101 protein-coding genes, 3 tRNA genes and 1 pseudogene (2 of these 105 running past the window's edge) are annotated in these 114,189 nt (G+C 57.3%); 66 read left to right on the plus strand and 39 right to left on the minus strand.

Translation table 11 applies throughout. The features are described 5' to 3' along the window. Nucleotides 1-1,082: the 3' portion of an arabinose-proton symporter AraE gene (gene araE, locus OSH03_RS11875; RefSeq protein ID WP_028014298.1), read on the plus strand. It extends 334 nt beyond the left edge of the window; only the last 1,082 of its 1,416 coding nucleotides appear in the window; the start codon falls outside the window, past its left edge; the stop codon is at nucleotides 1,080-1,082. A gap of 208 nt (nucleotides 1,083-1,290) precedes the next feature. Further along, nucleotides 1,291-2,415, plus strand: a complete 1,125-nt coding sequence (gene wzz(fepE) / locus OSH03_RS11880) for an LPS O-antigen length regulator Wzz(fepE) (protein WP_061097191.1) — start codon at nucleotides 1,291-1,293, stop codon at nucleotides 2,413-2,415. Nucleotides 2,416-2,453: 38 nt separating this feature from the next. On the opposite strand, the gene OSH03_RS11885 is transcribed toward wzz(fepE), so the two are convergent. Beyond that, nucleotides 2,454-2,777: a cupin domain-containing protein gene (locus tag OSH03_RS11885; protein WP_266179136.1), complete on the minus strand. Its 324-nt coding sequence runs from the start codon at nucleotides 2,775-2,777 to the stop codon at nucleotides 2,454-2,456. 133 nt (nucleotides 2,778-2,910) lie between these two features. Here OSH03_RS11885 and OSH03_RS11890 point away from each other — a divergent pair, with 133 nt between their 5' ends. Continuing rightward, on the plus strand, nucleotides 2,911-3,603 hold the full coding sequence (locus tag OSH03_RS11890; protein WP_266179137.1) for an aspartate/glutamate racemase: 693 nt from the start codon (nucleotides 2,911-2,913) through the stop codon (nucleotides 3,601-3,603). Here the strand turns inward: OSH03_RS11890 and OSH03_RS11895 are convergent. Then, nucleotides 3,598-4,524 (minus strand): LysR family transcriptional regulator, encoded by a 927-nt coding sequence (locus OSH03_RS11895; RefSeq protein ID WP_266179138.1) that lies wholly within the window; start codon nucleotides 4,522-4,524, stop codon nucleotides 3,598-3,600. The genes OSH03_RS11890 and OSH03_RS11895 overlap by 6 nt on opposite strands. A 122-nt stretch (nucleotides 4,525-4,646) precedes the next feature. Between OSH03_RS11895 and lysA the strand changes: the two genes are divergently transcribed. After that, nucleotides 4,647-5,909, plus strand: a complete 1,263-nt coding sequence (gene lysA / locus OSH03_RS11900) for a diaminopimelate decarboxylase (RefSeq protein WP_266179139.1) — start codon at nucleotides 4,647-4,649, stop codon at nucleotides 5,907-5,909. Here the strand turns inward: lysA and OSH03_RS11905 are convergent. Next, the gene (locus tag OSH03_RS11905) at nucleotides 5,879-6,916 is read right to left on the minus strand and encodes a LacI family DNA-binding transcriptional regulator (protein ID WP_266179140.1); all 1,038 of its coding nucleotides are present in this window, start codon (nucleotides 6,914-6,916) and stop codon (nucleotides 5,879-5,881) included. The genes lysA and OSH03_RS11905 overlap by 31 nt on opposite strands. Before the next feature lie 220 nt (nucleotides 6,917-7,136). On the opposite strand from OSH03_RS11905, the gene OSH03_RS11910 reads away from it, so the two are divergent. Beyond that, nucleotides 7,137-7,622, plus strand: coding sequence for a GNAT family N-acetyltransferase (locus OSH03_RS11910; RefSeq protein ID WP_266179141.1), 486 nt, complete (start codon nucleotides 7,137-7,139; stop codon nucleotides 7,620-7,622). On the opposite strand, the gene galR is transcribed toward OSH03_RS11910, so the two are convergent. Then, nucleotides 7,583-8,599 carry an HTH-type transcriptional regulator GalR gene (gene galR / locus OSH03_RS11915; RefSeq protein WP_061097198.1) on the minus strand — a complete coding sequence of 339 codons (1,017 nt, stop codon included), beginning with the start codon at nucleotides 8,597-8,599 and terminating at the stop codon, nucleotides 7,583-7,585. The two genes, OSH03_RS11910 and galR, sit on opposite strands and share 40 nt — an antisense overlap. Before the next feature lie 623 nt (nucleotides 8,600-9,222). Here galR and aas point away from each other — a divergent pair. Both aas and lplT read left to right on the plus strand, forming a co-directional pair. After that, nucleotides 9,223-11,382, plus strand: coding sequence for a bifunctional acyl-ACP--phospholipid O-acyltransferase/long-chain-fatty-acid--ACP ligase (gene aas, locus OSH03_RS11920; protein WP_266179142.1), 2,160 nt, complete (start codon nucleotides 9,223-9,225; stop codon nucleotides 11,380-11,382). After that, entirely contained in the window at nucleotides 11,375-12,568 is a 1,194-nt protein-coding gene (gene lplT, locus OSH03_RS11925) for a lysophospholipid transporter LplT (protein ID WP_266179143.1), read from the plus strand. Before aas ends, lplT begins: the two co-directional genes overlap by 8 nt. An 82-nt stretch (nucleotides 12,569-12,650) precedes the next feature. On the opposite strand, the gene OSH03_RS11930 is transcribed toward lplT, so the two are convergent. From OSH03_RS11930 to OSH03_RS22195, 4 genes and pseudogenes are all read right to left on the minus strand, one after another. Continuing rightward, a complete protein-coding gene (locus OSH03_RS11930) occupies nucleotides 12,651-13,691 on the minus strand; it encodes an NADP(H)-dependent aldo-keto reductase (protein WP_061097201.1) in 1,041 nt (346 codons plus the stop codon). Between the two features lie 131 nt (nucleotides 13,692-13,822). Continuing rightward, a complete protein-coding gene (locus OSH03_RS11935) occupies nucleotides 13,823-14,041 on the minus strand; it encodes a YgdI/YgdR family lipoprotein (RefSeq protein WP_014885085.1) in 219 nt (72 codons plus the stop codon). 128 nt (nucleotides 14,042-14,169) lie between these two features. Further along, a complete protein-coding gene (mutH, locus tag OSH03_RS11940) occupies nucleotides 14,170-14,862 on the minus strand; it encodes a DNA mismatch repair endonuclease MutH (RefSeq protein ID WP_151412380.1) in 693 nt (230 codons plus the stop codon). A gap of 88 nt (nucleotides 14,863-14,950) precedes the next feature. Then, nucleotides 14,951-15,103, minus strand: a pseudogene (locus tag OSH03_RS22195) (hypothetical protein); the annotation flags it as partial. Between the two features lie 442 nt (nucleotides 15,104-15,545). Between OSH03_RS22195 and rppH the strand changes: the two are divergent. From rppH to recD, 12 genes are all read left to right on the plus strand, one after another. Next, nucleotides 15,546-16,076, plus strand: coding sequence for an RNA pyrophosphohydrolase (gene rppH, locus OSH03_RS11950; protein WP_013098553.1), 531 nt, complete (start codon nucleotides 15,546-15,548; stop codon nucleotides 16,074-16,076). A gap of 12 nt (nucleotides 16,077-16,088) precedes the next feature. Beyond that, nucleotides 16,089-18,335 (plus strand): phosphoenolpyruvate--protein phosphotransferase, encoded by a 2,247-nt coding sequence (gene ptsP / locus OSH03_RS11955; RefSeq protein ID WP_061097203.1) that lies wholly within the window; start codon nucleotides 16,089-16,091, stop codon nucleotides 18,333-18,335. Between the two features lie 227 nt (nucleotides 18,336-18,562). Then, on the plus strand, nucleotides 18,563-19,438 hold the full coding sequence (gene lgt, locus OSH03_RS11960; RefSeq protein ID WP_028014284.1) for a prolipoprotein diacylglyceryl transferase: 876 nt from the start codon (nucleotides 18,563-18,565) through the stop codon (nucleotides 19,436-19,438). 6 nt (nucleotides 19,439-19,444) lie between these two features. Next, nucleotides 19,445-20,239 (plus strand): thymidylate synthase, encoded by a 795-nt coding sequence (gene thyA, locus OSH03_RS11965; RefSeq protein WP_061097204.1) that lies wholly within the window; start codon nucleotides 19,445-19,447, stop codon nucleotides 20,237-20,239. Between the two features lie 184 nt (nucleotides 20,240-20,423). Further along, nucleotides 20,424-20,888, plus strand: a complete 465-nt coding sequence (locus OSH03_RS11970) for a prepilin peptidase-dependent protein (protein WP_266179144.1) — start codon at nucleotides 20,424-20,426, stop codon at nucleotides 20,886-20,888. Beyond that, nucleotides 20,879-21,439 (plus strand): prepilin peptidase-dependent protein, encoded by a 561-nt coding sequence (locus OSH03_RS11975; RefSeq protein WP_266179145.1) that lies wholly within the window; start codon nucleotides 20,879-20,881, stop codon nucleotides 21,437-21,439. The genes OSH03_RS11970 and OSH03_RS11975 overlap by 10 nt, the downstream gene beginning before the upstream one ends. After that, nucleotides 21,436-21,837, plus strand: a complete 402-nt coding sequence (locus OSH03_RS11980) for a DUF2509 family protein (RefSeq protein ID WP_266179146.1) — start codon at nucleotides 21,436-21,438, stop codon at nucleotides 21,835-21,837. Before OSH03_RS11975 ends, OSH03_RS11980 begins: the two co-directional genes overlap by 4 nt. Next, nucleotides 21,822-22,145, plus strand: coding sequence for a prepilin-type N-terminal cleavage/methylation domain-containing protein (locus OSH03_RS11985; protein WP_266179147.1), 324 nt, complete (start codon nucleotides 21,822-21,824; stop codon nucleotides 22,143-22,145). Before OSH03_RS11980 ends, OSH03_RS11985 begins: the two co-directional genes overlap by 16 nt. Before the next feature lie 12 nt (nucleotides 22,146-22,157). Beyond that, nucleotides 22,158-25,532: an exodeoxyribonuclease V subunit gamma gene (recC, locus tag OSH03_RS11990; RefSeq protein WP_266179148.1), complete on the plus strand. Its 3,375-nt coding sequence runs from the start codon at nucleotides 22,158-22,160 to the stop codon at nucleotides 25,530-25,532. Nucleotides 25,533-25,671: 139 nt separating this feature from the next. Beyond that, nucleotides 25,672-28,554, plus strand: a complete 2,883-nt coding sequence (gene ptrA, locus OSH03_RS11995; protein WP_266179149.1) for a pitrilysin — start codon at nucleotides 25,672-25,674, stop codon at nucleotides 28,552-28,554. After that, entirely contained in the window at nucleotides 28,551-32,093 is a 3,543-nt protein-coding gene (gene recB / locus OSH03_RS12000) for an exodeoxyribonuclease V subunit beta (protein ID WP_266179151.1), read from the plus strand. The genes ptrA and recB overlap by 4 nt, the downstream gene beginning before the upstream one ends. Then, nucleotides 32,090-33,910 carry an exodeoxyribonuclease V subunit alpha gene (gene recD, locus OSH03_RS12005; protein ID WP_266179152.1) on the plus strand — a complete coding sequence of 607 codons (1,821 nt, stop codon included), beginning with the start codon at nucleotides 32,090-32,092 and terminating at the stop codon, nucleotides 33,908-33,910. Before recB ends, recD begins: the two co-directional genes overlap by 4 nt. Nucleotides 33,911-33,944: 34 nt before the next feature. Here the strand turns inward: recD and argA are convergent, their stop codons facing one another. Next, nucleotides 33,945-35,276 (minus strand): amino-acid N-acetyltransferase, encoded by a 1,332-nt coding sequence (gene argA / locus OSH03_RS12010; protein WP_266179153.1) that lies wholly within the window; start codon nucleotides 35,274-35,276, stop codon nucleotides 33,945-33,947. Nucleotides 35,277-35,502: 226 nt separating this feature from the next. Between argA and amiC the strand changes: the two genes are divergently transcribed. After that, a complete protein-coding gene (amiC, locus tag OSH03_RS12015) occupies nucleotides 35,503-36,756 on the plus strand; it encodes an N-acetylmuramoyl-L-alanine amidase AmiC (protein WP_266179154.1) in 1,254 nt (417 codons plus the stop codon). Nucleotides 36,757-36,843: 87 nt separating this feature from the next. Here the strand turns inward: amiC and OSH03_RS12020 are convergent. From OSH03_RS12020 to OSH03_RS12030, 3 genes are all read right to left on the minus strand, one after another. Beyond that, nucleotides 36,844-36,920: transfer RNA gene (locus OSH03_RS12020), tRNA-Met, on the minus strand. 44 nt (nucleotides 36,921-36,964) lie between these two features. Then, nucleotides 36,965-37,041 (minus strand) — tRNA-Met (locus tag OSH03_RS12025). 44 nt (nucleotides 37,042-37,085) lie between these two features. Continuing rightward, nucleotides 37,086-37,162, minus strand: a tRNA-Met gene (locus OSH03_RS12030). Between the two features lie 209 nt (nucleotides 37,163-37,371). Here OSH03_RS12030 and mltA point away from each other — a divergent pair. Continuing rightward, nucleotides 37,372-38,469: a murein transglycosylase A gene (gene mltA, locus OSH03_RS12035; protein WP_061097213.1), complete on the plus strand. Its 1,098-nt coding sequence runs from the start codon at nucleotides 37,372-37,374 to the stop codon at nucleotides 38,467-38,469. A 75-nt stretch (nucleotides 38,470-38,544) separates the two neighbouring features. Continuing rightward, nucleotides 38,545-39,351 carry a tRNA cyclic N6-threonylcarbamoyladenosine(37) synthase TcdA gene (gene tcdA / locus OSH03_RS12040; RefSeq protein WP_008499651.1) on the plus strand — a complete coding sequence of 269 codons (807 nt, stop codon included), beginning with the start codon at nucleotides 38,545-38,547 and terminating at the stop codon, nucleotides 39,349-39,351. On the opposite strand, the gene csdE is transcribed toward tcdA, so the two are convergent. Then, entirely contained in the window at nucleotides 39,342-39,788 is a 447-nt protein-coding gene (csdE, locus tag OSH03_RS12045) for a cysteine desulfurase sulfur acceptor subunit CsdE (RefSeq protein ID WP_266179155.1), read from the minus strand. The genes tcdA and csdE overlap by 10 nt on opposite strands. Then, nucleotides 39,788-40,993, minus strand: coding sequence for a cysteine desulfurase CsdA (gene csdA, locus OSH03_RS12050; RefSeq protein WP_266179156.1), 1,206 nt, complete (start codon nucleotides 40,991-40,993; stop codon nucleotides 39,788-39,790). Before csdA ends, csdE begins: the two co-directional genes overlap by 1 nt. Before the next feature lie 192 nt (nucleotides 40,994-41,185). On the opposite strand from csdA, the gene OSH03_RS12055 reads away from it, so the two are divergent. The 4 genes from OSH03_RS12055 to rlmM all read left to right on the plus strand — a co-directional run bounded on the left by OSH03_RS12055 (nucleotide 41,186) and on the right by rlmM (nucleotide 44,208). Further along, entirely contained in the window at nucleotides 41,186-41,413 is a 228-nt protein-coding gene (locus tag OSH03_RS12055) for a YgdI/YgdR family lipoprotein (protein WP_008499648.1), read from the plus strand. A gap of 349 nt (nucleotides 41,414-41,762) precedes the next feature. Next, entirely contained in the window at nucleotides 41,763-42,680 is a 918-nt protein-coding gene (gene gcvA, locus OSH03_RS12060; protein WP_014885066.1) for a glycine cleavage system transcriptional regulator GcvA, read from the plus strand. 39 nt (nucleotides 42,681-42,719) lie between these two features. Then, entirely contained in the window at nucleotides 42,720-43,115 is a 396-nt protein-coding gene (locus OSH03_RS12065; RefSeq protein ID WP_061097216.1) for a DUF423 domain-containing protein, read from the plus strand. Beyond that, nucleotides 43,108-44,208, plus strand: coding sequence for a 23S rRNA (cytidine(2498)-2'-O)-methyltransferase RlmM (gene rlmM / locus OSH03_RS12070; protein WP_253543213.1), 1,101 nt, complete (start codon nucleotides 43,108-43,110; stop codon nucleotides 44,206-44,208). The genes OSH03_RS12065 and rlmM overlap by 8 nt, the downstream gene beginning before the upstream one ends. A 109-nt stretch (nucleotides 44,209-44,317) precedes the next feature. Here rlmM and xni read toward each other — a convergent pair whose 3' ends face one another. The 5 genes from xni to queF form a co-directional block, all read right to left on the minus strand. Next, nucleotides 44,318-45,073, minus strand: a complete 756-nt coding sequence (xni, locus tag OSH03_RS12075; protein ID WP_266179157.1) for a flap endonuclease Xni — start codon at nucleotides 45,071-45,073, stop codon at nucleotides 44,318-44,320. 112 nt (nucleotides 45,074-45,185) lie between these two features. Next, nucleotides 45,186-46,553, minus strand: a complete 1,368-nt coding sequence (sdaB, locus tag OSH03_RS12080) for an L-serine ammonia-lyase II (RefSeq protein WP_266179158.1) — start codon at nucleotides 46,551-46,553, stop codon at nucleotides 45,186-45,188. A gap of 65 nt (nucleotides 46,554-46,618) precedes the next feature. Next, nucleotides 46,619-47,914: an HAAAP family serine/threonine permease gene (locus OSH03_RS12085; protein WP_061097220.1), complete on the minus strand. Its 1,296-nt coding sequence runs from the start codon at nucleotides 47,912-47,914 to the stop codon at nucleotides 46,619-46,621. A 515-nt stretch (nucleotides 47,915-48,429) separates the two neighbouring features. Then, a complete protein-coding gene (gene ppnN, locus OSH03_RS12090) occupies nucleotides 48,430-49,794 on the minus strand; it encodes a nucleotide 5'-monophosphate nucleosidase PpnN (protein ID WP_023309027.1) in 1,365 nt (454 codons plus the stop codon). 114 nt (nucleotides 49,795-49,908) lie between these two features. Then, a complete protein-coding gene (queF, locus tag OSH03_RS12095; protein WP_266179159.1) occupies nucleotides 49,909-50,751 on the minus strand; it encodes an NADPH-dependent 7-cyano-7-deazaguanine reductase QueF in 843 nt (280 codons plus the stop codon). Nucleotides 50,752-50,820: 69 nt separating this feature from the next. Here queF and syd point away from each other — a divergent pair, with 69 nt between their 5' ends. From syd to OSH03_RS12135, 8 genes are all read left to right on the plus strand, one after another. After that, on the plus strand, nucleotides 50,821-51,366 hold the full coding sequence (syd, locus tag OSH03_RS12100) for a SecY-interacting protein (protein ID WP_266179160.1): 546 nt from the start codon (nucleotides 50,821-50,823) through the stop codon (nucleotides 51,364-51,366). A gap of 630 nt (nucleotides 51,367-51,996) precedes the next feature. Beyond that, nucleotides 51,997-52,326: a YqcC family protein gene (locus tag OSH03_RS12105; RefSeq protein ID WP_028014265.1), complete on the plus strand. Its 330-nt coding sequence runs from the start codon at nucleotides 51,997-51,999 to the stop codon at nucleotides 52,324-52,326. Beyond that, nucleotides 52,323-53,099 carry a tRNA pseudouridine(65) synthase TruC gene (gene truC, locus OSH03_RS12110; RefSeq protein ID WP_266179161.1) on the plus strand — a complete coding sequence of 259 codons (777 nt, stop codon included), beginning with the start codon at nucleotides 52,323-52,325 and terminating at the stop codon, nucleotides 53,097-53,099. Before OSH03_RS12105 ends, truC begins: the two co-directional genes overlap by 4 nt. A 24-nt stretch (nucleotides 53,100-53,123) precedes the next feature. Continuing rightward, nucleotides 53,124-53,573 carry a flavodoxin gene (locus OSH03_RS12115; protein ID WP_266179162.1) on the plus strand — a complete coding sequence of 150 codons (450 nt, stop codon included), beginning with the start codon at nucleotides 53,124-53,126 and terminating at the stop codon, nucleotides 53,571-53,573. 291 nt (nucleotides 53,574-53,864) lie between these two features. Beyond that, the gene (gene gudP / locus OSH03_RS12120) at nucleotides 53,865-55,220 is read left to right on the plus strand and encodes a galactarate/glucarate/glycerate transporter GudP (protein WP_061097227.1); all 1,356 of its coding nucleotides are present in this window, start codon (nucleotides 53,865-53,867) and stop codon (nucleotides 55,218-55,220) included. After that, entirely contained in the window at nucleotides 55,220-56,560 is a 1,341-nt protein-coding gene (locus OSH03_RS12125) for an enolase C-terminal domain-like protein (protein WP_266179217.1), read from the plus strand. The genes gudP and OSH03_RS12125 overlap by 1 nt, the downstream gene beginning before the upstream one ends. Nucleotides 56,561-56,575: 15 nt before the next feature. Then, nucleotides 56,576-57,913 carry a glucarate dehydratase gene (gene gudD, locus OSH03_RS12130; RefSeq protein ID WP_266179163.1) on the plus strand — a complete coding sequence of 446 codons (1,338 nt, stop codon included), beginning with the start codon at nucleotides 56,576-56,578 and terminating at the stop codon, nucleotides 57,911-57,913. Between the two features lie 77 nt (nucleotides 57,914-57,990). Then, the gene (locus OSH03_RS12135) at nucleotides 57,991-59,130 is read left to right on the plus strand and encodes a glycerate kinase (RefSeq protein ID WP_266179164.1); all 1,140 of its coding nucleotides are present in this window, start codon (nucleotides 57,991-57,993) and stop codon (nucleotides 59,128-59,130) included. A gap of 108 nt (nucleotides 59,131-59,238) precedes the next feature. Here OSH03_RS12135 and barA read toward each other — a convergent pair whose 3' ends face one another. After that, entirely contained in the window at nucleotides 59,239-61,998 is a 2,760-nt protein-coding gene (gene barA, locus OSH03_RS12140; protein WP_266179165.1) for a two-component sensor histidine kinase BarA, read from the minus strand. A gap of 57 nt (nucleotides 61,999-62,055) precedes the next feature. On the opposite strand from barA, the gene rlmD reads away from it, so the two are divergent. The 5 genes from rlmD to eno all read left to right on the plus strand — a co-directional run bounded on the left by rlmD (nucleotide 62,056) and on the right by eno (nucleotide 69,737). After that, a complete protein-coding gene (gene rlmD, locus OSH03_RS12145; RefSeq protein WP_266179166.1) occupies nucleotides 62,056-63,354 on the plus strand; it encodes a 23S rRNA (uracil(1939)-C(5))-methyltransferase RlmD in 1,299 nt (432 codons plus the stop codon). Nucleotides 63,355-63,405: 51 nt separating this feature from the next. Beyond that, the gene (gene relA, locus OSH03_RS12150; RefSeq protein WP_061097232.1) at nucleotides 63,406-65,637 is read left to right on the plus strand and encodes a GTP diphosphokinase; all 2,232 of its coding nucleotides are present in this window, start codon (nucleotides 63,406-63,408) and stop codon (nucleotides 65,635-65,637) included. Between the two features lie 66 nt (nucleotides 65,638-65,703). Beyond that, complete coding sequence (mazG, locus tag OSH03_RS12155) at nucleotides 65,704-66,495, plus strand: nucleoside triphosphate pyrophosphohydrolase (protein ID WP_045261274.1); 792 nt, start codon at nucleotides 65,704-65,706, stop codon at nucleotides 66,493-66,495. A gap of 223 nt (nucleotides 66,496-66,718) precedes the next feature. Further along, on the plus strand, nucleotides 66,719-68,356 hold the full coding sequence (gene pyrG / locus OSH03_RS12160; RefSeq protein ID WP_028014254.1) for a glutamine hydrolyzing CTP synthase: 1,638 nt from the start codon (nucleotides 66,719-66,721) through the stop codon (nucleotides 68,354-68,356). An 82-nt stretch (nucleotides 68,357-68,438) separates the two neighbouring features. Next, complete coding sequence (gene eno, locus OSH03_RS12165; protein WP_006811784.1) at nucleotides 68,439-69,737, plus strand: phosphopyruvate hydratase; 1,299 nt, start codon at nucleotides 68,439-68,441, stop codon at nucleotides 69,735-69,737. A gap of 53 nt (nucleotides 69,738-69,790) precedes the next feature. On the opposite strand, the gene OSH03_RS12170 is transcribed toward eno, so the two are convergent. Next, nucleotides 69,791-70,900 carry an SDR family oxidoreductase gene (locus OSH03_RS12170; RefSeq protein ID WP_266179167.1) on the minus strand — a complete coding sequence of 370 codons (1,110 nt, stop codon included), beginning with the start codon at nucleotides 70,898-70,900 and terminating at the stop codon, nucleotides 69,791-69,793. Between the two features lie 358 nt (nucleotides 70,901-71,258). After that, complete coding sequence (locus OSH03_RS12175) at nucleotides 71,259-72,083, minus strand: MurR/RpiR family transcriptional regulator (protein ID WP_028014252.1); 825 nt, start codon at nucleotides 72,081-72,083, stop codon at nucleotides 71,259-71,261. Nucleotides 72,084-72,248: 165 nt separating this feature from the next. Here OSH03_RS12175 and OSH03_RS12180 point away from each other — a divergent pair, with 165 nt between their 5' ends. The 3 genes from OSH03_RS12180 to queE are packed head-to-tail and all read left to right on the plus strand — an operon-like array spanning nucleotide 72,249 to nucleotide 75,241. Continuing rightward, a complete protein-coding gene (locus tag OSH03_RS12180; protein WP_266179168.1) occupies nucleotides 72,249-73,808 on the plus strand; it encodes a PTS transporter subunit EIIC in 1,560 nt (519 codons plus the stop codon). Beyond that, nucleotides 73,808-74,515 carry an N-acetylmannosamine-6-phosphate 2-epimerase gene (locus tag OSH03_RS12185; protein ID WP_266179169.1) on the plus strand — a complete coding sequence of 236 codons (708 nt, stop codon included), beginning with the start codon at nucleotides 73,808-73,810 and terminating at the stop codon, nucleotides 74,513-74,515. Before OSH03_RS12180 ends, OSH03_RS12185 begins: the two co-directional genes overlap by 1 nt. A gap of 54 nt (nucleotides 74,516-74,569) precedes the next feature. Further along, on the plus strand, nucleotides 74,570-75,241 hold the full coding sequence (queE, locus tag OSH03_RS12190) for a 7-carboxy-7-deazaguanine synthase QueE (RefSeq protein ID WP_028014249.1): 672 nt from the start codon (nucleotides 74,570-74,572) through the stop codon (nucleotides 75,239-75,241). 30 nt (nucleotides 75,242-75,271) lie between these two features. On the opposite strand, the gene queD is transcribed toward queE, so the two are convergent. Continuing rightward, nucleotides 75,272-75,634, minus strand: a complete 363-nt coding sequence (queD, locus tag OSH03_RS12195; RefSeq protein ID WP_010434567.1) for a 6-carboxytetrahydropterin synthase QueD — start codon at nucleotides 75,632-75,634, stop codon at nucleotides 75,272-75,274. A 306-nt stretch (nucleotides 75,635-75,940) separates the two neighbouring features. Between queD and cysJ the strand changes: the two genes are divergently transcribed. From cysJ to cysH, 3 genes are read left to right on the plus strand one after another with little or no spacing between them, the layout of a single operon-like run. Beyond that, entirely contained in the window at nucleotides 75,941-77,746 is a 1,806-nt protein-coding gene (gene cysJ / locus OSH03_RS12200; RefSeq protein ID WP_266179170.1) for an NADPH-dependent assimilatory sulfite reductase flavoprotein subunit, read from the plus strand. Beyond that, a complete protein-coding gene (gene cysI / locus OSH03_RS12205; protein WP_023309000.1) occupies nucleotides 77,746-79,458 on the plus strand; it encodes an assimilatory sulfite reductase (NADPH) hemoprotein subunit in 1,713 nt (570 codons plus the stop codon). The genes cysJ and cysI overlap by 1 nt, the downstream gene beginning before the upstream one ends. A 15-nt stretch (nucleotides 79,459-79,473) precedes the next feature. Next, nucleotides 79,474-80,208 carry a phosphoadenosine phosphosulfate reductase gene (cysH, locus tag OSH03_RS12210; protein WP_032675427.1) on the plus strand — a complete coding sequence of 245 codons (735 nt, stop codon included), beginning with the start codon at nucleotides 79,474-79,476 and terminating at the stop codon, nucleotides 80,206-80,208. Nucleotides 80,209-80,278: 70 nt separating this feature from the next. Here cysH and OSH03_RS12215 read toward each other — a convergent pair whose 3' ends face one another. Next, on the minus strand, nucleotides 80,279-81,322 hold the full coding sequence (locus OSH03_RS12215; protein WP_061097239.1) for an aminopeptidase: 1,044 nt from the start codon (nucleotides 81,320-81,322) through the stop codon (nucleotides 80,279-80,281). Nucleotides 81,323-81,568: 246 nt separating this feature from the next. Here OSH03_RS12215 and cysG point away from each other — a divergent pair, with 246 nt between their 5' ends. The 13 genes from cysG to rpoS all read left to right on the plus strand — a co-directional run bounded on the left by cysG (nucleotide 81,569) and on the right by rpoS (nucleotide 92,561). Further along, nucleotides 81,569-82,918 carry a siroheme synthase CysG gene (cysG, locus tag OSH03_RS12220; protein WP_266179218.1) on the plus strand — a complete coding sequence of 450 codons (1,350 nt, stop codon included), beginning with the start codon at nucleotides 81,569-81,571 and terminating at the stop codon, nucleotides 82,916-82,918. A gap of 9 nt (nucleotides 82,919-82,927) precedes the next feature. Beyond that, nucleotides 82,928-83,836: a sulfate adenylyltransferase subunit CysD gene (gene cysD, locus OSH03_RS12225; RefSeq protein ID WP_008499613.1), complete on the plus strand. Its 909-nt coding sequence runs from the start codon at nucleotides 82,928-82,930 to the stop codon at nucleotides 83,834-83,836. A 9-nt stretch (nucleotides 83,837-83,845) separates the two neighbouring features. Beyond that, nucleotides 83,846-85,270, plus strand: a complete 1,425-nt coding sequence (gene cysN, locus OSH03_RS12230) for a sulfate adenylyltransferase subunit CysN (RefSeq protein ID WP_061097241.1) — start codon at nucleotides 83,846-83,848, stop codon at nucleotides 85,268-85,270. Beyond that, nucleotides 85,270-85,875, plus strand: coding sequence for an adenylyl-sulfate kinase (cysC, locus tag OSH03_RS12235; protein ID WP_266179171.1), 606 nt, complete (start codon nucleotides 85,270-85,272; stop codon nucleotides 85,873-85,875). Before cysN ends, cysC begins: the two co-directional genes overlap by 1 nt. 58 nt (nucleotides 85,876-85,933) lie before the next feature. Next, the gene (locus OSH03_RS12240; RefSeq protein WP_061097242.1) at nucleotides 85,934-86,260 is read left to right on the plus strand and encodes a DUF3561 family protein; all 327 of its coding nucleotides are present in this window, start codon (nucleotides 85,934-85,936) and stop codon (nucleotides 86,258-86,260) included. A 79-nt stretch (nucleotides 86,261-86,339) separates the two neighbouring features. After that, entirely contained in the window at nucleotides 86,340-86,651 is a 312-nt protein-coding gene (gene ftsB, locus OSH03_RS12245) for a cell division protein FtsB (RefSeq protein WP_003862095.1), read from the plus strand. Between the two features lie 19 nt (nucleotides 86,652-86,670). Further along, nucleotides 86,671-87,381 carry a 2-C-methyl-D-erythritol 4-phosphate cytidylyltransferase gene (ispD, locus tag OSH03_RS12250; RefSeq protein WP_028014240.1) on the plus strand — a complete coding sequence of 237 codons (711 nt, stop codon included), beginning with the start codon at nucleotides 86,671-86,673 and terminating at the stop codon, nucleotides 87,379-87,381. Then, the gene (gene ispF, locus OSH03_RS12255; RefSeq protein ID WP_006178233.1) at nucleotides 87,381-87,860 is read left to right on the plus strand and encodes a 2-C-methyl-D-erythritol 2,4-cyclodiphosphate synthase; all 480 of its coding nucleotides are present in this window, start codon (nucleotides 87,381-87,383) and stop codon (nucleotides 87,858-87,860) included. The genes ispD and ispF overlap by 1 nt, the downstream gene beginning before the upstream one ends. Continuing rightward, nucleotides 87,857-88,906: a tRNA pseudouridine(13) synthase TruD gene (truD, locus tag OSH03_RS12260; protein WP_048956588.1), complete on the plus strand. Its 1,050-nt coding sequence runs from the start codon at nucleotides 87,857-87,859 to the stop codon at nucleotides 88,904-88,906. The genes ispF and truD overlap by 4 nt, the downstream gene beginning before the upstream one ends. Further along, complete coding sequence (surE, locus tag OSH03_RS12265; RefSeq protein WP_266179172.1) at nucleotides 88,887-89,648, plus strand: 5'/3'-nucleotidase SurE; 762 nt, start codon at nucleotides 88,887-88,889, stop codon at nucleotides 89,646-89,648. Before truD ends, surE begins: the two co-directional genes overlap by 20 nt. Continuing rightward, entirely contained in the window at nucleotides 89,642-90,268 is a 627-nt protein-coding gene (locus OSH03_RS12270) for a protein-L-isoaspartate(D-aspartate) O-methyltransferase (protein WP_028014237.1), read from the plus strand. The genes surE and OSH03_RS12270 overlap by 7 nt, the downstream gene beginning before the upstream one ends. 116 nt (nucleotides 90,269-90,384) lie before the next feature. Continuing rightward, a complete protein-coding gene (gene nlpD / locus OSH03_RS12275; RefSeq protein WP_061097244.1) occupies nucleotides 90,385-91,509 on the plus strand; it encodes a murein hydrolase activator NlpD in 1,125 nt (374 codons plus the stop codon). Nucleotides 91,510-91,568: 59 nt separating this feature from the next. Then, the gene (gene rpoS / locus OSH03_RS12280; protein ID WP_013098493.1) at nucleotides 91,569-92,561 is read left to right on the plus strand and encodes an RNA polymerase sigma factor RpoS; all 993 of its coding nucleotides are present in this window, start codon (nucleotides 91,569-91,571) and stop codon (nucleotides 92,559-92,561) included. Nucleotides 92,562-92,613: 52 nt separating this feature from the next. On the opposite strand, the gene OSH03_RS12285 is transcribed toward rpoS, so the two are convergent. Both OSH03_RS12285 and OSH03_RS12290 read right to left on the minus strand, forming a co-directional pair. After that, nucleotides 92,614-92,991, minus strand: coding sequence for a DUF4440 domain-containing protein (locus OSH03_RS12285; RefSeq protein WP_266179173.1), 378 nt, complete (start codon nucleotides 92,989-92,991; stop codon nucleotides 92,614-92,616). Continuing rightward, nucleotides 92,988-94,190: an MFS transporter gene (locus OSH03_RS12290; RefSeq protein WP_266179174.1), complete on the minus strand. Its 1,203-nt coding sequence runs from the start codon at nucleotides 94,188-94,190 to the stop codon at nucleotides 92,988-92,990. The genes OSH03_RS12285 and OSH03_RS12290 overlap by 4 nt, the downstream gene beginning before the upstream one ends. Before the next feature lie 108 nt (nucleotides 94,191-94,298). Between OSH03_RS12290 and OSH03_RS12295 the strand changes: the two genes are divergently transcribed. Beyond that, nucleotides 94,299-95,186, plus strand: a complete 888-nt coding sequence (locus tag OSH03_RS12295; RefSeq protein WP_266179219.1) for a LysR family transcriptional regulator — start codon at nucleotides 94,299-94,301, stop codon at nucleotides 95,184-95,186. Here the strand turns inward: OSH03_RS12295 and OSH03_RS12300 are convergent. Beyond that, nucleotides 95,183-95,590: a MarR family winged helix-turn-helix transcriptional regulator gene (locus OSH03_RS12300; RefSeq protein ID WP_061097247.1), complete on the minus strand. Its 408-nt coding sequence runs from the start codon at nucleotides 95,588-95,590 to the stop codon at nucleotides 95,183-95,185. The two genes, OSH03_RS12295 and OSH03_RS12300, sit on opposite strands and share 4 nt — an antisense overlap. Nucleotides 95,591-95,762: 172 nt before the next feature. Here OSH03_RS12300 and OSH03_RS12305 point away from each other — a divergent pair, with 172 nt between their 5' ends. The 3 genes from OSH03_RS12305 to OSH03_RS12315 are packed head-to-tail and all read left to right on the plus strand — an operon-like array spanning nucleotide 95,763 to nucleotide 98,014. Beyond that, nucleotides 95,763-96,365 carry a non-oxidative hydroxyarylic acid decarboxylases subunit B gene (locus OSH03_RS12305; RefSeq protein ID WP_266179175.1) on the plus strand — a complete coding sequence of 201 codons (603 nt, stop codon included), beginning with the start codon at nucleotides 95,763-95,765 and terminating at the stop codon, nucleotides 96,363-96,365. Next, nucleotides 96,355-97,782: a non-oxidative hydroxyarylic acid decarboxylases subunit C gene (locus tag OSH03_RS12310; RefSeq protein WP_266179176.1), complete on the plus strand. Its 1,428-nt coding sequence runs from the start codon at nucleotides 96,355-96,357 to the stop codon at nucleotides 97,780-97,782. Before OSH03_RS12305 ends, OSH03_RS12310 begins: the two co-directional genes overlap by 11 nt. A gap of 10 nt (nucleotides 97,783-97,792) precedes the next feature. Further along, nucleotides 97,793-98,014, plus strand: a complete 222-nt coding sequence (locus OSH03_RS12315; RefSeq protein WP_148421244.1) for a non-oxidative hydroxyarylic acid decarboxylases subunit D — start codon at nucleotides 97,793-97,795, stop codon at nucleotides 98,012-98,014. Between the two features lie 88 nt (nucleotides 98,015-98,102). Here the strand turns inward: OSH03_RS12315 and mutS are convergent, their stop codons facing one another. After that, on the minus strand, nucleotides 98,103-100,664 hold the full coding sequence (mutS, locus tag OSH03_RS12320; RefSeq protein ID WP_266179177.1) for a DNA mismatch repair protein MutS: 2,562 nt from the start codon (nucleotides 100,662-100,664) through the stop codon (nucleotides 98,103-98,105). A gap of 113 nt (nucleotides 100,665-100,777) precedes the next feature. Further along, complete coding sequence (locus OSH03_RS12325; protein ID WP_061097251.1) at nucleotides 100,778-101,008, minus strand: SymE family type I addiction module toxin; 231 nt, start codon at nucleotides 101,006-101,008, stop codon at nucleotides 100,778-100,780. Between the two features lie 175 nt (nucleotides 101,009-101,183). Between OSH03_RS12325 and OSH03_RS12330 the strand changes: the two genes are divergently transcribed. After that, the gene (locus tag OSH03_RS12330; RefSeq protein ID WP_266179178.1) at nucleotides 101,184-101,528 is read left to right on the plus strand and encodes a nitrous oxide-stimulated promoter family protein; all 345 of its coding nucleotides are present in this window, start codon (nucleotides 101,184-101,186) and stop codon (nucleotides 101,526-101,528) included. A gap of 5 nt (nucleotides 101,529-101,533) precedes the next feature. On the opposite strand, the gene OSH03_RS12335 is transcribed toward OSH03_RS12330, so the two are convergent. The 10 genes from OSH03_RS12335 to hypA form a co-directional block, all read right to left on the minus strand. Further along, nucleotides 101,534-102,754 carry an MDR family MFS transporter gene (locus OSH03_RS12335; RefSeq protein WP_266179179.1) on the minus strand — a complete coding sequence of 407 codons (1,221 nt, stop codon included), beginning with the start codon at nucleotides 102,752-102,754 and terminating at the stop codon, nucleotides 101,534-101,536. Nucleotides 102,755-102,770: 16 nt separating this feature from the next. After that, on the minus strand, nucleotides 102,771-103,532 hold the full coding sequence (eitC, locus tag OSH03_RS12340) for a siderophore ABC transporter ATP-binding protein EitC (RefSeq protein ID WP_266179180.1): 762 nt from the start codon (nucleotides 103,530-103,532) through the stop codon (nucleotides 102,771-102,773). Continuing rightward, nucleotides 103,532-104,569: a FecCD family ABC transporter permease gene (locus OSH03_RS12345; protein ID WP_266179181.1), complete on the minus strand. Its 1,038-nt coding sequence runs from the start codon at nucleotides 104,567-104,569 to the stop codon at nucleotides 103,532-103,534. Before OSH03_RS12345 ends, eitC begins: the two co-directional genes overlap by 1 nt. Continuing rightward, complete coding sequence (eitA, locus tag OSH03_RS12350) at nucleotides 104,569-105,567, minus strand: siderophore ABC transporter substrate-binding protein EitA (protein ID WP_061097256.1); 999 nt, start codon at nucleotides 105,565-105,567, stop codon at nucleotides 104,569-104,571. Before eitA ends, OSH03_RS12345 begins: the two co-directional genes overlap by 1 nt. 150 nt (nucleotides 105,568-105,717) lie before the next feature. Beyond that, nucleotides 105,718-107,790: a formate hydrogenlyase transcriptional activator FlhA gene (gene flhA / locus OSH03_RS12355; RefSeq protein ID WP_061097257.1), complete on the minus strand. Its 2,073-nt coding sequence runs from the start codon at nucleotides 107,788-107,790 to the stop codon at nucleotides 105,718-105,720. A 64-nt stretch (nucleotides 107,791-107,854) separates the two neighbouring features. After that, nucleotides 107,855-108,865, minus strand: a complete 1,011-nt coding sequence (gene hypE, locus OSH03_RS12360) for a hydrogenase expression/formation protein HypE (RefSeq protein ID WP_266179182.1) — start codon at nucleotides 108,863-108,865, stop codon at nucleotides 107,855-107,857. After that, nucleotides 108,862-109,983, minus strand: coding sequence for a hydrogenase formation protein HypD (gene hypD / locus OSH03_RS12365; RefSeq protein ID WP_266179183.1), 1,122 nt, complete (start codon nucleotides 109,981-109,983; stop codon nucleotides 108,862-108,864). Before hypD ends, hypE begins: the two co-directional genes overlap by 4 nt. Nucleotides 109,984-109,986: 3 nt before the next feature. Continuing rightward, nucleotides 109,987-110,259 carry a HypC/HybG/HupF family hydrogenase formation chaperone gene (locus tag OSH03_RS12370; RefSeq protein WP_266179184.1) on the minus strand — a complete coding sequence of 91 codons (273 nt, stop codon included), beginning with the start codon at nucleotides 110,257-110,259 and terminating at the stop codon, nucleotides 109,987-109,989. Further along, nucleotides 110,250-111,113 (minus strand): hydrogenase nickel incorporation protein HypB, encoded by an 864-nt coding sequence (gene hypB, locus OSH03_RS12375; RefSeq protein WP_266179185.1) that lies wholly within the window; start codon nucleotides 111,111-111,113, stop codon nucleotides 110,250-110,252. The genes OSH03_RS12370 and hypB overlap by 10 nt, the downstream gene beginning before the upstream one ends. A gap of 3 nt (nucleotides 111,114-111,116) precedes the next feature. After that, nucleotides 111,117-111,467 carry a hydrogenase maturation nickel metallochaperone HypA gene (gene hypA, locus OSH03_RS12380; RefSeq protein ID WP_080330160.1) on the minus strand — a complete coding sequence of 117 codons (351 nt, stop codon included), beginning with the start codon at nucleotides 111,465-111,467 and terminating at the stop codon, nucleotides 111,117-111,119. Nucleotides 111,468-111,678: 211 nt separating this feature from the next. On the opposite strand from hypA, the gene hycA reads away from it, so the two are divergent. The 3 genes from hycA to hycC all read left to right on the plus strand — a co-directional run. Then, nucleotides 111,679-112,143: a formate hydrogenlyase regulator HycA gene (gene hycA, locus OSH03_RS12385; RefSeq protein WP_151412406.1), complete on the plus strand. Its 465-nt coding sequence runs from the start codon at nucleotides 111,679-111,681 to the stop codon at nucleotides 112,141-112,143. A gap of 73 nt (nucleotides 112,144-112,216) precedes the next feature. Next, on the plus strand, nucleotides 112,217-112,825 hold the full coding sequence (locus OSH03_RS12390; protein WP_151412407.1) for a 4Fe-4S binding protein: 609 nt from the start codon (nucleotides 112,217-112,219) through the stop codon (nucleotides 112,823-112,825). Further along, nucleotides 112,822-114,189: the 5' portion of a formate hydrogenlyase subunit 3 gene (hycC, locus tag OSH03_RS12395; protein ID WP_266179186.1), read on the plus strand. 447 nt of this gene lie beyond the right edge of the window; only the first 1,368 of its 1,815 coding nucleotides appear in the window; its start codon is at nucleotides 112,822-112,824; its stop codon lies off the right edge, out of view. The genes OSH03_RS12390 and hycC overlap by 4 nt, the downstream gene beginning before the upstream one ends.

The raw sequence follows: 114,189 nt of genomic DNA on the forward strand, positions 1-114,189 counted from the left end.
AAGTACTACTGCTCTCCCGCGTGCTGCTGGGGGTGGCGGTGGGGATTGCCTCCTACACCGCGCCGCTGTATCTCTCTGAAATGGCGAGCGAGAACGTGCGCGGCAAGATGATCAGCATGTACCAGCTGATGGTGACGCTGGGCATCGTGCTGGCGTTCCTGTCCGATACGTACTTCAGCTACAGCGGTAACTGGCGGGCGATGCTCGGCGTGCTGGCGCTGCCTGCGGTGGTGCTGATTGTTTTAGTGATCTTCCTGCCCAACAGCCCGCGCTGGCTGGCGCAAAAAGGGCGTCACGTGGAGGCGGAAGAGGTGCTGCGCATGCTGCGCGACACGTCTGAGAAAGCGCGTGAAGAGCTGAACGAGATCCGCGAAAGCCTGAAGCTGAAGCAGGGCGGCTGGTCGCTGTTTAAGGCTAACCGCAACGTGCGCCGCGCGGTGTTCCTCGGCATGTTGCTGCAGGCGATGCAGCAGTTCACCGGGATGAACATCATCATGTATTACGCGCCGCGCATCTTCAAAATGGCCGGTTTTACCACCACCGAACAGCAGATGATCGCCACGCTGGTGGTGGGGCTGACCTTTATGTTCGCGACCTTTATTGCGGTATTCACCGTCGATAAAGCCGGACGTAAACCGGCGCTGAAGATCGGCTTTAGCGTGATGGCGCTCGGTACGCTGATCCTCGGCTACTGCCTGATGCAGTTTGATAACGGCACGGCGTCCAGCGGCCTCTCCTGGCTCTCCGTGGGCATGACCATGATGTGTATTGCTGGCTACGCGATGAGCGCCGCGCCGGTGGTGTGGATCCTGTGCTCTGAAATTCAGCCGCTGAAATGCCGCGATTTTGGTATCACCTGTTCCACCACCACCAACTGGGTATCGAACATGATCATCGGCGCGACCTTCCTGACGCTGCTGGATGCGATTGGCGCGGCGGGAACCTTCTGGCTCTACACGGTGCTGAACGTGGCGTTTATTGGCGTGACATTCTGGCTGATTCCAGAAACCAAAGGCGTGACGCTGGAGCATATTGAACGCAAGCTGATGAGCGGAGAGAAACTGCGAAATATCGGCGTGTAAGGATTTATGCCGGGTAAGGCGCAGCCGTCACCCGGCTTTTTGGTTTACACGATGATTCATACGAGTAATGCCGTAAATAACTACCAACTTTGATAGCAATTCCTCAGATAGTCCATTCTCGCATTCAGATTATTCTTAGTTTCTTGTATTATCGGGCAACTGAACTCACCCGGCAGGAATTTACTGCACTCGAAACAGAAGAACGGCTATGTCAGCAATGGATTTCAAAAAAAACACGGACCTCGATTTTCCCTCATATGCCCCTCCAGCAGTCAGTTCAAAAGAGATCGATCTTCTGGGTCTGTTAGATGTTCTGATTACCGCGAAAAAACGTATTGCCACCATTATCTTTGTTTTCGCGCTGGCAGGTCTGGCAATTGCGCTTCTGCTACCGCAAAAATGGACCAGTAAAGCGGTGATCACTCCGGCGGAACAGACGCAGTGGAACCCGCTGCGCCAGATGATGGTTGCGCTGCAGGTTCTTGATGTGAAGGTGCCGGTTACCCGTCAGGAAGTCTTTGACCTGTTTATTAAAAAATTCCAGTCGCAGTCATTGCTTGAAGAGTATATGACCTCTTCCCCTTACGTGATGGCGCAGCTTAAAAATGCGGAAGTGGACCCGCTTGAACTGCACCGTGCGGTTGTCAATATTGCAGAAAGAATGAAAGCGGTGAATGATGTTCAGGGAAAAGACGCGGATAAAGCGCCTTTCGTCTCCTGGACATTGAGCTTCACCGCGCCGACCGCAGCCGATGCCCAGTCCGTCCTGGAAGGGTATATCAACTATATCTCGGCAATCGTTGAGAAAGAGACGGTGCAGAATATCCGCAACCAGATCGCCCTCAAAACGAACGAGGTAGAACAGCAGCTTGCGCTCGACCGCGTTCGTCTGACCAATGTGCATAACACCAACCTGCAGCGGCTGAACTATTCACTGGAAGTGGCGAATGCCGCGGGCATTAAGAAGCCCGTCTACAGCAACGGACAGGCGGTAAAAGACGATCCGGATTACTCCGTTGCGCTCGGAGCTGACGGTATCGCGGAAAAGCTAAAGATTGAAAAAAATCTGAAGGACGTGACGGAGCTGAACGCGGACTTCCAGAACCGGGAATATTACCTGGCGCAGCTGAAAAAACTCTCCTTCGCAGACGTTAAGCTTGAGCCATTCAGGTATCAGCTTTCGCCCTCCATGCCGGTGAAAAAAGACGGTCCGGGCAAAGGCATGATTGTGATTCTGGCGGCGATCCTCGGCGCTCTGTTTGCCTGCGGCAGCGTGTTACTCCGTGAGGCCATGCTCAGCCGAAACCCATTGCCAGAGCCGGTAACGGAATAAATTCTGCACACATAAAGGCGCTGAAACAGCGCCTTTTTTTATTTCAGGAAATCCTCGCGAACAGGCGTAAAAGTGTCCAGCAGCGTGCCGGCCTTGAGGCAGACGCAGCCGTGCATCACATGCGGTTTTTTGTAGAGCGTATCTCCGGCCGTCACGACATGCTTCTCTTCACCAATCGTAAATTCAAACTCGCCGGAGAGAACATAGGTTAACTGTTCGTGCGGGTGGTTATGCAGCGGGCCAATCGCGCCCTGCTCAAAATGCACTTCAACCGCCATCATCCTGCCGCCGTGTGCCAGCACGCGACGCGTAACGCCGTTCCCCAAGTCTTCAGAGGCGGTCTCTTTGTGGAACATAAACATGGCTTCGCCCTTAGCAATAAAACAGTGTTTTATTTAATTTACATCGGCCAGCTTAAAAAGAAAACGACGTAATAAAGAACTGGAAACAGGATCACAAGTTTGCTTCACTGGCTTAAACAGATAAGGAGGGATGATGAAAACGATTGGCCTGTTAGGTGGGATGAGCTGGGAATCGACTATCCCTTATTACCGCCTGATTAACGAAGGGGTAAAGCAGCGTCTGGGCGGCCTGCACTCCGCGAGCCTGCTGCTGCACAGCGTTGATTTTCATGAAATCGAAGCCTGCCAGTCGAGCGGCGAATGGGATAAAGCCGGAGAAATCCTGGCCGATGCCGCGCTGGGGCTGGAGCGTGCGGGGGCGCAGGGCATTCTGCTGTGTACCAACACGATGCACAAAGTAGCCTCGCACATTGAAGCGCGCTGTTCTCTGCCGTTCCTGCACATCGCGGACGCCACCGGACGCGCCATTCGCGCTTCGGGAATGTCGCGCGTGGCCTTGCTGGGCACGCGTTACACCATGGAGCAGGATTTCTATCGCGGGCGCCTGCAAAGCGAGTTTGGGATTGAAAGCCTGATCCCGGATGAGGGGGACCGGGCGCGCATCAATCAGATTATCTTCGACGAGCTCTGCCTCGGAACCTTCTGCGAAACCTCCCGCGCATATTACGTCAGCGTAATAGAGAAACTGGCGCAGCAGGGGGCTGAAGGGGTGATTTTCGGCTGCACGGAAATCGGTTTGCTGGTGCCGGCCGAACGAAGCCCCGTCCCGGTATTTGATACCGCGGCCATTCACGCGGCAGATGCCGTGGAATTTATGCTGTCATAACGGGTTTTGCAGGTCAGGTAAGCGAAGCGCCACCTCACGCGCATGCTCAACTAAGTGTTCGGTGAATGCGTCCACCAGCGCGGAAGCCGGACGGTGCAGCGGGCGGATAAGGCTTACGGTGAACGGGACGGAAACGCTAAAACGGCGGATGACGATCCCGCTTCCTGCATAGTCCAGCGCCGTAAGCGGATTGACGACCGCGACGCCAACGCCCGCACGCACCATCGCGCATATTGACGCCGCGCTGTGCGTTTCCACGACCATCCGCCGCTTCACCTGATGCTCAGCAAAAAGCGTATCCAGCAGCTGCCGGTAGCTGTCCGTTTGCGACAGGCTAATGTAGCTTTCACCGTGAAAATCTGCGGGCGTCAGCACCGCTTTGTGGGCAAGCCGATGCCCGGCGGGCAGTACGCACACTTCATCCAGCGCGAGCAGTTCCGTGCGCGCCGTTCCTGCGGGGGTCGAGAGGGTTTCGGTCAGTCCGAGATCGTGGCGCTGTGCCGACAGCCACTCTTCAAGCAGGGGCGACTCCTGCGGCACGATGGTGAGATTGACCTCGGGATAGCGGGCCAAAAAAGGCTGGAGCAGCGTCGGCAAGAAGGACTGAGAGAAGACAGGCAGGCAGACAATCGACAGCTCGCCCTGACGAAACTCGCGCAGGCTTTCCGCCGCGCTGACGATTCTGTCCAGCCCGTACCAGGAGCGCTGCACTTCTTCAAACAGGCGTAACCCCTGCACCGTCGGGTGAAGCCTGCCCCGGGCGCGTTCGAACAGCTTCAGCCCCAGCACTTTCTCGAAGCGCGCCAGCTCGCGGCTGACCGTCGGCTGCGAGGTATGCAGCATTTGCGCGGCTTCGGTGAGATTGCCGGTGGTCATCACGGCGTGAAAAATCTCGATGTGGCGTAAATTGACGGCGGGCATAGGGCACCTGAAAGTAAAAAACTGTCCATATCATTTTTGCATAGACTCGCGATAAAACGATATTTTTTATTCTTCTTCCGCTGTGGCGTAATCATAAAAAATGAATTGAACCGGAGAAGACCATGCCACGCCCGCTCAACCAGACGGATACCGATTTGAACGCTGAAAACCTGCTGCGCCTGCCCGCCGAGTTTGGCTGCCCGGTATGGGTCTACGACGCGCAGATCGTTCGCGAGAAGATCGCCGCCCTGCATCAGTTTGACGTGGTGCGTTTTGCCCAGAAGGCCTGCTCCAATATTCATATTCTGCGCCTGATGCGCGAGCAGGGCGTGAAGGTTGACTCCGTGTCGCTGGGTGAAATCGAGCGTGCGCTGGCGGCTGGCTTTGATCCGAAAACCGATCCTGACGCGATCGTCTTTACCGCGGATGTGATTGACGACGCCACGCTTGCGCGCGTGCATGAACTGCAGGTGCCGGTGAACGCCGGTTCTGTGGATATGCTGGAGCAGCTTGGGCAGGTTTCGCCAGGTCATCGCGTCTGGCTGCGGGTGAACCCGGGCTTTGGTCATGGCCATAGCCAAAAAACCAATACCGGGGGTGAGAACAGCAAGCACGGGATCTGGTATGCCGATATGCCTGCCGCGCTTGAGGTACTGCAGCGCTACAGCCTGAAGCTGGTGGGCATTCACATGCACATTGGCTCCGGCGTTGATTACGGGCACCTGGAACAGGTGTGCGGGGCGATGGTGCGGCAGGTTGTTGACTTCGGTCAGGATCTGGAGGCGATCTCTGCCGGTGGCGGTCTTTCCATTCCTTATCGTGAAGGGGAAGAGGCGATCGACACCGATCACTATTATGGCCTGTGGAGCGCCGCGCGCGATCGGATCGCCGCGCATCTGGGCCATGCCGTGAAGCTGGAAATTGAGCCGGGTCGTTTCCTGGTGGCCGAAGCCGGCGTGCTGGTGGCGCAGGTGCGCAGCGTCAAAGAGATGGGCTCCCGCCACTTCGTGCTGATTGACGCGGGCTTTAACGACCTGATGCGTCCGTCCATGTACGGCAGCTACCATCACATTACCGCCCTGGCTGCCGATGGCCGCGATTTAACGCACGCCCCGCGCCGCGAGACGGTGGTCGCAGGCCCGCTGTGTGAATCCGGTGACGTGTTTACCCAGCAGGAAGGCGGCAAAGTTGAAACCCGCGCGCTGCCGGAGGTGAAGCCGGGCGATTACCTGGTGCTGCACGACACCGGAGCGTACGGGGCGTCTATGTCCTCGAACTACAACAGCCGTCCGCTGCTGCCGGAAGTGCTGTTTGATAACGGCAAGGCGCGGCTGATCCGCCGTCGACAGACCATTCAGGAGCTGCTGGCGCTGGAGCTCGTTTGATGAAAGTACGGCCCCGTTGTGACCGAATCGCGTAATACAAGCGTGCCGGTAAACGGCGGGATCGCATCGACCGGCTGGTTTTTCGCCAGCCGGATCGCCTGATCGATAGCCATGACGATCATGTTATCTATCGGCAGATAAACCGACGACAGCGCAGGCTCCAGCCACTTCGCGCTTGGGGCATCATCAAAGCCGAACAGGGAGATATCCTGCGGGATCTTAAGCCCTGCCTGATGCAGCGCTTTGGACGCGCCCAGCGCCATATCATCGTTACAGGCAAACAGCGCGCTGAACGACACCCCTTCAGCAATCAGCTCTTTACACAGCTCATAGCCCCGCGTCATTCCCGCATCACCGTACTTTATTCGACGCTCGTCCAGACGAATGCCGTGCTTTTCCAGCGCCTTGCGGTAGCCCATCAGCCGCGCTTTACCCGTGGGGGTGTGGATCGGAACGGTAATGCAGGCGATCTCCCGGTGGCCCTGATTGATCAGGTAATCCACCGCCTTAAACGCGGCATCCTGCTGTTCGAAGAACACGCAGCGCTCCGGGGCCTGGCTGACTTCACGGTTGATGACCACCAGCGGCGTTTGCACGGTATTAATCAGCTTGATGATCGCTTTTTCGCTCATATAGCGCGTGTAAAGCACGATGGCATCGCACTGGCGGTCGGCCAGCATCTGCACCGCCTGCTCTTCCTGCTCTGGCGCGTCGTGACCGTCGGTGACGATCAGCTGTTTCCCGTGGGTTTCGGTCTGCCGTGACGCCTGCTGCAAAAGACGACCAAAGTAAAAGCCGTCAAAGGTAGAGACGACCAGACCAATGCTGTTGCTGGTCTGGTTAGCCAGCGAACGCGCGAGAAAGTTTGGGCGGTAGCCCAGCTCTTCCATCGCAGCAAAGACCTGCTGACGCGTGCTCTCTTTAACCTGACCTGTGCCGTTCAGCACGCGCGAGACGGTAGCCTTCGACACGCCCGCGCGCAGTGAGACATCCAGCATTGTTGCCATTCTACATTCCTGCTTCCACGTAATGGTCTGCAGTTTAACACAGACCTGACAGCGTATAAGCGATGCGGGAAGCGCAAAACTTCTGCCACGATCACGCTTTTTGGTCACGATTCGCCAGGCCTGCCAGAAGTAAAACTAAATAGTTTGACTCTGGTAAAATAATCGACAAACCGGGCTGGAGGCATCAGGCCAGCAAATTCATTAAAAACGCAGGTGAAACGTGAAAAAGACCGCCATTCTCCCGCTTTACGAGGCACCGCGCTATGCGGAGCAGGTCATCGACTGGCTCTGGAACGACTTTGGCGAGGGGGTACCGCGGGAATTTTTTCACAGCATCGTTGCGCACAGCCAGACGCCGGGTGCCCTGCCGCTGACGTTTATCGCCGTAGAGGATGAACGGCTTCTCGGCACTGTGGGACTTTGGCGCTGTGATTTGATTACCCGTCAGGATCTCTATCCGTGGCTGGCGGCGCTCTATGTTGACGACGCGGCGCGCGGTAAGGGGCTGGCAGGAGAGTTACAGCAGCATGTTATTCGCTTCGCCGCACGGGCCGGGTACGAGGAACTCCATCTCTGGTCTGCCTGCCGCGACTTCTATGAACGTTACGGCTGGCAGTATATTGGCGATGGGCTGGAGTATCCGGATAAAACCGTACACCTGTATCGCTATTCGCTCTGCGCGTCAGCGGGCGCTGCAACGGAGTGACGGCGCACTAGCGTTGGGCTGAAGAGGTGGGTAATCTCCGGCGGCTGGCGTTGCTCGGCCAGCGCCAGCGCCAGCTCTGCGGCCTGGGTGGCCATCGTGATGATGGGGTAGCGTACGGTAGTCAGGCGCGGGCGCACGTACCGGGAGACCAGAACATCGTCAAAGCCAATCAGCGAGATTTCCGCCGGCACCTCGATCCCGTTGTCATTCATGACGCCCATTGCCCCGGCGGCCATCGAATCGTTATAGCTGGCGACCGCGGTGAAATTTCGTCCGCGACCCAGCAGCTCCGTCATGGCCTGTTCGCCGCCGCTCTCATCCGGTTCACCGTAGGCCACCAGGCGGTCATTACACGGCAGACCGTTTTCGCGCAGGGCGTCGTAGTAGCCCTGCAGGCGGTCTTCCGCATCAGAAATGGGGTGATTGGAGCAGAGATAGCCAATCCGGGTATGGCCCTGTTGAATCAGATGACGGGTCGCAAGCCAGGCGCCGTAGCGGTCGTCGAGGGCTACACAGCGTTTTTCAAAGCCGGGGATAATACGGTTGATAATCACCATGCCGGGCATCTGCTTCATCAGGTGAATCAGCTCGGCATCCGGGATCATTTTGGCGTGAACCACCAGCGCCGCGCAGCGGTGGCGGATCAGCTGCTCGATGGCCTGGCGTTCTTTTTGTTCATTATGATAGCCATTGCCGATCAGTAAAAAATTACCCGTCTGATAGGAAACCTGTTCAACCGCTTTCACCATCGCCCCGAAAAAGGGGTCGGAAACGTCTCCCACCACCAGCCCAATGGTATCCGTTGACTGCTGGGCGAGCGCGCGGGCGTTGGCATTCGGATGGTAGTTCAGGGTTTCCATGGCGCTTTGTACCGCCTGGCGTGATGCGTCACTGGCTTTGGGTGAATCATTAATCACGCGGGAGACGGTGGCTACCGACACACCTGCCAGACGAGCCACATCCTTTATTGTCGCCATTTATAACCTTCTTATTTGGGGTAAGCGTTTACACACTAAATAGTGTTGCGGAAAAGTGACGTGCATTCAAGGGAAGCCGGTTTCCGCGCGCCACAAACGTGACGCAGACCAACCCTGATAGTGTAATCGTTACACGTCTGGTCATGTCAGAAGAATGTCAATCTGAACCTTTGGTTACACTTTGCCTCAGGCTGTTGCGATTGTCCGGTGGCGATGACGTTAAAGAGGTTGGTAGAGTCGAGATCCCAGAGGTATTGATAGGTGGAATCAACTCCGGTTGATTAACACGACTTACACCAGCCTGCGTTCTTACGCAGGTTTTTTTTGCCTGAAAGTTCAACCTGTAACAGCAACAGAGAATATTCACACCTGGTTGCATTTCGGCTCATTCCCTTGCGTTTTCCTGCTGGCGAAGCGCAGGGTCAACCGCCACAATCAAGATCCCAGAGGTATTGATTGGTGAGAATTCTTAGTACGATTTCGTACTCATCACTTGCACCAACCTGCGCGGATGCGCAGGTTTTTTTTTGCCTCCACTTTTGCTGTCGCTCCCGTATCACTTCTCGTGTAATCTGCCACCATTTACTATCAACCCTTCAAACTGGCTGGCAAAGGGAGTTGAGATGCTATTTGGGTTTTTCCGTACACTGTTCCGTATTCTCTTTCGCATCCGCGTCACTGGCGATGCTCAGGCGCTTCGCGGCGAGCGCGTTCTCATCACACCCAATCATGTTTCCTTTATAGACGGCATCCTGCTTGCGCTGTTTCTGCCCGTGCGCCCGGTGTTTGCGGTCTATACCTCCATCAGCCAGCAGTGGTATATGCGCTGGCTCACGCCGCTGATTGATTTTGTGCCGCTTGACCCGACAAAGCCGATGATGATTAAACATCTGGTACGTCTGGTAGAGCAGGGGCGTCCGGTGGTGATTTTCCCGGAAGGGCGCATTTCAGTGACCGGTTCGCTGATGAAAATCTACGACGGCGCGGGTTTTGTCGCGGCGAAGTCAAAAGCGACCGTGGTGCCGCTGCGTATTGAAGGCGCAGAGTTAACCCACTTCAGCCGCCTGAAAGGGCTGGTGAAGCAGCGCCTGTTCCCCAAAATCACCCTGCATATTCTGCCGCCAACGTCGCTTCCGATGCCCGACGCGCCGCGCGCCCGCGATCGCCGTAAAATCGCCGGGGAAATGCTGCACCAGATTATGATGGAAGCGCGCATGGCCGTTCGTCCGCGGGAAACGCTGTATGAATCCCTGCTTTCGGCGCAGTATCGCTATGGCGCAAAGAAAAACTGTATTGAAGACATCAACTTCACCCCGGATACCTACCGCAAGCTGCTGACCAAGACGCTGTTTGTGGGCCGGATTCTGGAGAAGTACAGCAAGAAGGGCGAAAAGATCGGCCTGATGCTGCCAAACGCGGGCATCAGCGCGGCGGTGATTTTTGGTGCGGTTTCCCGTGGCCGTATACCGGCGATGATGAACTATACGGCGGGCGTGAAAGGGCTGACCAGCGCCATTACCGCCGCCCAAATCAATACCGTCTTTACCTCCCGACAGTTCCTGGACAAAGGCAAGCTGTGGCATCTGCCGGAACAGCTGACTCAGGTGCGCTGGGTATTTCTGGAAGATCTGAAAGCGGACGTGACCACCGGCGACAAGCTGTGGATCTTTGCGCACCTGCTGATGCCGCATCTGGCGCAGGTCAAACAGCAGCCGGAAGATGACGCGATTATCCTTTTCACGTCGGGTTCGGAGGGCAACCCGAAAGGCGTGGTCCACAGCCACAAGAGTATTCTGGCGAACGTTGAGCAGATCAAAAGCATTGCCGACTTTACCGCGAATGACCGTTTTATGTCGGCGCTGCCGCTGTTCCACTCCTTTGGCCTGACGGTGGGGCTGTTCACGCCGCTGCTGACCGGGGCAGAAGTATTCCTCTATCCCAGCCCGCTGCACTACCGCATTGTGCCGGAGCTGGTGTATGACCGTAACTGCACCGTCCTGTTCGGGACCTCAACTTTCCTGGGTAACTATGCCCGTTTCGCCAATCCGTATGATTTTTATCGCGTGCGATACGTGGTGGCCGGTGCGGAAAAGCTGCAGGAGAGCACGCGTCAGATCTGGCAGGACAAGTTTGGCCTGCGCATTCTTGAAGGTTATGGCGTTACCGAGTGCGCGCCCGTTGTCTCCATCAACGTCCCTATGGCGGCGAAACCGGGTACGGTGGGCCGAATTCTGCCGGGGATGGACGCGCGCTTGCTGGCCGTGCCGGGCATTGAGGAGGGTGGCCGCCTGCAGCTGAAAGGGCCGAACGTGATGAATGGTTACCTGCGCGTGGAAAACCCAGGCGTGCTGGAAGCGCCAACGGCGGAAAACGTCAACGGCGAGGTTGAAACCGGCTGGTACGACACCGGTGATATCGTCCGTTTCGACGAGCAGGGCTTTGTGCAGATTCAGGGACGTGCAAAACGCTTCGCCAAAATCGCCGGTGAAATGGTCTCTCTGGAAATGGTTGAACAGCTGGCGACGGCCGTCTCTGCCGATAAAATGCATGCGACGGTGGTCAAGAGTGATGCCAGCAAAGGCGAGGCGCTGGTGTTGTTTACCACCGACGGCGAGCTTAAGCGCGACAGGCTACTGAGCTATGCGCGTGAACACGGTATCCCTGAACTGGCGGTGCCGCGCGATATTCGCCACCTGAAGCAGCTTCCGGTGCTGGGGAGCGGCAAGCCCGATTTTGTGACCCTGAAAGGCATGGTTGAAGAGGCGGAACAGCATAATGCGTGAGTCAGTACACACTAACACCTCGCTGCGTTCGAAAGGCATGATGGCGGTTATCGCCGCGCAGTTTCTCTCTGCGTTCGGTGATAACGCTCTGCTGTTTGCCACCCTGGCGCTGCTGAAAGCCGAGTTTTACCCCGACTGGAGCCAGCCGATCCTGCAGATGGTGTTTGTGGGCGCTTACATTATCTTTGCCCCGTTTGTGGGGCAGGTGGCGGACAGCTTCCCCAAAGGCCGGGTGATGATGTTTGCCAACGGTCTCAAGCTGCTGGGGGCCGCCAGCATTTGCTTTGGCTTCAACCCGTTTATTGGCTACACGCTGGTGGGCATCGGCGCTGCCGCTTACTCCCCGGCGAAGTATGGCATCCTCGGGGAGCTGACCACGGGCGATAAGCTGGTGAAGGCCAACGGCCTGATGGAGTCGTCGACTATCGCGGCTATCCTCCTTGGCTCCGTCGCGGGTGGCGTACTGGCCGACTGGCATGTCCTGGCGGCACTGGGCGTCTGTGCGGCGGTGTATGGCGGGGCAGTCGTGGCGAACCTGTTTATTCCTAAGCTGCCGGTGGCTCGCCCGGGGCAATCCTGGCGCTTTAAACCGATGACCGGCAGTTTCTTTAACGCGTGCCGCGTGCTGTGGCGTAACGGGGAAACGCGTTTCTCACTGATGGGGACCAGTATGTTCTGGGGGGCAGGCGTCACGCTGCGCTTCCTGCTGGTCCTGTGGGTACCGGTTGCGCTGGGGATTACGGACAATGCGACGCCGACCTATCTTAATGCGATGGTGGCGATCGGCATTGTGGCTGGCGCGGGCGCGGCGGCGAAGCTGGTGACGCTCGAGACGGTAGCACGCTGCATGCCCGCAGGGATCCTGATTGGCGTCGTGGTGCTTATTTTCTCGTTGCAATATGCGTTATTGCCCGCTTATGCCCTGCTGATCCTGATTGGTATTCTGGGTGGTTTCTTCGTGGTACCGCTGAATGCGTTACTCCAGGAGCGCGGCAAGCAGACCGTCGGGGCGGGGAATGCCATTGCGGTACAAAACCTCGGTGAAAACCTGGCCATGTTGTTAATGCTGGGGCTCTACTCGCTGGCGGTAAAAGTGGGTGTACCGGTGGTGGCGATTGGCGTCGGATTTGGTGGACTGTTCGCGGCGGCGATTGCGGGGTTGTGGATCTGGCAGCGTCGTCGTTGATAAGTGCGGCCTGATGCGCTCTCCTCAGCGGGAGAGGGAGCAAACCCTAAAAACGGCAACGTGCGTTGCCGTTTTGCTTTTATTACGGCGCAGGATAGGTATAAACCTGATGCACCGCTTCAATCTCTGCTAGCACCTCTTCACTCAGCTCCAGATGGAAACTCTCAATGTTCGTTTTCAGCTGTTCCATGGTCGTCGCGCCAAGCAGGGTGCTGGCAACAAACGGCTGACGGCGCACGAAAGCCAGCGCCATCTGCGCCGGATCAAGGCCGTGGCGCTTCGCGATATCCACATAGGCTGCAACGGCTTTCTGCGTCTGCTCGCCGCTGTAGCGGGTAAAGCGGCTAAAGAGGGTATTACGCGCCCCGGCCGGTTTCGCACCGTTCAGGTATTTCCCCGTCAGGGTGCCAAAACCGAGGCATGAATAGGCGAGCAGTTCCACTTCCTCATATTGCGTCACTTCGGCCAGCCCCACCTCGTAGCTGCGGTTAAGCAGGCTGTAAGGGTTCTGGATGGTGACGATACGCGGCAGATCGTGCTTATCCGCCAGGTGCAGATAACGCATGACCCCAAAGGCCGTTTCGTTGGACACGCCAATGTAGCGGATTTTTCCCGCACGCTGGCACTCCGTAAGCGCTTCCAGCGTTTCCAGAAGGGTAACGGCGGGGGCGCTCTCGTTCCAGCTGTAGCCCAGCTTGCCAAAACAGTTGGTTGGACGCTGAGGCCAGTGGACCTGGTACAGGTCGAGATAGTCGGTTTGCAGGCGCTTCAGGCTCGCGTCCAGCGCGGCGCGAATATTTTTGCGATCGAGGATCTGGTTCGGGCGGATCCCGGCATCGTTGTTACGCGCGGGGCCACTCACTTTCGAGGCGATAACCAGCTTTTCACGGTTACCGCGTTTTGCCAGCCAGTTACCGACGTAGGTTTCGGTAAGTCCCTGCGTTTCAGGGCGTGGAGGCACAGGGTACATCTCTGCCACATCAATCAGGTTAATCCCCTGGCTGACGGCATAATCGAGTTGTGCATGGGCATCGGCTTCGCTGTTTTGTTCACCAAATGTCATCGTGCCCAACCCCAGTTGACTTATCTCCAGAGCGCTGTGGGGGATACGGTGATAATGCATAGCCGGCTTCCTTCAATAGACATGTAGACCGCGTCAGGAACCTCCCGACAAAGGAATATAAACATGGCAGAGGGGAAGCAAAAGGGGAAGAAAAAAATCAAAAAGGCCAGTAAGCCACTGACCTCTGACCGTTATCGCTCAATAATTTGCGAGACTTCGTCGCGATTGATCTGCATTTTATTGCCTGCCTGGTCGTGGTAGCTGACCAGACCGGTATCGTCGTCGACTTCAGGTTTGCCGTCGGTCAGGATCATCCGGCCATCTTTCGTCGCCATGACGTAATCGCTGCTGCAGCCCGATACGGCAAACGCCAACCCGACTGCTGAAATTAACACCGCCCATTTTTTCATCGTTATCGTCCTCATCTGGCTCGTATCAAATCATAGTGTAGTATTAACCCGTTATGGCAACAGGGTGAAGCGGTAAAATCTTAAAAACCAGGTGATTATGTTTGTGAGCTCGCAAAATAAGTAAAAAACTATGTTTTAAGTAAGAAATGACGAGCAAGCAAAGCGCCGGTGAAATTCTTTTTGAGATAAAAACCGCGCGGCAGCGTCAGTATGGGTTCGCCCATCGCGCCGATCGCCTCGGTAAGCGCTTTGCTGTTTGCCGCTTTCGGGCGCAGCTGTAACACTTCTCCGTGCCGGGCGGTAATTCGCTCGACCTGACCGAGCACAATCATGTCCATCAGCTCTTCCCAGTCCAGGCGCAGCTGATGCTCCTCTTCTTCATCCGGGCTCCAGAGAAGCGGCGCGCCAACGCGGCGTTCAGCCAGCGGGATCTGCCGTTCACCTTCAACCGGTACCCACAGCACGCGTTTCAGCTTATGGCGCACGTGGCTGGTTTCCCACGTCACGCCGGTATTGCCGGTTAAGGGCGCTACGCAGACAAAGGTGGTCTCCAGGGGCCGACCCTGACTGTCGATGGGGATGGTTTTTAGCTCTACGCCAAGGGCAGCGAAATCTTGCTCTGGCTTGCTCCCGGCGCTGGCACCCAGCCACAGCTCCAGCAGCATGCCGATCCAGCCCTTATCTCGCTTCAGATCCTTTGGGATCGGAAGCCCTGCCATCGCCGCCAGTTCGCCCAGCGAGAAGCCTGCCAGACGCTGAGCCTGCTGTAGCAGCTGGCTTTCGCTCGACGGTGGTGAGAGCAAGGGTGAAAGCGGATGCATGACGATAACCTTTTGATTAAAAAATAAACGAAGAAAGAGTCCCCTGTGGATAGAGTTTAACTTTATCTGTACCAATATTCCATGTGCATGATTTATAGGTTTTTTTATGACTTTCCCACGGTTTCCTCAGAGACGAAAAACGGGTTGTTCAAATCTGGTCACTGACAATAAACAGGATCTTACACCATGTTATCCACAGAAAAGTGGGATAACTGGGCATAACCCTGACTACTGTTTCAATTTACAGCCTTGACGTGCGATGAAAATCCAAATTTCAAACAAATTGTGCCTAACTTATTGGCACAATCTGTGGATAAAACCGACGCTGTTCGATCTTTCATCAGCACGACGATCCCTGCTGTGACGATCGTCACGCTATTCTGCGTTTTGTTTGCTGCTATTGGTATAATATCATGAAAAATATATCTTTATATTGAAGGGGGGAAACAGTAGGGCAGAGGCCGTTTCAGGTTGTTCATCGGTAATCAGACACTTCTTCACAACTATATCCACAGAAAAGGTGAATAAAATTGCCTTCGTTACCGTATATCTGTTTATAACTCTGCACTTATTTGTGAGTTATTCAAATGTTATTAGGTTGCAGGCCTGTAAGAGAGTGGTTTACCGCCTCACTGTAGTGTGAAACAATCATTCATATATAAGGTTTAGTTTGGGGTAGTCCGGTGATTGATGACGATGGCTACCGCCCGAACGTAGGAATAGTAATTTGTAATCGTCAGGGCCAGGTCATGTGGGCCCGTCGATATGGTCAGCACTCCTGGCAGTTCCCGCAAGGCGGGATCAATCCGGGAGAGTCCCCAGAACAAGCGATGTACCGGGAGCTTTTTGAAGAGGTCGGTTTAAGCCGAAAAGATGTTCGCATCCTCGCTTCGACCCGCAACTGGTTGCGTTACAAGTTACCGAAACGTTTGGTGCGTTGGGACACAAAGCCGGTTTGTATCGGCCAGAAACAGAAGTGGTTTCTTCTGCAGTTGGTGGGCAACGATTCGGACATCAATATGCAAACCAGCAGTACGCCGGAGTTCGATGGCTGGCGCTGGGTGAGCTATTGGTATCCTGTTCGTCAGGTCGTGTCATTTAAGCGCGATGTTTACCGTAGGGTGATGAAAGAGTTTGCAAGTGTGGTGATGCAGCTTCAGGAGATCCCGCCTAAGCCGCAGAGCGCACCTGCCTGGCGACGTAAAAGAGGTTAAGCTACGCAAATCATGCTCACCCGCTTGCGAGAAATAGTCGAGAAGGTGGCCAGCGCTCCGCGTCTCAACGAGGCGCTGAATATTCTGGTCACTGACATCTGTCTTGCGATGGAGACCGAGGTCTGTTCGGTGTATCTGGCCGATCACGATCGGCGCTGCTATTACCTGATGGCGACCCGCGGTTTGAAAAAGCCGCGGGGACGCACCGTAACGCTCGCATTTGATGAAGGTATCGTCGGCCTGGTTGGACGGCTGGCTGAACCTATCAACCTTGCCGACGCGCAAAAACACCCCAGCTTTAAATACATTCCTTCCGTAAAAGAAGAGCGCTTCCGCGCGTTTCTGGGTGTGCCGATTATTCAGCGTCGTCAGCTGCTCGGCGTGCTGGTCGTCCAGCAGCGCGAGCTGCGTCAGTATGATGAAAGCGAAGAGTCCTTCCTCGTTACGCTGGCGACACAGATGGCGGCGATCCTCTCTCAGTCTCAGCTTGCCGCGCTCTTCGGTCAGTATCGCCATACGCGCATTCGCGCCCTGCCGGCATCGCCAGGGGTGGCGATTGCAGAAGGCTGGATGGACGCCACGCTGCCGTTAATGGAGCAGGTCTACGAAGCCTCCACGCTTGATGAAGCGCTGGAGCGCGAGCGTCTTACCGCCGCGCTGGAAGAGGCGGCCAATGAGTTCCGTCGCTACAGCAAGCGCTTTGCCGCTGGTGCGCAAAAAGAGACGGCGGCCATTTTTGACCTCTACTCGCACCTGCTTTCCGACGCGCGTCTGCGCCGTGAACTTTTTGCCGAGGTTGATAAAGGCGCAGTCGCGGAGTGGGCGGTTAAAAAGGTCATCGAAAAATTTGCCGAACAGTTCGCGGCGCTGACCGACGGTTATCTGAAAGAGCGGGCGGGAGATCTCCGCGCGCTGGGACAGCGCCTGCTGTTCCACCTCGATGACACCATTCAGGGGCCAAATGCCTGGCCAAAACGGTTTGTGCTGGTTGCCGATGAACTTTCGGCAACCACGCTGGCCGAGCTGCCGCAGGACAGACTCGCCGGGGTTGTCGTACGCGATGGTGCAGCGAACTCCCATGCCGCCATTATGGTGCGCGCGCTCGGTATTCCTACCGTTATGGGGGCGGATATTCAGCCCTCGGTGCTGCACCGCCGCACGCTGGTGGTGGATGGTTACCGCGGTGAACTGCTGGTCGATCCTGAGCCGGTTCTGCTCCAGGAATATCAGCGTCTCATCAGCGAAGAGAATGAATTAAGCAAGCTGGCGGAAGATGACGTTAACCTGCCCGCGCAGCTGAAAAGCGGCGAGCGGATCAAAGTCATGCTCAACGCAGGCTTAAGCCCCGAGCACGAAGAGAAGCTTGGCAGCCGCATCGACGGTATTGGCTTATACCGCACTGAAATCCCCTTTATGCTGCAGAGCGGTTTCCCCTCCGAAGAGGAGCAGGTGGCGCAGTATCAGGGTATGTTGCAGATGTTCAACGACAAGCCTGTCACCCTGCGAACCCTGGATGTCGGGGCGGATAAACAGCTACCCTATATGCCGATCAGCGAAGAGAATCCGTGTCTGGGCTGGCGCGGGATCCGCATTACGCTCGATCAGCCGGAGATCTTCCTGATCCAGGTGCGCGCGATGCTGCGCGCCAACGCCGCGACGGGCAATCTCAGCATCCTGCTGCCGATGGTCACCAGCATAGATGAAATCGACGAAGCGCGGCGCCTGATCGAACGTGCTGGTCGTGAAGTGGAAGAGATGATTGGCTATGCGATCCCGAAACCACGGATCGGCGTCATGCTCGAAGTGCCGTCTATGGTCTTTATGCTGCCGCAGCTGGCAAACCGCGTTGATTTTATCTCTGTCGGTACCAACGATCTGACGCAATATATTCTGGCCGTTGACCGGAACAACACCCGCGTCGCCAGTATCTACGATAGCCTGCACCCGGCGATCATTCGCGCGCTGGCGATGATTGCCCGTGAGGCTGAACAGTACGGCATTGATCTACGCCTGTGCGGTGAAATGGCCGGAGACTCGATGTGCGTCGCGATCCTGATTGGTCTGGGGTACCGCCATCTGTCGATGAACGGCCGCGCTGTAGCGCGCGTGAAGTATTTGTTGCGTCATATAGACGTCAATGATGCCCGCGAGCTGGCCGAGCGCAGCCTTGACGCGCAGCTGGCAGCTGAGGTGCGTCACCAGGTCGCGGCATTTATGGAACGGCGCGGTATGGGCGGCCTGATTCGCGGTGGTCGCTAAAGCCTTTCCTCCCCCACGCAGCGAACAATTCCTTCGCCCCTTTGGGGAGAGGGGCAGAGTGAGGGGACCAGCACGCACAAAACCCTATACACATCTTTTACATCTCTGGCGCATCCTCCGCGCCCGCCTTATGCTATGATTCGCAACTTTGGAGCCTCTGCTTAAGGCAGAATCGCATTTCTACCGCTGTCCACTTTCAGCGGAATAACAACATCTTGTGGTGACAGATGAACAGTGGTTATCTGCATTTTCCGGAGTTTGATCCGGTCATTTTCTCAGTAGGACCTGTTTCGCTTCACTGGTACGGTCTGATGTACCTGGTGGGCTTCATTTTTGCCATGTGGCTCGCGGGCCGTCGCGCCAGCCGTCCTGGCAGCGGATGGACCAAAAACGAAGTTGAAAACCTGCTTTACGCAGGCTTCCTCGGCGTGTTCCTCGGTGGCCGTATTGGGTATGTACTGTTTTATAACTTCCCGGTGTTCCTGAACGATCCCCTCTACCTGTTCCGCGTCTGGGACGGCGGCATGTCCTTCCACGGCGGCCTGATTGGGGTGATCCTGGTGATGGTGATTTTTGCCAAACGCACCAAACGCAACTTCTTCCAGGTGTCAGATTTTATCGCACCGCTGATCCCGTTTGGTCTGGGAGCGGGTCGTCTGGGCAACTTTATTAACGGCGAGCTGTGGGGCCGCGTTGACCCAAGCGTACCGTACACGATGCTCTTCCCGGGCTCCCGCGCGGAAGATATCGCGCTGCTGCCGTCGCACCCGGAGTGGCAGTCCATTTTCGATACCTACGGCGTGCTGCCGCGTCATATGTCCCAGCTGTATGAGCTGGCGCTGGAAGGCGTGGTGCTGTTTATCATCCTGAACCTGTTTATTCGCAAGCCGCGCCCGATGGGAGCTGTTTCCGGGCTGTTCCTGATTGGCTATGGCGCGTTCCGCATCATCGTCGAATTCTTCCGCCAGCCGGATGCGCAGTTTACCGGCGAATGGGTACAGTACATCAGCATGGGGCAGATCCTCTCCATTCCGATGATTGTCGCGGGTGCCATTATGATGATTTGGGCGTATCGTCGTCGTCCACAGCAACAACTTTCCTGAGGAACCATGAAACAGTATCTTGAATTGATGAAAAAAGTGCTCGATGAGGGCACGCCGAAAAACGACCGTACCGGTACCGGTACGCTCTCCATTTTTGGCCACCAGATGCGCTTCAATCTGCAAGAAGGCTTCCCTCTGGTGACGACAAAGCGCTGCCACCTGCGCTCGATCATTCATGAACTGCTCTGGTTCCTGCAAGGCGATACCAACGTTGCGTATCTGCACGAAAATAACGTCTCCATCTGGGACGAATGGGCAGATGAAAACGGCAACCTGGGCCCGGTTTACGGCAAGCAGTGGCGCGCATGGCCAACGCCTGATGGCCGCCATATTGACCAGATCACCACCGTGATGAACCAGCTAAAAAACGATCCGGACTCGCGCCGAATCATCGTTTCCGCCTGGAACGTGGGTGAGCTGGATAAAATGGCGCTGGCTCCGTGCCACGCGTTCTTCCAGTTCTATGTGGCCGACGGCAAGCTCTCCTGCCAACTCTACCAGCGCTCCTGTGACGTGTTCCTCGGCCTGCCGTTTAACATTGCCAGCTATGCGCTGTTAGTCCACATGATGGCGCAGCAGTGCGACCTGGAAGTGGGTGATTTCGTCTGGACAGGTGGGGACACCCATCTTTACAGCAATCATATGGAACAGACGCATCTTCAGCTCACCCGCGAACCGCGCGCGCTGCCGAAGCTGGTTATCAAACGCAAACCGGAATCGATCTTCGATTACCGCTTTGATGATTTTGAGATTGAGGGCTACGACCCGCACCCTGGCATCAAAGCGCCCGTCGCTATCTGATGCGGTAAAGCGTGACACAACCGGTGCTATTTAGCGCCGGTTTTTTTTCGTCTTTATCCCGTTTTCCGGGGCGTTATCCAGAAAGCGTGCAACGCGCTGCAACACGCTCAATTCTTCGGATAACGCCTCGTAAAACCCTTATTCACCGCTCGCCACGCCCACGGCGAATCGCCACACTTCCCGCATGAAAAAAGAGAACGGCTTTACGCTTATCGAAACGCTGGTGGCTGTCTCGCTGGTTGTCATACTCAGCGCTTCAGGTCTGTACGGCTGGGAAAGCTGGCAGCGGCAGCAGCGGCTGTGGCAAACCGCCGGCCAGGTGCGCGACTATCTGGTGTTTCTGCGAAACGATGCCAACAGGTACAACCGCGACCATCACGTAACCCAGCTACGGGTTGGGGGACAGGAGTGTCTGGCGAGCGCTGCTGTACAAGGCTGTGAGAAGGGCAGCCCCTTTGTCCTGATTCCACTCTGGCCTGAGGTCGCGGTGCGCGAGGTCACGCCGTCATTAGGGTTCTATGGGTTAAGGGATACGGCATGGGCAGGGCGAATAAGGGTTCAAAGCCGTGCCGGAGAATGGCTGATCATAGTCTCAGACGGAGGGCGCATCAGAATGTGTAAGGTCTCACAAGGAGGTTCATGTCGATGAGACAGCGCGGTTTTTCGCTGACTGAAGTTCTGATTGCCACGGCCATCAGTAGCCTGTTGTTGATTGGCGCATCACGCTTTCTACCCGGATTGCAGCGGGCGGTACTGCTGCAATCCGGCCAGAGAGAGCTGGAAGAAGAGGTCTGGCAGCGCCTGTTTGCTCTTGGCAAACAGCTTCAGCGTGCGGGTTACTGTGCGGGGAACTGCCAGGGGCAGGGGCTGGCGATCGCAAGGCAGGGCAGTTGCGTCATTGTTCGGTGGGATGCCAACAGTAACGGTCGCTGGGATCGCAGTGCATCAGAAAACGACAGCACCGGTTTTCGTCTGGAATCGGGCGCGCTGGAAACCCTTCGTGGGGCAACCTCGTGTGAAGGTAAGGGATGGGAAAAGCTCACGGACCCGGACAGGCTTGCCATCGCGCATTTTGTGGTGAGGAAAGTAACACACGCCGGGTTTGCGCCGGAGCTGAATATCGAACTGTCCGCCCTGCGCAAAGGCGATCAAGGGGAGCCTTATCAGGCTTTGTATACGGTCACGGGGTACAACCTGTGAACCGTCAACGCGGTATGTCTTCGCTGGCGCTGGTTCTGCTTTTACTGGTGCTTGGTACGCTGATCCTCACCGGCCTTAACCAGCAGCTGACAACGTTCAGCGCGCTCGTTGGCGGTGAGAGTCGTTCGCTGCAGCAGCAGGCTTATGTACAGTCAGCGCTTGAGTGGGGCCGCGTTCAGAGTTGGTCACCCGGTCCTGAAGTCCAGTGCAAAAAAGCACCCGCGCGGCAAGTGTGTTTGCGGCGGCTGAGTGAGACCGCTGTTTTACTGATTGCCGGAGTCAACGACCTGCTGCTCTGGCGTTCAGGAGAGATCGTCGACGGTAAAATTCGCTTCTCCCCTCACGGCTGGAGTGATTTTTGCCCGCTAAAGGAGCGTTCGCTATGCCAGCTGCCGTAAGCAAAGAAAAAGGATTTAGCATGGTAGAGGTTCTGCTGGCGATGCTGCTGCTGGTCATCATCGTCATGGCACTGGCCGGCTATCATCGGGCGCTGGCGGCGCGCTTTACGCTATTTAACCAGTATCGCCAGCTCTGGCACCATGCCTGGAATCAGGCCCAGCTCTCAACAAATGTTCTGCCCGCAGGCTGGCAGGCCAGTCGGGTGCAGACAACGCACGCAGGATGTGTCAGCATCACGGTTACACTTATTTCTCCTCTGGGGCGACGCGGTGAGATTACGCGTCTGCATTGCCCGGTTAGCCAGTAGTCGGGAGCGTCTATGTTAAGGGTCTACCACTCAAATCGTCTGGATGTGCTGGAAGCGCTGATGGAATTTATCGTTGAGCGCGAGCGGCTCGACGATCCTTTTGAGCCTGAAATGGTGCTGGTGCAGAGCACCGGTATGGCACAGTGGCTGCAAATGTCGCTTTCCCGTAAGTTTGGCATTGCCGCGAATATTGATTTCCCGCTGCCCGCGAGCTTTATCTGGGAGATGTTTGTTCGCGTGTTGCCGGATATTCCCGAGCAGAGCGCCTTCAACAAGCAGGGCATGAGCTGGAAGCTGATGGCGCTGCTGCCGGAGATGCTGCAGCACGATGAATTCGCCATGCTGCGCCACTACCTCATTGACGATACCGATAAGCGCAAGCTGTTCCAGCTGGCGTCGCGCACCGCCGATCTCTACGACCAATACCTTGTTTACCGTTCTGACTGGTTAATTCGCTGGGAAGCGGGCGAACTGGTTGAAGGGCTACCGGAGGCGCAAATATGGCAGGCACCGCTGTGGAAAGCGCTGGTAGAGCATACGGAGAAACTTGGGCAGCCTAAGTGGCACCGTGCCAACCTGTACGATCGGTTTATCTCGATACTCGAGAATGCGTCGGAGCGTCCAGTCCGGCTGCCGTCACGCGTTTTTATCTGTGGGATATCCGCATTACCGCCTGTTTATCTGAAGGCGTTGAATGCGCTGGGTAAACATATTGATATCCATATTTTGTTCACCAACCCTTGCCGACAGTATTGGGGGGATATCCTCGACGAACGCTGGCTTGCGCGGCTGGTGACTCGCCAGCGAAAGCGTCTTTTTGAAGAACGATCCGTCCCGCTGTTTAAAGACGGTTCGACTGCCGGGCAACTTTTTGATGAAGACGGCATCCAGAACCTGCCCAATCCACTGCTTGCCTCGTGGGGGAAGCTGGGGCGTGATTACATTCACATGCTCTCCGATATAACGTCATCAGGCGAAGGTGACGTTGACGCCTTTGTCGAGATCGCCCCGGATAGCCTGCTGCATAATATTCAGTTAGATATTCTGGATCTGGAAAACCGCGCCGTCATGGGCGTGACGGCGAAAGAGTTTGAGCGCAGCGACAGCAAGCGGAAGCTGGACGCTGAAGATCGCAGTATCACAGTCCATGTTTGTCATAGCCCGCAGCGTGAGGTCGAAGTGCTTCACGATCGGCTGCTGGCGATGCTGCAGGACGACCCTGAACTGACGCCGCGCGATATCGTGGTGATGGTGGCGGACATCGACAGCTACAGCCCCTTTATTCAGGCCGTCTTCGGCAGTGCGACGGGTGAGCGATACCTGCCTTACGCCATCTCTGACCGTCGTGCCCGTCAGTCGCACCCGGCATTGCAGGCATTTGTTACCCTGCTTTCACTGCCGGATAGCCGGTTTGTCTCCGAGGATGTTCTGGCGTTACTGGATGTTCCCGTGCTGGCTGCACGCTTCAACATCAATGAAGAAGGGCTGCGCTACCTTCGCCAGTGGGTAAACGAATCAGGCGTTCGCTGGGGCATCGATGACGATAACGTCCAGGAGTTCGAGCTTCCCCCAACCGGGCAGCATACCTGGCGGTTTGGCCTGACGCGTATGCTGCTGGGCTACGCCATGGAGAGCAGCCAGGGCGAGTGGAACGACGTGCTGCCTTACGATGAGTCCAGCGGTTTGATTGCTGAACTGGTAGGGCATTTAGCTTCTCTGCTGATGCAGCTTAATCGCTGGCGCCGTGAGCTAATGCAGCCGCGTCCGCTTGAAGAGTGGCTCCCGGTTTGCAGGGCGTTACTTAATGATTTCTTCCTGCCAGACAGTGACACCGAAGCAGCGATGGCGCTCATTGAAACGCAGTGGCAGGCTATCGTCGACGAGGGCGTGAATTCCCACTATCACGAGGCGATTCCTTTGTCGCTGCTGAGAGATGAGCTGACGCAGCGCCTTGACCAGGAGCGAATCAGCCAGCGTTTCCTGGCAGGTCCCATCAATATTTGCACCCTGATGCCAATGCGCTCAATTCCCTTTAAAGTGGTCTGTCTGCTTGGCATGAACGACGGGGTTTATCCTCGGACCCTGGCACCGCTGGGGTTTGATTTGATGAGCGCAGATCCAAAGCGGGGTGACCGTAGCCGTCGTGATGATGACCGCTATCTCTTCCTTGAAGCGCTCATCTCCGCTCAAAGTAAGCTCTATATCAGCTATATCGGCCGCTCCATTCAGGACAACAGCGAGCGCTTCCCCTCCGTTCTGGTGCAGGAGCTGGTGGACTATATCGGCCAGAGCCACTATCTGGCTGGCGATGAAGCGCTTAACTGCGATGAAAGCGAGCTGCGGGTGAAGGCGCACATTACCTGTATCCACAGCCGCATGCCGTTTGACCCGGTAAACTATATTGTCAGCGAACAGCAGAGCTATGCCCGCGAATGGCTGCCGGCAGCGAAAAAAGAGGGGCGAGCCCATACGGATTTCATTCAGCCGCTTGACCCGCTGCCCATTAACACCCTGGCTTTCGAACAGCTTCAGCGGTTTTGGGCGCATCCGGTGCGCGCCTTCTTCCAGCAGCGATTGCAGGTCAACTTCCGTTCTGAAGAGAGCGAAATTCCGGATGCAGAACCCTTTACTCTGGAAGGGCTGGAGCGCTATCAGCTCAACCTCCAGCTGCTGAATGCGCTGGTTGAAGAGGAAGATGCTGACAAACTTTACCGCCGCTACCGTGCCGCAGGGCAACTGCCTTATGGCGCCTTTGGGGAAATCGTCTGGGAGGCGCAGTGCCAGGAGATGACCGCGCTGGCGGAGCGCGTAAGGGAGCACCGCCAGCCCGGACAAAGCATCGAAATCGATCTCAGCTGCAATGGTATACAGCTCACGGGCTGGTTAACCCAGGTTCAGCCGGATGGGCTACTGCGCTGGCGGCCTTCTCTGCTCAGCGTTTCACAAGGATTGCAACTCTGGCTGGAACATCTTGTCTACAGTGCGGGTGGGAATAAAGGCGAAAGCCGGATCTTTGTGCGCAAAGAGGGCGAGTGGCGCTTCCCACCCATGGAGGCAGAACAGGCGTTACGCTATCTGTCTTTGTACATTGAGGGCTATCTTCAGGGAATGAACAAACCCCTCCTGTTACTGCCCGAAAGCGGCGGTGCGTGGATAAAAGCCTGTTATGACGCGCAGAATGATGCGATGTTAACGGATGAGGCTTCGCTGCAGAAAGCGCGCAGTAAATTTATGCAGGCCTATGAAGGAAACATGATGGTGCGCGGTGAAGGTGAGGATGTCTGGTATCAACGTTTATGGCGAACGCTTGAGCCAGAATACTTCGAGGCTATTACGGAAGAGGCACAGCGCTACCTGTTACCGTTGTTTAAATTTAATCAGTCCTGAGCGCTGTATAAAAATTGCGCAGCATGGGGTGTTCATTTATGATGCACTTCTTATCACGGACTGATGTACCTAAATAAAGAGATGTTGGCGTGTCCAGCACGCAGTTTGTTAATGATGAAGCCGTGATAAAGAGGTCGTAATGCCAGGCAGCACCTTGTTCAAAGCGTTTGTTTTGTTTGTCGCCCTTTGGGCTCCCGTCACTCAGGCAGACTCCGGTTGGCAACCCGTTCAGGAAACTATCCGTAAGAGCGAAAAAGATACCCGCCAGTATCAGGCTATCCGCCTCGATAACGGGATGACCGTGCTGCTGGTTTCCGATCCGCAGGCGGTGAAATCCCTCTCGGCGTTAGTAGTGCCGGTTGGATCGCTGGAAGATCCTGAGGCGCATCCGGGGCTGGCGCATTACCTCGAACACATGACGCTGATGGGCTCTAAAAAATATCCGCAGCCGGATAGCCTTTCTGAATTCCTGAAAATGCACGGCGGCAGCCACAACGCCAGCACGGCACCGTACCGCACGGCCTTTTATCTCGAAGTCGAAAATGACGCGCTGGCAGGGGCGGTTGATCGTCTTGCCGATGCTATCGCCGCGCCGCTGCTGGATAAACAGTACGCTGACCGCGAGCGCAATGCCGTCAATGCGGAGCTGACCATGGCCCGTACCCGGGACGGTATGCGCATGGCGCAGGTCAGCGCCGAGACCATCAACCCGGCGCATCCGGGGTCACGTTTCTCGGGCGGTAACCTGGAGACGCTGAGCGATAAACCGGGAAGCCCGGTCATTGACGCCCTGCATGCGTTTCGCGACAAATACTACTCCGCCAACCTGATGAAGGCGGTTATCTACAGCAACAAACCGTTGCCGGAGCTTGCCGGTCTGGCGGCACAAACGTTTGGCCGGGTGCCGAATAAAAATATCGACCTGCCGAAGATAGACGTACCGGTTGTCACGGACGCGCAAAAAGGGATCGTCATCCACTACGTCCCTGCCATGCCCCGCAAAGTGCTGCGCGTTGAGTTCCGCATTGATAACAACACCGCCCAGTTTCGCAGTAAAACCGACGAGCTGGTGACCTACCTGATTGGTAACCGCAGCCCGGGAACCTTATCTGACTGGCTGCAAAAACAGGGGCTGGTGGAAGGGATCCGCGCCGATTCCGATCCGGTTGTGAACGGCAATAGCGGCGTGCTGGCGATCTCCGCCACCCTGACCGACAAAGGTCAAGCCAACCGTGATGAAGTGGTGGCGGCTATCTTTAGCTACCTCTCTTTACTGCGCGAGAAAGGCGTCGATAAGCGCTATTTTGATGAACTGGCGCACGTGCTGGATCTCGATTTCCGTTACCCGTCCATTACCCGCGATATGGATTACGTCGAGTGGCTGGCGGATACCATGATCCGCGTGCCGGTGGCGCACACGCTTGACGCGGTCAATATTGCCGATCGTTATGATGCCGAGGCGGTAAAAGCGCGTCTGGCGATGATGACTCCGCAGAATGCCCGCATCTGGTACATCAGCCCGAACGAACCGCATAACAAGACGGCGTACTTTGTTGATGCCCCTTATCAGGTAGACAAAATCAGCGACCAGACCTTCGCCGACTGGCAGAAGAAGGCCGGTGAGATTGCGTTGAAGCTGCCGGAACTGAACCCCTATATTCCGGATGATTTCTCGCTGATCAAAACGACTAAAGATTACCCACATCCGGAGCTCATTATTGATGAGCCGACGCTGCGCGTGGTGTATACCCCAAGCCGTTATTTCGCGAGCGAGCCAAAGGCCGATGTCAGCGTGGTCCTGCGTAACCCTAAAGCGATGAACAGCGCCAAAAATCAGGTAATGTTCGCGCTCAATGACTATCTGGCCGGTATCGCGCTCGATCAGCTCAGCAACCAGGCGGCCGTGGGTGGCATCAGCTTCTCCACCAACGCCAACAACGGTTTGATGCTTAATGCAAATGGCTATACCCAGCGTTTGCCTCAGCTTTTCAAGGCGCTGCTGGAGGGCTACTTTAGCTACACGCCAACGGAAGAGCAGCTTGAGCAGGCTAAATCCTGGTATGCGCAGATGATGGATTCCGCGGAGAAGGGCAAAGCTTACGATCAGGCGCTTATGCCGGCGCAAATGCTGTCGCAAATACCTTATTTCCAGCGTGAAGAACGCCGTGCCTTGCTGCCATCAATCTCATTAAAAGAGGTGCTGGCTTACCGTGACGCGCTGAAAACCAACACGCGCCCGGAGTTTCTTATCGTCGGCAACATGAGCGAAGAACAGGCCAAAACGCTGGCAGAAAATGTCCGCACGCAGCTTGGTTCGAAAGGCGACGAGTGGTGCCGCAACCAGGACGTGCTGGTTGAGAAAAAACAGAATGTGATTTTTGAAAAGGCGGGAAGCAGCACCGATTCCGCGCTGGCCGCGGTGTTTGTGCCAACGGGCTATGATGAATTCGCCAGCTCTGCGCAGAGCGCCGTTCTGGGACAGATTATTCAGCCGTGGTTCTATAACCAACTCCGCACAGAAGAGCAGCTTGGCTACGCGGTGTTTGCCTTCTCGATGAACGTAGGCCGTCAGTGGGGGCTGGGCTTCCTGCTGCAAAGCAGCGACAAACAGCCGGCCTATCTCTGGCAGCGCTATCAGGCGTTCTTCCCCCAGGTGGAAGCAAAACTGCGGGCCATGAAGCCGGAAGAGTTTGCTCAGATCCAGCAGGCCGTCATCGCGCAGGTGATGCAGCCGCCGCAGACGCTGGGCGAAGAGGCGTCGCAGCTGAGCAAAGATTTCGATCGCGGTAATCTGAAATTTGATTCGCGTGATAAAGTAGTGGCCGAGATAAAACAGCTGACGCCGCAGAAGGCTGCCGATTTCTTCCATCAGGCCGTGATTAAGCCGCAGGGCATCACTATCCTGTCTCAGGTTTCCGGTAGCCAGAACGGGAAAACGGACTACGTTAACCCGAAAGGCTGGAAAGTCTGGAAGAGCGTCAGCGCGCTGCAGCAATCTATGCCCTGGAGTAAGAAAGAATGACCGATACCGCTGAGTCCCTTGATCCCTTACGTTTACCTCTGCAGGGTGAACGATTGATTGAAGCCTCAGCGGGAACCGGAAAAACCTTCACCATCGCCGCGCTCTATCTGCGTCTGCTGTTAGGGCTTGGCGGCAACGCCGCTTTTCCACGTCCTTTGAGCGTGGAAGAGCTGCTGGTGGTCACCTTTACCGAGGCTGCCACCGCTGAGCTGCGCGGCCGTATTCGGACCAATATCCACGAACTGCGCATCGCCTGTCTGCGCCAGAGCACGGATAATCCTCTCTACGCGAGCCTTCTGGAAGAGATTGCCGATAAGCAACAGGCAGCCCAGTGGCTGCTCCTCGCGGAAAGGCAGATGGACGAAGCGTCCGTCTTCACCATTCACGGTTTTTGCCAGCGCATGCTGAGCCTGAACGCGTTTGAATCCGGCATGCTGTTTGAACAACAGCTCATTGAAGATGAATCCGTGCTTCGCTATCAGGCCTGCGCGGATTTCTGGCGTCGCCACTGCTATCCGTTACAGCGAGATATTGCCGAAGCGGTACACGCATTGTGGAAGGGGCCCGAAGCGCTGCTGCGCGCTATCGATCGTTATCTTCAGGGGGAAGCGCCGGTCATCAAATCTCCACCGCCAGCGGATGAAACCCTGGCCTCACGCCATGAAAAAATCATCGCGAAAATTGCCGACATCAAGCAAAAATGGATTGAGTCTGTCGGTGAGATTGACGCGATCATCGAGAATTCCGGGATCGACCGACGTAAGTTCAATCGCGGCAACCAGGGCAAATGGATCGAGAAGATCAGCGCGTGGGCGCAGGAAGAGACGCGCGGTTACCAGCTCCCGGACGCGCTGGAGAAATTCTCCCGGCGTTTCCTGGTTGAGCGGACCAAAGCCGACGGCATCGTGCCTGAACATCCCCTGTTTGTGGCGATTGAAGCCCTGCTGGCGGAGCCCCTGACGCTCAACGATCTGATGATCACTCGCGCCATGACGGAGATTCGCGACGCTGTCGCGCGCGAAAAGCGCCGCCGGGGCGAGCTGGGGTTCGACGATATGCTGAGCCGCCTTGATGCGGCGCTGTGCAGTGAAAATGGCGAAGCGCTTGCCGCCGCGATTCGCACCCGCTTTCCGGTTGCGATGATTGACGAATTTCAGGATACCGACCCTCAGCAGTACCGCATTTTCCGCCGTATCTGGCGCCAGCAGCCCGGCACCGCGCTGTTGTTAATCGGCGATCCTAAGCAGGCCATTTACGCCTTCCGCGGTGCGGATATTTTTACCTACATGAAAGCCCGCAGCGAGGTCGACGCGCACTACACGCTCGACACCAACTGGCGCTCGTCTCCCGGCATGGTGGAAAGCGTTAATGCGCTCTTCAGCCGCATGGATACGGCGTTTATGTTCCGGGAGATCCCTTTCCAGCCGGTCAGGTTCGCCCCGAAAAATACCGCGCTGCGCTTCGAGTTTAATGGCGAAACTCAGCCAGCCATGAACTTCTGGCTGCTGGACGGGGAAGGCTGGGGCGTCGCGGACTATCAAAATGCGATGGCCCAGCACTGTGCGGCGCAAATTCGGGACTGGCTCAGCGCAGGCGCGCGCGGTGATGCGCTGCTGTGGAAGGAGGATAAACCAGCCCCGGTAAAGGCATCCGATATCACTGTGCTGGTGCGCAGCCGTCAGGAGGCCGCGCTTATCCGCGATTCCCTGACGCTACTGAATATACCGTCCGTTTACCTCTCCAACCGCGACAGCGTTTTTGAAACGCTGGAAGCCCTTGAGATGCTATGGCTGCTTCAGGCCGTGCTGGCCCCGGAGCGCGAAAGCACGCTGCGCAGCGCCTTAGCGAGCGCGATGCTCGGACTGAACGCGCGTGACATTGATGCGCTCAACAATGACGAAGCCGCGTGGGATGCCGTGGTAGAAGAGTTTGTTCGCTACCGTGAAAAATGGCAGAAGCGCGGCGTGATGGCGATGGTGCGCGAGCTCATGGCACAGCGTCACATTGCGGAGAACATGCTGGCGACAGCGGGCGGCGAACGTCGTCTGACCGATATTTTGCACATCAGCGAGCTGCTCCAGGAGGCGGGTACGCAGCTGGAAAGCGAGCATGCTCTGGTGCGCTGGCTGGCCCAGCAGATTGCCGACCCGAACAGCAATTCCTCAAGCCAGCAGATGCGCCTCGAGAGCGATAAACATCTGGTTCAGATCGTCACCATTCACAAGTCGAAAGGCCTGGAGTATCCGCTGGTCTGGCTGCCGTTTATCGCCAATTATCGCGTGCAGGACCAGGCTTTTTACCACGATCGCGAGTCGTTCGAAGCGGTACTCGATCTCAGCAACGCGGAGTCCAGCGTCGAGCTGGCCGAAGCCGAGCGTCTCGCGGAAGACCTGCGCCTGCTTTATGTGGCGCTGACCCGTTCGGTCTGGCACTGTTCCCTCGGCGTCGCGCCGCTGTTCCGTCGCCGTGGCGAAAAGAGCGGAGAGAGTGATTTTCATCTGAGCGCGCTGGGGCGGCTTATTCAGCGCGGCGAACCTAAAGATGCCGCAGGGCTGCGCCAGTGCATCGAATCACTTTGCTCAGAGCAGGTTGCCCTGTATATTCCCTCCCAGCCCGACAGCAGCCGCTGGCAGACGCCGGAGCAGGGAGAGTCAGCCCTGCATGCCCGCGAGGTGGCTCGCACAATCGCTGACGACTGGCGCGTCACCAGTTACTCCGGTTTACAGCAGCACGGACAGAGTATTGCGCAGGATCTGATGCCAAAACTGGACGTGGATGCCGCAGGGGCCGGGAGCGTGCCCGTCGAGCCGGTGCTCACGCCGCATCAGTTCCCGCGCGGCGCCTCACCGGGCACATTTTTGCACAGCCTCTTTGAAGAGCTGGATTTTACCCAGCCGGTCTCAGAAGAGTGGGTGCTGAAGATGTTACAGAGCGGCGGCTACGACGCACAGTGGCAGCCGGTTCTCACTGAATGGATCGGCGCTATTCTGCACGCGCCGCTCACGGCGCAGGGGATCTCGCTGAGCCAGTTGACCGCCAAAGATAAGCAGGTGGAGATGGAGTTTTATCTCCCCATCGCCAGCCCGCTCAGGGCCGAGGCGCTTGATGCGCTGATCCGCGAGTACGATCCGTTATCCGCCGGGTGCCCGCCGCTGAATTTCCGCCAGGTGCAGGGGATGCTGAAAGGCTTTATCGACCTGGTTTTCCGCCACGAAGGGCGCTACTACCTGCTGGATTACAAATCGAACTGGCTTGGGGCAAACAGCGAAGCCTATACCCGGCAGGCGATGGCCTCAGCGATGCAAATGCATCGCTACGATCTGCAGTATCAGCTCTACACCCTGGCGCTGCACCGTTACCTGCGCCATCGCATGGCCGATTATCGCTATGAAGACCATTTTGGCGGCGTCATTTACCTGTTCCTGCGCGGCGTGGATGCTAACGACCCGCGTTCGGGTATCTTCAGTACCCGTCCGGCTGCGGAGTTGATTGAAAAAATGGATAACCTGTTTGCTGCAAGCACGGAGGAGGTGGCATGACGATGCAGGCGCTACTGCTGGACGCGGTTGAACAACGAGTACTGCGCCACCTGGACGTGCAGTTTGCCATGATGGTGGCGGGCGAAGAGCCTGCCGTCATGCTTGCCGCCGCGATCCTGAGTAAAGATGCGGGGGAGGGGCATGTCTGTTTGCCGCTTTCACGTCTGGTGGTGGATGAGAAAATGCCTCCGGCTTTACAGGCGTGTTTCGCGCTGTTGGGTGATGCAGTGGACTGGCAGGACATATTACTTCGCTCGCCTGCCGTTAGCGGCGCCGATACCGGGACGCCAATGGTTTTGACGGGCGAGCGTTTGTATCTGAACCGGCTGTGGCGTAACGAACTGACGGTGGCGCGCTTTTTCAGCGAGACTAATGCTCCGCTCCCGTGCGATGAAGCACTGATCCGGCAAACGCTGGATACGCTGTTTACCTCTGACGACGCGACAGACTGGCAGAAAGTGGCGGCAGCGGTGGCGTTAACGCGGCGGATATCGGTGATTTCGGGCGGTCCGGGTACCGGTAAAACGACCACCGTGGCAAAGCTGCTTGCCGCGCTGATTCAGTTATCGGGTGAACAAAAGTGTCGTATTCGCCTGGCGGCACCCACCGGTAAAGCGGCTGCACGTCTGACGGAGTCGTTAGGCGGGGCGCTGCAAAAACTGCCGCTTAGCGGGGATCAGCTTGCGCTTTTCCCTAACGAGGCCAGTACGCTGCACCGCTTGCTTGGCGCACAGCCGGGTAGCCAGCGTCTGCGCTACCATGCCGGTAACCCGCTGCATCTGGACGTGCTGGTAGTGGATGAAGCGTCGATGATTGACCTGACGATGATGTCGCGGTTGATTGATGCGTTACCGCCGCACGCGCGCGTCATTTTCCTCGGCGACCGCGATCAGCTAGCCTCCGTGGAGGTCGGGGCCGTGCTGGGCGATATCTGCACCTATGCCAGCCTGGGGTATACCGCTGAACGCGCCGAGGAGCTGGCGCGCCTGACCGGATGTTCGCTCGCGGCTGAAAATCATTTACTTGCGGGGGCGCTGCGCGACAGCCTGTGTTTGCTGCAAAAAAGCTACCGTTTTGGCAGCGACTCCGGCATTGGCCAGCTTGCGGCGGCGGTGAACCGGGGCGACCGCCACACCACCTGTGCGGTATTTGACGGTACCTTCACCGATATTGAGAAAAAATCGCTGCAAACCGGGGAAGAGTATCAGGCGATGCTCGATGACGCCCTGCTGGGGTATCAACATTTTCTGACGTGCGTACAGCAGCAAAGCACGCCGGAGCAGGTTATTGCCGCGTTTGGCGAATACCAGCTGCTCTGCGCGCTGAGGGAAGGACCCTTTGGCGTCAGCGGCCTGAACGACAGGCTGGAACAGCTGCTGGCGCAAAAGCGTAAAATCAACCGTACTCCGCACTCGCGCTGGTATGAAGGCCGGCCGGTGATGATCTCCCGCAACGACAGCGCGCTGGGGTTGTTTAACGGGGATATTGGGATTGCGCTCGATCGCGGACAGGGGCTCCGCGTCTGGTTCCAGATGCCGGACGGGAGCGTGAAGTCTTTCCAGCCCAGCCGTTTGCCCGAGCATGAAACCGCCTGGGCGATGACCGTGCATAAATCCCAGGGCTCTGAGTTTAACCATGCGGCGCTGATCCTGCCCACACAGCTTTCCCCCGTCGTTACCCGCGAGCTGATCTATACCGCCATTACGCGCGCGCGTCAGCGTCTGTCGCTCTATACCGATGAGCGGGTGCTGGTGCAGGCGATTGCCACCCGCACGGAACGCAGAAGCGGGCTGAGCGCGATATTTGAGTCCCTCTGAACGAAAGCCCTCGCCGGACGGTGAGGGCGTCGTATCATCCCAGGTCAGCCATCAGCACTTTTGAACGGCGCTGATAGTTGTACATCTCTTTTTTCGTTTCCGGCAGAGAATCAATATCCACCGGCGTGAACCCGCGCTCCTGGAACCAGTGAATGCTGCGCGTCGTCAGGACGAACAGCTTGCTCAGCCCCATCTGACGCGCCTGTGCCGCCACGCGCTCAAGCAGCATTTCGCCGCGTGAAGAGCTGCGGTAGTCCGGATGCACCGCCACGCAGGCCATTTCTCCGATCTTCTCTTCCGGGAACGGGTAGAGCGCGGCGCAGGCAATGGTCAGATTATCGCGCTGGATAATGGTGAATTTGTCGATCTCCATCTCCAGCTGCTCGCGGGAGCGACGAACCAAAATACCCTGCTGTTCCAGTGGGCGGATCAGCTCCAGAATACCGCCGATATCGTTGATGGTCGCGCGGCGAATCTGCTCCGCACTCTCCATCACAATCTGGGTGCCAATACCGTCGCGGGAGAACAGCTCCTGCAGCAGGGCTCCATCTTCCTGATAGCTGATCAGGTGGCTACGGCGCACGCCGCTGCGGCAGGCCTTCACGGCACCGCGAAGGAAGCGGACGGTGCCGGAGTGGTAATCCCCTTCGGCTTCCAGCGCTTCAACGCGGGCCTGGGCTTCATTCGGAAAGAGTTCCGGCACAATCACCCCTTCATCGTTTACGACGCCCTGGGAGGAGCAAAACCCAATCATTTTTTCCGCCTTCAGCTTGATCGCCAGCTGGGTGGCAATCTCTTCAGACGTCAGGTTAAAGCTTTCGCCGGTTACGGAAACCGCCACCGGTCCCATCAGCACAATGGCGCCGCTCTCCAGCTGACGGTGAATGGCCTCTTCATCAATACGACGAATGCGGCCGCTGTGGCAGTAATCCACGCCATCGTCCACCCCGAGCGGCTGGGCAATGATAAAGTTGCCGCTGACGACGTTGATATGCGCGCCCTGTAGCGGCGTGTTGTTCAGGCTCATCGACAGGCGAGCGGTAATATCCAGCTGCAGCAGCCCCGCCGCCTGTTTCACCAGCTCAAGGGTTTTGGCATCCGTAACGCGGGTGTGTTTGTGGTAAATCGGCTCGTGGTGGTGGGCGGCCAGGTTGGCGTCAATCTGCGGACGCGCGCCATAGACCACCACAAGGCGGATCCCGAGGCTGTGCAGCAGGCCAATGTCATTGACGATGCTGGAAAAATTTTCATGCTCGATGGCTTCGCCGCCCAGCATGATGACAAACGTTTTTCCCCGGTGGGCGTTGATATAGGGAACAGAATGGCGGAATCCCTGGACCAGTTCGGTTCTACGTTCCTTCACCATGACACAACCCTTAATGAATGTTTATTCGTAATTTCTGTATTTTTATTCGATTGTGGGCGCGTGTGCAAGTGCAAATTTTCTGCGACACACAGAAAATAATAAGTAATCCGTGCGTTAACGTATGATTGTTTACCCTTTTATAGATGACAGTTTATGCGTCATTCGTTAAAGTTTTCGGTCAATCTGCACTTTTGTATATCAGTTTGTTTTCTTGCTCGGGAGAAGCATGTCGGGATCCAATTCAGCAATAAGCCGCCGCCGTTTGTTAAAAGGGGCCGGGGCAATGTGGTTGCTTAGCGTCAGCCAGGTCGGTCTTGCCGCCACGAGTCAGGTGGTGGCGGTGCGCGTCTGGCCGTCGTCGACCTATACGCGCGTGACGGTTGAATCCAATCGCGTGCTGAAATATAAGCAATTTGCCCTCAGCAACCCTGAACGCGTGGTGGTGGATCTCGAAGGGGTGAACCTCAACTCCGTGCTGAAAGGTATGGCGGCGCAGATCCGCGGTGACGATCCGTTTATTAAATCGGCGCGCGTCGGGCAGTTTGATCCGCAAACCGTGCGCATGGTGTTTGAGCTTAAGCAGAACGTTAAGCCGCAGCTGTTCGCCCTGGCGCCCGTCGCGACGTTTAATGAGCGTCTGGTGATGGATCTCTACCCGGCGAATGCGACGGATATTCAGGATCCGCTTCTCGCCCTGCTGGAGGATTACAACAAAGGCGATCTTCAGCGTCAGGTGCCGCCTGCGCAAAGCGGCCCGCAGCCGGGGAAAGCAGGGCGCGATCGTCCGATTGTGATCATGCTCGATCCCGGCCACGGCGGCGAAGACTCCGGAGCGGTGGGGAAATACCATACGCGTGAAAAAGACGTGGTGCTGCAAATTGCCCGTCGTCTGAAGGCGTTAATTGATAAAGAGGGCAATATGCGCGCCTACATGACGCGCAATGAGGATGTCTTTATCCCGCTTAAGGTGAGGGTGGCGAAAGCGCAGAAGCAGCGTGCCGATCTGTTCGTCTCGATCCATGCGGATGCCTTTACCAGCCGCCAGCCGAGCGGCTCGTCGGTGTTTGCGCTCTCAACCAAAGGCGCGACCAGTACCGCGGCGCGATACCTTGCGGACACCCAGAACGCCTCGGACCTGATCGGTGGCGTGAGCAAAAGCGGCGACCGCTACGTCGACCACACCATGTTCGACATGGTGCAGTCCCTGACCATTAACGACAGCCTTAAGTTTGGTAAAGCGGTGCTGGGCAAGCTGGGGAACATCAATAAGCTGCACAAAAACAGCGTCGAGCAGGCCGGGTTTGCGGTGCTGAAGGCACCGGATATCCCGTCAATCCTGGTCGAAACCGCGTTTATCAGTAACGTGGAAGAAGAGCGTAAGCTCAAGACGGCAAAGTTCCAGCAGGAGGTGGCGGAGTCGATTCTGGCGGGGATACGGGCGTATTTCTCAGACGGAGCGACGCTGGCGCGACGCGGGTAGGTTTTTAGCCGGGTGAAATGCCCGGCAAATTCACAAACGGCAGATACAAAAAAACACCCTTAAGGGTGTTTATTGTTTTAGAAGTGTTGGTTGCGGGGGCCGGATTTGAACCGACGACCTTCGGGTTATGAGCCCGACGAGCTACCAGGCTGCTCCACCCCGCGTCCGTCTTTCTACTCTTGTAGAAGCTTACTTCTTTAAATTTGATTGGTTGCGGGGGCCGGATTTGAACCGACGACCTTCGGGTTATGAGCCCGACGAGCTACCAGGCTGCTCCACCCCGCGTCCGTCTTTCTACAGTCGTAGAAGATACTTCATCAAATTTTAATTGGTTGCGGGGGCCGGATTTGAACCGACGACCTTCGGGTTATGAGCCCGACGAGCTACCAGGCTGCTCCACCCCGCGTCCGTGGATGCGCACTATACTCGGATAGGTTTGTGATGCAACCCCTTTTTCACATAAATCATTAACTTTGTATGTAAATTGAACGGCATTGCGGCATTTGGACTATTTTTTGCTCAGAATTTGCCAAAGGGCATGCGATCGCATTTCATTCGCTTTGTCGGTTTGTTATCTTCATCATGCGGAAATGGGCAACTTAAAGACGAGATATAATGAAAGGACGTTGGGCGAAGTATCTGATGACGGGCGCAATGGTAGCGATTCTTGCGGCCTGTTCTTCCAAACCGACCGATCGCGGTCAGCAGTATAAAGACGGGAAGTTATCCCAGCCTTTCTCTTTAGTTAATCAGCCTGACGCCGTTGGCGCGCCGATCAACGCCGGGGATTTCTCCGAGCAGGTCTACCAGATCCGTAACGCGTCGCCGCGTCTGTATAGCTCACAGAACAACGTTTATAGCGCGGTACAGGACTGGCTGAAGGCGGGCGGCGATACGCGCAACATGCGCCAGTTTGGTATTGATGCCTGGCAGATGGAAGGGGCTGATAATTACGGCAACGTCCAGTTCACCGGCTATTACACGCCCGTGGTTCAGGCGCGACACACGCGCCAGGGCGAGTTCCAGTATCCTATCTACCGTATGCCGCCAAAACGCGGCCGTCTGCCGTCCCGCGCCGAAATCTACGCCGGTGCGCTGAGCGAAAACTACGTCCTGGCCTACAGCAACTCCCTGATGGATAACTTCATCATGGACGTGCAGGGCAGCGGCTACATTGACTTTGGCGACGGTTCGCCGCTCAACTTCTTCAGCTATGCCGGGAAAAACGGCCATGCCTACCGTAGCATCGGTAAGGTGCTGATCGACCGCGGCGAAGTGAAGAAAGAAGATATGTCGATGCAGGCGATCCGCGAGTGGGGCGAAAAGCACAGTGAAGCCGAGGTGCGCGAGCTGCTGGAGCAGAACCCGTCTTTCGTCTTCTTCAAGCCGCAAAACTTTGCCCCGGTTAAAGGCGCCAGCGCCGTGCCGCTGATTGGTCGCGCGTCGGTGGCATCGGATCGTTCTATCATTCCTGCGGGTACCACGCTGCTGGCGGAAGTCCCTCTGCTCGACAACAACGGCAAGTTCAACGGCAAGTATGAGCTGCGTCTGATGGTAGCTCTGGATGTGGGCGGAGCGATTAAGGGCCAGCACTTTGATATCTATCAGGGCATTGGACCGGATGCCGGCCATCGTGCAGGCTGGTATAACCACTACGGACGCGTATGGGTGCTGAAGGCGGCGCCGGGCACCGGAAACGTATTCAGCGGCTGATTGTGGTATTCTGAGCGCAATACGGATTACTGTTCAGGGTGAGGAAAACCTCACCCTTTTTACATCTGAGGTTTTATGTCTGTGGTAATCAGCGATGCCTGGCGCCAGCGTTTTGGCGGCACGGCACGTCTCTATGGTGAAAAAGCCCTGCAGCTGTTTGCGGATGCGCACGTCTGCGTCGTGGGCATTGGCGGTGTCGGTTCCTGGGCGGCGGAAGCGCTGGCGAGAACCGGGATTGGCGCGATCACGCTGATTGATATGGATGACGTTTGTGTAACCAACACTAACCGTCAGATCCACGCCCTGCGTGACAGCGTCGGCCTGGCGAAGTCCGAGGTGATGGCGGAGCGTATTCGTCTCATCAACCCGGAGTGTCGGGTGACGGTGATCGACGACTTTGTGACGGCAGATAACGTCGCGGAGTACATGAGCAAAGGCTACAGCTACGTGATTGACGCCATCGACAGCGTGCGGCCAAAAGCGGCGCTGATCGCATACTGCCGTCGTTACAAGGTGCCGCTGGTCACGACGGGCGGCGCGGGCGGGCAAATCGATCCCACGCAGATCCAGGTGGCCGACCTGGCGAAAACCATTCAGGATCCGCTGGCGGCCAAGCTGCGTGAACGCCTGAAGAGCGATTTCAACGTGGTGAAGAACAGCAAGGGCAAGCTGGGCGTGGACTGCGTGTTCTCCACCGAAGCGCTGGTCTACCCGCAGGCGGATGGTTCAGTCTGTGCGATGAAAAGCACGGCGGAAGGGCCAAAACGCATGGACTGCGCGTCAGGCTTTGGGGCGGCCACCATGGTAACCGCCTCCTTTGGCTTTGTGGCGGTCTCTCACGCCCTGAAGAAGATGATGGCGAAGGCGGAACGTCAGGCCTGAGCCTGACGGGCTGCGTCCAGCACCGCGTCGCTGAGCGCGATCAGGCCCTGGCCGCGCGAGGCGCTAAGCTGCGCGCGCAGCCCCAGCTCGTCGAACAGCGCCAGCGGCGAGTGTGCCAGCAGCTCCGCCGCGCTTTTCCCTTCTATGGCGGTTAACAATACCGCCAGCAAACCCCGGACGATGCGCCCTTCGCTGTCGCCGAAGAAATGCAGCTTCTCGCCGGAGACGCTTACGCCCAGCCAGACGCGGTTTTCGCAGCCCGCAATCTCTTTCGCCTGCGCTTTAAGATCGTCTGAAAGGGCAGGGAGCTGTTTGCCCAGCAGGATCAGCTGTCGATATTTATCTTCCCACTGCTGGAGCGGGGCGAAGGTCTGTTTTAAGGTCTCTTCAGTGATGACGGTGCCAAACGGATGTCTGGCTAAAGCAGCGCTAGTCATTAATCCACCAGTATTTCAAGGGCGCGGTCAACGGCGCTAACCAGCGCGTCGACGTCGCTTTGGGTGTTATACGGCGCAAACGAGGCGCGCAGGGTACCGGTAACGCCGAGCGCCGCCAGCAGCGGCTGGGCGCAGTGCTGTCCGGCACGCAGGGCAATGCCGTATCCGGCCAGCAGCGTTACCATATCGCTATGATGCACGCCCGCAAAATCAAAGGCGAGCAGGCTGGAATCCTGCACGCGGAACGAGCGGAAACCCGGGCGTTTTTTCAGCTCTTCTTCGGCAAGAGTGGCAAGACCCCGGCTCCAGCTTTCGGCCTGTACGCTGTCCGTTTCAGCCAGCCATTCCAGCGCCGCGCTTAAGCCAATGACGCCCGCTACGTTCGGCGTGCCGGCTTCCAGACGATAGGGGACATCCTGCGTTTTGAAGCCATCGAACGACACTTCGGTAATCATTTTGCCGCCGCCGAGCCACGGCGTCATTTTTGCCAGCAGCTCCGGCTTACCGTACAGCGCGCCAATCCCGGTTGGCCCGTAGAGCTTGTGTCCGGAGAAGGCATAGAAGTCGATATCCAGCGCCTGCACATCAGCAGGGAAATGGACCACGCCCTGAGCGCCGTCGACCATCACAACCACGCCGCTGGCGTGGGCAATCTCAATGGCGCGAGCCAGATCCGGACAGCCGCCGGTGACGTTGGACATTTGCCCCAGCGCCAGAATGCGGCTGCGCGGCGTAATCAGTTCAGGTAAATGCGCCACGTCTGGCAGTAAGTCTGCACCCAATGGGAGCTTAACAACGCGCGCCCCCGTTTGCTCCGCCACCATCAGCCAGGGCACCAGGTTAGCGTGGTGTTCCGCCTCGCTGACGATGATTTCATCGCCCGGCTGAAGCAGTGGGCGAGCATAGCTCTGGGCCATCATATTGATGGCTTCGGTCGTGCCGCGCGTCCAGACGATATTTTTCCCGCTTTCGGCATTAATCAGGCGTGCAACCTGATCCCGTGCGGCTTCATAGCGCGCGGTCAGGCGCTGCGCTTCGGCAAACTGGCTGCGATGTACGTTGCCGGCGCTCAGGCTGTAGAAATGCTGCGTGGCCTCGATCACCGCCTGAGGCTTCAGGGCCGTGGCGGCGCTATCAAGGTAAATACCGGCATCGGCCAGCGCCGGAAACTGTGCGCGAAACTGCGCAGGACTGAAAGCGTTCATGGAATTCCTCGTGTCGATAGAGAGATCGTCGCGCAATTTCAGCGGCAGGGCAAGGAGGTTGATATCTATCAGATTCGTCTGCTTATCCTGGCGACCTCGAAAAAGCAGGTTATGCTAAATAGTGTTAGGCGGATGTTTTAGCCTGTTATAAATCGAGGTTTGAATAGCATTAATTGCTAAAGGAGAATAATCATGAATAAGACAGCTGCAATCATTTCTGCCTGTGCGTTTACTTTTGCCCTGAGCGCCTGTTCTGGTAACAACTACGTGATGCACACAAACGATGGTCGTTCTATCGTTTCGGAAGGGAAACCGACTACCGATAACGATACCGGGATGATTTCGTACAAAGATGCTAACGGGAACAAGCAGCAGATCAACCGCACGGACGTGAAAGAGATGAAAGAGATCGAGCATTAACCGATCGCAGGCGAAAAAAAAGCACCGCAAATTGGCGGTGCTACATTAATCACTATGGACAGACAGGGTAAATGTACAGGAAGTGAAAAATTGGTAGCGTTGCTACCGTGGTCTGAATCGCAGACCAATTGCAAACACAACAACACAACATCACAACCGTAAGCCAAAAGCCCTTCAGAACACGCATTCCGAAAAAAGCTCTTCGTTCCGGCTCAGGAAGTGCCGCCACTATAGGTATTTGCTGGTAGTTCCTCAACGGACAAATTATAATGGCTCAGATAAAAAAAACTAATAGGTTAAACGTTGTTTCCTGTTTGTTAAATTCCGTTAACATCTAAGCCAGATAACCATGTCAAAGCGATTGCCACCCCTTAATGCATTACGCGTTTTTGATGCAGCAGCACGTCACCTGAGCTTCACCCGTGCGGCAGATGAGCTTTTTGTGACACAGGCCGCAGTAAGTCACCAAATCAAGTCCCTGGAGGATTTCCTGGGCCTTAAGCTGTTCCGCCGACGCAATCGTTCCTTGCTGCTGACCGAAGAGGGGCAGAGCTATTTTCAGGATATTAAAGAGATTTTTTCCCAGCTTACGGAAGCCACGCGTAAGCTGCAGGCCCGCAGTGCAAAAGGTGCCCTGACTGTTAGTTTATTGCCCAGTTTTGCTATTCAGTGGCTGGTGCCAAGACTCTCAAGCTTTAACTCAGCTTATCCGGGGATCGATGTTCGAATCCAGGCGGTGGATCGTCAGGAAGACAAGCTGGCGGATGATGTGGATGTCGCCATTTTTTATGGTCGCGGCAACTGGCCGGGCTTGCGTGTTGAAAAATTATACGCAGAATATCTGCTGCCGGTCTGTTCGCCGCTGCTTTTAACGGGCGACAAGGCGCTGAAAACACCCGCTGACCTGGCGCAGCATACGCTTTTACATGATGCCTCTCGCCGCGACTGGCAAACTTATACCCGTCAATTAGGTCTTAGTCATATAAACGTGCAGCAGGGCCCCATTTTTAGCCACAGTGCGATGGTGCTACAGGCTGCCATTCACGGACAGGGCGTGGCGTTGGCGAACAACGTGATGGCGCAATCCGAAATTGAGGCAGGCCGTCTGGTGTGCCCATTTAATGATGTACTGGTCAGCAAGAATGCGTTTTATCTGGTTTGTCATGACAGCCAGGCAGAACTGGGTAAAATAGCCGCCTTCCGGCAGTGGATACTGGCGAAAGCGGCAAGCGAGCAAGAAAAATTCCGCTTCAGGTATGAACAATAACGTTTGTGTGCCGGGCACGCATTAATTCAGGACTTAAACATGACCAGCCGATTCATGCTGATTTTTGCCGCGGTGAGTGGCTTTATTTTTGTTGCACTGGGCGCCTTTGGCGCGCACGTATTGAGCAAGACGTTGGGCGCCGTCGAGATGGGCTGGATCCAGACCGGCCTTGAATACCAGGCGTTCCATACCCTGGCTATTTTTGGGCTGGCGGTGGCGATGCAGCGCCGGATCAGCATCTGGTTTTACTGGAGTAGCGTATTTATGGCGCTGGGTACCGTGCTGTTCAGCGGCAGCCTTTACTGCCTGGCACTCTCGCATTTGCGCCTGTGGGCGTTTGTTACACCTGTCGGCGGCGTCAGCTTCCTGGCGGGTTGGGTATTAATGTTTATCGGAGCTATCCGTCTGAAACGCAAGGGCGTTGTTCATGAATAAGGTTGTTTTATATTGTCGCCCGGGGTTTGAGAAAGAGTGCGCCGCGGAAATTACCGATAAAGCGGCGAAGCGCGAAGTCTTCGGCTTTGCCCGCGTCAAAGAGAATGCGGGCTATGTGGTATTCGAATGTTATCAGCCAGAAGACGCCGACAAGCTGGCGCGCGAGCTGCCGTTCAGCTCGCTGATCTTCGCCCGCCAGATGTTCGTCGCGGGTGAGCTGCTGAAAGATCTTCCGCCTGAAGACCGCATCACGCCGATTGTGGGCATGCTGCAGGGCGTGGTGGAGAAGGGCGGCGACCTGCGCGTTGAGGTTGCCGATACCAACGAAAGCAAAGAGCTGATGAAGTTTTGCCGTAAGTTCACCGTGCCGCTGCGCGCTGCGCTGCGTGACGCGGGCATACTGACAAACTACGAAACGCCGAAGCGTCCGGTGGTGCATATCTTCTTTATCGCACCGGGCTGCTGCTATGCGGGCTACTCGTTCACCAATAACAATTCGCCATTCTTTATGGGCATCCCGCGCCTGAAGTTCCCGGCAGATGCGCCGAGCCGCTCAACCCTGAAGCTGGAAGAGGCGTTTCACGTCTTTATCCCGGCAGACGAGTGGGATGAGCGTCTGGCTAACGGCATGTATGCCGTCGATCTCGGCGCGTGCCCGGGCGGCTGGACCTATCAGCTGGTGAAACGCAACATGTGGGTGTCGTCCGTGGATAACGGCCCAATGGCGCAAAGCCTGATGGACACCGGGCAGGTCACCTGGCTGCGTGAAGATGGTTTCCGCTATCGCCCAACCCGCAACAATATCTCGTGGATGGTGTGCGACATGGTGGAGAAGCCGGCGAAAGTTGCCGCGCTGATGGCCTCCTGGCTGGTGAACGGCTGGTGCCGTGAGACCATTTTCAACCTCAAGCTGCCGATGAAAAAGCGCTACGAGGAGGTATCCCAGAACCTGGCCTATATTCAGGCGCAGCTGGATGAGCACGGTATTAACGTGGAGATCCAGGCGCGTCAGCTATACCACGACCGCGAAGAGGTGACGGTACACATTCGTCGCTGGTGGGCGGCTGTAGGTGGGCGTCGCGACGAGCGATAATTCAATGTTTCCCCTCACCCCGGCCCTCTCCCCAAAGGGGCGAGGGGGAAAAGACCGCACCGAGCAGTCCCCTCTCCCCTATGGGGAGAGGGTTAGGGTGAGGGGGAGCTTAACGCTCTAACCTTAACTGCTGCAAATTCCCGTCCAGCTGTAAATCCGTCCGTAACGTCGCGACATCCCGGCAGATAAACGCCATCTCTTTATGCGCTTCCAGCTTTTTGCGCCACTTTTCCGGCACGTCATCCAGACGAGCGTAAATCCCTTCCAGACTCTGAAAATCGGTCAGCAACTGGGCGGCACTCTTTGGACCAATACCGGCGACACCCGGAACCTTAGAGCTGCTGATTCCCGCCAGACCCCAGTAGTCCGGCAGTTGCTCAGGCGAGACGCCAAACTCGCTGGCAATAAACGGCGCGTCCAGCCAGCGTTTCTGAAAATAATCGCGAATGCGGATCGTGGGGGAGAGAAGCTGGCAGTAGCCTTTGTCGGTTGAAACGATTGTCGCCTGGTGTCCTGCGCTGGCCACTTTTACCGCAAGCGTCGCGGCCAGATCGTCAGCTTCATTGCCGTGTGAGACCCAGCAGGGAACGCCGCGCTGCTCAAAGGCGGCACGCAGGGCGGGCATTTCGGCATGCAGATCGTCCGGCATCGGCGCGCGTCCGGCCTTGTAGTCAGGCAGGCGCTGATGTCGCCAGCCGCTGTTGCGCGCTTCGTCATCAAACACGGCCACGACGTGCGTCGGCTCGCTGTGGCGAATAAGCTGCTCCAGCGCGTGCAGGCAGGTGTCCTTGCAGGGCGTGCCCTGTACCGCATGGATACGGCGAATCAGATTAAGCGCGTCGACGATAAGCAAATGAACGGCCACAGATAATCTCCCTTCTATCTAATGCGTGAAGGGTAACACTGTCAGCAGCGTGAAACTATGAATGGAGGGGAAAACAGGAAGAAGCCTCGCAAAACGAGGCTTACTGAGAGGCTTAATCGCAGGTTACGATCTTCATCGCCAGGCCGCCGCGAGAGGTTTCGCGGTATTTGGCGTTCATATCTTTACCGGTTTCGTACATGGTTTCGATAACTTTATCGAGACAGACGCGCGGTTCGCTGGTGCGGCGCAGCGCCATACGCGCCGCGTTCACCGCCTTGACGGAGGCAATCGCGTTACGCTCGATGCACGGTACCTGTACCTGTCCGGCAACCGGATCGCAGGTCAGCCCCAGGTTATGTTCCATGCCGATTTCCGCAGCGATGCACACCTGCGCCGGGCTTGCGCCCAACAGCTCCGCCAGGCCCGCCGCCGCCATGGAGCATGCCACGCCGACTTCACCCTGACAGCCCACTTCCGCACCGGAAATGGAGGCGTTCATTTTATACAGCGAACCAATCGCGCTGGCGACCAGCAGGTAGCGCGCCAGGGAGTTAGCGTTCACTTCACGGATAAACTTGTCGTAGTACGCCAGCACGGCCGGAACGATACCGCAGGCACCGTTGGTTGGCGCAGTGACCACGCGGCCGCCTGCGGCGTTCTCTTCGTTCACCGCCAGGGCGAACATGTTGATCCAGTCCACGACGGCCATCGGGTCCGTTGTCGTTTTGTCGGTGCTTACCAGCATACGCCGCAGCGCCGCCGCACGACGCGGTACGCGAAGCTTGCCCGGCAGAACGCCTTCGGTGGTGATCCCGCGCTCAATGCCGCCGCGCATCACTTCCCAGACGCTAGCGAAGTGCTGTTCCAGCTCCTCTTTGCTGTGAAGGGCCAGCTCGTTTTTCATCATCAGGCCGGAGAGGGAAAGTCCCGTCTCCTGGCAGTGACGCTGGAGGTCCGCCGCGGTTTTGTACGGATACGGCACCTCAACAGTAGAGGTACTGGTTTGACCAAAGTGGTCTTCGTCGACGATAAAGCCGCCGCCGATGGAGTAATACGTCTGGCTGTAAACCGCTTTGTCGCCGGCCAGCGCGGTAATGCGCATGCCGTTTTCGTGCAGCGACAGGTTGTCCGCATGGAAATTCATGCAGTGGTCAACCGGAAATTCAACCTCATGCTCACCGTTTGCCAGCAGCAAACGACCGTGGGTGTTTACGTCCTGGATGAAGCCAGGGATCGCGTCAATATCAACGGTATCCGGCAGATTTCCCGCCAGGCCCATGATAATGGCGATATCGGTATGGTGGCCTTTCCCGGTCAGGGAAAGCGAGCCGTACACATCGACAACCACGCGGGTGATGTCGTGCAGAATGCCGCGTGCAATCAAGTCATCCGTGAACTGCTTACCGGCTTTCATTGGTCCGACGGTGTGAGAGCTGGAAGGACCAATACCGATTTTGAAAATATCGAATACGCTAATCATGATGCGTCCATTGCTTTCAGTCAGAGGGGGAGATGTGCGCCGCCCGAAGGCGGCGCGGGCGTTCATCAGAACATGGTGTACAGGGAGTAGAAGATCGCAGAGATAGCGATAAGACCCATGATCACCACAAACACGTTGCTGACCTGGCCGCTGTACTTGCGCATGGCAGGCACTTTCTGAATCGCGTACATCGGCATCAGGAACAGAATCATCGCGATAACCGGGCCACCCAGGGTTTCAATCATGCCCAGGATGCTTGGGTTCAGGGTCGCTACCGCCCAGGTGGTGAGCAGCATGAACAGTGCAGTGATTTTGTTCAGCTTGTTGATTTCAATGCTCTTACCTTTACCGCGCAGAGATTTAATCACCATACCGTTGAAGCCTTCACGCGCGCCCAGGTAGTGGCCCAGGAAGGATTTGGTGATGGCGATCATCGCGATGATCGGTGCCATCCACGCAATCAGCGGCGCGTTAAAGTGGTTCGCCAGGTAAGACAGAATAGAGATGTTCTGCTCTTTCGCTGCCGCCAGGTCCGCCGGGGAGAGGCTCAGTACGCAGCTGAAGACGAAGAACATAACGGTCAGCACCATCATCACGTGAGCGCGGGCCAGGATGCTGGAGCACTTCTTCTCTGCGCCATTACCGTACTCTTCGCGTTTCGCCACGGCGAAAGAGGAGATGATTGGGGAGTGGTTGAAGGAGAAGACCATTACCGGGATCGCCAGCCACAGGGTCATCAGCAGGCCGTTACCGGTCGCAGACGCGCTGCTCAGGGACAGGGTTTCCAGCGCTGCGCCGTTCCACTGTGGGATCAGGTAGCAGGCCAGCAGCATCAGCGCAGCCACAAACGGGAAGACCAGCACGCTCATGGCTTTAACAATCATCTGCTCGCCGAAGCGCACGATGGTCATCATGCCGACGATCAGGATCAGAGACAGAATGGCACGCGGTGGCGGCGTCATGTGCAGCTGGTGCGTCATGAAGCTTTCAACGGTGTTGGTGATTGCCACGCTGTAAACCAGCAGGATGGGGTAAATCGCGAAGAAGTAGAGCAGGGTAATCAGTTTACCTGCGCCAACGCCGAAGTGCTCTTCAACCACTTCGGTGATGTCTTCGCCCGGGTTTTTACCGGACAGCACGAAGCGGGTCAGACCGCGGTGTGCGAAGAAGGTCATCGGGAAGGCGATGATGGCCATGATGATCAGCGGAATCAGACCGCCGACGCCTGCGTTGATAGGAAGGAACAGTACACCAGCGCCGATTGCCGTGCCGTAAAGGCCCAGCATCCACATGGTATCCGTTTTGCGCCAACCACTTCGGGATTCAATCGAAGCAACGGTGCTGGTTTGAGTGGTTTCCATCTGTATCTCCTGGAGGAAGCAAATTGTCAGGTTTTTAGTCAAATCCGATGAAAAAGTGCCTGACGGTAATATGAAATTCGTTCAGTGACGGTTTTTTAATAATTTTCGCCCGTAACTATTGGCGGGCGGAAAGATACATTCTCGTTATGAATCTATCAGTGATCGCGATCCCAAATGCAATAATCCACTTATGATGTGGGCATCTTTAGACCATTTATCTGTTAAAAAAACATCAAATAGAATTTACGCGCGCGAAGGCTACCACCAACGACATGTGAGCTAAAAGAGCCGCCCGCGAGATAGGTGTCTTTCGCTGTAAAGATAGGGGTTTTTAGTATTTTCTTGCAGGTAATTTAGTTTAAGGCTGATTATTTACGGTTGTTAAATGGAGGTAATCGATTGCGTTGGCCGTCAGTTTGTTAAAGCTATAAGTAAAGCCTATGAATTGATTCGGTAATAAAAAAAGCCGGGACCCGCTACAGGGCGCCCCGGCTTTGAGAAGAAGAAACTAAGGGTTACGTGCAGATTTCGTAGCACGGAATGTAGGCTGAACCCGGCAACTTCATGCGGTGTTGAGCCACAAAGCCCTGCAGCATGTCGTCCATACGGCGCATCATTTCCGGGTCACCGTGGATCTTGTACGGACCATACTGCTCAATCGCGCGGATGCCCATCTCCTTCACGTTGCCCGCCACAATCCCGGAGAAGGCGCGACGCAGGTCGGCGGCCAGCACTTCCACCGGCTGGTCCGGGTAGAGTTTCAGGTTCGCCATATTTTCATGGGTCGGCTCGAACGGGATCTGCAGGTCAGGCGCAATACGGATTGACCAGTTAAAGCTGTAGGCATCGCCGGTATCACGACGATTCTCTTTCACCAGCGGCATCGCTTTTTTCATCTGGCGCGCCACTTCCGCCGCGTCATCAATGATGATGCGGTAGTGACGACGCGCGGCTTCTCCCAGCGTATGCACGATAAACTCGTCCAGCACGCGGAAGTAGTCGGCGCTCTCTTTTGGCCCGGTCAGGATCAGCGGCAGAACCTGATCTTTGTTGGCCGGGTTCATCAGAATCCCCAGCAGATAGAGCAGCTCTTCCGCCGTTCCCACGCCGCCCGGGAAGATGATAATCCCGTGAGCGATACGGACAAACGCCTCAAGGCGCTTCTCGATATCCGGCATGATAATCAGCTCATTGACCAGCGGGTTAGGCGGCTCAGCGGCAATGATTGACGGCTCGGTCATGCCGATAAACCGCCCCTCTTTGTAACGCTGCTGCGCGTGACCCACCGCTGCGCCCTTCATTGGTGCTTCCATTGCACCCGGACCACAGCCGGTACAGATATTCAGCTCGCGCAGGCCAAGCTGCGTTCCGACCCGACGGGCATAGAGATATTCGGTTTCGTTAATCGAGTGGCCGCCCCAGCAGACGACCATGTTCGGTGCTTCGCCAACGTGCAGGGCGCGAGCGTTGCGCAGAATAGAGAACACCAGGTTGGTGATATGGACCGAGCTTTCCAGGTCGAGATGCTGGAAGCGGCCTGCGTTGTGGATCTGCCCGTTAACAAACAGGATGTCACGCAGCACCGCAAACAGGTTAGCCTGAAGGGAACGAATGATACGCCCGTCGACAAAGGCCTCTTCCGGCGGGTTGATCACTTCCAGCTTCACGCCGCGCTCGCGGCGCAGCACGTTAATATCAAAGCTTTCGAAGCGGGACAGCAGTTCTTTACTGTTATCTGTCAGGCTTCCGGAGTTCAGTACGGCAAGTGAACAGTTACGAAACAGTTGATAAAGATCGCTGCTGGCCGTGCGTTTAAGCATGTCCACTTCCAGCTGCGACAACATATCCATTGAGCCAAGCGGGCTAATATGTGTAATCAAGTGAGCTCCTTATGGGACGATTATCGTCATTCCCTTTGATTACAATAGCCCTGCCGCGTGACGTTTCACAACACTTCGGCGGAATACCGCACGCATATTGTGAAAATATTTATATTATTGACGCACAAGCCGGCCCGTTGCGGGCACAAAATCGGTGTTGGTGCGCCACGGGTTAATGTCCAGCCCGCCACGGCGGGTATAGCGCGCATAAACGCTCAGCTTCTCCGGCTGGCAGAAACGCTGAATATCGTTAAAAATACGCTCCACGCACTGCTCGTGAAATTCGTTGTGATGGCGGAATGACACCAGATAGCGCAGCAGTTTTTCCCGGTCAATTTTCGGGCCGCGGTACTGGATCTGCACCGAGCCCCAGTCCGGCTGGTGGGTAATCAGGCAGTTGGACTTCAGCAGATGGCTGACCAGCGTCTCTTCAACCACTTTTCCGTTCGCCGCGTTTTCGAGGTAATCGGCGCTGAATTCATAATTCTCTACCTCGATGTCCTGCTCGTCGATGCAGGTTCCGTGGAAGTGGGCAATCGGCTGTCCCTCCAGCTCGTGCAGGCGGTACAGCGAAACGCTCACCTTTCCCTGTGCGCAGGCGGTTAAATCGCGCTCCAGCGTCTGCTGAACATCATCCCAGCTATTGAATTTGCTCTGGTTAAAGCTGTTGAGATAGAGCTTAAAGCTTTTGGATTCCACCAGGTTCTGACTGGCGTAATCCAGCTCAACGTGGCCGACCGCCACCTGGGGCAGGCCGCGGGCGTTAAGCCAGGAGAGTTCGTACAGCGTCCAGATATCGCCGCCGACAAACGGCAGTGCGTCCGCATGCAGTCCAAGCGGATCGCGGTTCAGGCTGCGCGGCACGCCCTGCAGCAGGCCTGCATCGTAGGTATCGCGGTAATCGGTCGATTTACCCAGCGTTAGGCCGGTTAACGCCTGATGATTTTCGTAAGACATGTTTCATAGCCACTTTACAGGTACACTTATGGGCAGAGTTTATCCTGTCTTACAAGAAGAGAGAAATCGGTGGACATCGAAACTGCAAATGCCCTTACTACCTTTACGACCCGCTATTGCGACGCATGGCATGAAAAGCACGGAACATGGCCGCAAAGCGCTGATTTATATGGCGTGCCGTCGCCGTGCATTATCTCTTCGCAGGATGACTATGTTATCTGGCAGCCGAAGCCCAATACCGCTGAGCAAAATGTAAATGCGGTTGAACGGGCTATGGACCTTGTGGTACAACCAGCGGTTCACGCGTTTTATGCCACGCAGTTTGCAGGGGATATGCCCGCGCGCTTTGGTGATTTGACGCTGACGCTGTTGCAGACCTGGAGCGAAGACGATCTGCAGCGTGTTCAGGAAAACCTGATTGGTCATCTGGTCACGCAAAAACGCCTTAAGCTTTCTTCGACGCTCTTTATTGCCACGCTGGACAGCGAACTGGATGTGATATCCGTCTGCAACCTGTCCGGGGAAGTGATTAAAGAGACCATCGGTACCCGCAATCGCGAAACGCTCGCCCCCTCTCTTGCGGATTTCCTTACCCGGCTTGAGCCACTTCTGTAATCCATGATGCTACGGCGCGTGTGAGAGATCTCTTACAAGGTTTGTGAGAGATCGCTGGATCATTCAGTATTGCCTTATTTAATTCAGATTAATATCACTCTGTTTTTCAAAGAATTAGTTGTTCATCGCATCTTTTTTAGGGATTTCTTACGGCTTACAGTGCTGCAAGGGTGGGTTGTAAGACGAAGCGGAATAGCGGATTCTATCTCCGTCGACAGGAAGCCGACACGAGAAACGAACATCAGGATGATGGCGTTTCTTACTCAGGACACGTCAGGATGGCGCTGCAGGAAGGCTTCAGGATGAAGCAAAAGGATAACGCAGGACGCGTAAGGGACACCTCCAGGAAGGAGAACGAGAACCGAACAGGATGGTCGGTGGGTCAGGAAGGCCAGGACGTTTCAGGATGAAACAAACACGTCAGGAAGATGTGTGCAGGATGCAAAAGGTAGAAGGATGACCACGCCTTCGGGCATCAGGAAAAGTTGTCACGGAAGAGCAGGGAGCACGAATTGTAGCTGGAATGCTGCGAAACGAACCGGGAGCACTGTTTTTACAGTGCTCCCTTTTTTATTTCTGTCTTCCGCAATGCTATGCTGCGCGCCGTTCACTTTTTCAGTTGAGGTTACTATGACGCAACACGATAGCGTTCGTGCTCAGTTGCACGCCATCGAAGCCCTTTTGCGCCAGCATCAGCTGTGGCAGGAGACCGCGCCGAATCCGGAAGCGTTCGCCAGTACCCAGCCATTTTGCCTGGATACGCTGGCACCGTTCGAGTGGCTCCAGTGGGTATTAATTCCGCGCATGCACGCGTTGCTGGAAGGCGGCCACCCGCTGCCGCAGGCGTTTGCCGTTTCTCCCTACTATGAAATGGCGCTTGAGGCGACGCACCCTGCGCGTGATGTGATGCTGGTTGAGCTGGAAAAACTGGACGCCCTGTTTGCCGGTGAAGAGGCATGACGCTGGAAATCCTCTATCAGGACGAGTGGCTGGTGGCGGTGAATAAACCGTCTGGCTGGCTGGTGCACCGCAGCTGGCTGGATCGCGACGAGAAAGTGGTGGTGATGCAAACCGTGCGCGACCAGATTGGTCAGCATGTTTTTACCGCCCATCGTCTCGACAGGCCCACTTCCGGCGTGCTGCTGATGGGGCTTTCCAGCGAGGCGGGCCGCCTGCTGGCGCAGCAGTTCGAGCAGCATCAGATCCAGAAGCGCTACCACGCGATCGTTCGTGGCTGGCTGACTGGCTCCGACACGCTGGACTATCCGCTGGTGGAGGAGCTGGACAAAATCGCCGATAAATTTGCCCGCGATGACAAAGGCCCGCAGCCCGCGGTGACGGACTATCGCGGCATGGCGACAACGGAAATGCCGGTAGCAACCAGCAAATTCCCCACCACGCGCTACAGCCTGGTTGAGCTTTTGCCCAAAACCGGACGCAAGCACCAGCTTCGCCGCCACCTTGCGCACCTGCGCCACCCGATAATTGGCGACAGCAAGCACGGCGATCTGCGCCAGAACCGCAGCGCGGCAGAGCACTTTGGCTGTAACCGATTGATGCTGCATGCCAGCGAGCTTAGCCTGACTCACCCTTTTACCGGTGAACCACTGATTATTCACGCTGGGCTGGACGACGTCTGGATGCAGGCGCTGTCACAGTTTGGCTGGCGGGGACAACTCCCCGAAAATGAAAGGGTTGAGTTTGTATCGGGCAACGTTCAGGATGAACGGTAAGCGCAATAATTACGGGAGCAAAGCATGGCTGAAGTAGGCATTTTTGTCGGCACGATGTACGGCAACTCGCTGCTGGTAGCGGAAGAGGCTGAGGCGATTTTGGCAAGCCAGGGCCATAAAGCCACGGTCTATGAAGACCCGGAGCTGGCGGACTGGGAAAAGTATAAAGATAAATACATTCTGGTGGTGACCTCCACCACCGGTCAGGGCGATCTTCCGGACAGCATCGTGCCGCTTTTCCAGGGCATTAAAGACCAGTTTGGCTACCAGCCAGACGTTCACTACGGCATCATTGCCCTGGGCGATAGCTCATACGCCAACTTCTGCGGCGGCGGCAAGCAGTTCGATGCGCTTCTTCAGGAACAGGGCGCCCAGCGCGTCGGCGAGATGCTGCTGATTGATGCCGGTGAGCATCCTGAACCCGAAAGCGAGTCGAACCCGTGGGTTGAACACTGGGCAACGCTCCTTAAATAGTTCGTAGGCCGGGTAAGGCGTAGCCGCCACCCGGCAATACACCCCGCACCAAACGCCAATTCCGTGAACCACCTTCCACTCACCTGGGCTTATGCCATAAACAACCTCTCACATACCCATTAATACTGTGTTATTGCACGGTGAGAGAACGCGTCACTCCTTCATATACTTCTCCGGTCACAATAAAACGGCTTCAGGCCGTACTAAAACGACAAAACTCATCTCATTCTGATTACCCTACCGGTGCTGTACAGAATGAACAGGCGAAAGCTATGTTTCAGGAGTGCAACAATGAGTACATTAAGCCACGCAGCGAGCGGCGCTGAAAAGCGCACCAATGCCCGCTACTGGATAGTGGTGATGCTGTTTATCGTCACGTCCTTTAACTATGGTGACCGCGCCACGCTGTCGATTGCCGGCTCGGAAATGGCAAAAGACATCGGCCTTGATCCGGTGGGCATGGGTTACGTTTTCTCTGCATTCTCGTGGGCCTACGTTATCGGCCAAATTCCTGGCGGCTGGCTGCTGGACCGTTTTGGCTCTAAACGCGTCTATTTCTGGTCCATCTTTATCTGGTCTGCTTTTACCCTTTTGCAGGGTTTCGTCGATATCTTCAGCGGCTTCGGCATTATCGTGGCGCTCTTTACGCTGCGCTTCCTGGTGGGCCTGGCGGAAGCCCCTTCCTTCCCGGGCAACAGCCGCATCGTCGCGGCCTGGTTCCCGGCGCAGGAGAGGGGAACGGCGGTGGCAATTTTTAACTCCGCCCAGTATTTCGCGACGGTGATCTTTGCGCCCATTATGGGCTGGTTGACGCATGAGGTGGGCTGGTCGCATGTCTTCTTCTTCATGGGCGGGCTTGGGATCGTCATCAGCTTTATCTGGCTGAAAGTGATCCACGAACCGAATCAGCACCCCGGCGTGAACAAGAAGGAGTTGGAATACATTGCCGAGGGCGGGGCGCTGATCAATATGGATCAGAAATCTGACAAAGCAAAAGTCCCGTTCAGCCAGAAATGGGCGCAGATCAAACAGCTCGTCGGCTCGCGCATGATGATCGGTATCTATCTCGGCCAGTACTGTATCAACGCCTTAACCTACTTCTTTATCACCTGGTTCCCGGTGTATCTGGTGCAGGCGCGCGGCATGTCGATCCTGAAGGCGGGGTTTGTTGCCTCGGTTCCGGCAATCTGCGGCTTCATCGGCGGCGTGCTTGGCGGGGTCATTTCCGACTGGCTGATGCGCCGCACCGGCTCGCTGAACATCGCGCGTAAAACGCCGATTGTGCTCGGCATGCTGCTCTCCATGACCATGGTGTTCTGTAACTACGTCAGCGCCGAGTGGATGATTATCGGCTTTATGGCGATGGCCTTCTTCGGCAAAGGGATTGGCGCGCTGGGCTGGGCGGTGATGGCGGATACGGCGCCAAAAGAGATCAGCGGCCTGAGCGGCGGCCTGTTCAATATGTTCGGCAACGTTTCCGGGATTGTTACGCCCATCGCTATCGGCTACATCGTCGGCACCACGGGATCATTCAACGGCGCGCTAATCTACGTCGGCGTGCATGCCCTGGTGGCGGTGCTGAGTTACCTGGTGCTGGTCGGCGATATCAAGCGCGTCGAACTTAAACCTGTTGCGGAGCGTGGATGATGACAACGCAATCAAGCCCCATCGTCACGGAAATGAAAGTTATCCCGGTGGCCGGTCAGGACAGCATGCTGCTCAACATCGGCGGCGCGCACAACGCCTGGTTTACCCGCAATATCGTGGTGCTGACCGATAGCGCAGGCAATACCGGGGTGGGTGAAGCTCCTGGCGGAGAGGTGATTTACCAGACGCTGGTCGATGCCATTCCGCAGGTGGTGGGCCAGGAGGTGGCCCGCCTGAACAAGGTGGTTCAGCGGGTGCATAAGGGCAATCAGTCGGCGGACTTTGATACCTTCGGCAAGGGCGCGTGGACGTTCGAACTGCGCGTCAATGCGGTTGCCGCCCTGGAAGCGGCGCTGCTGGATTTACTCGGTAAAGCCCTTAACGTTCCGGTCTGCGAACTGCTGGGGCCGGGCAAACAGCGCGATGCGGTTACCGTGCTGGGCTATCTGTTCTACGTTGGCGATCGCAATAAAACCGATCTTCCCTATCTGGCTCGCTCACCGGGCGAGCACGACTGGTATCGGCTGCGCCACCAGCAAGCGCTCTCCGGCGAGGCGGTGGTCCGTCTGGCCGAGGCGGCGCAGGATCGCTACGGCTTTAAGGATTTCAAGCTGAAAGGCGGCGTGCTGCCCGGCGAGCAGGAGATTGACACGGCTCGGGCGCTGAAAAAACGCTTCCCGGAGGCGCGCATCACCGTTGACCCGAACGGCGCCTGGCTGCTGGATGAGGCGATTAGCCTGTGTAAAGGTCTCGGGGACGTGCTGACCTACGCGGAAGACCCGTGCGGCGCCGAGCAGGGCTTCTCTGGCCGCGAGGTGATGGCCGAATTCCGCCGCGCTACCGGGCTGCCGGTCGCGACCAATATGATCGCCACCAACTGGCGCGAAATGGGCCACGCGGTGATGCTGAACGCCGTCGACATTCCGCTGGCGGACCCGCACTTCTGGACGCTCTCCGGCGCGGTGCGCGTGGCGCAGCTGTGCGATGACTGGGGCCTGACCTGGGGCTGCCACTCAAACAACCATTTCGATATCTCGCTGGCAATGTTTACCCACGTTGGCGCGGCGGCACCGGGTAACCCGACCGCCATCGACACCCACTGGATTTGGCAGGAAGGCGAAGCCCGCCTGACGAAAATTCCGCTGGAGATCAAAAACGGTAAAATTGCCGTACCCGATGCGCCGGGGCTGGGCGTGGAGCTTGACTGGGATCAGGTTCATAAAGCCCATGAGGCGTATAAAAAGCTACCGGGCGGCGCGCGTAACGACGCGGGCCCGATGCAGTACCTTATCCCCGGCTGGACATTTGACCGTAAGCGCCCTGTATTTGGACGTCACTGATAAAAGGATTACACGATGAGTACTTTTACGACCCCTGTCGTCACCTCCATGCAAGTCATTCCGGTCGCAGGTCATGACAGCATGCTGATGAACCTGAGCGGGGCGCATGCGCCGTTCTTCACGCGCAATATCGTCATTATCAAAGACAATGCCGGCCATACCGGCGTGGGTGAAATTCCGGGCGGGGAGAAGATCCGCAAAACGCTGGAGGATGCCATTCCGCTGGTGGTGGGCAAAACGCTGGGTGAGTACAAAAATGTCCTCAACGCCGTGCGCAGCACCTTCGCCGATCGCGATGTCGGCGGCCGCGGCCTGCAAACCTTCGACTTGCGCACCACTATCCACGTGGTGACCGGCATTGAAGCCGCGATGCTGGATCTGCTGGGCCAGCACCTGGGCGTTAACGTCGCGTCGCTGCTGGGCGAGGGACAGCAGCGCAGTGAAGTGGAGATGCTTGGCTATCTGTTCTTTGTCGGCGACCGCAGGCTGACGCCGCTGCCGTATCAGAGCCAGCCGGATGACCAATGCGACTGGTACCGCGTACGTCACGAAGAAGCGATGACCCCGGATGCGGTGGTGCGGCTGGCGGAAGCCGCGTATGAAAAATATGGCTTCAATGATTTCAAACTGAAGGGCGGCGTGCTGGCGGGGGAAGAGGAGGCGGAAGCCATCACCGCGCTGGCAAAACGTTTCCCGCAGGCGCGCGTGACGCTGGATCCGAACGGCGCGTGGTCGCTTGATGAAGCGATCAAGATTGGCAAGCAGCTGAAAGGGGTGCTGGCGTACGCGGAAGATCCGTGCGGGGCCGAGCAAGGCTTCTCGGGCCGCGAAGTCATGGCCGAATTCCGCCGCGCTACGGGGCTGCCGACCGCGACCAATATGATCGCCACCGACTGGCGTCAGATGGGGCACACGCTCTCTCTGCAATCGGTGGATATCCCGCTGGCGGACCCGCACTTCTGGACGATGCAGGGCTCGGTTCGCGTGGCGCAGATGTGCCACGAGTTTGGCCTGACCTGGGGCTCGCACTCCAACAACCACTTTGACGTCTCGCTGGCGATGTTTACCCACGTTGCTGCCGCCGCGCCGGGCAATATCACCGCTATCGACACGCACTGGATCTGGCAGGAGGGTAACCAGCGCCTGACCAAAGAGCCGTTTGAGATCAAGGGTGGCATGGTGCAGGTACCGTCAACTCCAGGTCTTGGCGTGGAGCTGGATATGGACCAGGTGATGAAAGCGCACGAGCTCTATCAGAAACACGGTCTGGGCGCGCGCGACGACGCGATGGCAATGCAGTACCTGATCCCTGACTGGGCATTCGACAATAAACGTCCGTGCATGGTACGATAAACGCATTGGGACCGCTCCCATGAGCGGTTCCCTACGTGGTGTATGCTTAACGTAACGACTATGCGTAAGGATGGCTTATGAAAATTGTTATCGCACCGGACTCGTATAAGGAAAGTTTGAGCGCGCTTGAGGTTGCGACAGCGATCGAGCGCGGTTTTCGCGAGATTTTCCCTGAGGCGGAGTATGTCAAACTGCCGGTCGCTGACGGTGGTGAAGGCACGGTTGAGGCGATGATCGCGGCAACCCGGGGACGCATTGTGCACGTTCCGGTGACCGGTCCGCTGGGCGAGCGCGTGGAAGGCTTTTATGGGATATCCGGTGACGAGCAGAGCGCCTTTATTGAAATGGCGGCGGCAAGCGGTCTGGAGCTGGTTGCCCCTTCACTGCGTGACCCTCTGAAAACGACCTCCTGGGGCACGGGGGAACTTATCCGCCACGCGCTGGATGCGGGCGTTAAGCATATCATCATCGGTATCGGCGGCAGCGCCACCAATGACGGCGGCGCCGGGATGGTGCAGGCGCTGGGGGCGAAGCTGCTGGACGACAACGAACAGCCGCTGGGGCAGGGCGGGGGCGAGCTGGGTAAGCTTGCGCGGATCGACCTGAGCGGCCTCGACAAGCGTCTGGCGGAGTGCCGGATAGAGGTCGCCTGCGATGTGACGAATCCGCTTACCGGTAAGGATGGCGCGTCAGCCGTATTTGGCCCGCAAAAGGGCGCCACGCCCGAGACGATCGTCACCCTTGACAACGCGCTTGCGCACTATGCGAGCGTCATTGCCCGGGATCTGGACATTGATGTGCTCAACCTTGCTGGCGGCGGCGCTGCGGGTGGCATGGGCGCAGCGCTGTACGCTTTTTGTGGCGCACAGTTGCGCCAGGGCATTGAGATCGTGACCGATGCGCTACATCTGGCCGACCAGGTGGCCGATGCGGATCTGGTGATCACCGGGGAAGGCCGCATTGACAGCCAGACGATCCACGGCAAAGTGCCGGTGGGGGTGGCGAAAGTGGCGAAACACTTTAATAAGCCCGTCATCGGGATTGCAGGCAGCCTGACGGCGGACGTTGGCGTGGTACACGATCACGGCTTAGACGCGGTGTTTAGCGTGCTCTATACCATCTGCTCGCTGGAGGACGCGCTGGAAAATGCCAGCGCGAATGTACAGATGGCCGCAAGGAATATCGCGGCGGTGCTGAAAGTAGGGCAGGGGATGTAGTTTCCCCCCTCACCCCGGTCCTCTCCCCAAAGGGGCGAGGGTGTATAAAGTCCCCTCTCCCCTTTGGGGAGAGGGTTAGGGTGAGGGGAAAATCAGGCCGCACCCGCCTCAGCTCCCCAGCACCTTCATCGCTTCCCGCGTCACGTTATCCATTTCATCCAGCAGTTCCAGGAACTCCGGTTCAAGCTCCGATTCCGGCGTACCCGCGCGCAGCTGCTGCTCCAGCAGCTGGCAGAGGTTTTTCAGCCGCGGTAGGCCGCTGTAGCCGCAGCTGCCGTGCAGCTTGTGGATCGCTTCCAGCAGCTCTTCCGGGTTTTCGCCCACAAGCTGTTCTTCAACCTTATTCCGGATCTCCGGCAGAAACGCGACCAGCATTTGCAGCATCTCTCGCGCTAAATCGGGTTTCCCTGCCGCCTGGCGCAGCGCCAGCTGCCAGTCAAAGGTCGCATTTTGATTAACGCTTACCTCAACCGGCTCGCTGAAAACCGTGTATGTTCCGCCAATGTGCCCCGGCTTATAGCGTAACAGCAGGTTATGAAGCTTCTCTTCGTCGATAGGTTTCGCCAGGTAATCATTCATCCCGGCGCTCAGCAGCTTCTCTTTCTGACCGGCCATCGCATGCGCGGTAACCGCAATCACCGGGGTTTGCTGCTGATGCGGGAGCTGGTGGATCAGCTCGCAGGCACGAATGCCATCCATGCCCGGCATCTGAATATCCATCAGAATTAAATCGAACTGCATCTGTTTAGCCAGTTCAACCGCCTGCGCGCCGCTGGTACACAGCTCAACGTGCTGAACCTGGTCTTCCAGCAATACGCCGATTAGCTTCAGGTTTGCCGGATTATCGTCCACCGCCATCACGCTCATGGGCAGTTTTTGCTCATCGTTAATCAACGGCAGTGCGTGCTGGCTAAGGCGGCAATACTCCGTGAGCGCGGGCAGCAGGCGGGTGGCGGTAAGTGGCTTAAGCAGGCACGCGGCCGCCCCGTCGTTTTTCAACTCTTCCGCATTAAGCTGGGCGTGGCAGGGCAGCGCCAGCAGCAGATAGTCGGTCATCGACGCGGCTTTCGCCAGCCGCTCCTGCTGCATGGTCAGCTCGCCGGTAAAGGTTACCGGGATCCCCATCAGCAGAATGTCGTAATGATCGACGGCAAGGGCTGAGAAGGTTGGACTATAAACCACCTCCAGCGGCGTGGTGCTTAAGATATCCAGCGCGCACTGCGCGGCTGCCGCGTTAGGCTCGACGTAGGCCAGGCGCTTACCTTTCAGACAGTCCGTCACCGGGCCGTCGGTCAGCACGTTTGGATTGAGATCGAGGTTAATGTGGAACCAGAAGGTTGAGCCGCGGTTTGGCTGGCTGTGGAAAGAGATATCACCGCCCATCTCGTTTACCAGCCTCTGCGTGATCACCAGCCCCAGGCCGGTACCGCCATGACGACGGGAAATGCTGGCGTCCGCCTGGCGGAACGCCTGGAACAGACGCGACTGATCCCGCTCCGGAATGCCGATGCCGGTATCGCGGAGTTGAACCTCAATCTGCACCTTGTTATTACTGATGGCGCGTTTTTCTACCAGGATGTCGATGTTGCCGCTTTCGGTGAATTTAATGGCATTCCCGACAAGATTGGTAATGACCTGCTGCAGGCGCAGCGGATCGCCAATAACGTTGTCCGGCACGTCGTTTTTAATATTGAGCGTTAGCTCAAGACCCTTGTCGTGCGACGAGTGCGCGAGCAGCGTCACCACTTCATCGAGCGTACTGCGCAGCGGGAACGGAATACTTTCCAGAATCAGTTTGCCCGCCTCCAGCTTGGAGAAGTCCAGCACGTCGTTGATGATCGCCAGCAGGTTGTTGGCCGAACGTTCAATGGTGTGCAGGTGATCGCGCTGGGTGGGGTTGAGCTCGCTTTTCAGGGTCAGGCGGGTAAAGCCGATCACGCCATTCAGCGGCGTACGCAGCTCGTGCGACATATTGGCAAGGAACTCAGACTTGATGCGCGCCGCTTCCTGAGCGCGCTTTTTCGCCAGATCCAGCTCAACGTTCTGGATCTCCATCTGCTCCAGCGTTTCGCGCAGGTCAGAGGTGGCCTGGTCAACGTTATGCTGCATCTCTTCGTGGTAGGCCGCCAGCGACATCGCCATTGAGTTAATGCCGTTTTTCAGCATATCCAGCTCGCCGAGCATAAACCCTTCCACGCGGCTATCGAGCTGCCCACGGCGGATGCGGTCAACGGTATTAACCATGTTGCGGATAGGGCCCGTGACGTCGCGCATCAGACGCCAGCCGAAGATCAGTGCAATACCAATGCAGAACAGCATCATCACGCCGGAGATAAAAATTTCTTTGTACTGCTGCAGCCGTACCGACTTGAGATCCAGCTCCAGCGCTACATATCCCAGCATGTTACTGCTGGATTTAGCATCGGATTGCGCAGACTCATCGGGAGAATAGCTTTCCGACACGATCGGCGTGCGCAGGATCATGATGTCGCCGCGCCGCAGCACGGTGAGATGGCGCGGGAAGGGCGTACCGTCAGGGATCTTCAGCGTGGTCGGATCGAGATGAAAGTTCGATGTGACAAACAGGCGGTTGTGTTCGTCGTAGACGGAAATGGCGCGGACGATATCCGAGTGGCGCCGGTGGAGCACGCTGATTAACTGCCCAATGGATTCACGGTTTTGCAGGTTCATCCCGTACTCGCTTGAGACGGCGAGCGGTTCGATAATGCTGGCGCCCGCGTCCTCCAGCTGTCGCTGCAAATCGTTATAGCGGTGCACCACAAAGAAGATACTCAGCAGCAAACCGATGAGAACGGTGGGGGCGAGGATCAAAATCATCATGCGCGCGCGCAGGCTGTAGTTGGTCATGGCGTTCCGTTATGGGACAATTAAGATAATTATGTTTATGTGAGAAAAATCTCGGCGATGGCGCAATTCTACTCTGCAAAGCGACGCGTGACGACGCGTCAAATCATTACTGCTGAAGCCACGGACCTCGATCCGTTTGGACAGGGAGTGGCTCGTCACAACGGTAAGACTCTGTTTATAACAGGTTTGCTGCCAGGAGAACGAGCAGAAATTACGCTGACGGAAGACAAACGCCAGTACGCGCGCGGACAGGTGAAGCGTCGCCTCAACGATAGCCCGGAGCGCGTGGAGCCTCGCTGTCCCCATTTTGGCGTGTGCGGAGGCTGCCAGCAACAGCATGCGAGCACAGAATTACAGCAAAAAAGTAAAAGCCGCGCGCTGGCGCGTCTCCTTAAACACGACGTTGACGAGATTATCGCCGATAAGCCCTGGGGCTATCGCCGCCGCGCGCGCCTGAGCCTGAGCTATCAGCCCAAAACGGAGCGGCTGGAGATGGGTTTTCGTAAAGCGGCCTCCAGCGATATTGTTGACGTGAAGCAGTGCCCCATTCTGGTGCCCCATCTTGAGGCGTTGCTTCCGGACGTGCACCGCTGTCTTGCATCGCTCGACGGGGGGCGTTCATTGGGCCACGTTGAACTGGTACTGGCGAACAACGGCCCGCTGATGGTGCTGCGCCACACCGCGCCGCTGTCGAAAAAAGATCGCGAAAAACTGGAACGCTTTTCGCATTCTCATGAGCTTGCGCTTTTCCTCGCGCCGCAAAGCGAGATACTTGAACAGGTTACGGGTGAAGCTCCCTGGTATGCGTCAGACGGGCTACGCTTAACGTTCAGTCCGCGGGATTTTATCCAGGTCAACGACGGCGTAAACCAGCAGATGGTGGCGAACGCTCTGGCATGGCTTGACGTACAGCCCACTGACCGGGTGCTCGATCTGTTCTGCGGCATGGGTAACTTTACCCTGCCGCTGGCGCGCAGAGCGGCAAGCGTGGTTGGGGTGGAAGGCGTTGAGGCGCTGGTGGCCAAAGGCCAGGAAAACGCAGAGCAGAACGGCTTGCAAAATGTGACATTCTTTCATCAAAATCTTGAGGAAGATGTCACTCAGCAGCCGTGGGCACAGCAGGGCTTCGACAAAATCCTGCTCGACCCGGCGCGTGCAGGTGCCCCAGGCGTCATGGCACATATTATTAAACTCGCGCCGAAGCGTGTGGTCTATGTTTCCTGTAACCCGGCAACGCTTGCCCGTGACAGTGAGGCGTTAATCAGCGCGGGTTACCAGATTCGGCGTCTGGCAATGCTGGATATGTTCCCGCACACTGGACATCTGGAATCGATGGCGTTGTTCGAGCACATCTAATTTGTTTGGCTTGTCGACTTCGACAGGCCCTGGTCCCTAAAGGAGAGGACAATGGTTGCGGTAAGAAGTGCACATCTTAATAAAGCTGGGGAGTTTGACCCACAAAAATGGATCGCAAGTCTGGGAATTTCCAGCCAGCAGTCGTGTGAACGCTTAACCGAAACCTGGGCCTACTGTCTGCGCACCACGCAGGGACACCCGGATGCCGATCTTCTCTTATGGCGCGGCGTGGAGATGGTTGAAATCTTGTCCATGCTGAACATGGACATCGAAACGCTGCAGGCCGCGCTGCTGTTTCCCCTCGCGGATGCGGATGTGGTCAGTGAAGATGTGCTGCGCGACAGCGTCGGGAAATCCGTCGTTGCGCTGATCCACGGCGTGCGCGATATGGCGGCTATCCGCCAGCTTAAAGCCGCGCATACCGATTCCGTCTCCTCTGAGCAGGTTGATAACGTCCGCCGGATGCTGCTGGCCATGGTGGATGATTTTCGCTGCGTGGTCATCAAGCTTGCCGAGCGTATTGCCCACCTGCGTGAAGTGAAAGATGCACCTGAAGACGAGCGCGTGCTGGCCGCCAAAGAGTGTACGAACATCTATGCGCCGCTGGCGAACCGCTTAGGGATTGGTCAGCTGAAATGGGAGCTGGAAGATTACTGCTTCCGCTATCTGCATCCGGCGGAATATAAGCGCATTGCCAAACTTCTGCACGAGCGCCGTATCGATCGTGAGCACTACATCGACGAGTTTGTCAGCGGGCTGCGCCAGTCCATGAAAGAAGAGAACGTGCGTGCTGAAGTTTACGGTCGGCCTAAGCACATCTACAGCATCTGGCGCAAAATGCAGAAGAAACATCTCGCCTTTGACGAGCTGTTTGACGTGCGCGCCGTGCGTATCGTGGCGGAGCGTCTGCAGGACTGCTACGCCGCGCTGGGGATAGTACACACTCACTTCCGTCACCTGCCGGATGAATTTGACGACTACGTCGCGAACCCAAAACCGAACGGCTACCAGTCTATTCATACCGTGGTGCTTGGCCCCGGCGGTAAAACGGTCGAGATTCAGATCCGCACCAAACAGATGCACGAAGACGCCGAGCTGGGCGTGGCCGCGCACTGGAAATATAAAGAGGGCACTTCCGGCGGGGCACGCTCCGGCCACGAAGACCGCATCGCCTGGCTGCGCAAGCTGATTGCGTGGCAGGAAGAGATGGCCGACTCCGGCGAAATGCTCGACGAGGTGCGCAGCCAGGTCTTTGATGATCGCGTCTACGTCTTTACCCCGAAAGGGGACGTTGTAGACCTGCCGGCTGGCTCCACGCCGCTCGATTTTGCCTACCACATCCACAGCGATGTGGGGCACCGCTGCATCGGGGCGAAGATCGGCGGACGTATTGTGCCGTTTACCTACCAGCTGCAGATGGGCGACCAGATTGAAATCATCACCCAGAAGCAGCCTAACCCGAGCCGCGACTGGCTTAACCCGAACCTGGGTTACGTCACCACCAGCCGCGGGCGCTCCAAAATTCACGCCTGGTTCCGCAAGCAGGATCGTGACAAAAACATTCTTGCCGGTCGCCAGATCCTTGACGACGAGCTGGAGCATATCGGGATCAGCCTGAAAGAAGCAGAGAAATTCCTGCTGCCGCGCTACAACTTCAACGAGCTGGACGAGCTGCTGGCGGCGATTGGCGGCGGTGATATCCGTCTCAATCAGATGGTCAACTTCCTGCAGGCGCAGTTCAACAAGCCTAGCGCGGAAGAGCAGGACGCGGCGGCGCTGAAGCAGCTGCAGCAGAAAACCTATGCCCCGCAGCAGCGCAGCAAAGATAACGGCCGGGTGGTGGTCGAGGGCGTGGGCAACCTGATGCACCACATTGCCCGCTGCTGCCAGCCGATTCCGGGGGACGATATCGTCGGCTTTATCACCCAGGGGCGCGGGATCTCGATCCACCGGTCCGACTGCGACCAGCTTGCGGAGCTGCAGTCCCATGCGCCGGAACGTATCGTGGAAGCGGTCTGGGGTGAGAGCTACTCCGCCGGTTACTCGCTGGTGGTGCGCGTCACCGCCAACGACCGCAGCGGCCTGCTGCGCGACATCACCACCATTCTCGCCAACGAGAAGGTCAACGTGCTGGGCGTCGCCAGCCGCAGCGATACCCGCGAGCAGCTTGCCACCATCGATATGACCATCGAAATCTACAACCTGCAGGTGCTCGGCCGCGTGCTGGGCAAACTGAACCAGGTGCCGGATGTGATTGACGCGCGTCGTCTGCACGGCGGTTAAATACACTCTTCTGTGGGCCGGGTAAGGCGACGCCGCCACCCGGCATTTTTTTATCAGGACTGAACTATGACTCAAATCGACCGCCTGCTCGGCATCATGAAACGCCTGCGCGACCCGGAAAACGGCTGCCCGTGGGACAAAGAGCAGACTTTCGCAACCATCGCGCCCTATACCCTCGAAGAGACCTATGAGGTGCTGGACGCCATTTCACGCGAGGATTTCGATGACCTGCGCGGTGAACTCGGCGATCTGCTGTTCCAGGTGGTGTTCTACGCCCAGATGGCGCAGGAGGAAGGGCGCTTTAACTTTGACGATATCTGCGCCGCTATCAGCGACAAGCTGGAGCGCCGCCATCCGCATATCTTTGGCGATGCCACCGCAGGAAACAGCGCAGAGGTACTGGCCCGCTGGGAGCAGATTAAAAGCGCCGAGCGGGCTGAAAAGTCCCAGCACTCTGCGCTGGACGATATCCCGCTGAGCCTGCCCGCGCTGATGCGCGCCCATAAAATCCAGAAACGCTGTTCGGCCGTGGGTTTTGACTGGGACTCCCTGGGACCGGTGCTGGATAAAGTGCATGAAGAGATCGACGAAGTGATGCACGAAGCGCAGCAGGCGGTGGTCGATGAAGCAAAGCTGGAGGAAGAGATGGGCGACCTGCTGTTCGCCACCGTTAACCTTTCTCGACATTTAGGGGTAAAAGCGGAAACCGCCCTGCAAAAAGCCAACCTGAAATTCGAACGCCGCTTTCGTGAAGTCGAGCGGATTGTTGCCTCGCGCGGCCTGGAAATGACCGGAATTGACCTCGACGCTATGGAAGAAGTCTGGCAGGAAGTAAAACGCCAGGAATCTGATCTCTAACGGAATTTTGCGATCAAGCGCAATTTGTGTGATTTTTTAAATGACAAGCGCTTGATTTGCGTCAAAAACATTTACCCAAAAGGGGCTATTTTCTCACTCCTTATGTTTGTCATGGCCTGGAATGGAGACGGAGAATGAAAGTTTGTGGCGCTCGCCGTGTTCGGGTATACTACTTTCCCGTCCTGGTTATTCCATCGTTTCACCCTAACTTCTCAGGTTCAGCATGACAACGAACTATATTTTTGTGACCGGCGGGGTCGTATCCTCTCTGGGTAAAGGCATTGCCGCAGCCTCCCTCGCAGCCATTCTTGAAGCCCGTGGCCTCAATGTGACCATGATGAAACTGGATCCGTACATCAACGTCGATCCTGGCACCATGAGCCCAACCCAACACGGGGAAGTGTTCGTTACTGAAGACGGCGCTGAAACCGATCTGGATCTTGGCCACTACGAGCGTTTCATTCGTACCAAAATGACCCGTCGTAACAACTTTACGACTGGCCGCATCTACTCTGACGTTCTGCGTAAAGAGCGCCGCGGTGACTACCTGGGCGCGACCGTGCAGGTTATCCCGCACATCACTAACGCCATCAAAGAGCGTGTCCTTGCCGGTGGCGAAGGGCATGACGTTGTGCTGGTTGAAATCGGCGGTACCGTGGGTGATATCGAATCCCTGCCGTTCCTCGAAGCGATTCGTCAGCTGGCGGTAGACATTGGTCGTGAACACGCGCTGTTCATGCACCTGACGCTGGTGCCTTACATGGCAGCCGCAGGTGAAGTGAAAACCAAACCGACTCAGCACTCCGTTAAAGAGCTGCTCTCCATTGGTATTCAGCCTGACATCCTGGTTTGCCGTTCCGATCGCGCAATCCCAGCGAACGAACGTGCGAAAATTGCATTGTTCTGTAACGTGCCTGAAAAAGCCGTTATTTCAATGAAAGATGTCGATTCCATTTATAAAATCCCGGGCCTGTTGAAATCACAGGGTCTGGACGATTATATTTGTAAACGATTCAGCTTGAACTGTCCGGAAGCTAACCTGTCTGAATGGGAACAGGTTATTTACGAAGAAGCGAACCCGGCAGGCGAAGTGACTATCGGTATGGTCGGCAAGTACATCGAACTGCCGGACGCCTATAAGTCCGTTATCGAAGCGCTGAAGCACGGTGGTCTGAAGAACCGCGTCTCCGTGAACATCAAGCTGATTGATTCGCAGGATGTTGAAACACGTGGCGTGGAAATTCTGAAAGATCTGGATGCTATCCTCATCCCTGGCGGCTTCGGCTACCGTGGTGTTGAAGGCAAGATCGCCACTGCACGCTATGCGCGTGAAAACAATATTCCATACCTCGGCATCTGCCTGGGTATGCAGGTTGCGCTGATCGAATTTGCGCGCAACGTAGCGGGAATGGAAAACGCGAACTCTACGGAATTTGTGCCAGACTGTAAGTACCCTGTAGTGGCGCTGATTACGGAATGGCGTGACGAAGACGGTAACGTCGAAGTCCGTACCGAGAAGAGCGATCTGGGTGGCACTATGCGTCTTGGCGCACAGGCCTGCCAGCTGTCCGACGATAGCGTGGTTCGCAAGCTGTACGGCGAGCCGGTCATCACCGAGCGCCATCGTCACCGCTATGAAGTCAACAACATGTTGTTGAAACAAATTGAAGCCGCGGGCCTGCGTGTTGCGGGTCGCTCCGGGGATGATCAGTTAGTCGAGATCATCGAGGTGCCAAACCATCCGTGGTTTGTTGCCTGCCAGTTCCACCCGGAATTTACTTCAACGCCGCGTGATGGACATCCGCTGTTTGCAGGCTTCGTGAAAGCCGCCAGCGAGTACCAGAAGCGTCAGGCGAAGTAAAAAAAGTTAGAACGGCAACGCGTACCAACGGTACGCGTTGTTTGTCTGGAGTTTTAGTTTAACTTGTACTGAGGAAAATCTAATGTCCAAAATCGTTAAAGTCATCGGTCGTGAAATCATCGACTCCCGTGGTAACCCGACCGTTGAAGCCGAAGTTCATCTGGAAGGTGGTTTCGTCGGTATGGCAGCTGCTCCATCAGGTGCTTCTACGGGTTCCCGCGAAGCGCTGGAACTGCGTGATGGCGACAAATCCCGTTTCATGGGCAAAGGCGTACTGAAAGCGGTTGGCGCTGTTAACGGTCCTATTGCTCAGGCTATCGTTGGCAAAGATGCCAAAGATCAGGCTGGCATCGACAAGATCATGATCGATCTGGACGGTACTGAAAACAAATCTAACTTCGGTGCGAACGCAATCCTGGCCGTTTCCCTGGCGAACGCCAAAGCAGCAGCCGCTGCTAAAGGTATGCCGCTGTTCGAGCACATCGCTGAACTGAACGGCACCCCAGGCAAATACTCTATGCCTGTACCAATGATGAACATCATCAACGGTGGTGAGCACGCAGACAACAACGTTGATATTCAGGAATTCATGATTCAGCCAGTTGGCGCGAAAACCCTGAAAGAAGCGGTTCGTATGGGTTCTGAAGTGTTCCACAACCTGGCTAAAGTTCTGAAAGCTAAAGGTATGAACACTGCTGTTGGTGACGAAGGTGGCTACGCGCCAAACCTGGGTTCTAACGCAGAAGCACTGGCTGTTATCGCTGAAGCGGTTAAAGCAGCAGGCTACGAGCTGGGCAAAGACATCACCCTGGCGATGGACTGTGCAGCATCTGAATTCTACAAAGACGGTAAATACGTTCTGGCTGGCGAAGGCAACAAAGCGTTCACCTCCGAAGAGTTCACTCACTTCCTGGAAGACCTGACCAAACAGTACCCAATCGTTTCTATCGAAGACGGTCTGGACGAGTCTGACTGGGATGGTTTCGCATACCAGACCAAAGTACTGGGCGACAAAATCCAGCTGGTTGGTGACGATCTGTTCGTAACCAACACCAAGATCCTGAAAGAAGGCATCGAGAAAGGCATCGTTAACTCCATCCTGATCAAATTCAACCAGATCGGTTCTCTGACCGAAACGCTGGCTGCGATCAAAATGGCGAAAGACGCTGGCTACACCGCTGTTATCTCTCACCGTTCTGGCGAAACTGAAGACGCTACCATTGCCGACCTGGCTGTTGGTACCGCTGCTGGCCAGATCAAAACCGGTTCTATGAGCCGTTCTGACCGTGTTGCTAAATACAACCAGCTGATTCGTATCGAAGAAGCGCTGGGCGAAAAAGCACCTTACAACGGTCGTAAAGAGATCAAAGGCCAGGCATAATTGCTTAAGCCTTAACATGAAAATGCCAGTCGAATGACTGGCATTTTTTTTGGCTATTTAAAATCGACCGCCATCTGCTCGGGAATGGTCAGTCCCCGGGTGGTTTGCACGCAGCGGGCGATATAATCCGTAAAACGAGGTGGCTTCGGCATCCCCATGCTGATCAGCTTATCGTTGCTGAAGCGCACGTTCAGCGTGGCAAAGGCACCGTATAATCGCATCGCTCTCAGCATCAGACGTTCGTTGCATGGGCCAAAAATGGTTTTCAGTTCACGGCGCATTTTGACCAGCGTTTCGTAGCTGACCTGCGCGTACTTATCGCCAACGGGTGCTTTTTCCAGCGCCTGCGCCATCGCCTGATCGATATCCGCAAAGCGAACGCTGTTCTCTTCCCCGGCAGAAATGTGTACCACTTCCCCCGGGCGCGCGTTGCTGTTCAGCAGCATTAACATCGCTTCGGCGCAATAATCCACCGGGACAACGTCGATCCGGTCTTCCATCGAGCACATAAACTTCTGCAGCATCAGACCCATGCTAAAGACCCAGAAGATGCTGCTCGAGGGCGTGCAGCCGTGACGGGTATGGCCAACGACGATGGACGGACGGGCGATGAGCAGCGGCAGGTTAGGGCACTCCTGACGCATCAGCTGTTCGATAGTTGACTTCGAATACGTATATTCCACCAGGTGCTCAGCGTTTTCTCTGAATTCCGCACTTTCGGCGACCAGCGAATCCTGCTCCGGCGTGCATGACATTGCGGTGCCTACGTGCAGGAAACGCTGCAGCCCTGCGACCTGCGCCATGCGGCGCGCCAGCGCTAGCGTACCTTCTACGTTTACCTTCCAGATCAGCGGGTTATTGCCAAATGACGCAACTGCCGCGCAGTTAACGACATGCGTAACCTGGTCCAGACGGGGATCGTCCAGAAAGGCCTCCGGCTGGCTGAGGTCGCCGATGAGGATATTATCCACGCTCAGGGTGGCCAGTTTCTCCTCAGGAACGTTGAACTTACGCATGTTCTCCTGCACGCGCGCCAGCCCGCTTTGCGGATCGCCGGCGCGGGCAAGCAAAAGGAGTTTTACGGATTGATCGCTGGTCAGGATTTTTTCAAGTACTGCACCGCCCAGAAACCCGGTCACGCCTGTAATTAATAACATCTTCATTATTACCGTCTCATTATGATTGATGAGGCGGATTGTAGGCGCGCAAAAGTAAACGGCATTTAAATAATAAATCGCCGGGACAGACAGCGTCTTAAGCTTATTTTAAGGAAAGGAAATCAGGTGAAAATATTGGACATTGCAGAAGGTGGAAAAATTCAATTTATTAATATTTTTATTTCAACATTATGATTTTTATGTGTTTTTATCTTTGGTTGCAGCGCGAGAAACATAATTCAAAATGTAATAAATAAAATACTTTGTTACACCAAACGTTTATCAAATAAATGAATTGAGCCTTGCTTAAGTGAAATTGTGAAAAATAAAGCGCAGGCTATTTTATTTAGCCTGCGAATAGTTTTCAGAGCAGAAGAGGAAGCGTGGCGCTGGCCGTTTGCTGGCTGACGTCAGCGTAATGACCATCCAGCGCAATCATGGATGTCGTCAGTAATTCGACCAGCAGCATCACCCCAACTTTAGCATTGAGCGCGCCCGCGCTAAGAGGGCCTTCTGGCTTGGCGGCCACCAGCAGCATATCGCTAAGGGAGGCGAGGGGGCTGCGGGGCGTGTTGCTGAGCGCCAGAACCTTCACCCCGCGCTTGCGGGCAAGTTTTACCACGTGAAGTAAATCTCGCGTTGAACCGGAGCTGGAGATCGCCACCACCAGCGTCTCTGCCGAAAGCGTGGTCGCATTCATGGCCGCGCGGTGCATATCGCTAAACAGCTGTGCGGATTTACCCAGCCTTAATAGCTTGTAGTGCAGATACTCCCCGAGGATCGCGCTGGCTGCGACGCCATAAATCTGCACGGACTGCGCCTGGTGCAGCGCCAGTGCGGCTTTTTCAAGCAGCGCGCGGTCGAGAAGTCTCGCGGTATCCTGCAGAGCCTGCACCGACTCATCCACCACGCTGTCAATCTCATCCCCCGCCTGACGCGCGGGCTGGCCCTGCTGAATATCCAGCGCCAGCGCCATTTTGAATTCGTTATACCCCTTGCAGCCCAGCGTCCGGCAAAGACGCGTCACGCTGGCCTCGCTGGTGTGGCTCTCGCGCGCCAGTTCGGTGATGGTCAGGTAGAGCACCCGGGCAGGGTCGCTGAGGACAAACTCGCCGAGTTTTTGCTGCGTTGGGCTGTACCCGGAAGCCTCCTGGCGGAGCTTCAGCAGCAGGTTTTCATGGTCCGACATGCCACGTCCTTAATGTGTTTCACTGCGACTAGTGTGGCGGAAAGCGGGGGAAAGATGCCAGTCATTTTAAAAAAGTATGATCGGCCTCCTGGTTTGTGATGATAATTTTCACTATTAAATATTTATGTGGTAAAAATTTTCATCTTTTAACGGGGGGACGAAAAAATGATGCAAATGTTCAGTGGCGCTTCGTCGGGTGGATGGTTTGAAAAAGCGCAGCGCTTTGGCAAATCCTTTATGTTGCCTATCGCCGTGTTGCCCGCGGCGGGTCTGCTGCTCGGTATCGGCGGGGCGTTATCGAACCCCAATACGCTGGCGGCCTATCCGTTTTTAGATGTGAGCTGGCTTCAGGCCATTTTCACTATCATGAGCAGCGCCGGTTCAATTGTATTTGCGAACCTTTCGGTGCTGTTTGCCGTTGGGGTGGCCGTCGGGCTGGCAAAAAGCGATAAGGGCACGGCGGGGCTGGCTGCGCTACTCGCGTTTCTGGTGATGAATGCCACCATCAACGCGCTGCTGATCCTCACCGGCAAACTGGCGCAGGAAAACCCCGGAGCTGTAGGGCAGGGCATGACGCTGGGGATTCAGACGCTGGAAACCGGGGTGTTTGGCGGCGTGGTGATTGGTCTCGTGACCTGCACGCTGCACCACCGTTTTAACAAGATTGCGCTTCCGCAGTTCCTGGGCTTTTTTGGCGGCTCGCGCTTTGTCCCCATTATCAGCTCGCTGGCGGCGATACTCGTTGGCGCGCTTATGACCGTGGTCTGGCCGCATTTTCAAAAGCTGATTTTTGGTCTGGGCGGGCTGGTGGATGCCACCGGTTATCTTGGCACCCTGCTGTACGGCTTTATTTTGCGCATGCTTGGCCCGTTCGGCCTGCACCACATCTTTTATCTTCCGTTCTGGACCACCGCGCTCGGCGGCAGCGAGATTGTAAACGGCCATCTGGTTGAGGGCACGCAGCGGATCTTCTTTGCTCAGCTCGCCGACCCGAACACGCAGCACTTCTATGAGGGTACGTCGCGCTTCATGTCCGGGCGCTTTATCACGATGATGTTTGGCCTGCTCGGCGCGTGCCTGGCGATGTACCACACGGCAAAACCGGAGAACAAAAAGCGCGTTGCCGGGCTGCTGCTCTCCGCGGCGTTAACCTCGTTCCTGACGGGAATTACCGAGCCCATTGAGTTCTCTTTCCTGTTTATTGCTCCGGTGCTCTACGTCATTCATGCGCTGTTTGACGGGCTGGCGTTTATGCTCGCGCACATGCTGCACATCACCATCGGGCAGACCTTCTCCGGCGGCTTTATCGACTTCGTGCTGTTCGGCATTTTGCAGGGGGAAGCCAAAACCAACTGGATGTTCGTTCCGCTGGTCGGCGTGCCGTGGTTCTTCCTCTACTACTTCACCTTCCGCTATCTGATTAACCGCTTTGATTTCGCCACGCCGGGCCGTGAAAAGGAGGCGATGGTTGATGACGTCAGCCTGCCGCAAAGCGAGCGCGCTGCGGCGGTGATCGCCGGGTTAGGCGGAAAAGAGAATCTGGAAGAGGTGGACTGCTGCGCCACGCGGCTTCGCGTGACGGTCAAAGACGGCGGCAAAGTGAATGACGCGGCGCTGAAAGCCACCGGCGCGCGCGGCGTTATTGTGCGCGGTAACGGTGTACAGGTCATTTATGGCCCGCACGTCACGATTATCAAAAACGAAGTGGAAGAGATCTTATCGTAATGAAAACTGTACTGGATAACCTGAAGGGAAAACTGGTCGTCTCCTGTCAGGCGCTGGAAAACGAACCGCTGCACAGCCCGTTTATCATGTCGCGAATGGCGCTGGCGGCGGCGCAGGGCGGAGCCGTCGCCATTCGCGCCAACAGCGTGGTGGATATCGAGGCCATTAAGCAGCAGGTGTCCTTACCGGTTATCGGCATCATCAAACGGGACTATCCAGGGAGCGAGGTATTTATCACCGCCACGATGAAAGAGGTGGATGAGCTCATGGCCGTCTCGCCGGAAATCATTGCCCTTGATGCGACGGCGCGGGAACGTCCTGGCGGTGATTCCCTGGAAAAACTGGTCACGGCCATCCGCTCGCGTTACCCCTCGGTACTGCTGATGGCGGATATTTCCACCGTAGACGAAGCCGTGGCGGCGCAGGCGCTCGGCTTTGACTGCGTCGGCACCACGCTGTACGGCTATACGGCGGAAACGGCGGGCCATACGCTTCCGGAAAATGACTGTGCGTTTCTGAAAGCGGTGCTGGCGGCCGTGACGGTTCCCGTGGTTGCCGAAGGGAACGTGGATACGCCCGAGCGCGCGGCCCGCTGTCTGGCGCTGGGCGCGCATACGGTCGTTGTCGGCGGGGCGATCACCCGCCCACAGCAAATTACCGCGCGCTTTATGGCGGCGATTAGCGCGCAAAGCACCGATGGAGCATGACCATCCGACGGGGATCTGCGATACTTATCGTTTATCCCCTTTACTGAGATGACTATGCAGTACCCGATTAACGAGATGTTCCAGACCCTGCAAGGCGAGGGTTACTTTACCGGCGTTCCCGCTATCTTTATTCGTTTACAGGGATGCCCGGTTGGCTGTGCCTGGTGTGATACCAAACATACGTGGGATAAGCTCGCAGATCGGGAAGTGTCGCTGTTTAGCATTCTGGCGAAAACCAAAGAGAGCGATAAGTGGGGCGCGGGCAGCGCAGAAGATCTGCTGGCCATTATTGGTCGCCAGGGCTGGACGGCCCGCCACGTCGTCATCACCGGTGGAGAACCCTGCATTCACGATCTGACGCCGCTGACCGAGCTGCTCGAAAAGAACGGCTACAGCTGCCAGATTGAAACCAGCGGCACCCATGAAGTGCGCTGCTCGCACACCACATGGGTGACGGTATCGCCAAAAGTGAATATGCGCGGCGGATACGACGTGCTGTCTCAGGCGCTGGAGCGCGCGGATGAAATTAAGCACCCGGTAGGGCGCGTGCGCGATATCGAAGCGCTGGACGAACTGCTGGCGACGCTGACGGATGAGAAGCAGCGGGTCATCGCCCTGCAGCCGATAAGCCAAAAAGAGGATGCGACGCGCCTGTGCATTGAAACCTGCATTGCGCGTAACTGGCGCCTGTCGATGCAGACGCACAAGTACCTGAATATTGCCTAAAAAAATGCCCGGTCTTGCCGGGCTATTTTTTTACTCTCCGCGATACACGCAGCCTGCCGTGCAGGTCTCTTTGATCATCACCGCGCTCAGCAGCGGTACCAGCGGCTTCATCTGATCCCAAATCCATTTAGCCAGCACTTCGCTGGTCGGGTTTTCCAGGCCCGGAATATCATTGAGATAGTAGTGATCCAGACGATCGTAGGTCGGCTTAAACGCGGCCTTCAGCTCGGCAAAGTCCATGATCCAACCGGTATGCGGATCAACTTCACCGGTGATCTCAAGACGCACCATGAACGAATGCCCGTGCAGGCGGCCGCATTTATGTCCTTCAGGAACATGCGGAAGGTGATGGGCGGCTTCGAAGGTGAAATCTTTAAACAGTGTGGTGGACATGATCGCTCTCAGTAATGCGGAAAAAACCGCCGCATAGTACCGGAAAGCACAATTTTTAGCATTAACTAAAACGGCTCTGAACGGTGAACGCCCGGTATTCAGGAGGGTTATTGCTTTTTATTCTTTTATTTCAAATGGTTATTCAATCGTTTTTATCGCTAACAACGATAACTAAAACAGGTTAGTCCATTTGGTTATTTATTATTTCCATCCCTTCTTTAATTGTTATTATCCACGCCGTTAACCTTATCTTCAGTTTGGATTTATTCGCTTAAAGTCCGCTTGGCTACTGGAACATAACGACGCATGACAACACAGGCCCCACCTTCAAATTTGCTTCCCCTGAACCCGGAGCAACTGGCGCGCCTTCAGGCTGCCACCTCTGATTTTTCTCCCACTCAGCTTGCCTGGGTCTCCGGTTATTTCTGGGGAATGCTCAACCAGCAGCCTGGCGCTGTGTCAGGCGCACCGGCAACGGCCGTGGAAATTCCGGCCATTACGCTGATCAGCGCCTCGCAGACGGGCAACGCCCGCCGCGTGGCCGAAGCGCTGCGTGATGACCTGCTGGCCGCCAAACTGAACGTGAACCTGGTCAACGCCGGGGATTATAAATTCAAGCAAATCGCGTCAGAAAAACTGCTGGTGGTGGTCGCCTCGACCCAGGGTGAAGGTGAACCCGCTGAAGAAGCGGTGGCGCTGCATAAGTTCCTGTTCTCAAAAAAAGCACCCAAGCTGAATGGCACGGCGTTTGCCGTATTTGGCCTGGGGGATACCTCCTATGAATTCTTCTGCCAGTCCGGTAAAGACTTCGACAGCAAGCTGGCGGAGCTTGGCGCTGAGCGCCTGCTGGACCGCGTAGACGCGGATGTGGAATACCAGACCGCCGCCGCCGAATGGCGCGCGCGCATCGTTGAGGTGCTGAAAGCCCGTGTCCCGAAAGAGACGCCGGCGCAGGCCGCGGTGACCGCTGCGGGCACCGTCAATGAGATCCACACCAGCCCCTACACTAAAGAGTCGCCGCTGACGGCGAGCCTGTCGGTGAACCAGAAAATCACGGGCCGCGACTCGGAAAAAGACGTACGCCATATTGAAATCGATCTTGGCGACTCCGGCCTGCGCTATCAGCCTGGCGATGCGCTGGGCGTCTGGTATCAGAACGATCCGGCGCTGGTGAAAGAGCTTGTCGAGCTGCTGTGGCTGAAGGGTGATGAGCCTGTCACCGTTGACGGCAAAACCCAGCCGCTTTCGGAGGCGCTGCAGTGGCATTTCGAGCTGACGGTGAACACCCCGAATATCGTCGAAAATTATGCCACCTTAACGCGCAGCGAATCCCTGCTGCCGCTGGTGGGCGATAAGGCGAAGCTGCAGCATTACGCCGCGACGACGCCGATTGTCGATATGGTGCGTTTCTCTCCGGCACAGCTGGATGCCGACGCGCTGATCGGCCTGCTGCGTCCGCTGACCCCACGCCTGTACTCCATCGCCTCTTCCCAGGCGGAAGTGGAAAGCGAGGTTCACGTTACCGTCGGCGTGGTGCGCTACGACGTCGAAGGCCGCGCCCGCGCGGGTGGGGCATCAAGCTTCCTGGCGGACCGCGTAGAAGAAGAGGGCGAAGTGCGCGTCTTTATCGAGCACAACGACAACTTCCGCCTGCCGGCGAACCCGGAAACCCCGGCGATCATGATTGGCCCGGGCACCGGCATCGCGCCGTTCCGCGCCTTTATGCAGCAGCGCGCGGCGGACGACGCGCCGGGTAAAAACTGGCTGTTCTTCGGCAACCCGCACTTTACCGAAGATTTCCTCTACCAGGTTGAGTGGCAGCGCTACGTCAAAGAGGGCGTGCTGACCCGCATCGATCTGGCCTGGTCCCGCGACCAGAAAGAAAAAGTATACGTACAAGACAAACTGCGCGAACAGGGCGCAGAGCTGTGGCGCTGGATCAATGACGGTGCCCACATTTATGTCTGCGGCGACGCCAATCGCATGGCGAAAGACGTTGAGCAGGCACTGCTGGAAGTGATTGCCGAGTTCGGCGGTATGGATGCCGAAACGGCGGATGAATTTTTAAGTGAGCTGCGCGTTGAGCGCCGTTATCAGCGAGATGTCTACTAATGAGCGAAAAACATCCAGGGCCACTGGTGGTCGAAGGTAAACTGACAGACGCCGAGCGCATGAAGCTGGAAAGCAACTATCTGCGCGGCACCATTGCTGAAGATCTGAATGACGGTCTCACCGGCGGCTTCAAAGGCGACAACTTCCTGCTGATCCGTTTCCACGGCATGTATCAGCAGGACGACCGCGATATCCGCGCCGAGCGCGCTGAACAGAAGCTGGAGCCGCGCCACGCCATGCTGCTGCGCTGCCGCCTGCCGGGCGGGGTGATCACCACCAAACAGTGGCAGGCCATCGACAAATTTGCGGGTGAAAACACCATTTATGGCAGCATCCGCCTCACTAACCGTCAGACCTTCCAGTTCCACGGGATCCTGAAGAAGAACGTGAAGCCGGTGCACCAGATGCTCCACTCCGTCGGGCTGGACGCGCTGGCGACCGCCAACGACATGAACCGTAACGTGCTCTGCACCTCGAACCCGTACGAGTCCGAGCTGCACGCCGAAGCGTATGAGTGGGCGAAGAAGATCTCTGAGCACCTGCTGCCGCGCACCCGCGCCTACGCGGAGATCTGGCTCGATCAGGAAAAAGTTGCGACCACCGACGAAGAACCGATCCTCGGTCAGACCTACCTGCCGCGTAAGTTCAAAACCACGGTGGTGATCCCGCCGCAGAACGACATCGATCTGCACGCCAACGACATGAACTTCGTGGCGATTGCCGAAAACGGCAAGCTGATTGGCTTTAACCTGCTGGTGGGCGGCGGCCTGTCTATTGAGCACGGTAACAAGAAAACCTACGCCCGCACCGCGAGCGAGTTCGGCTTCCTGCCGCTGGAGCACACGCTGGCCGTGGCGGAAGCGGTAGTGACCACCCAGCGCGACTGGGGCAACCGTACCGACCGTAAAAACGCGAAAACCAAGTACACCCTGGAGCGCGTGGGGGTAGAGACGTTCAAAGAGGAAGTGGAGCGTCGCGCGGGGATCAAGTTTGAGCCGATCCGCCCTTACGAATTCACCGGTCGCGGCGATCGCATCGGCTGGGTGAAAGGCATCGACAATAAATGGCACCTGACGCTGTTTATTGAAAACGGTCGTATTCTGGATTATCCGGGCCGTCCGCTGAAAACCGGCCTGCTGGAAATTGCGAAGATCCACAAAGGCGAGTTCCGCATTACCGCTAACCAGAACCTCATCATTGCCGGCGTGCCGGAGAGCCAGAAGGCGAAGATCGAGAAGCTGGCGCGCGATCACGGGTTAATGGATGCGGTTAAGCCGCAGCGTGAAAACTCGATGGCCTGCGTGTCGTTCCCGACCTGCCCGCTGGCGATGGCGGAAGCGGAACGTTTCCTGCCGTCATTTACTGACAAAGTGGAAGCGATTCTGGAAAAACACGGTATTCCGGACGAGCATATTGTTATGCGCGTCACCGGCTGCCCGAACGGCTGCGGTCGCGCGATGCTGGCCGAGCTGGGGCTGGTGGGGAAAGCGCCGGGTCGCTATAACCTGCACCTGGGCGGTAACCGTATCGGCACGCGCATTCCGCGCATGTTCCGCGAGAACATCACCGAGCCGGAAATTCTTGATTCTATCGACGAGCTTGTCGGGCGCTGGGCGAAAGAGCGCGAAGCGGGTGAAGGCTTCGGCGATTTTACGGTGCGTGCGGGCATCATTCGCCCGGTGCTCGATCCCGCAAGGGATTTCTGGGAGTAACCACGAGAGGTAATTATGTCCGTACTCGATCTAAACGCCCTTAATGACCTGCCAAAAGTCGAACGCATTCTGGCCTTGGCAGAAACTAACGCCCACCTTGAAAAGCTGGACGCCGAAGGGCGCGTGGCGTGGGCGCTGGAAAACCTGCCGGGAGACTATGTCCTCTCGTCGAGTTTTGGTATTCAGGCGGCGGTCAGCCTGCATCTGGTGAATCAGATCCGTCCGGACATTCCGGTGATCCTCACCGATACCGGCTACCTGTTCCCGGAAACCTACCAGTTTATTGACGAGCTGACGGACAAGCTCAGGCTCAACCTCAAAGTCTACCGCGCAACGGAAAGCGCGGCCTGGCAGGAGGCGCGCTACGGCAAGTTGTGGGAGCAGGGCGTGGAGGGTATTGAGAAATACAATGAGATCAACAAAGTCGAGCCGATGAACCGGGCGCTGAAAGAGCTGAACGCGCAGACGTGGTTTGCGGGGCTACGCCGCGAGCAGTCCGGCAGCCGTGCAACCTTGCCGGTGCTGGCGGTTCAGCGCGGCGTGTTCAAAGTGCTGCCGATTATCGACTGGGATAACCGCACGGTGTATCAGTACCTGCAAAAACACGGGCTGAAGTACCATCCGCTGTGGGACCAGGGCTACCTGTCCGTGGGCGACACCCACACCACGCGCAAATGGGAACCGGGAATGGCGGAAGAAGAGACGCGATTCTTCGGGTTGAAGCGCGAGTGCGGGCTGCACGAAGGGTGATCCTTTATCCTCCCTCTCCCGGTGGGAGAGGGTTGGGGTGAGGGCATCAGGCCGCGCTATGCTTAACGCCTCAGGCTTTCCCCGCTTTCGCCAGCTCCTTCACCAGCGGCAGCATCACTTTCACCACGTCGCGGCTGCGGTGTTCAATCCGCTGCGGCAGGGCGCTGTCTATATGCTGCTGGTTATCCAGCCGCACATCATGCCAGCTGGTCCCGTCCGGGAACGCTTTCGATTTAGCGCGCTGCTGATAGCCATCCTTTTTACCCAGCGCCCAGTTTGTCGCCTCGACGTACAGCACCGGAATGCCTGCCTTATCAAACACTTCCCCGTCGTTACAACAGCCAGTGCCTTTTGGATAATCCGGGTTACCGCCTGGGTTTGTCGCGGCATAGACGCCATGCGTACGGGCAAGCGCCAGCGCGCGGTCGCGGGTGAGCTTACGTACGCTGCTCGGCGTGCTCTGTCCGCTATTAAAATAGAGCTTATCGCCCACGATCAGGTTGTCGAGGTTAATTACCAGCAGGGTATTTTTCTTCTCCTCAGCGCTCATCCGTTTAAGGAGATTCTCAGCACCGAGTTTCCCTTCTTCTTCGCCGCTGGTCGCCACAAAGCGAATACCGTATTTCGTCGGGATATTCTTAAGGCGTTCAGCCAGTTCAAGCATCACGCCGAGACCTGCTGCATTATCGTCCATGCCCTGCAGCGTCAGTCCACCAAGGTTATTATCAATATCGGCGTCGCTCATTGGCGCGTAGGTATCCAGGTGCGCCATGATAATAATCTGCTCAGCCGCCTTTCCTTCGTGCGCGGCAATCACCGTACTGCCGGTCACGTTATGCCAGTTCTGCGTTTTATTGCGTGAGGTATAGATGTAGCGGCTGTGAAACGAGCGAATATCACTCTGGTAGCCCATCTGTGCAAACTGCTGGCGAATATAGTCGGCGGAGAGCATCTCCGCGGGTGAACCGGTCATGCGGCCAGGGAAAACCGTTGCAATATGCCGCGCCTGCATAGTGGCGATTTCACCATAAGGTTGATTTTTTGCCTGAGCCGGAAGGATAAAGCAAACGCCGAGTGCCAGGGCAGCAATACGGTGGCGCGTTGCGGAAAACATAGTGAGTCCTTAAAAACAGAGCAAAATAATAACGTGCATAGTATGAAACTGTGATCGTCCATACACAATTTGAATTGCTCTTAAATGCCCGAAATTTCGCGTGTTAAGCATTTTTTGGTATTTGCTTTTTCACGGCGTTATTCCATTGAGTAACTACTCATTCCAATTCGTAATTTCATTCGATCTAAGCCGCCCCCTATAGTCCCTCTATTCCTCGTTGTTAGTGAGTTGTTGCCTGTGGACTATCTGCCCCTTTTTGCCGCCTTAAAAGACCGACCGGTACTGGTTGTCGGCACGGGTGAAATTGCCGATCGCAAAATCGCGTTTCTGCAGCGCGCAGGGGCACAGGTGCGGGTTGTCGAAGAGGCGGATTTCGACGAGTCACAAATCGACAGCGTGGTGCTGGTGATTGCGGCGACTGAAAATCGGGAACTGAACCGGCGTATCTCCGAAGCCGCCCAGGCCCGTTACCGTCTGGTGAACGTGGTGGACGACCAGCCTTTATGCTCGTTTATCTTCCCGTCGATCGTTGACCGCTCGCCGCTGCTGGTGGCGATCTCCTCCGGCGGCACCGCGCCGGTGCTGGCGCGCGTGCTCCGGGAAAAGATCGAAGCGCTGCTGCCGACCAGCCTCGGGCGCATGGCGGAGAAAGCCAGCTTCTGGCGCAACCATTTAAAAAACCGCCTGACCAGCGTGACGGAACGCCGTCGCTTCTGGGAGCGCGTATTTCGCGGCCGCTTTGCCAGCCTGATGCAGGCGGGCAATGAGACGGCGGCGCAGAAAATTCTCGAAGACGAGTTGGATAACCCCGGCAGTACGGGCGGGGAGATCGTTCTGGTGGGGGCCGGGCCGGGCGATGCCGGGCTTCTGACCCTGCGCGGCCTGCAGATTCTGCAGGATGCCGACGTGGTGTTCTACGACCACCTGGTCACCGACGGCGTGCGCGAGCTGATCCGTCGCGATGCGGAGCAAATCTGCGTTGGCAAGCGGGCGGGGGAGCACTCCGTGCCGCAGCACGAGACCAACCAGATGCTGATTGCCGCCGCGAAAGCGGGCAAAACCGTGGTGCGCCTGAAAGGGGGCGACCCGTTCATTTTCGGTCGCGGCGGTGAAGAACTGCAGGCGGCAGCCGAGGCGGGCGTGCCGTTCCAGGTGGTGCCCGGCATCACGGCGGCATCGGCCGTGACGGCCTACGCCGGAATTCCGCTGACCCACCGCGATTACGCCCAGAGCGTCACCTTTGTGACCGGCCACTACAAGGCCGACAGCACGCCGTTCGACTGGTCGCACCTTGCCCAGAGCCGACAAACGCTGGCGATCTATATGGGCACGATGAAGGCCGCAGACATCAGCGAGCAGCTTATTCAGCACGGTCGCGAGGCGACCACGCCGGTAGCCGTGATCTCTCGCGGTACGCGCGTCGATCAGCATGTCGCTATCGGCACATTACAAGACCTTGCAACCCTGGCGAAAGACGCCCCGATGCCCGCCCTGATCGTGGTGGGAGAGGTGGTGCAGCTGCACAGCACCCTCGCCTGGTTCCAACACACAACCGATACAGAAGGCTTTGGTTCTTCTGTTGTAAATTTGGCTTAAGGAACGGTTATGGACCAAAAACGACTTACTCACCTGCGGCAGCTCGAAGCGGAAAGTATCCATATTATCCGCGAAGTGGCCGCCGAGTTCTCTAACCCGGTGATGATGTACTCCATCGGTAAAGATTCCAGCGTCATGCTGCACCTGGCGCGTAAAGCGTTTTATCCGGGCACGCTGCCGTTCCCGCTGCTGCACGTGGATACCGGCTGGAAATTCCGCGAAATGTACGAGTTCCGCGACCGTACCGCGAAAGCCTACGGCTGCGAGCTGCTGGTGCACAAAAACCCTGAAGGGGTGGCGATGGGCATTAACCCGTTCGTCCACGGCAGCGCCAAGCATACCGACATCATGAAAACCGAAGGGCTGAAGCAGGCGCTGAATAAATACGGTTTTGACGCGGCCTTCGGCGGCGCGCGCCGCGACGAGGAAAAATCCCGCGCCAAAGAGCGTATCTACTCCTTCCGCGACCGCTTCCACCGCTGGGATCCGAAAAACCAGCGCCCGGAGCTGTGGCACAACTACAACGGCCAGATCAACAAGGGCGAAAGCATTCGCGTCTTCCCGCTCTCTAACTGGACCGAGCTGGATATCTGGCAGTACATCTATCTGGAAAATATTGAGATTGTGCCGCTGTACCTGGCCGCCGAGCGCCCGGTGCTGGAGCGCGACGGCATGCTGATGATGATCGACGACGATCGTATTGATTTACAGCCGGGTGAAGTGATCAAAAAACAGATGGTGCGTTTCCGCACCCTCGGCTGCTGGCCGCTGACCGGCGCGGTGGAATCGAACGCGCAGACGCTGCCGGAGATCATCGAAGAGATGCTGGTGTCCACCACCAGCGAGCGACAGGGGCGCGTGATTGACCGCGACCAGGCAGGCTCCATGGAGCTGAAGAAACGTCAGGGTTATTTCTAAGGAGCCGCCATGAACACCACTATTGCTCAACAAATTGCCAACGAAGGCGGCGTAGAAGCGTATCTGCACGCCCAGCAGCACAAAAGCCTGCTGCGCTTTCTCACCTGCGGCAGCGTGGATGACGGGAAAAGTACCCTGATTGGCCGCCTGCTGCACGACACGCGCCAGATTTATGAAGATCAGCTCTCTTCCCTGCATAACGACAGCAAGCGTCATGGCACCCAGGGCGAAAAACTCGACCTGGCGCTGCTGGTGGACGGCCTGCAGGCGGAGCGCGAGCAGGGGATCACCATCGACGTGGCCTATCGCTATTTCTCTACCGAAAAGCGCAAATTTATTATCGCCGACACCCCGGGGCACGAGCAGTACACCCGCAATATGGCGACCGGCGCATCCACCTGCGATCTGGCGATCCTGCTGATGGACGCCCGTAAAGGCGTGCTGGATCAAACCCGTCGCCACAGCTTTATCTCCACGCTGCTTGGGATCAAACACCTGGTGGTGGCGGTCAACAAGATGGATCTGGTGAACTTCAGCGAAGAGAAATTCGAGGAGATCCGCCAGAGCTACCTGACCTTTGCCGAACAGTTGCCGGGCAACCTGGATATTCGCTTTGTGCCGCTCTCCGCGCTGGAAGGGGATAACGTCGCTTCCCAGAGCGCGAACATGCCGTGGTACAGCGGCCCGACGCTGCTGGAAGTGCTGGAGACCGTTGAGATCCAGCGCGTGGTTGATACCCAGCCAATGCGCTTCCCGGTGCAGTACGTGAACCGTCCTAACCTTGATTTCCGCGGCTTCTCCGGCACGATCGCCTCCGGTTCCGTGAAGGTGGGGCAGCGCGTTAAGGTGCTGCCATCCGGCGTGGAGTCGGCAATCGCTCGCATCGTGACGTTCGACGGCGACCTGCAGGAAGCCGGGGCAGGGGAAGCGGTTACGCTGGTGCTGAAGGACGAAATTGATATCAGCCGCGGTGACCTGCTGGTCGACGCGCAGGAGACGCTGGCAGCGGTGCAGGGCGCGTCCGTGGACGTGGTGTGGATGGCCGAACAGCCGCTGACCGCCGGACAGAGCTACGACATCAAAATTGCGGGCAAGAAAACCCGCGCCCGCGTGGACGGCATTCAGTTCCAGGTGGACATCAACAACCTGACCCATCGAGACGTGAGCGAGCTGCCGCTGAACGGTATTGGCCTGGTGGATCTGACCTTCGACGAGCCGCTGGTGCTGGATCCGTATCAGCAGAACCCGGTAACCGGGGGGCTGATCTTTATCGACCGTCTGACGAACGTTACCGTCGGCGCGGGGATGGTGCGTGAGCCAAACGAGCAGGCGACCGCGGCCTCTGAATTCAGCGCCTTCGAGCTGGAGCTTAACGCGCTGGTGCGTAAGCACTTCCCGCACTGGGGCGCCCGCGATCTGCTGGGAGGCAAGTAATGGCCGCCCATGATGAGAACATCGTCTGGCATCCTCATCCGGTCACCGTCGCCCAGCGCGAACAGCTCCACGGCCACCGTGGGGTTGTGCTGTGGTTTACCGGGCTGTCTGGCTCCGGTAAATCCACGGTAGCGGGCGCGCTGGAAGAGGCGCTGCATCAGCAGGGAGTAAGTACCTACCTGCTGGATGGCGACAACGTGCGTCACGGCCTGTGCAGCGATTTGGGGTTCAGCGACGACGACCGCAAAGAGAACATTCGCCGGGTAGGTGAAGTCGCCAGCCTGATGGCAGACGCCGGGCTGGTGGTGCTGACGGCGTTTATCTCGCCGCACCGCGCCGAGCGCCAGATGGTGCGCGAGCGCGTGGGGCAGGATCGCTTTATTGAAGTGTTTGTCGATACGCCGCTGGAGATCTGTGAAGCGCGCGATCCGAAAGGGTTGTACAAAAAAGCGCGTGCCGGCGAGCTGCGGAACTTCACCGGAATTGACTCGGTTTACGAAGCGCCTGAATCGCCTGAGATTCACCTGGAAGGTCAACAATTGGTAACAAATTTAGTAAGCCAATTATTAGACCTGCTCAGACGGGACGATATTATCAGATCCTGAGGCGGTATCGTTCGGGAGCTGTCTTCCCGCACGATGAGTCACGGTCACAGGATTAGCTATGCGCAACAGTGAAAACTACATTATCACCACCGGGTCGGAACCGTTAACCACCGACGATGAGACGACCTGGTCCTTCCCTGGGGCGATAGTCGGCTTTGCGTCGTGGTTACTGGCGCTGGGTATCCCGTTTTTGATCTACGGTGGTAACACCCTTTTCTTCTTTCTCTACACCTGGCCCTTCTTCCTGGCGCTAATGCCCGTTGCGGTCGTTGTAGGGGTTGCGCTGCACTCCCTTTTCAACGGCAGGCTCCTGTACAGTACGGTTATCACGATTGCCACCGTTGTCGCCATCTTTGGCCTGCTGTTTTTATGGCTGATGGGCTAACTTGCGACATAATTAAAACCCCGCAGTAGAGTCGAACGGAAAGTTATGGGATGATGATGCCGTTTTTTCAGGGGGCAGGATGGGTAAACTAACGCTGCTGTTGCTGGCTTTGCTGGTCTGGCTGCAATATTCGCTGTGGTTCGGTAAGAACGGACTGCACGACTACAGCCGGGTGAGCGATGACGTCGCGGCTCAGCAGGCAACTAATGCCAAACTTAAGGCGCGAAACGATCAACTCTTTGCTGAAATTGATGACCTCAATGGCGGCCAGGAGGCGATTGAGGAACGCGCGCGCAATGAACTCAGTATGACTAAGCCGGGCGAAACCTTTTATCGTCTGGTTCCGGATGCGTCTAAACGCAATCAGGGCTCAGCACAAAACAATCGATAATCAGGCCCAGGATTACGACATGGCAGCAACTTTTTCGGACGTATGTGCCGTGGTGCCGGCCGCAGGTTTTGGCCGGCGCATGCAGACAGAATGTCCCAAGCAGTACCTCTCAATTGGCGATAAAACAATCCTCGAGCACGCCGTGGCGGCGCTGCTGGCGCACCCGCGGGTGACGCACGTGGTCATCGCCATCAGTCCCGGCGATGCGCGTTTTGCGCAGCTGCCGCTGGCAAACCACCCACAAATTACCGTTGTCGATGGCGGCGCCGAGCGCGCCGATTCCGTGCTGGCGGGCATTCAGGCTGCCGGAAGCGCGCAGTGGGTGCTGGTCCATGACGCGGCGCGTCCGTGCCTGCATCAGGACGACCTGGCACGCCTGCTGGCGCTGAGCGAAACCAGTAAAGTGGGCGGCATTCTGGCCGCGCCGGTGCGCGACACCATGAAGCGTGCCGAGCCGGGCAAGCGTGCTATCGCCCACACCGTTGAGCGCGTCGACCTGTGGCACGCCCTGACGCCGCAATTTTTCCCCCGCGAACTGCTCCACGACTGCTTAACGCGCGCGCTTAACGAAGGCGCGACCATCACGGACGAAGCCTCCGCGCTGGAGTATTGCGGTTTTCACCCCACGCTTGTTGAAGGACGCGCTGATAATATAAAAGTGACGCGCCCGGAAGATTTACAGCTCGCGGAATTTTATCTTACCCGTTCGACCCATCAGGAGAAGGCATAATGCGAATTGGACACGGTTTTGATGTACACGCCTTTGGCGGAGAAGGCCCAATTATCATTGGCGGCGTACGTATTCCTTACGAAAAAGGGCTGCTGGCGCATTCTGATGGCGACGTGGCGCTGCATGCGCTGACCGACGCGCTGCTCGGCGCTGCCGCGCTGGGTGATATCGGCAAGCTGTTCCCGGACACCGATCCGGCCTTTAAAGGGGCGGACAGCCGCGAACTGCTGCGCGAAGCGTGGCGCCGCATTCAGGCCAGGGGTTACACCCTCGGCAACGTCGACGTGACGATTATTGCCCAGGCGCCGAAAATGCTGCCGCACATTCCGCAGATGCGCGTGTTTATCGCTGAAGATCTGGGCTGCCATATGGACGATGTCAACGTCAAAGCCACCACCACCGAGAAGCTGGGCTTTACCGGTCGTGGTGAAGGGATTGCCTGTGAAGCCGTGGCGCTGCTGGTAAAGGCGGCAAAATGACGGACTTCGATAACCTGACATACCTGCACGGCAAGCCGCAGGGGAACGGGGTGCTGAAAGCCAGCCCGGAAGATTTCCTCGTGGTTGAGGATCTGGGCTTTGAGCCTGATGGCGAAGGCGAACATATCCTGGTGCGTATTCTGAAAAACGGCTGCAACACCCGCTTTGTGGCCGACGCGCTGGCAAAATTCCTCAAAATTCACGCCCGGGAAGTGAGCTTTGCCGGGCAGAAAGATAAACACGCCGTCACCGAGCAGTGGCTCTGCGCGCGCGTGCCCGGCAATGCGATGCCTGATTTAAGCAAATTTGAGCTTGAAGGCTGTAAGGTGCTGGAGTACGCCCGTCACAAGCGCAAGCTGCGCCTCGGGGCGTTGAAAGGCAACGCGTTTACGCTGGTGCTGCGCGAAGTGACTGACCGTGAAGACGTTGAAAAACGCCTGAACGCCATCAATGAACGCGGCGTCCCGAACTACTTTGGCGCGCAGCGCTTTGGCATTGGCGGCAGCAACCTGCAGGGCGCGCTGCGCTGGGCGCAAAGCGATGCGCCGGTGCGCGACAGGAATAAACGCAGTTTTTGGTTGTCGGCGGCCCGCAGCGCGTTGTTTAATCAGATTGTGAGCGAAAGGCTGAAAAAACCGGACGCGAATCAAGTTGTTGTTGGCGATGCGCTACAATTAGCGGGACGCGGAAGCTGGTTTGTGGCAACGGCCGAAGAAATGGCCGATGTCCAGTCGCGCGTGGATGCCAAAGCGCTGATGATTACCGCAGCTTTGCCGGGCTCAGGCGACTGGGGCACCCAGGGCGACGCGCTGAGCGCTGAGCAGTCCGCCGTGGCGGATGCGCCGGAATTACAATCCTTGCTGGTGCGGGAAAAAGTCGAAGCAGCACGCCGCGCGATGCTGCTCTATCCGCAGCAGTTAAGCTGGAACTGGTGGGATGACGTGACCGTCGAGTTACGCTTCTGGCTGCCGGCAGGCAGCTTTGCCACCAGTGTTGTCAGGGAACTAATCAACACCTCGGGTGATTATGCGAATATTGCTGAGTAACGATGATGGGATCCACGCGCCGGGCATTCAGACCCTGGCGAAGCACCTCCGTGAATTTGCGGATGTGCAGGTTGTGGCTCCCGATCGTAACCGCAGTGGAGCGTCTAACTCACTGACGCTGGAGTCGTCGCTTCGCACCTTTACCTTTGAAAATGGCGATATTGCCGTGCAGATGGGCACGCCGACGGACTGCGTGTTTCTGGGCGTGAACGCGCTGATGTGCCCGCGTCCGGATATCGTTGTCTCCGGCATTAACGCCGGGCCGAACCTCGGCGATGACGTGATTTACTCCGGAACGGTAGCGGCGGCAATGGAGGGGCGCCATCTCGGGTTCCCGGCGCTGGCGGTCTCGTTAAACGGCCACACGCACTACGATACCGCCGCCGCGGTGACCTGTTCGATCCTGCGGGCGCTCGGCCGCGAGCCGCTGCGTACTGGGCGCATTCTTAACATCAACGTGCCGGATCTTCCTCTCAATGAGATTAAGGGCATTCGCGTTACGCGCTGCGGAAGCCGACACCCGGCCGATCAGGTGATCCCGCAGCAGGATCCTCGCGGCAACACCCTTTACTGGATCGGGCCTCCTGGCGATAAGTGCGATGCGGGTCCGGACACCGACTTTGCCGCCGTGGATGAAGGCTATGTCTCGGTGACTCCGCTACACGTAGATTTAACCGCGTATAGCGCGCATGATGTGGTGTCGGGCTGGCTGGATCGCGCAGGAGTGAACGCGCAATGGTAAGCAAACGTGTACAAACTCTTCTGGAACAACTTCGCGCACAGGGGATCCGCGACGAGCACGTGCTTGAGGCGCTCGCTCAGGTCCCGCGTGAGAAATTTGTAGACGAGGCGTTTGAACACAAAGCGTGGGAAAACGTTGCGCTGCCCATTGGGCAAGGCCAGACGATTTCGCAGCCTTACATGGTGGCGCGGATGACGGAGCTGCTGGAGCTCACGCCCGACTCTCGCGTGCTGGAGATTGGCACCGGTTCGGGGTATCAGACCGCCATCCTGGCGCATCTGGTGCACCATGTCTGTTCCGTAGAGCGGATCAAAGGTTTGCAGTGGCAGGCGCGTCGTCGCCTGAAACAACTTGATTTACATAATGTTTCGACACGACACGGTGATGGATGGCAGGGTTGGCAGGCTCGCGCCCCGTTTGACGCTATCATCGTGACGGCGGCTCCGCCTGAAATTCCCGCAGCGCTCTTGTCGCAGCTGGATGAGGGGGGCATTCTTGTTCTGCCCGTTGGGGACGAGCAGCAGCTTTTAAAGCGCGTTCGTCGGCGCGGCGGCGAGTATATTATCGATACCGTGGAAGCCGTGCGCTTTGTGCCTCTGGTAAAGGGGGAGTTGGCCTGAGACTCGGATTTATCCAGGGTTATTAAGGCAAATTCAGCGTATGGTGTGGCGCGAAAGATTCGTGTCATCACGGTAAATTTTAAGTCACTGGTAGTTAACACATTCCTGGGGGATAAATGAGCGCGGGAAGCCCTAAATTCACCATCAGCCGTGTTGCGGCATTATCACTGGTTTCGCTCTGGCTGGCAGGCTGTACAAGTTCTAACAACCCGCCTGCGCCCGTCAGTTCCGTCGGGGGAAACAGCGGCTCCGGTAACACGTCCAGCGGAATGTTGATCACGCCTCCGCCTAAAATGGGTACTGCTGCACCGCAGCAAACACCACAAATTCAGCCTGTGCAACATCCTGTTACACAGCCAACGCAGATTCAGCCAGTTGAACAGCCTGTTCAGACCCAAAATGGCCGCATAGTCTATAACCGCCAGTATGGGAACATTCCGAAAGGCAGCTATACCGGCGGCAGCACCTATACCGTCAAGCGCGGCGATACGCTGTTCTACATTGCCTGGATCACCGGGAACGATTTCCGTGACCTCGCGCAGCGCAATAACGTCCAGGCCCCGTATGCTCTGGAAGTTGGCCAAACGCTCCAGGTGGGCAACGCAACGGGTACGCCACTGACGCCTGGCAATACGGTTTCAGCGGCCGACGTGACGGCTCAAAATAACAGCGTTAAGCCTGCACAAAAATCCACCACGGTGGTTGCTTCACAACCTGTAATTACGTATTCTGAGGATTCAGGTGATCAGACTGCTAACAAAATGTTGCCGAATAATAAAGGGACTGCGACTGTTGTCACAGCACCGACCACGGCACCTGTGGTTAGCTCTACTGAACCGACTGCAAGCAGTCAGAATGCCAGTTCGTCCATCACTGCATGGCGCTGGCCAACTGACGGCAAGATTATCGAGAACTTCGCAACCTCTGAGGGTGGGAACAAAGGGATCGATATCGCAGGCAGTAAAGGACAGGCTATCATCGCGACCGCAGACGGACGCGTTGTGTATGCCGGTAACGCTCTGCGCGGTTACGGTAATCTGATTATCATCAAACATAACGATGATTACCTGAGTGCCTACGCCCATAACGACACAATGCTGGTCCGGGAACAACAAGAAGTTAAGGCGGGGCAAAAAATCGCTACCATGGGTAGCACCGGAACCAGTTCTACACGCTTGCATTTTGAAATTCGTTACAAGGGGAAATCCGTAAACCCGCTGCAGTATTTGCCGCAGCGATAAATTGACGGGGCATGCCAGCCAGGGTGTCTCGTTCAGGGATCACGGGTAGGAGCCACCTTATGAGTCAGAATACGCTGAAAGTTCATGATTTAAATGAAGACGCGGAATTTGATGAGAACGGAGCAGAGGCTTTTGACGAAAAAGCCTTAGTAGAAGAGGAACCCAGTGATAACGATTTGGCTGAAGAAGAGCTGTTATCGCAGGGCGCCACACAGCGTGTACTGGACGCGACTCAGCTTTACCTTGGGGAGATTGGTTACTCCCCACTGCTAACGGCCGAAGAAGAAGTCTATTTCGCACGTCGTGCTTTGCGTGGTGATGTTGCCTCGCGTCGTCGCATGATCGAAAGTAACCTGCGACTGGTCGTGAAAATTGCCCGCCGTTACGGCAATCGTGGTCTGGCTTTGCTGGATCTGATTGAAGAGGGCAACTTAGGTCTCATCCGCGCAGTTGAGAAGTTTGACCCGGAACGCGGGTTCCGTTTCTCAACCTACGCGACCTGGTGGATTCGTCAGACCATCGAACGGGCTATTATGAACCAGACCCGTACGATCCGACTGCCGATCCACATCGTCAAAGAGTTGAACGTCTATCTGCGTACCGCGCGCGAGTTGTCCCATAAACTGGACCACGAGCCAAGCGCAGAAGAAATTGCCGAACAACTCGACAAACCGGTTGATGACGTAAGCCGTATGCTGCGTCTCAACGAGCGCATTACCTCGGTTGACACCCCGCTGGGTGGCGACTCCGAAAAAGCGCTGCTGGACATCCTGGCCGATGAAAAAGACAACGGCCCGGAAGACACCACGCAGGACGATGACATGAAGCAGAGCATCGTCAAATGGCTGTTCGAACTGAACGCCAAACAGCGTGAAGTGCTGGCACGTCGTTTCGGTTTACTGGGGTATGAAGCTGCGACACTGGAAGACGTCGGCCGCGAAATTGGTCTGACTCGTGAACGTGTTCGTCAGATTCAGGTAGAAGGTCTGCGCCGCCTGCGTGAAATCCTGCAGGGGCAAGGTTTGAATATCGAAGCGCTGTTCCGCGAATAAGCATCCTTTCGTCAAAAAAGGCCCGTCGTGAGACGGGCCTTTTTCTTTTGTGCTACGGCTGTGCCGTTTCGTGCAGTAGACGCCATGCGATCCTGCCGTCTTCCTGATTAAGCACCGCGGTTGACCAGCGCACGTTGACGGGCAGCCCCGGCCGGGTCTGCGTCTCCCGGTAGTGAAGCACCGCGCCGTGGGGCCACGTCTGTCGCGTCGTTAATTCATCAATAACAATTTTCAGTCCGGGGCGGCTTCCTCGCTGGCTGTGCAAAAAGTCCACGAGGCCGCGATAGTCGATATGAACGCCACCCGGTGGGATCATCAGAAAATCTGGCCGGAAACGGGCGAGCAGGGCGTCGGAGTCGCCTTCACCTTTGCCTAACCAGTTTTCAAGCGCAATGTGGAGGTCGATAATGTCGTGTTCAAAAGGCGTCATGAATTCTCCTGTCGCAGCTGGGCGAGCACCTGCGTATTGTTAAGTCGGAAAACGTACAGTACAGGCAATAAGGTCATGCCTGCGGCAAAAAGAAACATTCCGTGCCAGGCGGCGAGCGGCGCCAGATAACTCTGCGCCAGACTCAGCACCTCTGCCAGCAGCAGGGCGCCGGCAAAAAAGCTTAACTGACGATTGAGATTCCACAGCGCGCTGGCATCCGGCATCTCTTCCCGGCGCGTTGTCAGAAAAGCGCTGCTCTGAGCGGTGCTGCTGCACAGGCTTCCCCCCGCGCCCATCAGGGTAAACGCAACGACAGGTAGCAGCGTAGCCGAGCTAACGTTAAGCAAAAGCAGGATGCCCGTCGCCTGCAGCAGGCAGCCGATGACAATCAGCGGCTGTGGGCCGATACGGTTAAAATAGCGTCCCGTCGCCGTGATGGCGATAAACGATGCTATGGACCAGGGCAGCATGAGCATTCCCGTTGCGGATGGGCTCATGTTCGCCTCGTGCTGAAGATAAAACATGCCCGTAACGTTCACCCCAATAAACATGCCGGGTACGCATACATAGACAAGCATGGAAAAACGCAAAAGCGGGTCTGCGAGCAACCGCAGGTTGAGCAGTCTGGCCGCTTTCATCACGGGTATTTCGTGTTTAAGCCACAGGCAGGCCAACGCAAAGGTCACGATAGCGACCGGTAGCGTCGCGAAAAATATCCACCGCCAGCCTAGCGTCTGCACCAGTACGCCCCCGATAGCGGGGGAGCAGGCGGGAGCAAGCAGCGCGACCAGCATCACCGCCGAGGAGAGTCTGGCCCGCTCGTGAGGCTGAAACAGTTGCCAGGTCAGCGCCTGTCCGACGGGGATCAGTAAGCCACCGCCCACGCCCTGCAGCACGCGCCAGGCGATCAGACTTTCCAGCGTTGCAGACAGGCCTGCCGCAGCGGAGGCTGCGCTGAACAGAAAAAGCGAGATCAGGATGACCCGCTTTGGTCCGAAGCGGCGCGTGAGCATGCTGCTGAACGGGATCGCCAGCGTCAGGCCGGCGATGTACCCGTTACTGACCCAGGCAAGCGCTGAAGGCGTGGCGTTAAGAGCTTGCGCCATCGCCGGAAAAGCGACGCTGGCAATAAACATGTTGATCAAATCAAGAAAAAAGCCCAGCAGATAGACGGCGGCGACTTTACTGCGATACGTCATGGTGGATCCTCCCGTGAGGTGGCGTATCGTATCGACCGCGGAAGCACGGATAAACCTGACAAAGCGCGATATACTGTCAAAAAAATTTTGACGGTAAAGGGCGTGATGATGATTAACCTACAGCGGACGCAGATGTTTGTTGCGGTGGCCGACACCGGCAGCTTTACTGCCGCAGCCGATGCGCTGGGCCTGACAAAAGCCGTGGTCAGCTTTAATATTCGCCAGCTCGAAGCGGAGCTGGGGGTGACATTGCTGCTGCGCTCCACCCGTCGCCTGACGTTAACCGAGGCGGGTGCGCTTTTTCATCAACGCAGCGTGGCGCTTCTGAAGGACGCCGAACAGCTGCAGGATGATGTTCGCGCGAATCATGCAGGACTCACGGGTGAATTGCGGATCACCACCACGCCTGAGTATGGCTCGCGGGTCGTGGTACCGTTGCTGGCAAGGTTTAGCCAGCTGCACCCGGCGCTTCGCGTGCGTCATGTTTCGTCTTCACTCCATGCCGACCTTATCTCAGAGCGCTTTGACGTGGCTATCCGGTTGGGAACGCTTACCGATTCGCGCTACCACGCCGCATTGATTTCACATTTTTCCATCCTGCCCGTCGCGACGCCCGAGTGGCGGGTGAATCATCCGGTTGAATCGCTTGATCAGCTGGCACACGCCGACTGGATTATTCACGAGCGCTTAGCTTCGCCGCTGCGCTGGCAGGTGAAAGCTGCCAGCGGTGCGCCTGAAATGCTGGAGATAAAAAAAGCGCCGCGCCTGTTTGCCGACAGCGCTCAGGCGCTTATGGCCTTTGCGCTCGCGGGAAGTGGCGTGGCGTTACTGCCGGAATGGCTGGTGCGCGATGCGCTTGATGCGGGAAAACTGGTCCCGGTTTTACCGGGATATACCTTCGCGCGGCAGGGCATCCACGCGGTTTATCCGGATGCCCGGCACGTGCCCGCGAAAGTGCGCACCTTCATTGATTTTATGCGCGCCAGCGTGAATTAATCGTGCATCATCTTTTTGATGAGCGCAGAGAACTGCTCCCGCTCGGCTTTATTAAGGCGCCCTAAAAACGCCTCGTCCACCTCGTTGCCGACCGGCTGGCAGCCTGCAAGCAGGGCCTCGCCTTCCGGCGTCAGGAAGACAAACCGGCGGCGCTTATCTGCGGGATCGTGCTCGCGTTTGACCAGCCCGCGCGCCTCCATTCGGCTAAGCATTTCCGCCAGGGTCGCCTTCGTGCTGACCGCCACTTCAGTCAATGCCACCTGTTCGATGCCCGGATGTTCGGCAATGGAGCGCATCACCGCATACTGCGGCTTGGTCAGTTCCGGCAGGGCATGCTGCCACTTAGCGGTATGTTGTTGAAAAAGCTGACGTAACAGGTGGAACGCCTCTTGTCTTAGTTCCATGAACACTCCGACAGAAAAAATCACCCCCTATGATAGCCGCTAAAGCCCGGGATGATAACGCGGCATTTTTTAGCAATTAGTGTGATCGTATGCGAACGATCTTGTCAGAAAAATAATCCGGGAGTAGTTTATCTATAATGTTCGTACACGAACAAATTGATTGAGGTGATGAATGAGATTGATCGTTGGAATGACGGGGGCCACGGGGGCTCCGCTGGGCGTGGCGCTGCTGCAGGCGCTGAGGGAAATGCCGGAGGTGGAGACTCATCTGGTGATGTCGAAGTGGGCAAAAACTACCGTTGAGCTGGAAACGCCTTTCAGCGTGCAGGACGTTGCTGCGCTGGCTGACGTTGTCCACAGCCCGGCTGACCAGGCCGCCACCATCTCCTCCGGCTCGTTTCGCACCGACGGCATGATCGTCATTCCCTGCAGCATGAAAACGCTGGCGGGGATCCGCGCCGGTTACGCCGAAGGGCTGGTGGGCCGTGCGGCGGATGTGGTGCTGAAAGAGGGGCGTAAGCTGGTGCTGGTTCCTCGCGAAACGCCGCTCAGCACCATTCATCTGGAGAACATGCTGGCGCTTTCCCGCATGGGCGTGGCGATGGTGCCGCCTATGCCCGCGTATTACAACCACCCGCAAACCGCCGATGACATCACCCAGCATATCGTGACCCGCGTGCTTGACCAGTTCGGTCTGGAGCACAAAAAGGCGCGCCGCTGGAGCGGCTTGCGGGAGGCGAAACATTTTTCACAGGAGAACAAAGATGGCATTTGATGATTTGAGAAGCTTCCTGCAGGCGCTCGATGAGCAAGGGCAACTGCTGAAAATTGAGGAAGAGGTGAATGCAGAGCCGGATCTGGCGGCGGCAGCCAACGCCACCGGTCGTATTGGAGACGGCGCGCCCGCGCTGTGGTTTGACAATATTCGCGGCTTTACCGACGCCCGCGTGGTGATGAATACCATCGGCTCCTGGCAGAACCACGCCATATCAATGGGGCTGCCTGCCAATACCCCGGTAAAAAAACAGATCGATGAGTTCATTCGCCGCTGGGATAAATTCCCGATCGCGCCGGAGCGCCGCGCCAACCCAGCCTGGGCGCAGAATACGGTGGACGGTGAAGACATTAACCTGTTCGATATCCTCCCGCTGTTTCGCCTGAACGACGGTGACGGCGGTTTTTATCTCGATAAAGCGTGTGTTGTCTCACGCGATCCGCTCGATCCGGATCACTTCGGCAAGCAGAACGTCGGCATTTACCGCATGGAAGTGAAGGGCAAGCGCAAGCTCGGCCTCCAGCCGGTACCGATGCACGATATCGCCCTGCACCTGCACAAAGCGGAAGAGCGCGGGCAAGATCTGCCGATTGCGATAACCCTCGGCAACGACCCGATTATTACGCTGATGGGCGCAACGCCGCTGAAATACGATCAGTCCGAGTATGAAATGGCCGGTGCGCTGCGTGAAAGCCCGTACCCGATTGCCACCGCGCCGCTGACCGGCTTCGACGTGCCGTGGGGGTCTGAAGTGATCCTGGAAGGGGTGATTGAAGGGCGTAAACGTGAAATCGAAGGGCCGTTCGGCGAGTTTACCGGGCACTATTCCGGCGGTCGTAACATGACGGTAGTCCGTATCGATAAAGTATCTTACCGCACCAAACCGATTTTCGAATCCCTCTACCTCGGCATGCCGTGGACCGAGATTGACTACCTGATGGGACCGGCCACCTGCGTGCCGCTTTACCAGCAGCTGAAAGCGGAATTCCCTGAAGTGCAGGCGGTGAACGCGATGTACACCCACGGCCTGCTGGCGATTATATCGACTAAAAAACGCTACGGCGGTTTTGCTCGCGCGGTCGGTTTGCGTGCCATGACCACGCCGCATGGCCTGGGCTACGTGAAGATGGTGATTATGGTGGATGAGGATGTCGATCCGTTCAACCTCCCACAGGTGATGTGGGCGCTGTCATCGAAGGTAAACCCGGCAGGAGACCTGGTGCAACTGCCGAACATGTCGGTGCTTGAACTCGACCCAGGCTCCAGCCCGGCGGGCATTACCGACAAACTGATTATTGATGCCACCACGCCTGTTGCACCGGACACCCGTGGCCACTACAGCCAGCCGGTACAGGATCTGCCTGAAACCAAAGCCTGGGCTGAAAAACTGACCGCGATGCTGGCAGCACGCCAATAAGGAGGAAAAGATGATTTGTCCACGTTGTGCCGATGAGCATATTGAAGTGATGGCGACATCACCGGTGAAAGGGGTCTGGACGGTCTATCAGTGCCAGCACTGTCTGTACACCTGGCGCGATACCGAACCGCTGCGCCGTACCAGCCGCGAGCACTACCCGGAAGCGTTCCGTATGACGCAGAAGGATATTGATGAAGCGCCGCAGGTGCCGACGGTTCCACCGTTGTTATAAGCAAAACGGCAACGTAAGTTGCCGTTTTCATGTTTTCACCCTCTCCCTGTGGGAGAGGGCTGGGTTGAGGGAAAAAGACCGTAGAAAACTAAACCAGACTCTTCAACCGGTAAATCCACTCCAGCGCCTGACGCGGCGTCAGTGAATCCGGGTCGAGGTTCTCCAGCGCTTCCACCGCAGGAGACGTTTCTTCCGCTGGTGCCAACAGCGACATCTGGGTGCCATCGATCTGCGTCGCCGCCGCATTCGGCGAGAGGCTTTCCAGCTCACGCAGCTTCTGGCGAGCGCGCTTGATCACCTCTTTCGGAACACCTGCCAGCGCCGCGACGGCCAGACCATAGCTCTTGCTCGCCGCGCCATCCTGCACCGTGTGCATAAAAGCGATGGTGTCGCCGTGCTCCAGCGCATCAAGATGAACGTTAGCCACGCCTTCCATTTTCTCCGGCAGCTGCGTCAGCTCGAAGTAGTGGGTGGCGAACAGCGTCATGGCCTTGATTTTATTCGCGAGACTTTCGGCGCAGGCCCAGGCCAGCGACAGGCCGTCATAGGTTGAGGTTCCGCGTCCCACTTCGTCCATCAGCACCAGGCTGTGCTCCGTCGCGTTATGCAGAATGTTAGCCGTTTCGGTCATCTCGACCATGAAGGTTGAGCGACCGCTCGCCAGATCGTCCGCTGCCCCAACGCGGGTGAAGATACGGTCGATGGGGCCAATCTCCACTTTTTGCGCCGGGACGTAGCTGCCGATATACGCGAGCAAAGCAATCAGCGCCGTCTGGCGCATATAGGTACTCTTACCGCCCATGTTCGGGCCGGTAATGATCAGCATTCTTCTCTGCGGCGAGAGGCTCAGCGGGTTGGCGATGAACGGTTCGTTCAGGACCTGCTCGACGACCGGGTGACGGCCTTTCGTAATACGAATGCCTGGCTTGTCGGTAAAGGTCGGACAGGTATAGTTCAGCGTTTCAGCCCGTTCAGCCAGGTTTACCAGCACGTCCAGCTCCGCCAGCGCGCTGGCGCACAGCTGCAGGTCAGCAAGGTGCGGCATCAGCATGTCAAACAGCTCGTCATACAGCTGTTTTTCCAGCGCCAGGGCTTTGCCTTTCGAGGTGAGCACTTTGTCTTCGTACTCTTTCAGCTCGGGAATGATGTAGCGCTCGGCGTTTTTCAATGTCTGGCGGCGGACGTAGTGAATCGGCGCCAGATGGCTCTGCCCGCGGCTGATCTGAATGTAGTAACCGTGTACCGCGTTATACCCCACTTTCAGGGTGTCGAGCCCAAGACGCTCGCGTTCGCGGATTTCCAGCTTATCGAGGTAGTCCGTCGCGCCGTCTGCCAGCGCGCGCCATTCGTCCAGCTCCTCGTTGTATCCAGGGGCAATCACGCCGCCGTCGCGCACCAGAACCGGAGGGGCATCAATAATGGCGCGCTCCAGCAGCTCGCGAAGCTCGGTGAATTCGCCCATCGTTTCGCGGAGTTTCTGCACCGGCGCGCTGTCAACGTCGCTCAGCTGCGCTCGCAGTTCCGGCAGCTGCTGGAAAGCATGACGCATACGCGCAAGGTCGCGCGGGCGCGCGGTGCGCAGAGCCAGACGGGCCAGGATACGCTCCAGATCGCCCACCTGGCGCAGGACCGGCTGCAGCTCGGTATAGCGATCCTGCAGGGCGGCAATGGTCTGCTGACGGCAGACAAGTGTATCCGTATCGCGAATCGGCATATGCAGCCAGCGTTTCAGCATGCGGCTGCCCATTGGCGTTACCGTGCTGTCGAGCACCGATGCGAGCGTGTTTTCAACGCCACCCGCCAGGTTCTGGGTGATCTCCAGGTTACGTCGCGTGGCGGCATCCATGATGATGCTGTCCTGCTGGCGCTCCATGGTAATAGAGCGGATATGCGGCAGGGCGGTGCGCTGGGTGTCTTTCACGTACTGCAGGAGGCAACCTGCGGCACACAGCCCGCGCGGAGCATTTTCCACGCCAAAGCCAATCAGATCGCGGGTGCCAAACTGCAGGTTCAGCTGCTGGCGCGCGGTATCAATTTCGAATTCCCACAGCGGGCGGCGTCGCAATCCGCGACGGCCTTCAATCAGCGCCATTTCGGCGAAGTCTTCGGCGTAGAGCAATTCTGCCGGGTTGGTGCGCTGCAGTTCGGCAGCCATCGTTTCGCGGTCAGTCGGCTCACTCAGGCGAAAACGCCCGGAGCTGATGTCCAGCGTGGCGTAGCCAAAACCCTTGCCGTCCTGCCACAGCGCCGCCAGCAGGTTATCCTGGCGCTCCTGAAGCAGGGCTTCATCACTGATGGTGCCTGGCGTGACGATGCGTACGACTTTGCGCTCAACCGGGCCTTTCGAGGTTGCCGGATCGCCGATCTGCTCGCAGATGGCAACGGACTCGCCCTGATTCACCAGCTTAGCCAGATAGTTTTCAACCGCGTGGTGCGGGATACCGGCCATCGGGATGGGCTCGCCTGCGGATGCGCCACGTTTGGTTAGCGAGATGTCGAGCAACTGCGATGCACGCTTAGCATCGTCATAAAACAGCTCGTAAAAATCGCCCATACGGTAAAACAGCAGGATTTCCGGATGCTGTGCCTTCAGCTTCAGATACTGCTGCATCATTGGCGTATGTGCGTCGAAATTGTCGATTGTGCTCATGGAGTTATGATGTCCATTTCTTTGAAAATAAACCGTTTTGAGCGGCTCAGTGGCCGTTAGTTCCTTCTATTGTCGCATGAAAAAAAGGTACGGCGCAGAAAAATGTGGCGGCTTTACGAGGCGCCTTCTGACATTAACTCAATGACGATTTTTCCATGCTCAACGCCCACCCTGACCTGGGAGTTGGTGGTAAAGCCCGCTTTCTCAAGCCAGTCTCCTTTTAAGCTCAGCGCTGCATGCACGCTGTATCGCTTTGGTATCTTCGTTTTTCGATCCTCGTGACGTTTTCTGAAATATCCCACTTTTAAATGGCGGTAGGGTTTGCCGAACGCGATCTCTTTCATAGGGTCTCCAGACTATACGGACAACGGTCATTCCTGATGCCTGTATAAAATACCAGTGATTTTCAGGAGGTGCAGGGTTAATAGTGGAATCAGGCTTCAGAAAACGGAATGCAACACCTGAAATCCACAGTATAAAAGTGTATTATTGATGCATCTTATTGTTCGGTAAGTCGCTATGACCGGTAAACGCATATCACGAGAAAAAGAGACCATCGCGAAAATGATCGCGTTGTACGCAAAGCAGTGTCCAGAGGCTTCTCAGGAAGCGGGGCATTATCAGGTGCTCAACGCGTACGCCGATAAGCGCCTGGATAAGTGCGTTTTTGGTGAAGAAAAGCCCGCCTGCAAACAATGCCCGGTGCACTGCTACCAGCCTGCCAGACGTGAAGAGATGAAGCAGATTATGCGCTGGGCGGGGCCGCGTATGTTATGGCGACACCCCATTCTGACCGTCCGTCATCTGATGGATGACCGTCGTCCGGTGCCGGAGCTGCCGGAAAAGTATCGCCCGAAAAAGTAAGCCGTTCAGCTTCGTAGCGGGCGGCAAATCACGTTCAGGGCCAGCGCGCTGCACAGTGGAAAGAGCGCCAGCAGCAGCCACGGGTAAATCGCCTGCGTTGAAGGCACCAGCGCGCGATCCAGCAGGCTGCCAAAAAGCAAGTTTCCGGCCAGTACCGCAATGCCTCCGGCGGTGGAGAGTGCGCCGTAGTGCGCGCCCAGCGTGGATTCATCGGCGAACCGCGGAATGAGATCTTTTGCCGAGGGCACCAGCAGCATCTGCCCCAGCGTCAGCAGCGTGACAAACGAGACCGAGGGCAGAAGCCGCAGCCAGCCTTCAGGCGGTTCTGTTGCTGCAAACGCCGCCACGCTCGCAAAGGCGGCGGAAAGCAGCAAAAAGCCCACCGGCAGAATGTTCACCGCGCCCACGCGACGGGCGAAACGCGCCAGCGGCAGCTGTAAGGTAATAATCAGAACGGAGGCCAGCATAAAAAGCGGGCCAAGATCTTTCTCGTTACCGCCGGAGCGCTGGATCTCTACCGGCAGCGCCAGATAGAGCTGGTTATAGCTTAACAGCCAGGAGCTGTAGGCAATGATAAAGGCGACAAAGCGAGGCTGTCGGAACGTCGTCCACCAGGGCACTATTTTTATCTTCTGTAAACGGTGCCCGGCAGCAGGCAGACAGAAGTAAAGCACCACTAGCGCAATGATAAAGACGCCAGCCCCCGCCAGCGCCACCTGGCGGAAGCCAAGCCCCGTTAGCAGGGCGCCAGCAACCGGGCCCAGTACCGCGCCGAGCTCCCCGCAGACGGCAAAGAGCGCAAACCACTCCGCCCGGCTTCGTTTCCCCTTCGCCTCGCTGTTCGTCCCCGCTTTCGCCAGCAATGACTCAATAGCCGGAGAAAATAACGCGCCGCCGACGCCCGTCAGACACGCGCCCAGAATAATCGGCCACAGCGATCCCCCGAAGGCCAGCAGCAGATAGCCTGAAACACGAACTATACAGCCGCTGAGGATAACCACTTTCGCGCCAAACCGGTCCGAGAGCGCACCGCCAACGATAAACATCCCCTGCTGCGAGAACGTGCGCAGGCCCAGGATCAGCCCGATAAGCCCGCCGGAGAGCAGCATGTCGTCGCGCAGAAATATCGCCAGAAAGGGAACGACGGCGTAAAACCCAATGTTAAAAACAAACTGGCTACCCAGTAAAACGGGCGGCCAGAGCGTGGTGGCGGGGCGAAGGGACATTGTCGATCACTCGCCCCTAAACGATAAAATGAATGTGCTTTTTGCCATGAAACGGCGAGATCTCAATTTTAGTTTTGACCCGGAAGACATCCCACAGCAACGACTCGGATAAGATGTCCTGCGGTGTTCCGGTCGCCACGATTTGCCCTTTCTGCATCACAATCAGCGAGTCGCAGAACATTGAGGCGTGGTTGAGATCGTGGATGGCGACAATGCTGGTGACGGGTAATTCGCTGATCAACTGCATCAGCTGCATCTGATGATGGATGTCCAGGTGGTTGGTCGGTTCATCCAGCAGGATTTCGGTTGGCGTTTGCGCCAGCGCGCGGGCAATATGCACCCGCTGACGCTCGCCGCCGGAGAGGCTCAGCCAGCCCTGCTCGCTGCGGTCCAGCATATCGACACGCTGCAGAGCCGCGGTGATGGTGTCGTCATCCTGCGCGCTCCAGTTGGAAAAAGGGGAGTGGTGCGGAATACGTCCAAGCTTGACCACGTCGCGCACGCGCATATTGGCGTCCGTCATGCCGTGCTGCTCAACGAACGCCACCCGGCGGGCAAGCTGCTTTTTGGCGATGCGGGAAATGTCCTGCCCGTCCAGGGTCACGCTGCCCGCATCCGGGCGACGCAGGCCTGCCAGAATGCGCAAAAGGGACGATTTGCCGCAGCCGTTAGGACCAAGCAGACCCACGGTTTCGCCCCGGGAAACCTTCAGCGAGACGTCATTGACGATAACTTTTTTGCCGACCTTCCAGGTAATATTTTCAGCGCAGATACTCATCACTTATTCCTTGAACGGTAGATAATCACGGCAAAGAAAGGCACGCCCACCAGCGCGGTGACGACGCCGACGGGCAGGCTCTGCGGCGCAATCAGCATCCGCGAGGCGATGTCGGCCAGCACCATCAGAATCGCCCCGGCCAGGGCGCTGGCAATCAGCAGCGTGCGGTGCAGCGGCCCGAACAGGAAGCGCATAACGTGCGGCACCACCAGCCCCACAAAGCCGATTGAGCCCGCCATGCTGACGATGGTGGCGGTGATCAGGGCCGTGGTGGTGAACAGGGCAAGGCGCACCCAGGGTACGGCAATGCCTAACGAGGCCGCGGCGTCATCGCCAAAGGTAAAGGCGTCCAGCGCCCGGGAATAGTAGAGGCAGACGGCAAGGCCCGCCAGCACGACAACCAGCGCCAGCTGGAATTCCGGCCAGCGCACGCCGCTAAAGCTGCCCAGCAGCCAGAACATCACGTCGCGCGCCTGCTGCGCGCTGGCGGAAGTGCTGATGGTGTAGGCGGTAATGGCGTTGAAAAGCTGAGATGCAGCAACGCCTGCCAGAATGGTGCGCTCATTGCCGCAGCGCGCACCGTTCGTCAGAAAGGCGACAAACGCAAAGGCGGCGAACGCCCCGGCAAACGCGCCCGCAGAGAGCGACACCGCGCCGGTGCCGATGCCCAGGACGACGACCGACACCGCCCCGGTTGAGGCCCCTGCCGACACGCCGAGCACGTAGGGTTCCGCCAGCGCATTCTTCAGCAGGCTTTGCAGCACGGCGCCGCAGATGGCTAAACCTGCCCCGCAGCATGCCGCCACCAGCGCGCGGCTCAGGCGAAAGTCCCAGATAACGCTTTCATAGATGCGGTTGAGCGGAACGTCGGTCAGCCCCAGCTTATTACCGATAGCGTAAAAGACGTTGGACAGCGGAATCGACAGCTCGCCGACGCTGACGCCAAGAGCAATTACCAGAAACAGCAGGACAACAGCAAGCAGAGCGGAAGTGGTCAGGATCAGGCCCTGGCGGGCCTGAAGTACGGCAACTGTCATCAGTTCAGCCCCAGCTTTCTGAGCTGTTCACCCACCTGTTCGGCACCGTAAATCGTACGAATCGTCGGGTTCATCGCCTGACCGTCCATCACCACGATATGGCCTTTTTTAACGGCATCAAGCTGGCTCACGGCCGGATCGCTTTTCAGGAATTTGATTTTCTCTTCCGCGTTATCCAGCGCCCAGCGGTTACGATCCAGGCTGGAGACCACAATCACGTCCGGGTTCGCGGCAATAATGCTTTCCCAGCCCACGGTCGGCCATTCAGTCTCGGACGTAATGGCGTTATGGCCGCCCATCAGGCTGGCGATAAACCCAGAGGGGCTATTTTTACCGCCTACGTAGGCGTCTGCAGAAGGGGATGAGCTGGAGAACCAGAAGACAAACGAAAGGTCTTTTTTATTCTTGCCGAATTCTTTGCGCAGGTCAGCCTCGCGTTTTTTGAAATCGGCAATGACGGCCTGGCCGCGATCTTCAACGTTAAAGATTTTGGCGAAATCCTCAATCTCTTTATAGAGATAGGTCATATCCCACAGCTTCTGGCGGCTGCCGTACATATCGCCGGTGGCTTTTTTGGTCGCGCACATGCCCGGTGACACATAGCTGTTCACGCCGAGGGTCATCAGGTCTTCGCGTTTTGCGACCTTACTTTCAGGCCCCAGCAGCAGCGGCGTCTGAGCGGGGACAAAGTCGGGATTTTGCGCAAGAACGGACTCAAGGGTAGGAATTTCGACAGTCAGGGTTTTGATTTTTGCGTTCTGTTCCGCCAGCTGCGGCAAGACTTTGGTCGGCCAGAAGGCGCTGGCTTTGACCTTATCTTCCAGCCCCAGCAGGAGCAAAATTTCTACGGTGTTCTGGCCCAGGGCCACGACGCGTTCCGGCGCTTTGGTGAATGTCTCTTTGTAGCCACAGTTTTCAATCGTCAGGGGATATGTGGTTGCCAGAGCAGAACTGACCGACGCAATCGCCAGGCCTAACGCGCAGATGACCTTCTTCATGAAACGCTACCCTTCATTAAAATTATTTTTGATGCAAATGAAACGCATTATTAAGGCGGAATTTTATACAGAGGAAACGATTTTGTGTCAATGAGGGACAATAACGCAGGGTGACGAAAGGCGATGCAGGAAAACACCGCCTGATGGGGGTTAAACCAGATTTTCTTTATCAATCCCGAGACGCTTCATGCGCGACAGCAGGGTGGTGCGTTTTAACCCCAACCGCTGGGCCGCCCCTTTCGGCCCGGCCACCACGCCGTTGGTCTCTTTCAGCACGCGCAGAATGAGCTGATATTCATCTTCTCCCTCTTTCGCGATTTCGGCTGCGGGTACGGCCACGTCAGGAAGGGCAATCTCCGGCAGGGAGAGCTGCAGCACGTTCCCGCGCGTCAGCAGCACCGCGCGCTCAATGACGTTTTCCAGCTCGCGCACGTTGCCCGGCCACTCCATCGACGAGAGGGTGCGCAGCGTCTCGGCGGGAATGCTGTCGATGTTTCGCCCCATCCGGCGCGCGATCTTGGCGGTAAAGGCTTTAACCAGCAGGGGGATATCTTCCGGGCGTTCGCGCAGCGGCGGCAGGCAGATCGGGAAGACGTTCAGGCGATAGTAGAGATCGCTTCTGAATTCGCGGTCGGCGACCATTTTTTTCAGGTCGCGGTTGGTGGCGGCGATCAGCCGCACGTCGGTCTGGATAAGCTTGTTGCTGCCGAGGCGCTCAAACTCCTGCTCCTGCAATACGCGCAGCAGCTTGGGCTGTAGCTCCAGCGGCATATCGCCCACTTCGTCGAGGAACAGCGAGCTTTTGTCTGCCAGCTCGAAACGCCCCAGGCGCTGGCTGCTGGCCCCGGTAAACGCGCCGCGCTCGTGGCCGAAGAGGTCGCTTTCCAGCAGACCCGCGGGCATCGCCGCGCAGTTCATCTTCACCATGCGCCGGCTGTTGCGGTTGCTCAGGTTGTGAATGGCGCGGGCAATCAGCTCTTTACCGGTGCCGGTTTCACCGAGGATCAGCACCGTGCTGTCGCTCTGGGCCACCATTTCCACCTGCTTGAGGACGCTGTACATGGCATCGCTGCGCCCGATGATTTCGCCAAACTCGCTGTCCACGTTGTTGAGCTGCTCGGTCAGGGCCAGGTTCTCGTCCACCAGCCGCTCTTTCAGGCGGTGGATCTCCTGATAGGCGAGGGCGTTATCCAGCGCGATGGAGATACGCTCGGCGATCTGGCGCAGCAGCTTCAGGTTGGCGGTGGTAAACACCGCTTCATCGCATTGCGCCAGTTTGAGCACCCCAAGCATGGTGCTGCCGGACATCAGCGGCAGCAGGCACAGGGTCTGAATTTTGTTGCCCCAGGTGTTAAACAGCATCCGCTCGTACGGCGCTACCGGGTCCTGCTCGCTGAGATTCAGCAGCAGGATCTCTTTGCTTTTAAACACCCGCTCAGAAAGGGTGCCCGCTTCGTCCACCTCGCTTTGCTCGTGCGCCGGGTTGGCCTCATCAAGATAGTGGGTGGAGTAGATGTTCAGCTTGCCTTTGCGGTTCCCGCGCAGCGCGATGCTGATGGCGTCGATCCTGAAATAGTGATGGATCTCCTTGGCGACTTCGCTGACCAGCTCGTCCATGTCGAGCCTTGAGAGTACGGCGTTGGTGATGGCGACCAGAATGCGGAAGTTGTCACGCTCGCGGCTCAGCAGGTCGTAATCAACGTTATTGGTGACGCGGCTTTGGATCTGCTCCGCGACGACGGCCACAATCTGGGTAAATGTGTGCAGACGCTCGTACTCCGCCTCGCTCCAGGGCTGGTCGGTATTACGTATAAACTCGCAGCCGCCAAAAATTTGGCCCTCCGCCGCCAGCGGCAGCATGCCGTAATGACCGAAAGGCTGATAGAGATTGCTCTCTGCCAGCCGAGGCCATGCCATCCGAAACTCTTCAAAATTGCAGTGCAGCACTTCAGGCCGGGAGAGAATGCGGCGCACCGGGCCGTGCGCGAGGTACGTTTCGTCTTCGTATTCAAACGTTTTGCCATTATCGCGCGTTGAGTAGTAGCTCGCGCGGTGCGTTCCGCTATGCCAGAGCACAATCGCCGCGCTGTCCGCCAGCGCTGATTGCCTGACCAGCCGCGTCAGGGCATCGCTCAGCGCGCCGAGATCGGGCTGTTGTAAAAGTGTGCGCGTGATGTCAAACAGGCCCTGCTGTCCAAGATCGCTCATCGGTGTATACGGCATTATTGCTTTCCAATAGAAACTGGCAAAAAAGAGACATTCACTGCTGACCGCTTATGGCGCGGTTCTAGCAAATTCGGGGTAACGGCTCAGCGTGCGGCAGATCCAGCGTGCGCTTCACGCCGTAAAGCCCGGCCAGGCGCACCCCTTTGCGCTCAACCACGTCGCCAATGATGGCCGCGTATTTCCCTAAGGGATGCGCTCTCAGCCGTTCAAGTACGGCTTCCGCAGCCGAACGTTCCACGCCGATCGCCAGCTTGCCCTCGTTGGCAAAGTTTAGCGGGTCAAGCCCTAAAAGCTCACACAGCCCCCGCACGGCAGGCTTAACGGGCAGGTCGCGCTCGATCAATTCAATCCCGCACCCGCTGCTTGCGGCGAACTCGTGGGCGACGGCATTCACCCCGCCTCGGGTGGCGTCGCGCAGGGCTTTGACGCCCGGCATGTCGCGCAGCGTCTGGATAAGCGGGGTGAGCACCGCGCAGTCGCTGCGAAGCTCGCCGTCCAGCCCTAAGCCTTCGCGCAGGTTAAGAATAGTCGCTCCGTGGCAGCCCAGCGTGCCGGTCACCAGCAGCACGTCGCCCGCGCTAAGGCGTTGCGCACCCCAGTGAACGTCGGCGGGGATCGCCCCCATTCCGGCGGTGTTGATGAAGAGCTTGTCGGCCGCGCCGCGCTGGACCACTTTGGTATCCCCGGTAACGATAGCGATACCCGCCTCGCGCGCGGTATGCGCCATGCTGTTCACCACCGCCGTGAGGGTTTCCATCGGCAGACCCTCTTCAAGGATAAACCCGCAGGAGAGATAGCGCGGAATGGCGCCGCTGACGGCCACGTCGTTGGCCGTGCCGCAGACGGCGAGCTTGCCGATATCGCCGCCCGGGAAGAACAGCGGGTCAATCACGTAGCTGTCGGTGGAGAACGCCAGCCGGTCGCCGTGTGCGGTGAGGGTTGAGAGCGCGATGCGCGCCTGATCCTCCTGCTCCGCGAGCCAGGGGTTATTAAAGGCCTCCATGAACAGCCGGTTAATCAGCTGCTGCATCGCCTGTCCACCGCTTCCGTGCGCCATTTCCACCGTGTTCATGCTTCACACTCCTGGTTGCGATACTGATACCACGCGGCGCATGCCCCTTCAGAGGAGACCATCAGCGCGCCAAACGCGGTTTGCGGGTTACAGGTGTTGCCAAATAGCGGGCAGTGATGAGGTTTGCATTTGCCGGTAAGCACCTCGCCGCAGCGTGCCCGGGGATCGTCGCACACCTGCTGCGGCTGCGGGCGGAAGTGCGCTTCGGCATCAAATTCGCGATAGGCAGGCGTCAGGCGCACGCCGGATTCGGCAATCAGCCCCAGCCCGCGCCACTCGCTGTCGCCCTCAACGCTAAACACGTCGGCTATCGCCTGCTGAGCCCGTTCATTTCCCGCATCGGGCACCACGCGGCGGTACTGGTTTTCCACCGCGCTCAGGGCCGCTATTTTCTGCTCAACCAGCATGGCCACGCCTTGCAGTAGATCAAGCGGTTCGAAACCAGCCACCACTAACGGACGATTGTACTGCTCAGCGATGAAACCGTAGGCGTCTGTGCCTATCACCATGCTGACGTGGCCTGGTGCCAGGAACGCGTCGATGCCGTTGTCCGGCTCTTCAAGCAGGCTGCGCAGCGTGGGAATGAGCGTAATATGCTGGCAGAAAAAGAAAAAGTTACCGACATCGCGCGCTTTCGCCTGCTGCAGCGTGATGGCCGTCGCGGGCATGGTGGTTTCAAAACCCAGCCCGAAAAAGACGACCTTGCGCTCAGGGTTGTCCATCGCCAGCGTCAGGGCATCCATCGGCGAGTAAACGATCCGCACGTCCGCGCCGCGCGCCTTTGCCTGCAGCAGCGAGCCGTTTTTCCCCGGCACGCGCATCGCGTCGCCAAAGGTGCAGAAAATGACGCCGGGCTGGCCGGCAATTTCAATACAGCTGTCGATGCGCCCCATCGGCAGGACGCACACCGGGCAGCCTGGGCCGTGGATAAACTCGATGTTCTCCGGCAGCAGCTGGTCGAGGCCAAACTTGAAGATGGCGTGCGTGTGCCCGCCGCACACCTCCATGATCCGCAGCGGCCTTTCGCTCGTGTAGTCCAGAAGCGCAGCGCGCGTTTTCAGATGCCCGATAAGCTGCATCACCTGTTCCGGCGCGCGGTATTCATCAACGTAACGCATAGGCTAGCGCTCCTCGCCGTACAGGAGCGCGCCCACGTCCGGCTCCACGTCAAACATGTTTTGCAGCGCGTCCAGCGTGTCGCGGGCTTCCGCTTCGTTAATCACGCTCATCGCAAACCCCACGTGGACCAGCACCCACTGGCCGAGGCGCGACGCGCCCGTCTCATCGGTGCTGCCCACCAGCGTCAGGTCCACGTCGCGCAGGATGCCGCAAATCTCCACTTTGGCTTGATTGCCGTCGAGGGAATGGATTTGTCCCGGTACGCCTATGCACATCGTTCGCTCTCCAGCCAGTCCAGCCAGGCGTCCATCCCGTCGCCGCGCGTGGCAGAAACCAGCAGGATGCGAATGTCCGGGTTCACCTCGCGGGCATACGCAAGGCACTTATCCACGTCGAAGTTCAGGTACGGCAGCAGGTCGACCTTGTTCAGCAGCATGAGGGAGGCGGCGGCGAACATGTGCGGGTACTTCAGCGGCTTGTCCTCCCCTTCGGTGACGGAGAGCACCGCCACCTTGTGCCGTTCGCCGAGGTCAAAGCTGGCCGGACACACCAGGTTGCCGACGTTTTCAATAAACAGGATGCCGTTATCCGCCAGCGGCAGGCGCGGGGCGGCGTCGGCAATCATCTGTGCGTCCAGGTGGCAGCCCTTGCCGGTGTTGACCTGAATCGCGGGCGTGCCGGTTTCGCGGATGCGCGCCGCGTCGTTAACGGTTTGCTGGTCGCCTTCGATAACCGCGCAGGAGACGCGTTCGTTCAGGCGCTTGAGCGTTTCGGTCAGCAGCGTGGTTTTGCCGGAGCCGGGGCTGGAGACCAGGTTCAGCACCAGCTGTTGACGCGCGGCAAAGCGGGCGCGGTTGCGGGCGGCGATCTGGTTATTTTTGTCCAGCACGTCGATCTCCACCTCCAGCATCTGGCGCTGGCTCATGCCCGGCGCGTGGGTGCCCGCTTCGCCGTGGCCGTAATGCAGATCGCCCGCGTCGGAACGCTGCGGCGCAAAGGTGATGCCGGTCAGGGCCGCCGCAGGACGCGGGGCAGGGGAAAAGGGCGCGGAGCGAAACGCGGAGTGGGGGCGGTGTTCGTCCCCTTCTATATAGAGGTTGCCTTCGGCGCAACCGCAGGTACTACACATACATTACTCCTTCTCGATTTCGAGGCGTTGGATCTGCATGCCGTCATCCGCCACGATGCGAAGACCCGTGCTCTGACACTGCGGGCAGCGCTGAACCTTTGATGAGAGCAGGGTGACGTACTGCTGGCACTGCTCGCACCAGCACTCCGCCTGCTGCTCGTCGATATGCAGCGCGCAGCCTTCCGCCAGCGTGCCGCGGCACACCAGCTCAAAACAAAAGGTCAGGGCGCTGGTCTCGACGCAGGAAAACGCCCCGACCTTCAGCCAGACGCCGGTGACGCGCTTCGCGTGGTTTTGCACTGCCTGCTGTTCGATAAGTTCCAGAGCCCGCTGGCAGAGGGTGATTTCGTGCATGACGCCTCCTCAATGATTTGCGCCAGTGAATGCAATAACGGTGCCAGCTTGATTTGCGTTACGGCGTGACGATGTCAACGCTGTCGAAATGACACGTCGACACGGCGGCGTTGACAGTGGTTTTTTCGATAAAAATTATTTAAATCAATGAATTAAAAACTGGCACGGAATCTGCTTAACAGCCGCTATCTCCATTAACCGGATACCTTCTATGACTATTTGGGAAATTAGCGAAAAAGCGGATTACATCGCGCAGCGCCACCAGCAGCTTCAGGATCAGTGGCACCTCTACTGCAACTCTCTGGTTCAGGGGATCACCCTGTCAAAAGCCCGTCTGCATCATGCGATGAGCTGTGCGGCGCAGGGGGATATGCGCTTTGTCCTGTTCGGTCATTTCACGGTCTTTGTGACCCTGGCAGACAGCTTTAACAGCCACACCATCGAGTACTACGTTGAGAATAAAGAGGGTGAAAAACAACGTATTGCGCAGGCGCAGCTGATGGCCGACGGCATGGTCGACGGCTACGTCAGCAACCGCGATCGCCAGCAGGTGCTTGAGCACTATCTGGAGAAAATCGCGCCGGTTTACAACGGTCTCTACGCCGCGGTTGAACACGACCTGCCGGTCGACCTGAAACAGCTGGTCGCGGGAAAGATTTCCGCAAACCCTGCCTGATAACCGAGTGTCGAAAAGTGTCGATGAGACAGTTTTTCGTCGTCAAAAATGACTATCACCTGAGGATTGCCCGGTGAACCGTTTTGTAATTGCTGACTCGACGGTCTGTATAGGCTGTCGAACCTGTGAGGCGGCGTGTTCGGAAACGCACCGCCTGCACGGGCTGCAGTCCATGCCGCGCCTGCGCGTCATGCGTAATGAAAAAGAGTCTGCCCCGCAGCTCTGCCACCACTGTGAAGATGCCCCTTGCGCGGGCGTGTGCCCGGTTAACGCCATCACCCGCGTCGATGGCGCGGTCCAGCTGAACGAAAGCCTGTGCGTTAGCTGCAAGCTGTGCGGCATCGCCTGCCCGTTCGGCGCGATTGAATTCTCCGGCAGCCGCCCGCTGCATATCCCGGCGAACGCCAATACCCCCAAAGCGCCGCCTGCACCACCCGCGCCGGCGAAGGTGAGCACGCTGCTGGACTGGGTGCCCGGCATCCGCGCTGTTGCGGTCAAGTGCGACCTGTGCAGCTTTGACGAACAGGGCCCGGCCTGCGTGCGGACCTGCCCGACCAAAGCGCTGATCCTGGTTAACATCCGCGATATCGCCCGCACCAGCAGGCGCAAGCGCGAGCTGACCATTAATACCGACGTCGGGGATCTTTCGCTTCTGCAGGCGCTTAACGAGGGGGCGAAATGAACGCGATATTTATGATTAACAGCGCCGTGGCGTACTTTGCCGCAGCCGCCGCGCTGGCGCTGGTGTTCTCTTTCCATAAAACCCTGAGCGGCTGGATAGCCGGTATCGGCGGGGCGGTCGGCAGCCTGATGACGCTGGCCGCGGGCGGCGTCGTCCTGCTCGGCGGACAATCCGTGGAAACACTCATGCCGCTGATTCGCCACACCGTGGCGATTACGCCGCTTAACGCCATCTGGCTGGTGACCTTTGGCCTGTGCGGGCTGTTTATCAGCCTGTTCAATATCGACTGGCACCGCCATCCGCAAACCAAAGCCAACGGCCTGCTGGTCAATCTGCTGATGGCGACGGCGGTCTGCACGGTTATCGCCAGCAACCTCGGCGCGCTGGTGGTAATGGCCGAAATCATGGCCCTGTGCGGCGTGTTCCTGACCGGCTGCAGCGCCTCCGGCAAGCTGTGGTTTGCGCTTGGGCGTCTCGGCACGCTGCTGCTGGCGCTGGCCTGCTGGCTGGTGTGGCAGCGTTTCGGCACCCTGGACTTTTCCGCGCTTAACGGCCAGACGCTGGGCAACGATGTCTGGCTGCTGGGCGTCGTCGGCTTTGGCCTGCTGGCCGGGATTATCCCGCTACACGGCTGGGTCCCGCAGGCGCATGCGAATGCCTCTGCGCCCGCCGCCGCGCTGTTTTCTACGGTGGTAATGAAGGTCGGTCTGTTCGGCATCCTGACGATTACCCTGACGGGCGGTCAGCCGCCGCTGTGGTGGGGCGTGGCGCTGCTGATTGCGGGGATGATTACCGCCTTTGTCGGCGGCCTGTACGCCCTGATGGAGCACAATATCCAGCGCCTGCTGGCGTACCACACCCTGGAAAATATCGGCATTATCCTGCTCGGCATCGGCGCGGGCGTCACCGGGCTGGCGCTTAACCAGCCGGCGCTGATTGCCGCCGGGTTTATCGGCGGTCTGTATCACCTCGTCAACCACAGCCTGTTCAAAAGCACCCTGTTCCTCGGCGCGGGCAGCGTCTGGTTCCGCACCGGCCACCGCGATATCGAAAAGCTCGGTGGGATTGGCAAAAAAATGCCGGTGATTTCACTCGCCATGCTGGTGGGGCTGATGGCGATGGCCGCGCTGCCGCCGCTGAACGGCTTTGCCGGGGAGTGGGTGATCTATCAGTCGTTCTTCGCGCTCGGCCAGAGCGACGCGTTTATCGCGCGCCTGTTAGGCCCGCTGCTGGCGGTTGGGCTGGCGATTACCGGGGCGCTGGCGGTGATGTGCATGGCGAAAGTCTACGGCGTCACCTTCCTCGGCGCACCGCGCACCCGTGAAGCGGAGAACGCCTGCTGCGCTCCGGTACTGATGTGTGCC

Source organism: Enterobacter nematophilus (assembly GCF_026344075.1).
Lineage (GTDB): Bacteria > Pseudomonadota > Gammaproteobacteria > Enterobacterales > Enterobacteriaceae > Enterobacter > Enterobacter nematophilus.

What these genes read in the sequence shown, in the direction of transcription:
- OSH03_RS11885 (WP_266179136.1), bottom strand. Translation starts at nt 2,777, where the DNA reads ATGTTTATGTTCCACAAAGAGACCGCCTCTGAAGACTTGGGGAACGGC.
- OSH03_RS11890 (WP_266179137.1), top strand. Translation starts at nt 2,911, where the DNA reads ATGAAAACGATTGGCCTGTTAGGTGGGATGAGCTGGGAATCGACTATC.
- OSH03_RS11895 (WP_266179138.1), bottom strand. Translation starts at nt 4,524, where the DNA reads ATGCCCGCCGTCAATTTACGCCACATCGAGATTTTTCACGCCGTGATG.
- lysA (WP_266179139.1), top strand. Translation starts at nt 4,647, where the DNA reads ATGCCACGCCCGCTCAACCAGACGGATACCGATTTGAACGCTGAAAAC.
- OSH03_RS11905 (WP_266179140.1), bottom strand. Translation starts at nt 6,916, where the DNA reads ATGGCAACAATGCTGGATGTCTCACTGCGCGCGGGCGTGTCGAAGGCT.
- galR (WP_061097198.1), bottom strand. Translation starts at nt 8,599, where the DNA reads ATGGCGACAATAAAGGATGTGGCTCGTCTGGCAGGTGTGTCGGTAGCC.
- aas (WP_266179142.1), top strand. Translation starts at nt 9,223, where the DNA reads ATGCTATTTGGGTTTTTCCGTACACTGTTCCGTATTCTCTTTCGCATC.
- lplT (WP_266179143.1), top strand. Translation starts at nt 11,375, where the DNA reads ATGCGTGAGTCAGTACACACTAACACCTCGCTGCGTTCGAAAGGCATG.
- OSH03_RS11930 (WP_061097201.1), bottom strand. Translation starts at nt 13,691, where the DNA reads ATGCATTATCACCGTATCCCCCACAGCGCTCTGGAGATAAGTCAACTG.
- OSH03_RS11935 (WP_014885085.1), bottom strand. Translation starts at nt 14,041, where the DNA reads ATGAAAAAATGGGCGGTGTTAATTTCAGCAGTCGGGTTGGCGTTTGCC.
- mutH (WP_151412380.1), bottom strand. Translation starts at nt 14,862, where the DNA reads ATGCATCCGCTTTCACCCTTGCTCTCACCACCGTCGAGCGAAAGCCAG.
- ptsP (WP_061097203.1), top strand. Translation starts at nt 16,089, where the DNA reads ATGCTCACCCGCTTGCGAGAAATAGTCGAGAAGGTGGCCAGCGCTCCG.
- lgt (WP_028014284.1), top strand. Translation starts at nt 18,563, where the DNA reads ATGAACAGTGGTTATCTGCATTTTCCGGAGTTTGATCCGGTCATTTTC.
- thyA (WP_061097204.1), top strand. Translation starts at nt 19,445, where the DNA reads ATGAAACAGTATCTTGAATTGATGAAAAAAGTGCTCGATGAGGGCACG.
- OSH03_RS11970 (WP_266179144.1), top strand. Translation starts at nt 20,424, where the DNA reads ATGAAAAAAGAGAACGGCTTTACGCTTATCGAAACGCTGGTGGCTGTC.
- OSH03_RS11975 (WP_266179145.1), top strand. Translation starts at nt 20,879, where the DNA reads ATGTCGATGAGACAGCGCGGTTTTTCGCTGACTGAAGTTCTGATTGCC.
- OSH03_RS11985 (WP_266179147.1), top strand. Translation starts at nt 21,822, where the DNA reads ATGCCAGCTGCCGTAAGCAAAGAAAAAGGATTTAGCATGGTAGAGGTT.
- recC (WP_266179148.1), top strand. Translation starts at nt 22,158, where the DNA reads ATGTTAAGGGTCTACCACTCAAATCGTCTGGATGTGCTGGAAGCGCTG.
- ptrA (WP_266179149.1), top strand. Translation starts at nt 25,672, where the DNA reads ATGCCAGGCAGCACCTTGTTCAAAGCGTTTGTTTTGTTTGTCGCCCTT.
- recB (WP_266179151.1), top strand. Translation starts at nt 28,551, where the DNA reads ATGACCGATACCGCTGAGTCCCTTGATCCCTTACGTTTACCTCTGCAG.
- recD (WP_266179152.1), top strand. Translation starts at nt 32,090, where the DNA reads ATGACGATGCAGGCGCTACTGCTGGACGCGGTTGAACAACGAGTACTG.
- argA (WP_266179153.1), bottom strand. Translation starts at nt 35,276, where the DNA reads ATGGTGAAGGAACGTAGAACCGAACTGGTCCAGGGATTCCGCCATTCT.
- amiC (WP_266179154.1), top strand. Translation starts at nt 35,503, where the DNA reads ATGTCGGGATCCAATTCAGCAATAAGCCGCCGCCGTTTGTTAAAAGGG.
- mltA (WP_061097213.1), top strand. Translation starts at nt 37,372, where the DNA reads ATGAAAGGACGTTGGGCGAAGTATCTGATGACGGGCGCAATGGTAGCG.
- tcdA (WP_008499651.1), top strand. Translation starts at nt 38,545, where the DNA reads ATGTCTGTGGTAATCAGCGATGCCTGGCGCCAGCGTTTTGGCGGCACG.
- csdE (WP_266179155.1), bottom strand. Translation starts at nt 39,788, where the DNA reads ATGACTAGCGCTGCTTTAGCCAGACATCCGTTTGGCACCGTCATCACT.
- csdA (WP_266179156.1), bottom strand. Translation starts at nt 40,993, where the DNA reads ATGAACGCTTTCAGTCCTGCGCAGTTTCGCGCACAGTTTCCGGCGCTG.
- OSH03_RS12055 (WP_008499648.1), top strand. Translation starts at nt 41,186, where the DNA reads ATGAATAAGACAGCTGCAATCATTTCTGCCTGTGCGTTTACTTTTGCC.
- gcvA (WP_014885066.1), top strand. Translation starts at nt 41,763, where the DNA reads ATGTCAAAGCGATTGCCACCCCTTAATGCATTACGCGTTTTTGATGCA.
- OSH03_RS12065 (WP_061097216.1), top strand. Translation starts at nt 42,720, where the DNA reads ATGACCAGCCGATTCATGCTGATTTTTGCCGCGGTGAGTGGCTTTATT.
- rlmM (WP_253543213.1), top strand. Translation starts at nt 43,108, where the DNA reads ATGAATAAGGTTGTTTTATATTGTCGCCCGGGGTTTGAGAAAGAGTGC.
- sdaB (WP_266179158.1), bottom strand. Translation starts at nt 46,553, where the DNA reads ATGATTAGCGTATTCGATATTTTCAAAATCGGTATTGGTCCTTCCAGC.
- OSH03_RS12085 (WP_061097220.1), bottom strand. Translation starts at nt 47,914, where the DNA reads ATGGAAACCACTCAAACCAGCACCGTTGCTTCGATTGAATCCCGAAGT.
- queF (WP_266179159.1), bottom strand. Translation starts at nt 50,751, where the DNA reads ATGTCTTACGAAAATCATCAGGCGTTAACCGGCCTAACGCTGGGTAAA.
- OSH03_RS12105 (WP_028014265.1), top strand. Translation starts at nt 51,997, where the DNA reads ATGACGCAACACGATAGCGTTCGTGCTCAGTTGCACGCCATCGAAGCC.
- truC (WP_266179161.1), top strand. Translation starts at nt 52,323, where the DNA reads ATGACGCTGGAAATCCTCTATCAGGACGAGTGGCTGGTGGCGGTGAAT.
- OSH03_RS12115 (WP_266179162.1), top strand. Translation starts at nt 53,124, where the DNA reads ATGGCTGAAGTAGGCATTTTTGTCGGCACGATGTACGGCAACTCGCTG.
- gudP (WP_061097227.1), top strand. Translation starts at nt 53,865, where the DNA reads ATGAGTACATTAAGCCACGCAGCGAGCGGCGCTGAAAAGCGCACCAAT.
- OSH03_RS12125 (WP_266179217.1), top strand. Translation starts at nt 55,220, where the DNA reads ATGACAACGCAATCAAGCCCCATCGTCACGGAAATGAAAGTTATCCCG.
- gudD (WP_266179163.1), top strand. Translation starts at nt 56,576, where the DNA reads ATGAGTACTTTTACGACCCCTGTCGTCACCTCCATGCAAGTCATTCCG.
- OSH03_RS12135 (WP_266179164.1), top strand. Translation starts at nt 57,991, where the DNA reads ATGAAAATTGTTATCGCACCGGACTCGTATAAGGAAAGTTTGAGCGCG.
- barA (WP_266179165.1), bottom strand. Translation starts at nt 61,998, where the DNA reads ATGACCAACTACAGCCTGCGCGCGCGCATGATGATTTTGATCCTCGCC.
- rlmD (WP_266179166.1), top strand. Translation starts at nt 62,056, where the DNA reads ATGGCGCAATTCTACTCTGCAAAGCGACGCGTGACGACGCGTCAAATC.
- relA (WP_061097232.1), top strand. Translation starts at nt 63,406, where the DNA reads ATGGTTGCGGTAAGAAGTGCACATCTTAATAAAGCTGGGGAGTTTGAC.
- mazG (WP_045261274.1), top strand. Translation starts at nt 65,704, where the DNA reads ATGACTCAAATCGACCGCCTGCTCGGCATCATGAAACGCCTGCGCGAC.
- pyrG (WP_028014254.1), top strand. Translation starts at nt 66,719, where the DNA reads ATGACAACGAACTATATTTTTGTGACCGGCGGGGTCGTATCCTCTCTG.
- eno (WP_006811784.1), top strand. Translation starts at nt 68,439, where the DNA reads ATGTCCAAAATCGTTAAAGTCATCGGTCGTGAAATCATCGACTCCCGT.
- OSH03_RS12170 (WP_266179167.1), bottom strand. Translation starts at nt 70,900, where the DNA reads ATGAAGATGTTATTAATTACAGGCGTGACCGGGTTTCTGGGCGGTGCA.
- OSH03_RS12175 (WP_028014252.1), bottom strand. Translation starts at nt 72,083, where the DNA reads ATGTCGGACCATGAAAACCTGCTGCTGAAGCTCCGCCAGGAGGCTTCC.
- OSH03_RS12180 (WP_266179168.1), top strand. Translation starts at nt 72,249, where the DNA reads ATGATGCAAATGTTCAGTGGCGCTTCGTCGGGTGGATGGTTTGAAAAA.
- OSH03_RS12185 (WP_266179169.1), top strand. Translation starts at nt 73,808, where the DNA reads ATGAAAACTGTACTGGATAACCTGAAGGGAAAACTGGTCGTCTCCTGT.
- queE (WP_028014249.1), top strand. Translation starts at nt 74,570, where the DNA reads ATGCAGTACCCGATTAACGAGATGTTCCAGACCCTGCAAGGCGAGGGT.
- queD (WP_010434567.1), bottom strand. Translation starts at nt 75,634, where the DNA reads ATGTCCACCACACTGTTTAAAGATTTCACCTTCGAAGCCGCCCATCAC.
- cysJ (WP_266179170.1), top strand. Translation starts at nt 75,941, where the DNA reads ATGACAACACAGGCCCCACCTTCAAATTTGCTTCCCCTGAACCCGGAG.
- cysI (WP_023309000.1), top strand. Translation starts at nt 77,746, where the DNA reads ATGAGCGAAAAACATCCAGGGCCACTGGTGGTCGAAGGTAAACTGACA.
- cysH (WP_032675427.1), top strand. Translation starts at nt 79,474, where the DNA reads ATGTCCGTACTCGATCTAAACGCCCTTAATGACCTGCCAAAAGTCGAA.
- OSH03_RS12215 (WP_061097239.1), bottom strand. Translation starts at nt 81,322, where the DNA reads ATGTTTTCCGCAACGCGCCACCGTATTGCTGCCCTGGCACTCGGCGTT.
- cysD (WP_008499613.1), top strand. Translation starts at nt 82,928, where the DNA reads ATGGACCAAAAACGACTTACTCACCTGCGGCAGCTCGAAGCGGAAAGT.
- cysN (WP_061097241.1), top strand. Translation starts at nt 83,846, where the DNA reads ATGAACACCACTATTGCTCAACAAATTGCCAACGAAGGCGGCGTAGAA.
- cysC (WP_266179171.1), top strand. Translation starts at nt 85,270, where the DNA reads ATGGCCGCCCATGATGAGAACATCGTCTGGCATCCTCATCCGGTCACC.
- OSH03_RS12240 (WP_061097242.1), top strand. Translation starts at nt 85,934, where the DNA reads ATGCGCAACAGTGAAAACTACATTATCACCACCGGGTCGGAACCGTTA.
- ftsB (WP_003862095.1), top strand. Translation starts at nt 86,340, where the DNA reads ATGGGTAAACTAACGCTGCTGTTGCTGGCTTTGCTGGTCTGGCTGCAA.
- ispD (WP_028014240.1), top strand. Translation starts at nt 86,671, where the DNA reads ATGGCAGCAACTTTTTCGGACGTATGTGCCGTGGTGCCGGCCGCAGGT.
- ispF (WP_006178233.1), top strand. Translation starts at nt 87,381, where the DNA reads ATGCGAATTGGACACGGTTTTGATGTACACGCCTTTGGCGGAGAAGGC.
- truD (WP_048956588.1), top strand. Translation starts at nt 87,857, where the DNA reads ATGACGGACTTCGATAACCTGACATACCTGCACGGCAAGCCGCAGGGG.
- surE (WP_266179172.1), top strand. Translation starts at nt 88,887, where the DNA reads ATGCGAATATTGCTGAGTAACGATGATGGGATCCACGCGCCGGGCATT.
- OSH03_RS12270 (WP_028014237.1), top strand. Translation starts at nt 89,642, where the DNA reads ATGGTAAGCAAACGTGTACAAACTCTTCTGGAACAACTTCGCGCACAG.
- nlpD (WP_061097244.1), top strand. Translation starts at nt 90,385, where the DNA reads ATGAGCGCGGGAAGCCCTAAATTCACCATCAGCCGTGTTGCGGCATTA.
- rpoS (WP_013098493.1), top strand. Translation starts at nt 91,569, where the DNA reads ATGAGTCAGAATACGCTGAAAGTTCATGATTTAAATGAAGACGCGGAA.
- OSH03_RS12285 (WP_266179173.1), bottom strand. Translation starts at nt 92,991, where the DNA reads ATGACGCCTTTTGAACACGACATTATCGACCTCCACATTGCGCTTGAA.
- OSH03_RS12290 (WP_266179174.1), bottom strand. Translation starts at nt 94,190, where the DNA reads ATGACGTATCGCAGTAAAGTCGCCGCCGTCTATCTGCTGGGCTTTTTT.
- OSH03_RS12295 (WP_266179219.1), top strand. Translation starts at nt 94,299, where the DNA reads ATGATTAACCTACAGCGGACGCAGATGTTTGTTGCGGTGGCCGACACC.
- OSH03_RS12300 (WP_061097247.1), bottom strand. Translation starts at nt 95,590, where the DNA reads ATGGAACTAAGACAAGAGGCGTTCCACCTGTTACGTCAGCTTTTTCAA.
- OSH03_RS12305 (WP_266179175.1), top strand. Translation starts at nt 95,763, where the DNA reads ATGAGATTGATCGTTGGAATGACGGGGGCCACGGGGGCTCCGCTGGGC.
- OSH03_RS12310 (WP_266179176.1), top strand. Translation starts at nt 96,355, where the DNA reads ATGGCATTTGATGATTTGAGAAGCTTCCTGCAGGCGCTCGATGAGCAA.
- OSH03_RS12315 (WP_148421244.1), top strand. Translation starts at nt 97,793, where the DNA reads ATGATTTGTCCACGTTGTGCCGATGAGCATATTGAAGTGATGGCGACA.
- mutS (WP_266179177.1), bottom strand. Translation starts at nt 100,664, where the DNA reads ATGAGCACAATCGACAATTTCGACGCACATACGCCAATGATGCAGCAG.
- OSH03_RS12325 (WP_061097251.1), bottom strand. Translation starts at nt 101,008, where the DNA reads ATGAAAGAGATCGCGTTCGGCAAACCCTACCGCCATTTAAAAGTGGGA.
- OSH03_RS12330 (WP_266179178.1), top strand. Translation starts at nt 101,184, where the DNA reads ATGACCGGTAAACGCATATCACGAGAAAAAGAGACCATCGCGAAAATG.
- OSH03_RS12335 (WP_266179179.1), bottom strand. Translation starts at nt 102,754, where the DNA reads ATGTCCCTTCGCCCCGCCACCACGCTCTGGCCGCCCGTTTTACTGGGT.
- eitC (WP_266179180.1), bottom strand. Translation starts at nt 103,532, where the DNA reads ATGAGTATCTGCGCTGAAAATATTACCTGGAAGGTCGGCAAAAAAGTT.
- OSH03_RS12345 (WP_266179181.1), bottom strand. Translation starts at nt 104,569, where the DNA reads ATGACAGTTGCCGTACTTCAGGCCCGCCAGGGCCTGATCCTGACCACT.
- eitA (WP_061097256.1), bottom strand. Translation starts at nt 105,567, where the DNA reads ATGAAGAAGGTCATCTGCGCGTTAGGCCTGGCGATTGCGTCGGTCAGT.
- flhA (WP_061097257.1), bottom strand. Translation starts at nt 107,790, where the DNA reads ATGCCGTATACACCGATGAGCGATCTTGGACAGCAGGGCCTGTTTGAC.
- hypE (WP_266179182.1), bottom strand. Translation starts at nt 108,865, where the DNA reads ATGAACACGGTGGAAATGGCGCACGGAAGCGGTGGACAGGCGATGCAG.
- hypD (WP_266179183.1), bottom strand. Translation starts at nt 109,983, where the DNA reads ATGCGTTACGTTGATGAATACCGCGCGCCGGAACAGGTGATGCAGCTT.
- OSH03_RS12370 (WP_266179184.1), bottom strand. Translation starts at nt 110,259, where the DNA reads ATGTGCATAGGCGTACCGGGACAAATCCATTCCCTCGACGGCAATCAA.
- hypB (WP_266179185.1), bottom strand. Translation starts at nt 111,113, where the DNA reads ATGTGTAGTACCTGCGGTTGCGCCGAAGGCAACCTCTATATAGAAGGG.
- hypA (WP_080330160.1), bottom strand. Translation starts at nt 111,467, where the DNA reads ATGCACGAAATCACCCTCTGCCAGCGGGCTCTGGAACTTATCGAACAG.
- hycA (WP_151412406.1), top strand. Translation starts at nt 111,679, where the DNA reads ATGACTATTTGGGAAATTAGCGAAAAAGCGGATTACATCGCGCAGCGC.